Origin of the sequence: Streptococcus cuniculi (genome assembly GCF_004570575.1) — a bacterium.
GTDB classification, from domain to species: Bacteria; Bacillota; Bacilli; order Lactobacillales; family Streptococcaceae; genus Streptococcus; species Streptococcus cuniculi_A.
Genome location: NZ_SPPD01000005.1, coordinates 1 through 115,343, shown reverse-complemented (window position 1 = coordinate 115,343; position 115,343 = coordinate 1). Strand labels below are relative to the sequence as shown.

The window sequence follows — 115,343 nt, the reverse complement described above, 5'->3', positions numbered from 1 at the left end:
CACCACCGTACTCATCGAGTAGAATAGCCATTTGATTTTGAGTATTGCGCAGGGCTTTTAACAAATCATCGACAAAAATCGTTTCTGGCACAAAGAGGGGTTCTTGCAGAATACGCCGAATGTTCATATTTTCAAAACCATTGGCAAAACCTTCGGCCAAAATCCGCTTGGTATGAATCAGACCGATGATATTGTCCTTATCGCCGTCGTAGACCGGAATCCGTGAGAAATTCTGCTTGAGAATCTCAGCCATAATCGTTGCTGTATCTTCTTCAATATCCACCATGAAAGCATCCGTCCGCGGTACCATGACCTCACGCGCTACCATTTCATCTAGCGAGAAAATCCCCTGCAACATTTCAATTTCATCCGCGTCTAAGGTCTCCTCACTCTGGGTAGTCAAAATGTACTCAATCTCATCACGGGTCATCTTTTCATCGGCATCATCAAACTGCATCGGGGTCATCCGACTAATCAGATTGGTCGCAGCAGACAAGAGCCAAACAAAGGGACTGACAATCTTGCCTAAAAAGAGAATGATTGGCGCCGAGATGACAGCCAGATTTTCCTTCATATTCATGGCAATGCGCTTGGGATACAATTCTCCAAGAACGATAGAAATAAAGGTCAACAAGGCAAGAGCAAGCCAGTAACCACCCGTCTTAGCTGTGGCAGAATTGCCTAGCCAACTAGCAAATACAGCCCCTAAATCACCTGCAAGGCTCGCCCCTGACAAGATACTGATAAAGGTGATACCGACCTGAATCGTCGATAGAAAATGATTGGGATTTTCAAGTACATGCAGTAAGCGGATAAATTTCTTTTCTCCCTCCGCAGCCTTTTGCTCCACTCGAGAACGATTGAGGGAAACCAAGGCCATCTCAGACGCTGAGAAAAAAGCATTGAACAAGGTCAACAAGAGCAATAATAAAATTTGTAAATGAATGGTCTGACTACCGGGGTCTTCCATGATGTATCTGTCTCCTATAAAATAATATAATGGAACTATTATACCACGTTTTGAGGTTTCTTGTCACTCAGATAGGATAAAAAAGGTTATTTCTCCTTCCCAATAGCAACATGCCCTCCTTGGAAACCACTCTTCATGCTCTATCAACAAACACCGAACCAACAGAACTTTAAACTGATGTTTTCACCATTTTTCACCATAATGTACAACGAAACTATTGTGTTGAAACCTAGACTACAGGTATCGTCCCCCCTCCCTAGCGAAAGTTGGTATCGTTCGTTTCTTTCCATTCTTTGATATAGTTAAGACGTTGTTTGATACGAGCTTCGTTGCCTTCTTCTGTCGGTCGGTAATAGAATGGAGCGAATCTCCTTGATTCCATTCATGACAGCACTAAAGGTGACAAAGCGAGATTGCGTCGTTTTAGCAATAATCTCTGCCAAAGTGGTCTTGCCAACCCCTGGTGGTCCCCAAAAAATCATAGAAGAAATTTGGTCCTTGTCCAGCATTCCTCTCAAAAATTTCCCCTCACCAACCAAGTGACCCTGTCCAACAAAATCCTCCAAGGTTCTCGGACGCACACGACTAGCTAGAGGTATGTTCAGACTCCATTCGGAGTCAAATAAATTTGTCTGTTCCATGCCTTTTTCCTATTGTCCAAGCACCAAGCGTCTAGTATAAATAGCCTGACCCGAATGCATGACCGCGTCGTCTATCGTTGAAACCAAGCGTACGCCTCGCGTCACTGCAGGTTCCCAAGACTCGTCCACAATATCATCTAAGGCAGATTCTTTTACATCCTGCAAATAGGCCTTTCCGAATGCTATCGCTTCCTGCAAATAGTCAATAAGGAGCTGTTTGTCTGATACTTGTACCTTTTGTGCTTCTTCTGCTGTGTGAATCCAATCCTTTGTATCACTCGGTAGATTAAGATTGAAACGTGTTTCCCAGTTATTGCGTCTATATAACGGCTCTCCCCCTGCTAAATGTGCTATTTGGAAGTCTACCGTCCTTGCTGTATGCCAGATAAGCCAAGTAACAGACTTTAGTAAGGGATTGGGAGCAGTATTTGCCTCTTCCACGGTCATCATGTCCAACGTTTCAAGAAAGCGCTCCTCAGCTCGCTCTAACGTCTCTATCATCAAATCTTTTGTTTGCATATGTTCTCCTTATCGTTTCAATACTTGTCTTGCTTCTTGCTCCAAGTTCTCCAAAATGCGCTCTAAGTAGCCTTCCACCGCTTCAATTTCCTGATTTGAAAAACCTTGGTAAAAAACATTGCTCAACCGCTGACTAATTTCTTCTCCAACAGTCTGCTGGCTAGCACCAAGCGGGGTCAAATGAAACATCCGCTTGCGTTTATCTTCCCTTGAAACCTGACTGGTTAATAGCCCTTGTTCTTCTAAACGCTTTAACATGAGAGAAAGACCACTATTTGCCAGTCCCGTTATGTGGGACAACTCGGTTGCAGATTGAGGGCTTTTATCCCACAATGCCGACAAAATCTTCCCTTGCTCGGCATTATAGAGCGCTCGCTTATCCAGAGTCAAATATCTATTAAAAAGCCTGCCATTTAAGAGGCGAATTTTAAGGGTCAAATACCCTCCCTTTTTTGATTTCATATCCTCTCCCTAACATTTTAGCTCACACGGAAGCCACTTCTCTTTAAATGTTACTATATAAGAACATTTTTGACAAGAAAAAACAACTCAAAAAACCTACCAATCAATCGATTAGTAAGTTTCTCTCCCTATCCCTTCTGAGCATAATTCATCACGTCGTAAGGAAGCGTGTTGACGGTTTCTTTGAGGGAGTAATTTTCCAGATTATTGACATTCTGTCGCAAATGCTTGGCATAGCTAGTCGAGATAAGACCTCGGTCCTCATATTCAAAGATAATCTTGCGTTCGAGATAGTAGCCCCGCATCATTTCGTTGATATTATTGGGCTTCATTCGTGTGATAACCCGCTCGATAAACGCTCCACTACCGATAATGGCGGTTTCGCGCAAGCGAGCATCCTGCAAGAAATGGATGAGGGAATTCTTATAAATCCCTTTCAAATGCTCCAAACTCTCAACAATCACCTCGGTGTTGGCGAGATAAAGCTCGGCAATGCTTTCAATCTCATCCTTGGTCAAATGCCGCTTTTCCTTTTTGCGCCATGAACGAAGTGTCGCTCCCAGCGTCACAATTTCATGGAGAATCAAACGGGAGACCCGCCAAAAGACAATCCAGAAATAGGTGAAGCGAGAGGCAAGATTGCGGTTAATTCGCTGCTCCATGGCCAAGAGATAGCGCTGATAAAGGTGGTAGGAGCGATTGTCAATCTTCCCTTCCTCATAGGCCTGCTCCAGACCGTCGTTTTCAATACTGAGAATGAGGAGTTGAAGGCTTGCTAGGTCCTTACGAACCGACTTATCTTCCTGCTCCAAAATCAGATTTTCAATCCGACCGTGGTAATTATCAATAGCGGCATAGAGCGGTCCCTTAACCTTGGTATGGACTAAATCTGCCTCTAACTCGGTCACCACATCATTTAAAATCGCAATGTGCATTAAATAGTTCTTGGTTTCCCCCTTGGTATCAGATAGATGCGGCAACACCACCAAACCGGACAAGAAACTGAGCAAGGTTACCCCTGCTACGATAAAGAGCAGGAGGGGATATTCTCGTTCTAAGGTCGTTGGAATCAAGAGAATAGTCGCAATGGACACTGTCCCCTTTACTCCTGAAAAGGTCAAGAGGAGACTATCTTTTAAGGCATATGACATCTTTTTCTTTAAACGCACCATCCGTAAGCCATAAAAGCCGTAAATCATGACAAAACGAATCGCGAACATCAACAGGGTCAATACAAGAACCGTAATCAGTAAGAAAAGATTGTCGTAAAGCGGATTGCGTAAAATTGGCTCTAAAATCAGCTGTAATTCAATCCCTAGAATCACAAAGACTGAACCATTCAGCATAAAGGTCACCGTATGCCACACGGTGTCGGTCACCGTATCTACCTGTGCTTCTAAGAGGGTAATCTTTTTAAAACGACTGGCCTTGAAAATTCCTGCGACAACCACTGCGATAATGCCTGATACATGTATTTCTTCTGCCAAAAAGAAGGTCAGTAGGGGCAGGCTCAATTCGAGCAATAGTTGCCCTGCAATGTCAGAAGCCCGCACATCTAAGAGCAGACGGTGTAAACTCTGATTGAGAAAAGCCGTAACAGCACCAATCGCAACCCCACCTATAATCGAAAAGAATAAGGAAGCACCTGCTTTTTCCAGCGAAAAATTGCCCGTTACCCAAGCTGCCACTGCGACCTGAAAGGCTACTAGTCCACTGGCGTCATTGAGCAAGCCCTCTCCCTTTAAAATACTTTCCACACGCTTGGCAAATGTAAAGCGTTCGGATAAGGAGGCAAAGGCTACCAAATCTGTCGGACCAAGGGCAGCCCCTGCTGCCAAACAGGCGGCTAGTGGAATCGTCGCCCACAAGGCATGCGCCATGTAGCCGATACTCAAGGTTGAAATAAAAATCACGGGGAAAATCAAAAACAGGACAATCTGCCAGTAGCGCAAGATACTGGTCACATCGCTTTCTTCTGCTTCCCGAAAGAGAAGCGGACCGATTACCAGAGCAAGAAAGACCTCTGTATCCAGACGAAAGTACCCTTGAGGCAGGCAAAAACCTAGCAAAACCCCTGAAACAATCTGTAGGAGGGGCAAGGGGAGGCGGGGAAATAATTTATTCACTGCATTAGAGGCAATTAAAACGAGTAAAAATACAATCAGATAAAGAAGAACTGCCAATCTACTACCTCCTTATTCTTTCATTGCAACACTTTTCAAACAGGATTCGTTGCTCCGTAATCTTTTCATCGATTTTAGACAAATCCCGATGCTCAATCTGTTTCTGGCAACGTTCCATTTCAAGACTGACTAATTTCTGTTTGATTTTATCCATTTTTTTACTCAAAGGAGCATCGTCAAATTGTGTAGCTAATTGCTCACCTGCATTAGAATCAACGTACTTGCTTCTAAGCCCTGCTAGTTTTTCCTGTAAATATTTTTTATCCATGTTTGTATTCCTTTATTTTTTCAAGCATCACTAAAAATGGTGGACGATTGACTTGATTGAGAGTGCGATAGATAGTGGCTGTAAATTCCCGCTGGGACAGCCGACTAACAAAGTCGAGAACCGCGTCACGCTCTATCTCTCCTCCCTCATGGCCATAGTAAATCATCATAGCAATCCGGCCACCTAACACCAACTGTCGGCACAATTTTTCAAGTGCTAGAAGAGTCGTCTTGGGCTGGGTAATCACAGACTTGTCCGCACTGGGAAGATAGCCCAGATTGAAAATGCCCGCCTTGACATCTGTCACGTAGCGATCGAGCTGCTCATGCCCTACCAACAACAATTCGACATTTGCAAGACCAGCTTCTTGCAGGCGTTGCCGTGTTTTTTCAAGTGCCTGTTCCTGAATATCAAAAGCAACTACTTTTTTAGCTCGTTGAGCAAGAAACAGCGTGTCATGACCATTTCCCATCGTCGCATCAACCACGACATCTTCCTTGGTCACAACTTCTGCCAAAAACTGATGAGCCATTTCTAAGGGTCTTAACATCTAAACTTCTGCTCCTTTGCCTTACATCCTTGCACGCTCCCACGACGGCGCATTTCATCTTCAATCGCATTTAGCACCTCCCACTTGTTTAGGCTCCACATAGGACCGATCAGCATATCGCGTGGCGCGTCTCCTGTAATCCGATGAATCACGATATGGTTGGGAATAATTTCCAGCTGATCACAAATAATTCTAACGTACTCTTCTTGGCTGAGTAGCCGGAGGCGTCCTTCGTGATAATCCCGCTGCATACGTGTATTGGTCATCAGATGTAGCAGGTGCAATTTAATCCCCTGAATATCATTATCCGTCACGCAACGGCGAACATTTTCCAGCATCATCTCATGCGTTTCACCTGGTAGACCATTGATTAGATGGGAGACAATTTCAATCTTAGGAAACTGACGCAGGCGTTTCACCGTTTCGACATAGAGCTCATACGAATGCGCACGGTTAATCAAGTCTGAGGTTGCTTCAAAGGTCGTCTGTAAGCCTAACTCCACTGTTACATGCATGCGCTCAGACAGCTCCGCCAAATACGCAATCGTTTCATCTGGCAGGCAGTCTGGACGAGTTCCAATATTGATCCCAACCACTCCGGGTTCGTTGATTGCTTGCTCATACCGCTCCCGAATCACCTCAACCTTAGCATGGGTATTGGTGAAATTTTGAAAATAAACCAAATACTTTCTGACTTCTGGCCACTTGCAGTGCATAAAGTCAATTTCCTTGTAAAACTGCTCCCGAATAGGCGCATCAGGTGCCACAATGGCATCACCAGAGCCCGACACTGTGCAGAAAGTACAGCCTCCTTTTGCCACTGTCCCATCCCGATTGGGACAGTCAAAACCCGCATCAATCGGGACTTTAAAGGTCTTTTCTCCAAACAATTTCCGATAATAATCATTCAGTGCATTGTACGATTTCATTCTCCTATTCTATCATATTTCAAGCATTGCCGTAGGGAAAAAATCTAAAAATTCATCTTTCTGCTTATTTTTTGAAACCCTTTTGCGAATAGATAAGTATGAGAACTTTTTTATTCATTTTTTTAGGAGCTTCCCTTGGCTCCTTCCTCGGTCTCGTCATTGACCGCTTTCCCGACCAGTCCCTCCTCTTTCCAAGTAGCCACTGCAATCACTGCAAAGAGCCTCTCAAATGTTGGGACCTGATTCCGATTGTTTCCCAGCTCATGCTGCGCTTCAAATGTCGCTATTGCAAGGCGAAGATTCCCTACTGGTATATCGGACTAGAGCTGATTTCCGCTGGGCTGGTGCTCTTACTGGCTCATAATCTGATTTCCATACTCCAATGCACCCTCCTTTTTGCAGGTTTGGTTCTAAGCATCTATGATGTTAAACACCAAGAATATCCTCTTTGGGTCTGGCTGGCTTTCACTTTTCTAGCCCTTCTACTATCGAGCACCAACTGGGTATTTTGTGGTTTCATTGCCCTTGCCCTGCTCGCTGAACGATACAATCTCAATATCGGTTCAGGAGATTTTTTCTACCTCGCCAGCCTGTCGCTCCTCTTCTCTCTATCTGACATCCTCTGGATTGTCCAACTGGCTAGCGTATTGGGACTACTCATTTTCAAACTATTTGAACCAAAATCTCTTCCCTATGTTCCTTGTCTATTTCTGGCCAGCTTGATTGTGCAATGTCTGTAGCTTGTCATTCTTCTTCATGTTATACGCTCTCCTATTCTTTTTAGGTTAGAAACACAATCCGCAAGATTAGATACGCTTTCTTATTTCTGGGCTCGGGAAAAAACAATCCACCTAAAATCTTACTCGCTCTTTTATTGACAAGCTCGTGAAAAAACAGCCCACTGGGCTGTTTTTTTATGCTATACTATAACTAACAGGAGGAGAATAAGATGAACATTTATTCTGATGATAGTTTAACGCTACACACCGATCTATATCAAATCAATATGGCTCAGGTGTATTTTGAACAAGGAATTCATGAGAAAAACGCGGTGTTTGAAGTGTATTTTCGGAAACTTCCTTTCCATAATGGGTACGCTGTGTTTGCGGGCTTGGAGCGCGTTGTCCATTATCTGTCAAACCTTTCGTTTACCCAGACCGACCTTGACTACCTGCGTGATCAAGGCTATCCAGAAGAGTTTCTAACGTATTTAGATCAATTACGTTTTTCTCTGACCGTCCGTTCTGCTAAAGAGGGAGATTTGGTCTTTGCCAATGAGCCTATCATGCAAATCGAAGGACCGCTTGCCCAATGTCAGTTGGTTGAAACAGCGATTTTAAATATCGTGAACTACCAAACCCTGATTGCGACCAAAGCAAGACGAATCAAGGCGATTTTGGAAGATGAACCACTTCTTGAATTTGGTACACGTCGGGCTCAAGAAATGGACGCCGCCATCTGGGGAACACGCGCAGCCTTTATCGGTGGTGCTGGTGCGACATCAAATGTCCGCGCTGGGAAAATCTTCGGTATTCCAGTAGCTGGTACGCATGCCCATGCCTTGGTACAAACCTACGGTAACGATTACGATTCTTTCAAAGCCTACGCATCTACCCATAAAAATTGTGTCTTCTTGGTTGACACCTATGATACCTTGCGTCTCGGTGTTCCTGCTGCTATTCGGGTTGCTAAGGAATTTGGGGATAAGATTAACTTCCTCGGTGTTCGTATTGACTCAGGCGACATGGCTTACATCTCTAAAAAAGTTCGCCAACAGCTGGACGATGCAGGCTATACAGATGCCAAAATCTACGCCTCTAATGACCTTGATGAAAATACCATTTTGAACCTGAAAATGCAAAAGGCAAAGATCGATGTCTGGGGTGTTGGTACTAAGCTCATCACCGCTTATGATCAGCCAGCTTTAGGCGCAGTTTACAAGATTGTCTCCATTGAAGATGAGAATGGAAATATGCGCGATACCATCAAACTCTCTTCCAACGTAGAAAAAGTATCAACACCAGGGAAAAAACAAGTCTGGCGGATTACGAGTCGTGAAAAAGGAAAGACCGAAGGTGACTACATCACCTTTGCGGATACCGATGTGACTGAAATGCAGTCGATTCACATGTTCCACCCGACCTATACCTATATCAATAAAACGGTGACTGATTTTGAAGCAGTTCCTCTCTTGGTGGATATTTTTGACAAAGGTAAACTCGTCTACGACTTACCAAGTCTGCCAGATATTCAGGCCTATGCCAATACCCAATTTGACCAACTCTGGGACGAATACAAACGCATGCTCAATCCACAAGATTATCCAGTTGATTTGGCGCAAGATGTCTGGGAACACAAGATGAATCTGATTCAGCAAGTGCGCAACCAAACTCAGTTGAGCCAAAAGGAGAATAAATGAGCCTACAAGAAACGATTATCCAGCAATTAGGTGTTAAACCAAGTATCAATCCGCAGGAAGAAATCCGCAAATCGATTGATTTCTTGAAAGAGTACCTCAAAAAACATCCCTTTTTGAAAAGCTACGTTCTAGGCATTTCTGGCGGTCAAGATTCAACCTTGGCAGGCCGCTTAGCGCAACTAGCAATTGAAGAAATGCGGGCTGAAACAGGCGACGAAGCCTACCAATTCATCGCAGTTCGCCTGCCTTACGGTATTCAGGCAGATGAAGACGATGCCCAAGCAGCACTAAGCTTTATCAAGCCCGATGTTAGTCTAGTCGTCAATATCAAGGAGAGCGTGGACGCCATGACCAAGGCTGTGGACGCGACAGGGGCTAGCGTTTCTGATTTTAACAAGGGAAATATCAAGGCTAGAAGTCGCATGATTGCTCAATACGCCCTTGCAGGAAGCTACCAAGGTGCCGTCATTGGGACTGACCATGCGGCTGAGAATATCACGGGCTTCTTCACCAAGTTTGGGGATGGTGGTGCAGACATCCTACCACTTTTCCGCCTCAATAAACGCCAAGGAAAGGCTCTTTTGGCTGAACTCGGAGCAGACAAGGCGCTCTATGAGAAGATTCCGACAGCCGACTTAGAAGAAGACAAGCCGGGATTAGCAGATGAGGTGGCGCTCGGTGTGACCTATGAAAACATCGATGACTACCTAGAGGGCAAGACTATTGACCCACAAGCACAAACCATTATCGAGAATTGGTGGAAGAAAACCGAACACAAACGCCATCTACCAATCAGCATCTTTGATCATTTTTGGAAATAATACTCGATACCATAGAAAAGCTGGGGAAATCCCAGCTTTTTTCTCTTTTTCCAGTCCGCGCTTGAAGATTTTCCAAAAAGGTCTATAATAGGTCTTATATACTGTGTTCCTGAATAAGTGAGACATTGAATGAGCCAATTTGCCATCAACCACAGATCGTTTTTGAAGAAATACTGAATGAAGGGAAAAGGACCATTCAAACAATAGATAGTGAATACAAATTCTTATAGAAAAGGAGAATCTTATGAACTCATTAAACCAATCATTAACTGATAAATTTTTTGCCGAATATGAGGCAAATCAGCAATTTGCTGCCATGGAAAATGCAGTGACCCACAATGGTATCTATGCTTCTCTTGAAAAACGTAGCAGCAGCGTGGAAAACGAGCCAGTCTTTTCCATCGACTTGACCAAGGACAAGGTCAGCAATCAGAAAGCCTCTGGCCGTTGCTGGATGTTTGCAGCCTTGAATACCTTCCGCCACAAAATGATCGCTGGTTTCCAATTGGAAAACTTTGAACTGTCGCAAGCCCACACCTTCTTCTGGGACAAATACGAAAAATCCAACTGGTTCTTGGAGCAAATTCTGGCTACTGCTGATCAAGACTTGACCAGTCGCAAGGTGAAATTCCTCTTAGATGTCCCTCAACAAGACGGCGGTCAATGGGATATGGTCGTCTCCCTCTTTGAAAAATACGGTGTTGTACCTAAGTCCATCTATCCCGAGTCCATCTCTTCCAGTAACAGCCGTGAACTCAATGCCCTGTTGAATAAATTGCTCCGCCAAGATGCGCAAATCTTACGGGAATTGGTAGCACAGGGAGGAACAGCAGAAGCCATTCAAGCAAAAAAAGAAGAACTCTTGCAAGGAATCTTCAACTTCCTTGCTATGTCGCTTGGCTTACCACCTCGCACCTTTGACTTTGCCTACCGCGATAAAGACAACAACTACCATAGTGAAAAAGGCTTGACGCCGCAAGAATTTTATAAAAAATATGTAGATATTCCATTGGACGACTATGTGTCCATTATCAATGCACCGACTGCCGATAAGCCATATGGTAAATCCTATACCGTCGACATGCTCGGAAATGTCGTAGGCAGCCGACCTGTTCGTTACCTTAATGTGGAAATGGATCGCTTGAAGGAACTAGCTATTGCCCAAATGCAGGCAGGAGAAACAGTCTGGTTTGGCTCTGATGTAGGCCAATCGAGTAACCGCAAGACAGGTGTCATGGCAAACGGCATGTACGACTTCGTCTCTAGCATGAACATCGACCTCCACCAAGACAAGGCAGGACGCCTTGATTATAGCGAGAGCCTCATGACCCACGCCATGGTATTAACAGGTGTTGACCTTGATGAAAACGGCCAGTCTGTCAAATGGAAGGTTGAAAATTCATGGGGAGATAAGGTCGGAGACAAGGGCTACTTTGTCGCAAGTGACAGCTGGATGGACGAGTACACCTACCAAATCGTTGTGCGAAAAGACTTCCTGACTGAAGAAGAACTGGTAGCCTATCAGGCTGAACCGACTGTCCTAGCACCATGGGATCCAATGGGGGCTTTGGCCAGTAAATAAATAATATAGTGAACAAAAAGAGAGTGAGATACAATCGTGATTCCTAGAAATCGATTGTTCTCACTCTTTTTTAGGTCATATAAATACAAATGAAAATGGGGCTTCAATGTAGTCTAATAAAGGCCTACTTCGAGGATCTACTGACCCTATCACTTCTTGTCGACTATCTGCTGGTAAATCTACTAAGCAGATTTCCAATTCATGTTCATAACGTAAAAACTGAGCATTAGCTAAAACAATATCTCCTCGATGCCGCGCTACGCATCGTCCTTTCACTACAGTATCAGCTAATTGGCTCCTTGAATGCACAGCCCGAATGACATAATCACTCTTATCAATCCTATTTTCAAATACCATCCCTCTCCATTCTTCTGGTACATCGGCTACCAAAGGAATCATGCCTTTTGATACATACGACATCTCAAGGAGAGAATCTGACGCTAAACGGGTGTCTCCTACACAAATATAATCACATTGACCCTTCATCAAGCAATCTAGGCTAGCTTGTAACGGTGTCAAAAATCGGTGTTCTTCCACCGTTGGTAAGCCCTCAAACAAGGGGAAGCGACGCTCCTCGCCAGGTACAAACGCAATCACAGGAATAAAGTAGCGATGGAGCCGCTCATTAATCATCCGTAGACGCTCTATGCTTAAACCAGTATAAGGTTTGGGGTAATAATTATGGCAGGCCATTATCTTACTCAAATCCAAACCTTTTTTCTCTAGTGCTTCTATGAATTCATCTGTCAAGGTTGAAGCATTAAACACGAGCTGAAAGTCATGAGACAATTGGAGGATTTCTTCCTCTGATAGTCCATCATCAATCCGAACTGCTGTACATCCCAGTTCTTTTAGACCACTGATACCGAGTCGCTGATAACTCTCTGCGTTAATATCCACAAAAAGAGCAATCCCCTCTTTCTGACAAAAATCAACCATCCTTTTAAACTCTTGCTGCTGTCCTTTCTCTTCGGAAATATTTAACGATGTAAAGGCAAAGGAAAAACCGGACTGTTTATACTCTAAGATAAGATTTTGATTTGTTTGCACAGACCGCGAGGCATAGATGGAAAAACCAAAGGAACTTAAAAATGCTTTATTTTCCATAGACTTCATCAATCCGTTCCTCATCAATGCCAAAGAACCATGTGAGGACAAAACCACAGACATAAGCAGCCAACATGGCTAGGACGTACTGAAGCTGGGTTCCTGGTACCATGATTAGTAGGCCGAACAAGCCTGATACTCCCTGAGTAACTGTTCCTAAATGAAAGAGAACCGCTAGCATGCCGCCAATCCCTGAACCTAGACAAGCTGTGATAAAAGGTTTTCCTAACGGGAGAGTGACTGCGTACATCATTGGCTCTCCAATCCCCAATACTCCAACAGGCAGGGAGTCACGGGTTAATTGTTTTAATTTCTTATTTTTCGTTTTGAAGTAGAGGGCTAAACCTGCACCAACCTGACCTCCCCCAGCTGTCATCAGAATTGGTAGAAGATAGTTGATTCCACCAGTTGGTCCATCAGGATTATTCAATAAGACATGAATGGGGGTTAGAGCTTGATGGAGTCCGACCGATACCAATGGTAGGAAACCTGCCGATAATAGATATCCACCAACCACACCCAGCTGTTCATAGATAAAGGTTAGAGTATTGTAGATACCAGCTGTCAAGGTATTCCCCAAGGGCTGAATCACAATGACTGTCAGTAAACCACCTAATATCACCGTTAACAGAGGGGTTAAGAAGGTGTCTAAAAAACTCGGCATATATTTCCGAATGACTTTTTCTAAGTGAGCAAAGAATATTCCGGCAAATAGGGCTGCTAATAAACCTCCAACCCCTGGAGAGTAGGCTTTGTTGACCAAAGGCAGGATGATTGCTTGCTCATTGACCATTGTCAAGAGAGGCATGGAGGGCACAGACACAAACATGGCACCAGCAATAGCTCCTAAAATCGGACTTCCTTTAAATTCTTTTGCTGCATTCATTCCGACATAAATCGGCAAAAATGTAAAGAGACCCCAGCTCATCGTCCGAATACACTGGTACCACCACACCATCGCAAAGGCATTGTTCGTACTGACATTGATGATATTGGTAAGGCCATTGATCATCCCTGCTGCAATAATTCCTGGTAAGATAGGGACAAAGATGTTGGCGATTTTCTGTAAAAATCGTTGAAGTGGCTTATCGTGCTTTGCCTTATTTTCTTGCTTGTTGACAGTCGCTAACTCTTCTGCTGTCATTTCTTCCGTAACGCTTCCTAAGGGAATGCCTGTCGCTGCTGCAAATTCTTGACCCACTGTTGTAACGCGACCAGGGCCAAAGACGATTTGTAAGGTGTCCGCATCCACTACTCCTAAGACACCCTCGATTTGTTTTAATGCTTCAAACTGAACTGCTTGTCGATCTTTTAATTGTAGTCGCAATCGTGTCATGCAAATAGCATTTCCAGAAACATTTGCGACGCCTCCTATACTCGCTAATAATTGTTGAACCGTTGTTTTTGTTTCCATTGTTTACTCCTCGTTTTTCATGAACTCCCCAATCGCATGAACGATATTGTCTTGATGCTTTTCTAGCAGGGCTTCTGATTCGTCGAGACTTACTCCACCCAGCTGCATGAGAATGGCTTTTTTCACTTGCTGTTTGGATTGGGCAAAGACGTGTTCTGCTTCTGCCTCACTACAAGCTGTTGTCTTTTGGATAATCTGCTTGGCGCGCTTGACTAATTTTGCATTTGTTGGCTGAACATCCACCATATAGCCCTTATATACTTTTCCAAGCTGAATCATAGTCGCAGTTGAAATCATGTTTAAAATCAACTTTTGAGCTGTTCCTGCTTTCATACGGCTGGAGCCAGCCACCACTTCTGGTCCGACTAACACTTCGATGGCAATATCTGCAACTGCTGACAGCTCTGCTCCTTCTACGCAGGAAATGGAAGCAGTCTTAGCACCGATTTTTCTGGCATAATTAAGAGCAGAAAGGACATAAGGCGTGCGCCCTGATGCTGCTAAGCCAATGACCATGTCCTTGTCACAGACTTGGTAATCCTGCAAATCCTCCATCGCAGCAAGCTGGGCATCCTCTGCTCCTTCTTGAGCTGATAAAATAGCTTTGGGGCCGCCTGCGATAATTCCCTGTACCAACTCAGGGCTAACACCATAAGTCGGCGGGCATTCAGAAGCATCTAAAATCCCTAGTCGGCCTGATGTTCCTGCCCCAATATACAATATGCGTCCCTGCTTGCGAACACAGTCGACAGTCTGTTCAATGAGCCTATTTACTTGAGGGAGGACCTGAGCCACGGCATGGGCAACTTTTTGATCCTCCTGATTGATATAAGCCGTTAATTCCGCAATACTCATCTCTTCGATTGTTGCAGATGCGGGATTGACTTGCTCTGTATGCAACTCATGAATGTCCATAGGCATCCTCCTCCTTTGTGTTTGTAAACGTTTACTTTCTTTTATTATACACTATTGAAATTATTTTTCAAGATATTTTATTATTTTATGTAATTTATTTACAAAAAATAAGGGATAATCTCTCCTAAAACGAGGGAAATAGTGTACAATAAAGATATACAAACTCGTCAAAGGAAGAAGTAGTATGACAATTTTTTCTCCTAATATCAATGGTCTTACAAAGTCTGAACAACGGATTCTCCAATTTATCCAAGATAACCGTATCAGCGTTGAGACGATGACCATTCAGTATCTAGCAACCCAATGCAATACCTCGACAGCTACTGTCAGTCGCTTGGCGAAAAAACTCGGATTCTCCAATTTTCATAAATTTAAATTAGAGCTGTTAAACACCAAATACGATGAACTATACGACGCGCAAATTACCTCGGCCGATAGTGTAGAACATCTGGTTCTCAAACTGGCAAACTCCAATATGACCTCCATTCAAGAAACGCTCAGTCTCCTCAATATCGAGGAATTAAAATATGTGGTCGAATTAGTCAGAAATGCCAATACGATCTATCTATTTGGAGTGGGGACATCGGGAACCGTTTGTAGCGATTTTTATTATAAATTAAACCGGTTGGGAAAAAACTGCATCTACACTCAAGATTCCCATATCCAAACAGCTAGTATCGTATCGGCATCCCCAGATGATATTGCGATTGGTATCAGCTATAGCGGAACAACAAAGGAAGTGCTCGTCCCTTTACGATTTGCGGCTTCCCATGCTTTAAAAACCATCGCGATTACTGGTGTTGGAACAAGTCCTATTGTCAACATCTGTGATTTTGTATTCCGCATTCCTAGACACGAACAAGAGTTGCGGGTCGGAGCTATCGATTCACGGAATAACTCTATGTTTCTGACAGACTTGTTATATTTAGCCATGATTCAAGAAGATGTGTCTCAATTGAAGACCATTTTTGAAACAACAAAAGAGTTGACCAACTTACTCAAATAAAGACTGCCCTCTATGGTTTCTAGTCCAACATAAAACCATTCTTCACGGTGACTAAGAAAGCACAGAGTTTCGTTCCTCCAAATAGTCCGCAATCGCGGCCACGTCCTTGTCTCCTCGACCAGAGAGATTGACGATGATGATTTGGTCCTTATCCAATTGCGGAGCCCGTTTCATCGCTTCTGCCAAGGCATGCGAGCTTTCAATGGCTGGTACAATTCCCTCTGTCCGACTGAGGGTCAAGAGGGAATTGACAGCTTCATCATCTGTTGCCGCCACATATTCTACACGACCGCTTTCTTTAAAGAAAGCATGCTCTGGACCTACTCCTGGATAATCCAGCCCTGCTGAAATCGAATAAACTGGCGCTACACTACCTGCGTCATCAAAGAGGGCAATCGTCTTCATCCCGTCTACAATCCCAACGGTTCCCTTGGTCATGGTTGCTGCATGAAGGCTGGTATCAACCCCTTTTCCAGCAGCCTCGACCCCAACCAGACCGACGCTTTCATCTGCCACATATTGGGAGAAAGCACCGATGGCATTGGAACCACCGCCGACACAAGCCATAACATAATCAGGCAGGCGTCCTTCTTTTTCCAAGATTTGGCGGCGAGATTCGAGGCTGATAACCTTTTGGAACTCATGCACAATGGTCGGATAAGGATGTGGTCCTACTGCTGAACCCAAGACATAGAAGGCTTCCAAATCTGCCATCCATGCCCCAAAAGCAGCGTCTACCGCTTCTTTCAACGTTTGTGTACCTGCGGTGACTGCGTGTACCTTAGCACCCATCATCTCCATCCGGAAAACATTGAGGCGTTGGCGTTTGACATCTTCTGCCCCCATGTAAATATCACAGCCCATTCCGAAGCGAGCAGCGACCGCAGCTGTGGCGACCCCATGTTGACCTGCCCCTGTTTCTGCAATCACTCGGGTCTTGCCCATGCGTTTCGCTAATAAAATCTGTCCTAGCACATTGTTTAATTTGTGGGAACCGAGGTGGTTCAAATCTTCTCGTTTCAAGTAAATCTTTGCGCCACCTAGGCTCTTGGTCAATGATTCAGCGAAATAAAGTGGAGTCTCCCGCCCTGAATAGTCCTTTAAATAGGCTTGGTATTCCGCCAAAAATGCGGGATCCTCACGATAGGTTTCAAATGTCGCTTCTAATTCATCGAGCAATGCCTGAATCGCTTCTGGTACAAAGCTACCACCAAATTGTCCAAAATATCCTTTTTCTGCCATCTTATACCTCTTTCTTTTTTATAAGCCATCTGTTTATTGACAAGTCACTCATCAACTACTATTTTTATAAACGATTCAAACGCCATCGCTTCTTCATGATACAATCCCTCCTAATATAGTGCTATGTTGTGATAACACTATAGAAAAAGCCCCCGCATACAAAACTGTATGCGAGGGCGTCAATGACACGGTGCCACCTCACTTATGGAACTTGTCTAGAATCGTCCCATCTCTCAAGCTCCTCTATCAAGGAGCTGCACGGTAAGGGGTGCCAACCGAATTCTCATTGTTTTGAATTCACTATAGAACATCAGCCCATTTCATAAACGTCCGCTGCTTGTTCGCAATACCCACAAGCTCCCTGAAAACTTCTCGTCTACTACTTCTTCTGATTCTTACTCTGCGAAACTGAACACCTGACCTTGTCAGCTCACTTTGCCGTACGCTAAGTCGTTTCCTAGTCAGCTCTTCATTTTCATTGAGTATAGCCCATATTATAGGACTTCTTTTTATCTTTGTCAAGCTCTTTCTTGAAAAATCTTCATTTTTTTGTAAAGGCTTTCTTCCACAGGCAATAGGTCAGATAGGCAAGGATTCCTCCTAGTGTATTGGTCCAGAGGTCATCAACTTCAAAGACACGGCCTGCATCAAAGAGAAGATCCAGCAAGAGCTGGGTACACTCGATGAACAAACTCATCAAAAAGCTATAGATGGCAACTGCTCGAAGGCTCTGCCATTTTCTAAAAAGAAACACAAAGGCCAAGACAAGGGGGTAGAGCAGAAAAATGTTGGTGAGATTCTGAAGCAGGACCAGCCACCAGTCACCGAGGCTAACGAGCTGATCAGCATTGACGAAACTATTAAAGGGCACGGGCAAGAGATAGAGCCTGCCAATTTGGACAATCCCTGGCGTAGAAAAGGTCTTATACTGAGGATAGATATTTTGCGGTAGAAAGCACATACAACAGATTGCAAGGCCGTAGAGCCACGCCAAAAATAGGCCGACTTTTCGGCCGACCGTGGTCAATTCTCCGTCTACTCGAAACAGATTGCTCATGCCTTGATACCTGCTTTGGCCTTGGCTGCTGCAATACGGGCACGGGCTGATTCGCGGTCTTTTTTCATGGTGTTGGAGCGCAACTGACCACAAGCCGCATCAATATCGGTACCATGTTCCTGACGGACAACGCAGTTAACCCCATTTTTCTTGAGGCGGTCATAGAAAGCTGCCACCCGTTCTGGTGTGGAACGGCTATATTGGTCATGTTCGCTCACAGGGTTATAAGGAATCAAGTTAACGTAGGACAGCTTGCGAATATTCTTGGTCAAATCAGCCAATTCTTGGGCTTGTTCCACTCCGTCATTGACTTCGTTGAGCATGATATACTCGAAGGTCACCCGGCGGTTCGTCGTGTCGATATAGTCTTCAATGGCTTCAAACAAGACTTCAATTGGGAACTTACGGTTGATACGCATGATGCTTGAGCGAATGTCATTGTTTGGAGCGTGGAGAGAGACTGCTAGATTGACCTGCACACCTTCTCTCGCAAATTCACGAATTTTCGGTGCCAAGCCAGAGGTGGAAACGGTGATGTGACGAGCCCCGATGGCCATTCCCTTATCATCATTGACAATCCGCAAGAAATTGAGGACATTGTCGTAGTTATCAAAGGGTTCCCCAATCCCCATGACCACGATATGGCTGACGCGCTCCCCTTGATTGCGGTCATCAAAATACTTCTGCACCAGCATAATCTGCGCCATGATTTCTCCACTATTTAAATCTCGTTGCTTGCGAATCAAGCCAGAGGCACAGAAAGTACAGCCGATATTGCAGCCGACCTGGGTTGTCACACAGACAGACAAGCCGTAATGCTGGCGCATCAAAACTGTCTCAATCAGCATTCCATCAAGCAATTCAAATAGGTACTTGACCGTCCCGTCTTTTGATTCCTGTACGATGCGCTGTTTGAGGGGATTGACGACAAAGTGGTCGTTTAGTTTTGCAATCAAGTCTTTTGATAGATTGGTCATCTCGTCAAAGGTCTGAACACGTTTCCGATAGAGCCACTCCCAAATCTGCGTGGCGCGAAATTTCTTCTCATCCTGTGCCAATACCCAGTCCGTCAAATCCGTGCGGCTGAGGCTATAAATCGATGGTTTCATAGGTCTCCTACTTCTGGCGAATCACAAAGCCACGCTTGGCTTCCTGTGGTTCACGCTGATTCTTTTTCTTGTGTTGTTTCTTGCTACGTTCTAGTTTTGTCTGCTTTTGTGAGCGTTGATTTTGCTTATCGCTCTTTTCTTTTACGGTAAATGAACGCTGAGGTTTGCGATTGTTTCTGCTACGGCGTCTACGGATTGGGTGTTCTGCCACTTCTACTGGTAGTTCCTGCGGATTTGGATTTTCCAAGACAAAATAGGCGCAGCCAAAATTACAAAACTCTGTCAAGTAATCGTCCAAACGGCTGATTTTCAAGTCGAACTTCACTGCCTTCTCGTCCCTGTAAAAACCTTTCAAACGGAGCTGATCGTTGCCCCAATCTCCCACAATGTAATCAAACTTTAGCATGAGGGGAGAAAAACGTTGGCCAAAAGCCGTCTGATCAAAGGCTTGACGGTAGTCTTCCAAGAGATCTAGTTCAATATTTTCTGCGACAACCTTATCCCCGACTCGAGCAAAACTGGGACCAGGAAATTTATTATAATTGTACAATTCAGGTGCGATTTCCTTTTTCATAACTCCTCCTTTTCTCTTTTTTCTATCTAACCTTATTATTATAACACGATTCAACATCAATTTGATAGAGCAAGGCTATAGAATAGAAATTTCAGAATATTCTCATCTTCAATCGATACAGAAAAATTTTTAATCATTTCTTAGGTGTTTCGGACGCAAGCAACCTCCTCCAATCTTCAAAGTCGGAGTTTCAATTGCTAGGAATTGCACTACAGCGACAAATATCAATTTTAAACTCCCTTCGCTCCCTATTCCTCAAGCCATTTCAAAGTATTAAAAAAGAACCCCTATTGACTCTTAGAATGAAGAAACATTCTTTTGGGATACTTTTCTTAAGTGGTGCGAATGGTAGCGACTTCCTGCGGGATTCCATACCTAAATGTTGAGCCTAAAGTCTCAACATTTCCGAGTAGAGGCTGGGGCAAAAAGATTTTGATTTTTGAGATTCTTTATCATCAAACCTTCAAATGGATAAATTAGATACAAAAAGCGAACTAAACAGAATTCTGAGGGGTAGAAAACTAGTTTTGTTCGCTTTTTATATTTAGGGCTTGGACTTTTATCCAGTCTCTACGTTTACCACAGCGAAAAGTATCTGATGCAGCTCGCTTCGCTCAAGGAAATCGAAAAACAGAATGTTACATTAGCAGGGCTTTTGAATAGTTCTTGCGTTTGTCTACACTCTGAAAGCCCTTATTGGCTCTTGGTTTTCTTCAGATAGTCAATGGCTTCCTTGACATTGGTCACGGGTACAACTTCGATATCCAATTTATCCTTTTTGACAGCTTCCATTGCTTCTTCATAATTGGTTTTGGCATCTGGATGTTGTTTCAAAATCTCTTTATCGACTGGATTATTGGGAACAAAGAACACACTGGCTCCTGCTTTAGCCGCGGAGAGGACTTTCTTGTCGGCACCACCAATATCACCGACGGAACCATCTTCTCCAATCGTTCCAGTCCCCGCAATCATGCGACCGTCCCGTAAATCAGAATCTGCCAATTGGGTGTAAATGGCTAGCGTAAACATCAAGCCTGCACTTGGACCACCAATGCTTCCTGTCTGAAAATCAATCTGCTCACTGCTTTTGACTTCTGTATGGTCTACAAGGCCGATCCCAATGCCATTTTTCCCATTTTCTAGCTTGATGATTTTTCCATCTGCGGTCAATTCCTGACCAGCGCTCACATAGCCTACCCTGACATCGCTCCCCAGCTCCAGACTGCTGACGTATTCAATCAACTCTAGCGAACTTTTGAAGGTTTTACCATTGACGCTAACCACAGTATCAGCAATATTCAAAATATGCTTAAAAGTGGAATCCTCGGTCACATTGAGGACATAAACCCCGAAAAATTCCAAAGATGTTTCTTTCTTCGCCAAAGTCAATCCCTGATATTTGGCGATGTTCTGGGAAGTTTCCATATAGAATTGATTGATACGGTAGAATTCTTCACTGTTTGCGCCACCTGCCAACTCTTCCTTGGAAATAATATCAGAGTGCGAATCAAGGCTAGCAAAGAGGAGTTGAATAGCCGTAGCTGGCTTGACTTGCACATAGACAAAATTATAGGAGCCTGACTGTTCATCCTCTTTTCCACCAACGGTTAAGACTGTACGAATATCAGCTGCACCACCAGGGCTTTCGATATAGTAGGGAAGTGGGAATAAAAAGGCAACCCACAACAAGATGGTTGAGAAGACAATGGATAGAATTAGAACTAGTTTTTTATTTTTTTTCATACTTCATGAGTTCCTTGCTAATGATTTTAGGTACATAAGGGCTGATGTCTTGCTGAAAATGCAGGAGTTCCCGCACTTGAATGGAGGAGACGAACTTATATTCGGGCCTTGCTACTAGATAAATAGTCTCAAGTTCTGGCGCCAACCTGCGATTGTAAAAATCAAAACTGGATTCGTATTCCAGGTCAATCCCGTTGCGCAGACCACGCACCAAGTAACTGGCACCGATTTTTTTCGCCACATCCACAACCAGTTCATCTTGGGCGACCAAGACCTTGACCGTAGGCATCTCGGCTACTGCCTCTTCAATCAATCGTTTGCGTTTCTCGCTTGTCAACAGCCCTTGCTTGTGCGGATTGATAAAGATACCTACGTAGAGGGCATCAAAGAGCTGACTGGCACGCCTAATCAAGTCCAAATGCCCATTTGTAAGAGGGTCAAATGACCCCGTAAAAAGTCCAATTTTACCTGACATAAACCGTCACCTTGCTAATTCCATAGATTTTTTCTTTCCAAATGCCCAAGTCCGCGATTTCTTCTGGAAGCTGGACCTGCTTGTCTGTCTCACAGACCACCATGACTTCTTCTGCCAGCAACTGTTTCTGACACAAGGCCGTGACCGTCTCTACAATCGTTTCCTTGGCGTAAGGTGGGTCTAAAAAGACGAGGTCAAAAGGACCATTTACCACCTCTAGCGCATGCTGAGCCTCCATCTGCAAGAACTGAAACTTACTAGCTTCCTTGGTCATGGCAATGTTTTCTTTAATGATGGCTTGCGCTTGTCGGTCGCGCTCCACCAGAACTGCCTGCTCCATGCCACGTGAAATGGCCTCAATAGACAAGCCACCACTTCCTGCAAATAAATCCAAGACACGCCCCCCATCAAAATAAGGGCCAATCATATTAAACATGGCACCGCGAACCTTGTCAGATGTCGGACGTGTTGTCTTTCCGGCTAAGGTTTTGAGCGGTCTGCCACCGTAATTTCCAGAAATAATTCTCATAGTTCTTATTATACCATACTTACCCTTGAACCAATCTGTAAAAAATATCTACAACAATTCAATAAAAAAGAGCAGTTCTGCTCCCTTTCATCTAGTTGCTTTTCACTTTTCCGTCCCAGCCATTCAAACCATAGCCAAGAATATAAATTTCGTTAAAACCTTGCTTTTTCAAATAGAGGGCTGCTTGAGTGACCAGTTGCCCACGATCGTTTTCATAAAGCAAGACAGGCTTATCCTTGCGAAGGGCTGCAAGGCTCTGTTTCAATTGTTGATAAGGAATATTACGAGCACCCATAATATGTTTCTTCCGATATTCAGTTGGCTCACGCAAATCAATCAGTTGCCCATTGTGAATTTTTTGAGCGAATTCATGATTTTCGACTACTTTTGCTGCTTGACGCAAACGCCAATAATTGAATGCGATCCAAGCTCCTACTAATACAACAAATGCCAGTAATACATATAAGGTTGACATTTAACTCTCCTTTTTCTTTTGATATTCTAACTCCAAACGATGCTCTCGTCTTAAAACCATCTCTGCTTCCATGTACTCCAATCGATCGATGACACCTGCTTGATAAAGACCATGCAATTCAATCTGCATCAATTCAATATCATAGAGTCGATTGCCCATATATACAATAATTCCAAAACGTTTCAGCAATTGCTGTACATCATAAAGTCTCGCCATAAAAAGAGTGTAGCAAAACTTGAAAGATAATGCAATAGTCAGCAGACAATCTTCAGAACAAACGCATGAAGAAAATCATTCGTTGAAAAAGCAATGAACATCGCAAATTGTTATCCGTATCTCACAATTCAACTCTTTTTCCTGCGACCAAACTGTAAAAATCTCTTTTTTATAATTGCTTCACTTTAGAACAGCACCTATTCATCCACCTGCTGGCGCTTGAGGCTGAAGGTATCGGGTACTGGGTCTTTGCCTCCTGCCACAAAGGGGTGACAGCGTAGGATGCGCGCTATCCCCATGAGAAGGCCTTTTAGTCCATGCTTTTGGAGCGCCTCAATCATGTAGCTTGAACAGGTCGGTTGGTAGCGGCAACTAGGCGGGAAAAGGGGGGAGATAAAGCGCTGGTAGAGGCGCACTAGCCCTATCAAGAGAACCGTCATTTTTTCTGCTTCTTCGTGACAGCAAGAGTATGGAGCTTGCTGACATCTTTCTTGTTCAATTTGCGGGATTCTCCCGGACGAAGCCCCGTCAAGTCGAGATTGCCAAAGCGGGCCCGAGATAGCTTGTCCACCTGCAAACCAACAGCTTCGAACATCTTTTTCACCTGATGATTGCGTCCCTCATGAATGGTCAATTCAACGACCGATCGGTTTTTCACGGAATCTACTTTCAAGATATTGTACACGGCTGGCTTGGTTTTCTTGCCGTCAATGACCACTCCACGGGTCAAGGGGCGCAAGACTTCTTTATTCGCAATTCCTTTAACACGCGCCACATAGACCTTATCAATCTCATTACGTGGGTGAATCATTTCATCGGTGAAATCTCCGTCATTGGTCAAAAGCAAGACCCCTGATGTATCCCAGTCCAATCGTCCCACAGGGTAGATTCGCTCCGTCACCTGTGGTAGAAGATCAATCACGGTCTTTCTGCCCTTGTCATCTGATACACTTGAAATCACCCCGCGCGGTTTGTTGAGAAGGTAGTAGACCTTCTCCTCATTGTAAATCGGCTGGCCTTCCACTTCAACCCTATCACCTGATTTAATGGTCGTTCCAAGTTCACGTACAACTTGACCATTGACCGTCACCAAGCCCTGCTTAATCAGCTCTTCAGCCTTTCGACGGCTAGCCACGCCAGCGTGAGCGATGTATTTATTGATTCTCATCTTCTTCTATCTCTTTTCTTTCTACGAACAATTCGGTTTCTTCATCGACCAAATCAAGTTCTGACACCTCGGGCAATTCCTCCAACTGATTGATTCCCATATAATCGAGGAAATAATCGGTTGTGACATATAAATTGGGACGCCCTAAGACCTCTTTTTTACCATTTTCCCGAATGAGGTCAAAGGCCTGTAATTTGCTGATGGCTCCGCTTGAGTTGACCCCGCGAATGCTATCTACTTCAATCCTCGTAATCGGCTGCTTGTAGGCGATAATGGACAGAGTTTCCAGAAGGGCACGTGACATCGATTGGTTCATCGGCGTTTTGGCATAGGTACGCAGGAGGTCTGCGTACTCTTTTTTTGTGACCAATTTGTAGCGACTCGACGACTCCAAAATAGCAAGCCCTGACTGATTATCTGCCTGGTGTTTTTCAGTTAATTTTTCGAGCTGTTGTATAATAGCTGACGGCTGTAAATCCAGCATTTCAGCCATATTGCGGACCGTCAAGCCCTCTTCTCCTGCTACAAATAAGAGCACTTCAATCTCAGCTAATCGGCTCATCTTCACTCCTTATCAAGTAAATCTCTCCAAAATTTTCGGTCTGTTCCATGGTGATTTCCTTACTTTTGACCATTTCAAGCGTCGCCAAAAAAATGGTAATCACTTCATTCATATCCCGACTTTGGACAAACAATTCCCGCAAGACCAAGCGTTTTCCTCTTTGAAACTGCCTGCGAACCTGCTCCATCATATCTTCGATTTTATATTCATCACGCGCAATGGTCGTATGGCTCACCCGCAATTCTTCCTGCTTTTCAGCCATGACTTTTGAAAAGGCGAGAAAAATATCAATCACCGACTTGTCTTGCGCTAAGGTCACATCATCATAGACCAATTCCAACTTGGGTTTGGAAAAATAGTGAGCGCGTTCCTCGTGCTGTTCCTTTAATTTTTCACTGAGGACCTTAAAGGTACGATATTCTTCCAATTGTGACAGCAATTCCTGCTCGGGATCATCTGTAACCTCCTCCTGCTCCACGACCTTGGGCAAAAGCCTGCGGCTCTTGATCAGCATCAGCTGACTGGCCATAACCATGTATTCGCCAGCAATCTCAAGACGCATGGCTTGTAGGGTCGCGATATAGGCAAGATATTGCTCGATGACTTCGGTAATCGGCACTTCGTAGATGTCCATTTGGTACTTAGACACTAAGTGAAGGAGTAAATCAAGCGGTCCTTCAAAATCTTTTAATTTAATATCCATGTTTGTATTTTTCTAGACTCATCGTTGTTTTTAAGCCCAACAACTTGGCAATGTCTGCCAACTCTTTGCCAGCCTGCAATTGCCTCAGGATAAATTGTTCCCGCAACTTCTGGGCATTCCATTCCGACTTTCCTTGTTCCTCTAAAAATGCACTCAAGCGCTTGAAAAACCACTGACGGGAATAAGACGATCCATTCTTATCAAACAGATAAATCCCCTTTTCCACTTCTAAAAGTGGAAACAACTGATTTGGAATCGGGATAATCCGCTTCTGAGCCGACTTTTGAATAGCCAAGACCTGAAAATTTCGGTCTATATCTGCTTGTTTCATAACAGCTAACTCACTCGGTAAAAGCCCTAGGTAAGCAATCAAGAGTGCGATCTTCTGTCCGTCTTTATACTTGGTCTCCGCCCATAAAAAGCTCAAATCTTCCAAGCTCGTACCTACAGGCTTTGATAACACCTGCTGAGGGGCTTTCATCTTATAATAGCGGTCCAAAATGCCGTTTTCATAAAGATAGAATAAAAACTGATTAACAGCAGACAGCTTGCGCTTTTGAGCAGCTGGTTTTAAATCTTGTAAAAAGGCTTGATAGAGTGCTAAGGTCGTCGGATTTGGTCTTACGCACTGCTTGCTAAACTGCTCTAAATCATAGAGATAAGCCGTTTTTGAGTTTTCAGATAGCTTTTTCGTCGCAAGAAACTCCTGAATATACTGTGTCATTTCCTTCATCACTTTGACCCGAGTGTGAAGTTGTGAAGCAGGGCATTAACAGCCTTTAAAATGGACTTGCGAGTGATAATGCCTAGAAATTCTCCTTGTTCACCAACGACTGGTAAGAATGCTTGATCCACCAATTTTCGCATGACTTCTTCTAGGTGATAAGAGGCCCCAACGGTTGCGACATCCTTTTCCACAATAAGGGAAATATCCATGTGCAGCTGGTCATCTGTCAATTCATTTTCAGATTGGTATTTAACAATTTCCCGCAGACCAATCGTACCGACAAAGCAATTGTCCTCCGTGACGACAGGGACGCGTGAGTAGGTCATGTGGCTAAGTAAGAGCTTGGCATGATCGATATTATGTGTATCAATAATCACTGCCAATTTATTCGCCGGAGTCAAAAAGGTTTCTTCCTGCGCTAAGAGAAAGGTTTCAAATTCACGTGTAATCATCTTGGAATATCCTTTGTTAGTGGTGCGTAGACTTGGTGATCGCGATTGTAATAGTCAATATGGATATGGTCCTCAAAAATCGTAAGAATCGCATAGAGGCATTCCTGAATCATTCCCCGTGGTTGACGAATGGATCCTGGATTGACAAAGAGCGTCTTGCCCCGCACGCTGGCATCTGGTACATGTAGATGTCCATAGAGACAGATGTCTGCTCCTACCTCTTCTGCCCAATAATCCAGTCGCATCCAACTAAAATTGATACCATACAGATGTCCGTGGGTCTGTGCAATTGTCACATCTCCCAGTTGAATCACAAGTTGATTGGGATAAGCAGAGTCATAATCACAGTTTCCTCTGACCACATAAATGCCATCCCAGAGAGAATCCTTAGCATCTAGCTCTGAATCACCATTATGAAACATCGCAGCGACCTTTCCTAGATAGCGTTCTTTTACTTCTTGGACAATGGCACGGTCGCCGTGCGAATCACTCATGACTAAAAGTGTTTGAGGTTCTGTTCTTGCCATGCTGGAAATACCTCCAATAATTTTTTGAGTGCTTGAGCACGGTGAGACTGGCTATTTTTTTCCTCCAAGCTCAATTGGGCTGCTGTCCGACCTGTTTCTCCTACCAAGAAGAGCGGGTCATAGCCAAATCCATTTTCCCCTTGCGGAACAGTTGCAATATAGCCATCCCAATCCGCTTCAACAACGAGACTATCGACATTTGGTGCTGCAACAACCAAGGTACAGTGGAATTGAGCTGAACGATCTTTTGGTTCAAAGACCATAGCCAACTCATGGAGCAATTTGGCATTGTTTCTTGCATCGGTCGCGTCAGGACCAGAAAAACGTGCTGACCAGACACCCGGCATACCACCGAGTTTGTCAACCTTAAGACCCGAATCATCTGCCAGCACGATTTTTCCTGTCAGATTAGCAATGGTTTCCGCTTTAAGACGGGCATTTTCTTCAAAGGTCACGCCTGTCTCAGCCACATCTGGCAGCTCAGGGTAGACATTGAGATTTTCCACCTTGTAGCCCAATTTTTCAAAGAACTGACGGAATTCAGTCGTCTTTCCTTCATTTTGGGTCGCAATTAAAATAGTATCCCCAACAGCTGTTGGCAAATCTCCCTGACCAAAGAAAGTCTCTGCTACTACACCAGCCTGTGGCAGCTGAATATCGATAATCTGCTGCCCATCCATCACGAGGACCGCTCCCTTGTGCTGGACAACCGACAACTTGCGTCTGAGCTTTTCATTGATGATTTGAACGAGAAAGTTCAAAAAGGAGAAAGCCGAGCCATATTTCACAACATGAACCTGCAAGCCCTCAAGCGATAGTCGTTCTAGCAACTGATAAAAACGTCTCCGAACACTTTCGCAGTGTTCATCATCACCAAAACACGTCAAATAGCTAAACTCAGCCCATGTGCCAAGATACCAATCATTGGCATCTTTGTATTCATAGATTTTTTCTGTCATCGTTTCTACACTCCAGTTTTCTTCAAATACTTGTTACAGTCTGCGCCAAAATTCTTCTTCCTCCCTTAGGCAAATGGAGATAGAGTAGACGCCCCTTTTCCACCACCAAAACCGTGCCTTGGTGTTCGACTACTTCAAGATTGCGCTCGGTATTGTCATTGATGATGTCGATGGTAAAGGAAAGCAAACAAAAATCGGAACTTTTCTTCACAATCGTCAAGGAAAATCCATTGGGACCCGTCTCCATTTTCCAGCAGTGAGAGCAGGCTTCGTGAAGGCGATCGCAGACACGACTCAGAAAAAATGTTTAGTCGTGCTCTCATTTCCCAAGCCTGAGATAGTCTTCAACCCTTTCCAACTTCCGACATACCAATCTTGTTCGTCCTTGTATTTGTAAATCTTTTCTGTCACAGGCTTACATGCTCCACCTGTATGTCTTTTCCGAGCCAGTTTTCCGCAATTTCCCGAAAGGCCGCTGGACTAGCTGTCGTATAAAAGAAATGTTGCGGTTTCTCTGCGGTTCTGCTGTGGTTGATTTCAAAATAATTGAGCAAGACAGAGATGTCCCGTGCGCATTCTGCCCCACTATCAATCAAGGTCACATCCTGCCCCAAGACATTTTGGATTATGGGACGGAGCAAGGGATAGTGGGTACAACCTAGCACGACCGTATCGGCCATGCCTTTCATGCTTTGAAGCGTTTCATAGACCACTTTTTTTGCTAGACTTGACTGGTAATTGTTTGACTCCACCAAAGGAACAAACTTGGGACAGGCAAGACTGGTCACCTGTGTATCGGGAGATAGAGCCTGAATTTTTTCCCGATAGATGTCTGACTGGATGGTCATGGCTGTCCCTAACACACCGATTTTTCCTGTCTTTGAAGCCTTGATTGCCGATGATGCTCCTGGCAAAATCACACCGAGAACAGGAATGTCTAACTTGGCCTTGACTTCTTCCCAAGCAACTGCCGTTGCTGTATTGCAGGCAAAGACAATCATCTTGACATTTTTTGTTTGTAAAAACTGAACCAATTCCCATGTGTACTCTCGGATTTGTTCAGCAGGGCGCGGACCATAAGGGGCTCTCGCAGAATCCCCAATATACACGATTTCTTCGTGGGGCAGCTGGCGCATCAATTCACGCGCAACGGTCAAACCACCCACACCCGAATCTAAAAATCCAATAGGTCGATTATCCATAATGTTTCCTTATTGAGTGCAACTCCTCCTAAGAGAAGCTCACACGAATTAAAAAATAGGAGAGTGAGGACAGTCGATGTTTCCGACATTTCGACTGGTGTCCCACTTCCCCCACTTGATTATTTTTTCTTAGTCGTGATTTTTTGCTGACTCTTGATTTGACGAAGCACTTGTTGTACTTTAGCTTCACTTGGTTTTTGACCCATTTGGCTCATCATGGCACGGAGGGCATTCTCGTCTAAAACAGGCTTATCAGCGATGTAGTTTTCCACCTGTTTGCGTGACAGGTAAATTCCTAAAGCAACACCGCCAGCAAAGGCTACGATAATCAATACAATTGCAAGACCTAGATCCATATCTATCTCCTATTTTCTAAATTACAAAATCAATTCTCCCTATTATACCAAATTTACGTGGAATTTCCAAGATTTATCTTAAAAGTTCTTCACGACTAAAAGAGAACAAAAAGAGCGGATGTGTTTTTAGAACTACCCACCCCGCAACATGCCGCTATCAATCATGTAGGTGAAAGTTGTGGCTGTCTCAAAGTTTCCTTCCGTGCCTTTGACCTCCGTTTGCCCATCCTGCCGTAACACATAAATGCGATCATTTTCTCGATAAGCCAGTCCCTTTTCAGACAAGGATTGCTCACCTTTTACCAACTGGACGACTGAGGCACTGCGGTATGGACCATATTGGGCATTTGTTTTCGTATTCACCGCATAGATACCGTCTTCTTTTACAAATACAAATAAAGAACTCTGGGTATTTTCATACTCTTCAATCTGGTCTAAAACAACTGTACCTGCCGAATCTTTCAGCGTATAGGTCTCCCCGTCTTTCTCCAACTGATAGCCATTCAAATAGGTATCACCGACGATTTTTGCCAGCCCTTCTGATACCTGCTTGCGCTGTGCTCTTTGCTGTTCTTCGTTAAATTGTCGAACAACTTGCGCTTGTCGCACTCTCTCTGCTTCTTTTTCCCGCTTGACTTCTCGCTGATAGTAGTAAACGCCACGACCGATTAAAGCAATCAAGGGGAATACCCATAACCAATTCTTCTTTTTCATTTTAAAGCCTCTTTATACTCTATAAAAATCAAAATCTGACTAGGCAACGAAATCGTAGCTAGAACTGAAGTTCAGCAAGATGAGTTAACGACGTCAGACTTTGATTTTTGACGAGTATTATTTCTCAAAATCAAAGCCATACAAGGTCGCAAAATAATCCTCTGGCTTTTCTGCCCGACGAATCATACGCGCGCTTCCATCTTCTTGGAGCAAAATCTCTGCCGAGCGCAGGCGACCGTTATAGTTATAGCCCATGGAAAAGCCATGTGCACCCGCATCGTGAATGACGAGCGTATCGCCCACTTCCGCCTGTGGCAAGTCCCGCTGCACCGCAAACTTGTCATTGTTTTCACACAAGGAGCCAACCACATCTACCACTTCAACCGGGGCATCAGGACGGCTGATATTAGTGATATGATGGTAAGCCCCGTAGAAAGCTGGCCGCATGAGATTGGCTGCTGAGGCATCCACTCCAATATAGGTGCGATAGGTTTCCTTACGGTGGAGAACCTTGGTCACCAAATGCCCATGAGGTGCCAACATAAAGCGCCCGAGTTCGGTATAGATCTTGACCTCACCCATTCCCGCAGGTGTCAAGACATCTTCATAGGCCTTACGAACCCCTTCACCAATCGCGGCAATATCATTCGCCTCTTGCTCTGGACGGTAGTTCACACCAATACCACCAGACAGGTTGATAAAGTCAAGCACAACACCTGTCTGCTCACGAATCTCAAGCGCCAATTCAAATAATTGTTTTGCCAAGGTTGGATAATAGTCATTGGTCACGGTATTAGAAGCCAAGAAGGCATGAAGACCAAATTCTTTCACTCCAAGTTCTTTCAATTCACGGTAACCTTGCAGCAATTGCTCCTTGGTCATGCCGAATTTTGATTCTTCCGGATGGTCCATGATATCTGTTCCCAGTGAAAAGACACCGCCAGGATTGTAACGCAGGCAGACCGCTTCTGGAATCCCCGCCACTTCTTCCAAGAAAGAAATATGCTCATAGGCATCCAAGTTGATAATCGCTCCCACTTCCCGCGCGTAGACAAATTCCGACCCTTGAGTGTCATTTGAGGTAAACATAATGTCTGTAAAACCTAGCTTTTCACTCATTATCACCTCGACATCGGTCGCACAATCGACCCCGCAGCCTTCTTCTTTTAAAATCTTCAAGATAGCAGGTGTCGGAGTGGCCTTGACTGCAAAATACTCCTTGAAACCCTTGTTCCACGAAAAAGCTTGGTACAAGGCGCGTGCCTTCTCACGAATCCCTTTCTCATCATACAGATGAAATGGAGTAGGAAAGGCTTCTGTAATCACTTCTAGCGCTTCTTTACTGATAAATGGTTCTTTTGTCATCGCTCTACCTCGTCAAATTTTTACTATTATACCATACTTTCAGGGGGAGTAAACAAGGAACTTGCCTATTACATCTGCTTCCTAACTGCCATGGGCTTGAAAAGGGCTTAAACCGTATGGTTCAACCCTTCAACCCTCTTACAAATCAAAATCTTCTTCTAGCTTCGCAATCATTTCCCGTAGCAAACTCTTATTAGCATCAAACTTGACCGTCTTATCATTCGTGTTAAAGAGCAAGAGCTTGGCATTGATGAGTTTTTGAGTGTGAAAGGACACTGCTGCTCCTGTAATGTTCAACTGTTCTGCAATGTCCTTACTCTTAGCATGCGGTTTGGTTAAGGCCACCATAACCTTGTAGCGCGTCTCATCACTCATGATTTTTAAGGTCGCAGTCAGCAAATCTTCGTCCATCGATTGATCCGTCAAGAGGAGCTTGTCAATGTCTACCGATACACATAAGATGGCAGGATGGATCTTGTAATGGCTATTGCAAACATAGGAAAAATGTACCAACCAAGGACTTATGACAAAAAACTGAATCTCATCATAGCCCAATTCTTCGATACAAACCGACTTGTACAAGCCATATTCACCAAAGATTTCCTCACACGAAAACTGTTGCACAAATTCTGTTCTCTGCCTCTGAAATTGCTCGTAAAAAGGACGATACAAGGGAGCTACGGCTGAGACCAAGGCGAGCTGCTCACGAATTGTGTCCAAGGGCCTGCGAATGGCTTGAAACCATTCCCACTTCTCCTCAGCTTTTAGGTCTGTCTGCTCCAGCAATTCTAACAAATCCGCCTCTTGATTGTCCTCCCCTCGACTGATTGCGACTAAGGCAAAGCGGAGGGCCCGCTCAGCCGTCTCTTGCGAAACTTCAGCTATCAGCTGACAAGCCTCTTCTAGTGTTTTGGGATCTTGTCCTACTTCTAACAATTCAAAATACAGATAATGGAGAAAACTAAAATTGGCTCCAAACAGGTAAGTAGGTAAACGTTCAGTCATATCCTCAAAGAGTGATTCCAACTGCTGCTCCACCAACAGAGCCTCTTTCAAAATCTCTTTTGCTTTTTGGCTTCTCTCCTCGGCTTCCTCTATCTGTTTCTTTTGGACATAGAAAGGAGCCATTAAAAATTCGACAATTTCACTACGATGTTTGCTATACAGTAATTCCATACGATGATCCTATTCTTCTACCATAGATGCTACATTTCTTATAGTATAGACCAAAAGGGCAAGAGAAAGCAAGAAAAAAATCATCGAAATGCTTCTAGCACCACAAAGCACAATCAAGACAGACATCACCCCCTGCATCACCACTATGCCTAGCTGAACGAAGGTCGTAATCCCCGCGCTAATCGTTGCCAGTTGATATTCTGGCAAGGCACGATAGATAAGGGCATGGATTTTGGGGTTCATCACCCCTGCAAAGATTGCTACCAAAAACATGCAGACGAAAACACCATAGACAAATCGGAGGTAAAAGCTCACAAAGAGAAATACGGGAACATAAACCACCCATTTTGTCAACCTGGCAATCGTCATCTCTTTAAATAAACTGGTCGTCAGCAAACTACCCAAAATCGATCCGACGAGATAGGTAATGGAAACAGCCGCAATGGTCATTGGTCCGTTAAAGATGACAAAATCTGGCATTTCTTTTATGGATAAAATCATCAAAGGGGTCAAAGCGACAAAGAGAGCGTTCAAAGCTGTCAGTACTAGAATCACCGCCTTCAACACAGGGATTCCTTGGACTGCTTGATAAGAAGCAAGGAAATCCTGTTTCATATCTGAAACGAGATTTCTAGACCCCTCCTTCTTGACCTCTTGCTTCAAGGGATTGTCAGCCAGTAATTTCTTCAAAGCAGGACGGATACTCAGGGTAATCAAGAGACTGAGGAAAAAAGTTCCTGCATTGAAAAAGGCTAACTGCTGATAGGTCATCACTCCGATTAAGACCGCACCACTAGACTGAAAGACGATACGCAAGATAGCCCCAATCCCTTGACGAAAGGCCAAAGCCGCTTCACGGTCTTCATTTGAAATTACTCGTAAACTCACTGGCATAAAGAGATAGGATTCGTATTGCCCCGCAATATCTGACAAAAGATTGACAACACAGACCACCGCCACGATCCACAAGGCTGGTGAAAAACCCATGACAAGGCCAACAATCCCGTAGAACAAGACCCGAACAACCAAGGTTCCTACAATCGTATCCAGCTTATTTTTGGTCTTGTCCGCCCACATCCCAATGAAGAGACCAGCTAAAATCGGCAAAGTTTCAGACAAGGTAATCATAGAAAGAGCTAATTTGGTATCTGGCAAGAGCAAAACATAGTTCATCATGGCCAAATAATAGAGGACATCCCCAAAATTAGACACCATATCAGCCACAAATGATAGCATAAATAGTCTATTTTTCAACATCTTTTTCATACGTATTCTCCTTTTTATAGCTTTATTATAGCCGTAACTTCCCAAAAAGCAAGGCTATTTCAGCAAGTGGTGCGCATCCCCCAGTAAGTGGTCAGAAATTCTCAGTTACCTGCATCATAGACACGGCTTTTTCAACTTTATTTTTATTAAACAATTACTTAATTATATTTTACTCTTCTTTTCTAAAAAAAAAAAGTCAATGATTTGTTTAACAAAAATTAAGTGTTTGTTTAAAAATATATTTTTACCAAAATAATGGTAAATCGTTTTCTTTTTGAAAACTTTTTATTATAATCTTAAAGGAGGTGAAAAATGTGAAAAAAATTGCTTTTGATTCAACAAAGTACTTACAATTACAGCGTGACCATATTTTAGAACGCATCCAGCAATTTGATGGAAAATTGTATATGGAATTTGGCGGAAAAATGCTGGAAGATTTCCACGCAGCCCGCGTTCTACCCGGTTATGAACCTGATAATAAAATCAAGCTCCTCCAAGAATTGAAGGAACAGGTAGAGATTGTCATTGCCATTAACGCTAGCAATATTGAGCATTCTAAGGCGAGGGGCGATTTAGGCATTTCCTATGATCAGGAAGTATTACGCCTAATCGATACCTTCAATGACTTGGGCATCTATGTCGGTTCTGTCGTCATTACCCAGTACACCAACCAGCCAGCTGCTGACGCTTTCCGCCACCAGTTGGAAAAAAATGGGATTACATCTTATCTACACTACCCTATCAAGGGCTATCCGTCCGATATTGACCATATTATTTCTCCTGAGGGTATGGGGAAAAATGACTATATCAAAACCAGTCGCAATCTGATTGTCGTGACAGCCCCCGGCCCTGGCTCTGGTAAGTTGGCAACCTGTATCTCCCAGCTTTACCATGACCAATTACATGGGATCAAGGCAGGATATGCTAAATTTGAAACCTTCCCTGTCTGGAATTTACCGCTTCATCACCCTGTCAACCTTGCCTATGAAGCAGCAACTGCTGACCTAGATGACCTCAATATGATTGACCCCTTCCACTTGCAAAACTATGGCAAAACTGCGGTCAACTACAACCGTGACATCGAAGTCTTCCCTGTTCTCAACCGAACCTTTGAGCGCATCTTGAACAAGTCTCCTTATGCGTCACCGACGGACATGGGTGTCAACATGGTGGGCTACTCGATTGTCAATGAAGAGGCAGCCATTGCCGCATCAAAAGAAGAAATCATCCGTCGCTACTATCAAACCTTGGTGGATTTCAAGGCCGAGCGCGTTCCGGAATCAGCTGTGAAAAAGATTGAACTCTTGATGAATGAAGTAGGCGTTTCAGCAAGTGACCGCAAGGTGACCATTGCTGCGCGGGAAAAAGCAGAAGCAACTGGCCAACCAGCGCTTGCCATTGAACTACCAAATGGCGAGATTGTCACAGGGAAAACCTCTGAACTCTTTGGCCCTTCAGCCGCTGTCATCATCAATGCCATTAAAAACCTAGCCAAGATTGACAAGAAGACTCACTTGATTGAGCCTGAGTATGTCAAACCGATTCAGAACCTCAAAATCAACCACCTCGGTAACCGCAATCCACGGCTCCACTCAAGCGAGCTACTAATTGCCCTTGCCATTACTGCTATGAACAAGTCAGAAGCAGACCTTGCCATGAAACAATTGGGGAATTTGAAAGGCAGCGAATGCCACTCTACCGTGACCCTACCTGAAGAGGATCGCAATGTCCTACGAAAACTCGGGGTTAACGTCACTTTTGACCCCAACTACCAGCACAATAAGTTTTACCATAAATCTTAACAACCAATACCCAGCTTGATGGATTACCAAGCTGGGCGTTTTAGTATAAGATACGAGGGCTTTTGACACGAGCATCGCTCGTTCTATTTCCAACCTTCAACAGTCTATTCCTAGACTGTTGAAGCACACAGTGCTTAGCTCGAACACAATTCAGACTTCCACAAGATACGAGGACTTGAAAAAAGCGAATGTACTCTCGTTAAAGAAACAATCCACTGGATTATTTCTTACATATCCATAAAGCGAACAACATTCGCAACGACTGCGGCAAAAATAGGAGACTGACGTAGTGTTCGATGAATATAAGGCGAGCTATCCCCAAGGGGATTCTCAGCTCTAACTAGCTAAAGCGAGAACAGCTGTCTATCTTTAGTTATAAACTATAGTGGTTAGGACAACGTTAAGTCGCTTTGATGACCGCCTGTTCTATCTGCAGCTCCTTTCCTTGTCCTATTTCTCAATCCACTATAAATGAGTATATCAAAAAAGAAGCCCTTTCAGACTTCTTTCTCATTTTATTCGTGTATTAAAAATGAACGTATTCCTTTTGTAATGCAAGGACTTCTTCTGCTGTTGCGCATTCTGTCAATGCACGGTTTGCATATTCTTGCATCTTCGCAGTGTCCAATTGTTTCATCAAGCTACGTGTACGAAGGACAGAAGTGGCACTCATTGAGAACTCATCCAAGCCCATACCGACCAGAAGTGGTACTGCTTGTTGGTCTCCTGCCATTTCTCCACACATACCAGCCCATTTGCCTTCTGCATGCGCTGCTTTAATCACGTTGTTAATCAAGCGAAGGATAGATGGGTTGTATGGTTGGTAAAGGTAGGACACTTGCTCGTTCATCCGGTCAGCAGCCATCGTGTACTGGATAAGGTCGTTGGTTCCGATTGAGAAGAAATCAACTTCTTTTGCAAATTGATCTGCAAGCATTGCAGCTGCTGGAATCTCAATCATGATTCCCACTTGGATGTTATCCGCTACCGCTACACCTTCGGCAAGCAATTTCGCCTTTTCTTCTTCGTAGATTGCTTTTGCTGCACGGAATTCCGTAATCAAGGCAACCATTGGGAACATAATCCGCAATTGACCGTGAACAGAAGAGCGAAGAAGGGCACGCAATTGCGTACGGAACATTTGATTACCAGTCTCTGAAATCGAGATACGAAGAGCACGGAAACCAAGGAATGGGTTCATTTCGTTCGGAAGATCGAAGTAAGGAAGTTCTTTATCTCCACCAATATCCATGGTACGAACAACAACTGGTTTACCGTTCATTCCCTCAAGAACAGCCTTATATGCTTCATACTGCTCATCTTCTGTCGGGAAATCTTGTGAGTCCATGTAAAGGAACTCAGTACGGTAAAGACCGACTGCTTCTGCACCATTGTCGTTGACACCTTCAACATCTTTTGGTGTACCGATGTTGGCAGCCAATTCAAAATGCTTCCCGTCAGCTGTGACAGTCTGAGCATCTTTCAAAAGTGCCCACTCTGCTTTCTGCTTCGCGTATGCTTCACCAGCTGCTTTGAATGTAGCAATTTCTTCGTCTGAAGGATTGATGATGACTTCACCAGTAATTCCATTTACCGCAATAACATCTCCGTCTTTCACAATTTCTGTGATGTTATTTGTACCAAGAACCGCTGCAATCTCTAGTGTACGCGCCATGATGGCTGAGTGACTAGTACGACCACCGATATTGGTCACAAATGCTTTTACAAAGTTTTTATCTAATTGTGCTGTATCAGAAGGTGTCAAGTCATGTGCAATGACGATAGACTCTTCTGAAATCGCTGCTGGGTTCGGCAAGCGAACACCCAACAAGTGAGCCAAGACACGCTTGGTCACATCACGAATATCTGCTGCACGCTCTTGCATGTATGGATTGTCGTCCATACCCTCAAAGATGGCAATGAACATATCTGTTACTTCTGTCAATCCACTTTCAGCGTTGACTTTTTTCGCGCGAATCGTTTCTTTAATTTGACCGACCATTTCTGGATCAGCAAGAACCATCAAATGGGCATCAAAAACGGCTGCCGCTTCTTCACCAAGGCTAGCTACTGCGTTCTCTCTAATTAGAGAAAGCTCGTTTTGTGACGCTTCTAAAGCAGCATCCAAACGAGCTTCTTCTGCATCTGTATCTGCAACTGTAACAGTTTCAAATGACAAATCTGGTTGGACGAGTAGATATGCCTTCGCAACCGCAACACCGTCAGATGCTGCAATTCCTTTAAGCATTTCTGTCATACTCTTACGCCAAACCTTCCTTGTCCATTGTTTCAGTGATTGCTGCGATTGCATCGTCAGCGTCAGCACCTTCAGCTGTGATGGTTACATCAGCACCTTGGCCAACACCAAGACTCATCACACCCATGATAGATTTAAGATTTACTGATTTATCTTTGTAGTTCAAAGTGATATCCGAAGCAAATTTGCTAGCTGTTTGCACAAGCAATGTTGCTGGACGTGCGTGGATACCTGTTTCTGCCACAATGTGGAAATCTTTTGAAGCCATATTTGGATTCTCCTTTATTTTTTCAATATTGAAGGTTCATTGTGATAACCCTTACAACGGACATTATACCATTTCTTGAAATCATTTTCAAGAATTTTTTGTCTTCCTTTCAAAAATCCTCTTAGGACAGGAGCAAACAAATAGAATCGTTATTGTGCAAAAATATGAAAATAGTTTGTAACTCATACGAAAAACCTCTCAAATGGCATAACAGCAAGGTTTACACTATATATAGTGTTTTTCTTTTCGTTCCGACACTATATTTAGTTTTTTAAGTTGACAATTTGATGATTTCATTGTATCCTATATGGGTGATTAAAAAAAGGAGAACTGTATGATTACTGTTTATTCAAAAAATGACTGTGTGCAATGCAAGATGACCAAACGTTTCTTGGACCAGCATCAGGTTCCATTCAAGGAAATCAACCTCGATGAGCAACCCGAATTCATCGAACATGTCAAGAGCCTCGGATTTGCCGCGGCACCTGTCATTGAGACTGAGACTGAGACCTTTTCTGGCTTCCAACCCGGAAAATTAAAAAATCTTGTCTAAGCCCACCGTCTAATACTCTATAAAAATCAAGAACTGACTAGTTTTCATAAAAGACTAGAGATAAGGCTAGCCTCCTTGAAACCTCAGGTAGAACTGAGGTTAGCTGAGGATTATGCATAATCCCTATTTCCAACCTCCAACAGTCTCCTAGACTGTTACAGCAAGGCGAATGAACAACACCAGACTTTGATTTGTGATGAGTATAAATTGAAAAACATAGAAAGAGTTACCACATGAGTTTGAAAGAATTAGGGGATGTTTCCTATTTCCGTCTGAACAATGAAATCAACCGTCCAGTCAATGGACAAATCCCGCTTCATAAAGATCAAGAGGCCCTCAAGGCCTTCTTCAAGGAAAATGTGCTCCCAAACACCAAACCATTTGCGAGCATGACCGATAAAATCCAATACTTACTAGAAGAAAACTATTTGGAACAGGCCTTTTTGGAGCAATATAGCCCTGCTTTTATTGAGAAATTAGCGCAATTCCTGAAAAACCAGAACTTCCGCTTCAAGTCTTTCATGGCAGCCTATAAATTCTACAACCAGTATGCCCTCAAGACAAACGATGGTGCCTACTATTTGGAAAGCATGGAAGACCGTGTCCTCTTCAACGCCCTTTACTTTGCAGAAGGCAACGAAGACTTAGCCATGGATTTGGCAAATGAAATGATACACCTCCGCTATCAGCCTGCAACCCCAAGTTTCTTGAACGCTGGACGGGCACGTCGCGGAGAGTTGGTCTCTTGTTTCCTCATCCAAGTAACAGATGATATGAATGCTATCGGGCGTTCTATCAATTCTGCCCTCCAACTCTCTCGTATCGGTGGCGGGGTCGGAATCTCCCTCAGCAATCTGCGTGAAGCAGGTGCACCGATTAAAGGTTACGAGGGAGCGGCATCTGGTGTCGTTCCTGTCATGAAGCTCTTTGAAGATAGCTTCTCTTACTCGAACCAACTCGGACAACGTCAGGGAGCTGGCGTCGTCTACCTCGACGTCTTCCATCCAGACATCATTGCCTTCCTTTCGACTAAGAAAGAAAATGCCGATGAAAAAGTACGTGTCAAAACCCTTTCGCTTGGGATTACCATTCCAGATAAATTCTACGAATTAGCACGCAAGAACGAGGATATGTACCTCTTTAGTCCCTACTCTATCGAGCGTGAATATGGTGTCCCATACAGCTACATAGACATTACTGACAAATACGATGAATTGGTCGCAAATCCAAGGATTCGCAAGACTAAGATTAAGGCCCGCGATTTGGAAACCGAGATTTCAAAACTCCAACAAGAATCTGGCTACCCTTATGTCATCAATATTGATACTGCCAACCGTAGCAATCCTGTAGACGGTAAAATCATCATGTCGAACCTCTGCTCGGAAATCCTCCAAGTTCAGGTTCCAAGCGAATTGAACGACTCACAAGAATACCTTAAAATGGGGACAGATGTGTCATGCAACCTTGGTTCAACCAACATTGTTAACCTCATGAAATCCCCTGACTTTGGTCACTCTGTCCGCACTATGACCCGCGCTCTGACCTATGTGACAGACCATTCTCATATCTCAGCCGTGCCATCTATCGAACATGGAAATAGTCAAGCCCACTCCATCGGTCTTGGAGCGATGGGACTGCACAGCTTCCTTGCTCAAAACTTGATTGATTATGGATCAGCAGAAGCCGTTGAGTTTACCAGCATCTACTTCATGCTCCTCAACTACTGGACTTTGGTGGAGTCAAACAACATTGCCCGTGAGCGCAAGATGACCTTCCATAACTTTGAAAAATCAAAATACGCGGATGGAGCTTACTTCGACAAATACATCACTGGCAACTACCAACCACGCTCTCCTCGTGTCAAAGAACTCTTTGAAGGCATCTTTATGCCGAGTGCAGAAGACTGGGCTATCCTTCGTAATAAAGTACAGACAGACGGTCTCTACCACCAAAACCGCCTAGCAGTGGCACCAAACGGCTCGATCAGCTACATCAACGATGTGTCTGCTTCAATTCACCCAATCACTCAACGGATTGAAGAACGCCAAGAAAAGAAAATTGGGAAAATTTACTATCCAGCGGCTGGACTTGCGACAGAAACCATTCCGTTCTACAAATCAGCCTATGATATGGATATGCGAAAAGTCATCGATGTCTACGCTGCTGCAACAGAACATGTTGACCAAGGTCTATCCCTTACCCTCTTCATGCGAAGTGATATTCCTCAAGGTATCTATGAGTGGAAGACCGAAAACAAACAGACGACACGTGACCTATCAATCTTGCGAAACTATGCCTTCAATAAAGGCGTTAAGTCCATCTACTACGTCCGTACCTTTACCGATGACGGCGAAGAGGTTGGCGCAAACCAATGTGAGAGTTGTGTGATTTAACACACTACATTTCATGGCTACTAAAGTAGCTCATGAAAGGACGGACTTGACTATATTGTCAAGTCCTAAGTGGCTTACTTCCTCGAAAAGTCGTTAATATCGAACGACTTTTCTCTGGGCGTGACACTCTATCTGACCTCACTGACTTCATAGTGAAAGTATTATCGGCTTTCATTATTCCGTGGCGTAACACACTACATTTCATGGCTGCTAAAGCAGCTCATGAAAGGACGGACTTGACTATATTGTCAAGTCCTAAGTGGCTTACTTCCTCGAAAAGTCGTTAATATCGAACGACTTTTCTCTGGGCGTAACACTCTATCTGACCTCACTAACTTCATAATGAAAGCATTAGCGGCTTTCACTATGAAGTGGCGTAACACACTACATTTCATGGCTGCTAAAGCAGCTCATGAAAGGACGGACTTGGCTAGCTTGCAAATTCCAAGGCAGGGGCTACAGTGCCAATTTCTATATCATTTACCTATCATCAATCGACTGCCTATTTAAGAGAAGGCAATAAAACCATAAAAAGACGAATGTGGAGGAACTCGATGTCTCAGTTAGAAAAGAACAAACAAGCTGCTATCCATTTCTATAAAACAGCCTTTGAAGGCAATCCCGCAAAAGCCGTTGCAGAATACGTAGGAAATGAGTACCATCAACACAATCCCCATGTAGAAGATGGCCCTAGCGGTTTCATTGCTTATTTTGAGCGCATGCAGACAGAATATCCAGAAAAATCTGTTGAGTTTGTCCGTGCGATTGCTCAGGACGACCTCGTTGCTCTCCATACTCATCAAATCTGGGGAGAACCTGACAATAAAGAATACATCACCATGGACTTTTTCCGCTTTGATAAAAACGGTAAAATCGTAGAACACTGGGACAGTATCCAAGAAGTGATAACAGATACCAAATCTGGTAGAACCATGTACTAAATTTAATCAAATCAAACTGAGGAGAAACAAATGACCACCTACTACAAAGCCATAAACTGGAATGCGATCGAAGATGTCATTGACAAGTCAACTTGGGAAAAACTGACCGAGCAATTTTGGCTTGATACTCGTATCCCACTCTCTAATGACTTGGATGACTGGCGCAAATTAAGCGTAGAAGAAAAAGACTTGGTAGGAAAAGTCTTTGGTGGATTGACACTTTTGGATACCCTCCAATCAGAAACAGGGGTTCAAGCGCTTCGTCAAGATATTCGGACACCGCATGAGGAAGCTGTCTACAATAATATCCAGTTCATGGAATCGGTACACGCCAAATCCTACTCATCTATTTTCTCAACCCTCAATACCAAATCTGAAATCGATGAGATTTTTGACTGGACCAACAGCAACGAATACCTCCAACGCAAGGCAAAAATCATCAATGAAATTTATGAAACAGGCACACCGTTAGAGAAAAAAGTAGCCAGCGTATTCCTTGAAACCTTCCTCTTCTACTCTGGTTTCTTCACACCGCTCTACTACCTCGGAAACAACAAGCTCGCCAATGTCGCCGAAATCATCAAACTCATCATCCGTGACGAATCTGTCCACGGTACCTATATCGGCTACAAATTCCAGCTTGGTTTCAATGAATTGTCAGAAAATGAGCAAGAAACACTCCGCGACTGGATGTATGATCTGCTCTACCAACTCTACGAAAACGAAGAAGGCTATACAGAAAGCCTCTACGACGGTGTCGGCTGGACCGAGGAAGTTAAGACCTTCCTTCGCTACAATGCCAACAAGGCCCTTATGAATCTAGGACAAGATCCTCTCTTTCCTGATTCGGCCGATGACGTCAACCCGATTGTCATGAACGGTATTTCAACGGGAACCTCCAACCATGACTTCTTCTCCCAAGTCGGAAACGGCTACCTACTCGGTAGCGTAGAAGCCATGAAAGACGATGATTACCTCTACGGTTTATAATTAAAAAGCAACTAGGCTGGGCTTAGTTGCTTTTGTTTTTAAAGGAAGATCAACACAAAACTTAACAGATTGTTGGCAGCATGCAGACCAACTGAATACCGTAGGTCACGTTTTGCTAGATAGAGCCAGCACAAACTCGCTCCCATAGTAAAGTAAATGAGAAAGTGCGGTATAGTCCGTGGTCCATGTGCTAGGGAAAAGAGGGTACTGGTCAATAGGAAATAGAGGACAAGACCGGTCTTTTGGGTCAGGTTGGGAAAGAAATAACCTGCAAACAAGCCTCTAAAGAGCAATTCTTCCATGATTGGGGCAAAAATCACTACTGCAAAGAAGGAAAAGAAAGGCTGGGCCAAAACATTTTGAATCACTACTTCTTGATTATTGCTTGGAGGGATTGGCAGAAACATTTGAACAACAATCAGTAGAACAAATAAACCTAGTGGAAAGAGGATATTAGCCATCCAAGGCTTAGGCAACTCGATTTGTATTTTTGTCTTGTCATAGACCCGCTTCCAATGGAGATAGGAAAGTGCCGTCAGATAGAGGAGACCAAAGATTCCAAAAACAGTTATCATGGTCGGAAGAATTTCCGCAGGAATATCTGGTCTCGCAGACAATTGACTGCCCGCGGCTAAAAAACCACTTCCAAGCAAGTAGCCCAGCATTCCAGCCAACCACAAACCAATATTCGCGACTAATTTTTTCATATTTTTCTCCTTTACTGTTTAGAAATCGCCCGCCTTAACGTCTCAGCAAGCATCGTACATAGTCCAATCATAAGTATCCAAGGTGGAATACTGACCAAATTAACAATAAGAGCTATCTGTTTATTCGTTCATACATCAACTTTTTCCAATATATTCATACCAAACCTCCTATCTCAAACCGATGGCTAACCCAATCAGTAAGTCAATACAAGCCCTAATATTGCAATCATGATGACGACAAGATCATCTGAACATTTCTTTTTCATATCAAACTCCTTTATTCTTTATCTGACAATACAAGATATAATATCGCTAAACCAGTTAGAAAAATAGGAGCATTAAACTTTCTAAGATACATCCGATCTAGCAAAGTCACCCAAAACATGAAAGCTAGCCAAAATCAGTCCGCGAAGGAATTTGTGCCTCTTCATCTCTCTCGCCTTTTTACTTGAAATATTTTTTAACCATCGAAATTGATCGAATGTTGATGTAAACATGGATAAAGACAACAATTAGGAAAGCTGTCAACTGAAACTCTTGGAGGGCGAAGGAAATCACATCCAAGATAATATAGAGAGCAGGTAATATAATCTGATTCAGATGAAATAGGGTCATAAAACTATTTTCATAATTCGCTTCTCGCTCTCCCTCATCGTAACTCCGCACAAAAGCCAAAGCATCTTCGGGCATAGCAAATTTTGGAAAATCATAATGACGAACCATCTTCAATGTTTTACGATAATAGCCTGTCAAGAAAAACACTGGAATATAGAACATGGAAGCTAACAATAAAAACTTAATTTGTGCAGCATTTACCGCAACCATATAGAAAGCACCAAGGAGTGAGAAAAGTATGCTGACAGAACAAATATTATAAGCAATTGTTCCATATTCTAAGTTTCTATGAGCATTTTTATAAAACTTCTCTATACCTTCTTCGTCATCACTATCTTCCGCTTTTTGATAGGCAAGTGTATCTTTGCGACTATAATGTAAGAAATAAAAAGCCATACCTGCCAGCAAAAGACTAGCTCCTTGAGCCAGGTATACATACAAATCTAAGGTTAATAGTTGCTGGATTAAGTCCTTCGGCATGGTTCCTGCCGCAGTTGCTGATCCCACAAAGTAACCAACAAAACCACACATGAATAAAAATAGAAATCCTTTCAATCCTCTTCTTTTTTTCATCTTTTCTTCCTTTCTATTTCTTTATAGCAACACTCAAACTCATACTAGATACAAACAGAGCAATGATAATTATAGCTTCCTTCTCAAAGGTTTGTTTTAGCAACAATCTTACCATCGTAGCAATGATAGCAAGTGCAAAAATGAACCTTAGAACCATTCTCCCTGTGATAACGATTTCATTTTTCTTCATTTTCTATCTCCTTTACTTTCTTCTTCCATCATCAAACACCGAGAAGCAGGTAATAGGAGAAACAATTCTGCTGTCACATCTTGATTTCCTGCAAGAAGTTTTCCAACAACATATCCAATTTCAAAAAACATGAAAAGGATAACTAGCACTTTAAATGGCACTTCTTTTCCTACTGGATTCGTCTGTTGCTTTTTCATCTTTCTGCTCCTTTATCTATCTCTCTTATCCCTATGTCTTTGTCACTCCTCCTCTAAGCGAAAGACTTGTTCCAAGGATTCGTTGAAAATCTGTGCGATTTTTAAGGCAATGATGACCGACGGGGTATATTCTCCTCGCTCAATCAGACTAATAGTCTGGCGCGAAACTTGCGCTAGTTTTGCCAGTTCCGTCTGGTTGTAACCGTCCCTAGCCCGTAATTCCTTGAGCCTATTTTTTAAAATCATAAAGAACTCCTCTCTAAATCATCTTGCTTAACTTGTTTTTATTGTAACACATCTTTACTAAATGACAAGTATTTTTGTCATTTTGTGATGTTTTTCGATTTGAACAGGATAAGATACAAAAAGAACCGAGACTAACTCGATTCTTTCATTCTCTTATAACTGATTGCCGACTTCTGCCAAGAGTTTAGTGATGGCAGCTGCATCACTACCACCTGCCATAGCCATGTCTGGTTTACCACCACCGCGACCTGCGACAATTGGAGCGAGTTCTTTAATCAGATTACCTGCATGGACTGCCTTGGTCTTACTTGCAACAAGGACATTGACTTTTTCACCAATAGCAGCAACTAAGACTAAAACATCTGAATAATCTTTTTGTTTCCAGTTGTCCGCAAAAGTGCGTAGTGCTCCTGCATCTGATACCTCTACCTGACTAGCAATGTAGCGCACACCATTTGCTTCTTTGACGTCTTTGAAAATATCACCAGCTGCCGCTGCTGCTGCTTTTTCTTTCAAGGCTACATTTTCTTTTTGCAATTCACGCAACTGTTCTTGTAGGCTTGTGACCTTATTTGGTACTTCTTTGATTTGTGGGGCTTTAATGGTTGTAGCGACAGCTTTGAGCAATTCTTCTTCTTCACGATAAGCAAGAAAGGCTTCACGGCTGGTTACTGCTACGATACGACGCGTTCCAGACCCGATTCCCTCTTCTTTCAAAATCTTGAAGAGACCAATCTCGGCTGTATTCCCTACATGCGTCCCACCACATAGTTCAATTGAATAATCCCCAATAGTCACCACGCGGACTTCTTTCCCATATTTTTCACCAAAGAGCGCCATTGCCCCCATGGACTTAGCTGTCTCAATATCTGTTTCCACCGTCACAACTGGAAGAGCTGCCCAGATTTGAGCATTGACTTCTTCTTCGATGCGACGAAGCTCTTCTACTGTTACTGCTTCAAAGTGGGTAAAGTCGAAGCGCAAGAATTCTTGTTCGTTGAGGGAACCTGCCTGCCTTGCATGCTCACCGATGACATGGTGAAGGGCCGCATGTAACAAGTGAGTCGCTGTATGGTTTTTCATGACGCGGTGGCGACGAAGGGTATCAATGGCAAGTGTATACGTTGCACCTTTGCGCAATTCTCCAAGCACTTCAACAGTATGAAGCGGCTGACCATTTGGTGCTTTTTGAACATCTTTGACACGGGCTACCAACTGACCAGCTTCATCGAGAATAGCTCCGTGGTCAGCAACCTGTCCACCCATTTCTGCATAGAAAGGCGTCTGAGCAAAGACCAACAAGGCCTCACCACTTGATAGGCTATCTACGCGCTCATTATCTGCAATCATCACCAGCAGGTTTGCTGTTAATTCATCCACACCATAGATGAAGGTTGACTCTTCGATAATCCCTGCAAGGGTTTCATTTTGCATGCCCATTGAACCACCTTTGACAACCGAAGCACGCGCCCGCTCTTGCTGCTCTTTCATGGCTACTTTAAATCCTTCGTGGTCAATGGCAAAGCCTTGGTCTTCTGCCAATTCCTCAGTCAATTCAACCGGAAATCCGTAGGTATCATAGAGTTTGAAAATATCTTTTCCTTCAAGGGTTGATTTTCCAGCTTCTTTCAATTGCGCTAACAATTCATCTAGGTGGATCGAACCCGCATCTATGGTACGAGCAAAGGTTTCTTCCTCACGCTTAACAATCTTTTCGATAAATTCATGCTTTTCAAGCACTTCTGGATAGTAGCTTTCCATAATGTGACCAACTGGCACGACAAGTTTGTACAAGAAGGACTCTTTAATCCCCAAGCGGCGCCCGTGCATGACCGCACGGCGAAGCAAACGACGGAGGACATAACCACGCCCCTCATTTCCAGGAAGAGCCCCATCACCAATCGCAAAGGAAAGGGCACGAATGTGGTCTGCAATAACCTTGAAACTCATATTGTCCCCATCTGGATCGTAGGTCTTACCCGATAGTTTTTCCACCTCGCGGATAATCGGCATGAAGAGATCCGTTTCAAAATTGGTTTTAGCCCCTTGGAAAATCGCTGCCAAGCGCTCCAAACCTGCCCCCGTATCAATGTTTTTATTCGGTAATTCTTTGTACTCAGAACGCGGTACTGCTGGATCCGCATTGAATTGGGATAAGACGATATTCCAAATCTCGATGTAGCGGTCATTTTCCATATCTTCTTCTAAGAGACGAATGCCAATATTTTCTGGGTCAAAAGCTTCTCCACGATCAAAAAAGATTTCTGTATCTGGTCCAGAAGGTCCTGCACCAATTTCCCAGAAGTTATCCTCCAGCGGAATCAAGTGACCTGGGTCCACGCCAAGAGCCAGCCAACGATTGTAAGAATCTGTATCGTCTGGATAGTAGGTCATGTAGAGCTTTTCTTTTGGAAAACCAAACCACTCTGGGCTAGTCAATAGTTCAAAGCCCCACTCAATTGCTTCATCCCGGAAATAATCTCCGATTGAAAAGTTTCCGAGCATTTCAAACATGGTATGGTGACGGGCTGTTTTTCCAACATTTTCAATATCGTTGGTCCGAATAGACTTTTGAGCATTAGTAATCCGTGGATTTTCAGGAATAACGGAGCCATCGAAATATTTTTTCAGAGTTGCCACCCCGGAGTTAATCCATAGTAGGGTTGGGTCGTTGACGGGAACGAGATTGGCAGACGGCTCTACAGCATGCCCTTTAGACTTCCAGAAGTCCAACCACATTTGACGAATTTGTGCACTAGATAATTGTTTCATTTTCCTATTTCCTTTCCATTTACGTTGCGGCAACTGCTGATGCACTCCGCATCTCCTTCACATAATCAATGGCTATTACGAGAGCAATCGTGACATCTGCATAAGCCTCTTCATAAACTGTGACTTGATAGGTCGAGGTCATCCGAAACCATTCTTGGTCAATTCGGGCAACTACAAGACCATTATGGATCAAGTCAAACTTCATATCCCAGAAATCACCAATCACTTCAAGCCCTAAGTTCTCAATCTCATAATGAGGTTTGAACCAAGAAAATTTCTGTTGGATGATAAAAGGGACCTGTCCTAAGACATTTACCTCAAAGCGGGATAAAAACCAGGAGAATTTTTGCTGGATGGTGCTGACGACCTGTCCAGTAGCATCGTGTATCTCAAAATTTTTAAACCATTTGAGCACACTACCTTCTACCTGATAACAGAGTTGACCACGATCATCTTTGATATCAAACTTGCCACCCCAAGACCAAAACCGTTGTTTAATCTGAAATTGTTTCATCCTAGACCTCCTAAAAGAAAAAACAAGAACACTAACGAAGGGCGAAAAACCGCGGTACCACCTTCATTCAATGAACTTGTCATTCTCATTTTTATACAATTGTTTCCGATTAAGTAGCAAGATATTCGACCTTATATGGCTCGCACCGACCGCCATTTCTCTGATACAAGGGACTGAATATCCATTCCTAATCTTATACTCGTCAAAAATCAAACGCTAACGTCGGTAACTCACCTTGCTCCAACATTCTGGGAGACTGTTGAGGGGTGGAAAATAGGGAGTATGTACTAAGCCCTAGCTAACCTAAGTGATGCCCGAGGTTTCGATAAGGCTAGCAAGGCAAGCCTTATTTCCAGCCTTCCACAATTCTCAATTGCAAGGGGCGAGCTGCGCTCGTTCCATTTCCAACCTTCCACAATTCTCAATTGTGGAAGCTAGTCAGATTTTGATTTTTATAAAGCACTATTTGTCTGAACTTGATTCTTGAGTTTCAGAACTGCTTGAAGTTTCTGAGCTTGCTGCTTCTGAACTTGAAGAACTTGATGTATCTCCAGTTGTGATGTATTGTGACAAGATGCTCTGGAAGGCTTGGTCTTTCACTTTTACATTGGCCTTTTTGAAAGCTTCTGAAATTACATTTTTCACATAGGTTGCATCAGCTTGTTTTGATTTGATAAAGCTATCTTTCAAGATATCTTTGTACTCTTTCCAGTCATCAGCTTTTTTAGATTTGGAATTCAACTTCACAACATAGTAGCTAACTTGATAGCTTGAAAGGTCAACGCTCTTGACAACTGAAGCTCCTACCTGACCATCGTTCAAGGCAAAGACAGCTGTTTTCACCTCATTTGGTACTGTTGTAGAAGTTGAGTCAAATTTAACTGTTCCACCATTTGCTTTGGTTTCAGCATCGGTTGAGTTATCCTTTGCCAATTGTGCAAAATCTGCACCTTCAGCCTGTGCCTGAGCCAAGACTTCATTTGCCTTGGCTTCATCTGCTAATTTAATGATTTGAGCAGTTACTTCTGGTGTATAAGTGTCATAGGCAGCTTTGTACGCTTCATCCGTCAATTCTTTTTCAGCTGCTTCTTTTACGGCAAATTCAACTAATTTGTTGGTACGAATTTGTTGTTTATAGGTTTCTTCTGTCAAACCTGCTGAAGATAGGGCCCCTGCAAAGGAGTCTCCCAATCTTTTCGCCATCTCATCATAGGCTTTGTCCACATCTTTTGAAGAAACTTCCTTGCCATATTGCTGTTCAAAAACATCACTGATGACCATTGATAACAGCACTTGTTGAGCTTGTTGGTTGTTTTTTACACGGTCGTAAAATTCTGATACGTTGATGGTGTTACCTTTCATGGTCACGATATCTTTATTAGACCCGTTTGAACAAGCTGCAAGCGTTACTGCTGCAAACAAGGTTACAGCCCCTGCGAGAATTTTTTTAGTTTTCATTATGCATTATTTCTCCTTTTTTATTAACTGTACCATTATACCATAATTGCTTAAAAATGACTTAAATTTCTTCTGTATTTAAGCGGACAGTTTCTACATTTTTTCTAAGCATGAGCAAGCCGTCACTCATGGACACCAAACTGGCTGTCAAATCAGGATTATCCAAAGTTACATCGAACAAACGTTGTAAGCCTCGATAAATGGTGCGCTGCCCACGACGAACTTCCATGATGTCCCGTGCCACGTCTCCACCTTGGAAAATATCATCCAGAATAATCAAACCTCCGACCTTCACCTTCTTTAAAACCTCTGGCAAAAAGATGACATACTTGGACTTGGCCGAATCCATAAAGACAAAATCATAACTGTCGTCTGGCAAGGTCGGCAATACCTCCATGGCCTCGCCCTCAAGCAAGGTAATCTGGTTACGCGTATCATACTTGGAGAAATTATCCTTGGCAAAGCCGATCATCTCTTCGTTGCGATCAATGGTCGTAATTGTTGATGTTGGGCTATTTTCTGCCATTAAGAGAGCAGAGTAACCAATTGCAGTTCCGATTTCTAAGATAGATGCCGGTTGTAAAATCTGCATCAAGAGGCGAAAATAAGCTGTTGTCTCATGAGGAATAATGGGGATGTTTTCCTTGCGAGCAAATTCTTCTAAGTCTTTTAAAAAGCCTGTGTTTTGCGCCTGGCGTGTTCGCATCATCTCCACAATCTCTTCCTTGACAACCGGACGGCGCATATTGTGGTTTGCATTCTTACTGTATGATTCTACCATTTTTTCAGTATATCACAAGGCCTATTCTCGGTCAAGAATCGGTTTCTGATACCAGGACAAACGCATAGCAAGAAAATAACGTTTTCTGCATTTCATTGTTCGGATTTTTATCAAGTATTGACCATAGGTTCGTGTTGTTACTATAGAAAAATTTAAAAAGAAAGAATGTTTATTCCGACTATAATCGGAAATAGGTGCTTCATGCATTTGTCGTGTTCTGATACTCGTCAAAAAGAGCTAGCAAGCTGCTAGCTCTGCTGTTTACAATAGATGGGCACCTTTTTCAACTAAGGCCTCTAGCTCCGTCAAGCGAGCGTCAAAGACCTTGAAAGCGTCGTTCAAGTAGTCTGCCTTAGTCATATCAACACCAGCTTTTTTGATAACATTGAGCGGATAGTCTGAGCTACCTGCTTTGAGATAATCGAGATAGTCTTCCTTGTCTTCTGGGGTGCCATGAACAATCTTGTGAGAGAGGGCAGATGCTGCTGCAAAACCTGTTGCGTATTGGTATACGTAGAAATTGTAATAGAAATGCGGAATGCGAGCCCACTCAAATTGAATTTGTGGATTTTCCTCAGCTGACAAACCATAGTATTTCTCGTTGATTTCTGCATACAACTGATTTAAGAAATCAGCTGTTAGGACTTCTCCTGCTTGGTCTGCCTTGTAAATTGCTTGTTCAAACTCAGCAAACTGCGTTTGTCGGAAGACTGTTCCACGGAAACCGTCCAAGTAGTGGTTCAAAATGGCAAAGCGGGTCTTGTCATCTTCCACTTCTGACAATAGTTTCTCCGTCAACAAATTCTCGTTAGTCGTAGAAGCAATCTCCGCTAGGAAAATTGAATAGTGACCATAGACATAGGGCTGGTTCTTCCGAGTAAACATGGAATGAAGAGAATGCCCCGTCTCATGGATAAGAGTATAGAGGTTGTCTAGCGTATCCTGCCAGTTTAAGAGCATGAAGGCGTTGGTATCATAGGCACCACCTGAATAAGCTCCTGAGCGTTTTCCTTCATTTTCATGCACGTCAATCCAGCGGTTTTCAAACGCTTCTTTGACCTGCATACTATACTCATCACCAAAAATAGTCAAAGTATCCGCCGCCTTTTCTAAGGCATCTTCATAGGTGAATTTGTAATCCACATCAGAAAGCGGTGTATACATATCATACATCTTCAAATCGTCAATACCAAGTAATTTCTTGCGCAAGTTAATATAGCGATGTAGCAGCGGCAAATGCTTGTTCACAGCTGCTACCAAGGTATCGTAGACCGATTCTGGAATAAAGTTTGCAGACAAGGCAGCATGACGGGCGCTGTCGTAGTTGCGCAAGCGAGCCTTTAGGTTATTGACTTTAACATTTGATTGCAATGTTTTTGCATAGGTATGCTGGAACTGATCATAGGTACTATACATCGCCTCATAGGCATCCTTACGCACCTCACGGTTGCTTGATTCCATGAAGGAAATGTAGCTACCATGCGAAAGCGGTACGAGTTCGCCTTCTTCGTTGGTAATCTCTGGGAAGCGGATGCTGGCGTTATCAAGGACAGAAAAGGTTTCTGACGGCGCATCAAAGACCTCGCTTGTTGCAGCTAGCACTTCTTCAACTTCGTGTGACAAGACATGGGCTTTTCCTGCCAATAATTTCTCAAACTGGTGGCTGTATTGCTTCAAAGCTGGCTCTTCTTCCATGAAAGCTGCCAACTGCTCTTCTGTCACAGTTAAAAATTCTGGCTCATAGAAAGCAAAGGCCTGCGAAAGAGCTGAATAGAGTCCCAAGGCTTTGGCTTGAAATTCTTGGTACTTGCCTTCACGGGTATCTTGGTCATTTTTCATAGACGCATAAACATAGAGTGTTTCCATACGGCGCATCAGACCCAGCTGCGTTTCGCTGATTTCTAATAAACGTTGAGCTGAGTCTAGCAAATGCCCTGCAAAACCAGCTGCCGCCTCGACATCCGCTTGAAGAGCTACAAGTTCTGCCTCCCATGCTTCGTCCGTTGGAAAAATCGTGGTCAAATCCCACTGGTATTTTTCGTCAATTTCATTGCGTTGTTTTGTCATAATGGTTTACCTCCGTATCTCTTATTCTACCACAAATCCAAGGTTGCTTCTAACGTTAGATCAGATTTTTCTTGAGAATGGTCTGATAAAAGATTGGCGGATAAAGATACTGTTCGTCTTTACGCGCTAATTGCTGGTAATAGGTCTGAAAATTAGCATAGTAATCTGTCACATCCTGCTGAACTTGAACAAAACCAGCTCTTGACTGGGGCGGGCGAATTTGGGGATAAAAATCATCGAGGCTTTGAGTGAGTAAATTTCTCCCTTCCTGGTAAAGCTGGGCCTGAACTGCCATCCATTTGGGAGACTGATAACGGAGCTTTCGTGCGATATAGTCCTGTAACCGTGTATCGTGCTTCCCCTTAAAAACTAGCTCTCTTTGTCTCCGATACGGAAAACGTAAAAGCGCCAACAAGTTGCCCACTCCCAGGGGAAATGCCTTGCTCAAGCATTGCACACGACCATGCAAGTCCTCATGAATCAGATAGCGAAGGCGCAATTTTTGAGACCTCGCATCCAATTCCCAGAGGAAAAAGCCGACATATTTACTAAAGTATAAAAACTGCTTTTGCAGATTTGTCAAGCGGGTCTTCAACCACAAATCCTCTCCGAGAAGCCATAACACCTGATAGCCTGCCTGCTGATAAGATCGGGTTCGCTCCTGCAAGCGCTCCATCGCCAAACTCGAACATTGAACTTCCAGAGCAAGCTTTTTCCCTATTAAAATATCTGCAATCTGCTCTATCTCAGGCAGGCGCTTTTCTAGTTCCGCCTCACTGTGTTTCAAAGCCCATTGATACAAACCCGTTTTTAATTGAAGATGCTGGGCTGATTCATTTTCTGAAAAATACTGACAATTTTTCAGCGAAACATGCGCAAAGTGGCTTCGAATAACCTGTCCTTTTCGCAAACGAACGGGACTACCACACCCTGGACAGAAAAATTTCTGACCTACAACTGCTTGATTTTCCACTAAACAAACCGACTGCCCCTGCTCGTTTTGTGCAACTAACATAAGCCCTCCTATCTATTCTTATTCGCAAAAAAAGTTGAACAATCTAAACATTGTTCAACTTTTTGATATTTTTCTACTACTCATTAAATATCGCCATTTCCTCTTTTTGATATTTTTGGGGTAGCGCGGACGTAAGCAACCTCCTTCGGAGTTTCATTACTCATTTTTGAGCCTAATGTCTCAAAAATACCGTTCTTAGCAACGACTTCACTATCGCTAAGAATTCCACTACAAAGAAAATATCGTTTTAAGCTCACTTTGTTCGCATTCTTCCCAATATAGTTAGGGAAGTGAGATTTTAGCCCAAACCTAGAAATATAAAAGCATGGAGTAGTCATTTAATAACGACACTAACAAACACTACTGCGATAATATGTTTTATTTCTGATAAGTATTTACCCAATCAGGCTACCATTTGGCACAGCAGGGTCAACGGTCAAGAGAGTTAAGCTATCGCCATGTTCTGCTGAGAGAATCATGCCTTGGCTGATATGCCCCATCATCTTGCGCGGTTTGAGATTCGCCACGATTTGGACTTTCTTACCGACCAATTCTTGCTCATTGGGATAGTATTTAGCAATACCAGAAAGAATCTGGCGGTCTTCGCTATCACCTGCATCCAAGCGGAATTGGAGCAACTTATCACTGCCCTCTACTTTTTTGACCTCCTTGACTTCTGCCACACGGATTTCCACTTTTTCAAAGTCATCAAACTTGATTTCCTTGCGGTTTAAGGTCAAGGTAACCTCTTCTGGCTTCCATTCTTTTTCAACTGCAAGAACTGGCTTACCTGCTGCCATTTGTTCCTTGATGTAGGCAATCTCCTCCTCCATATCAAGCCGTGGGAAGATTGGTTGCCCTTTTGCAACGACCGTCAAGCCTGTTGGTAAATCTGCAAGGGCTAGGTCTTTCAGACTACTTGCTTTTTCCATGCCCAACTGCTCTAAGATAGCGGCACTCGTTGTCATCATAAATGGTGCGCTTAAATGGGCTACTAAGCGGAGACTCGCTACCAAGTGGCTCATAACAGAAGCCAACTCTGTCCGTTTTTCTTCCTCTTTTGCCAATATCCAGGGCGCTGTTTCATCAATGTACTTGTTGGTGCGGGCAATCAAGGTCCAAATCGCTTCCAAGGAACGTGGGTAATCAACCGCATCCATCTGCTTGTGGTATTCTGCAATCGAAGCGGTTGCCACCTTCGCTAACTCTTCATCAAAGGCGGTCACGTTTGCTGCGTAGGCAGGAACCTGTCCGTCAAAGTATTTATTGACCATGGCCACGGTTCGGTTTAGGAGATTGCCAAGATCATTAGCCAGTTCATAGTTAATCCGTCCCACATAATCTTCTGGTGTAAAGGTTCCGTCTGAGCCAACTGGCAGACTTCTCATGAGATAGTAACGTAGGGGATCTAGTCCGTAACGCTCTACTAGCATATCTGGATAGACGACATTTCCCTTAGACTTAGACATCTTACCGTCTTTCATGACAAACCAGCCATGGGCAATCAAGCGTTCTGGCAATGGTAAATCGAGCATCATAAGGAGAATCGGCCAGTAAATGGCGTGGAAACGCAGAATATCTTTTCCAACCATATGGAAAACAGTGCCATTCCAAAAGGTATCAAAATTCGTATGCTCTTCCTGACCATATCCAAGAGCCGTCACATAGTTTAAAAGGGCATCAATCCAAACGTAGACAACATGCTTGGGATTCGACGGCACGGAAACTCCCCATGTAAAAGAGGTTCGACTGACTGCCAAGTCCTCAAGACCTGGTTCGATAAAGTTTTTTACAATTTCATTCATCCGTCCGTCTGGTTGGATAAAGTTAGAATGTTCCTTGAAAAAGGCTACCAAACGGTCGGCATACTTGCTCAAGCGCAAAAAATAAGACTCTTCTGATACCCACTCTACTTGGTGGCCAGAAGGAGCAATTCCTCCAATCACCTTGCCCGCTTCATCTCGGAAAACTTCTTCTAACTGGCTTTCCGTGAAAAATTCCTCATCTGAAACAGAATACCAGCCAGAATATTCCCCTAGGTAAATATCATCTTGGGCTAGTAAGCGTTCAAAGACCTCTGCCACAACTGCCTCATGGTAAGCATCCGTCGTACGGATAAACTTGTCATGGGAAATATCCAAGAGTTCCCACAATTTTTGGACCTCTATCGCCATACCGTCAACATAGGCCTGAGGGCTAATCCCTGCTTCTACCGCCTTGGTTTGAATCTTTTGACCATGCTCATCAAGGCCTGTTAAATAAAAGACATCATAACCCATCAAGCGTTTGTAGCGTGCCAAAACATCACAAGCAATGGTCGTATAGGCAGAGCCAATATGAAGTTTCCCGGAAGGGTAATAAATCGGTGTGGTAATGTAAAAATTCTGTTCTGTCATATTCTTTCCTTTCAGGGCAAATGAAACCCAGTTCTATCCTAACATTATATCACAAAAAGGAGCTTGATAACACACAAATTATCCGCTGAATGAGGGCTTATTGACCGAGGTATCGTGGAAGTTTGAGCTAGAAAGACGCCTAGTCTCTTCTCTTTTTGATATAATAGAAAAAGAACAAAAAGAAAAGGATACATTATGAAACTCATTTCATGGAATATTGATTCCCTCAATGCAGCCTTGACGAGTGATTCAGCTCGTGCCCAGCTTTCACAGGCTGTTTTACAGACCTTAGTAGCAGAAAAGGCAGATATTATCGCGATTCAGGAGACCAAATTGTCTGCCAAAGGTCCTACGAATAAACACTTGGACATCCTAGAACAGCTCTTTCCAGACTATGAAACTACTTGGCGATCTTCTGTTGAGCCAGCTCGTAAGGGCTATGCTGGTACCATGTTCCTCTATAAAAAAGGCTTAAATCCAACGATTAGCTTCCCAGAGATTGGGGCACCGACGACCATGGACTTGGAGGGACGCATCATCACCTTGGAATTTGACCAGTTCTTTGTGACCCAAGTGTATACACCAAATGCTGGTGACGGCTTAAAACGCCTTTCTGACCGCCAAGTTTGGGATGAAAAGTATGCTGAATATCTCGCAACACTTGATCAAAAAAAACCTGTTCTTGCAACAGGGGACTACAATGTTGCCCACCACGAAATCGACCTTGCAAATCCAGCTAGCAACCGCCAATCACCGGGCTTCACCGATGAAGAGCGGGCTGGATTTACCAACTTGCTAGCAAAAGGCTTCACTGATACCTTCCGCTACCTGCATGGTGACCTTCCTCACCAGTACACCTGGTGGGCACAGCGTAGTAAGACCAGCAAAATCAACAATACAGGCTGGAGAATCGACTATTGGCTGACCAGTAATCGCGTGGCTGATAAGGTGACCAAGTCGGAGATGATTGACTCAGGATCCCGCCAAGACCACACACCAATCGTGATGGAAATCGACCTATAAGGAGAGAGAATGATTACAAAATCAACCACCATGCTCTACGTCACCGATACCAAGGCTGCTATGGAATTTTGGACAGAAAAAATAGGCTTTGTTCTCTTGGAGACAGCCGACTACGGTGAAGCTGTTTCCTATGAAATCGCACCGTCAACGGACGCCGCAATTAAATTTGGTATTCACGATAAAGACTGGGTCGCAAAGGCCAATCCAACTATGAATCTTGGCTTTCCAAGCCTTCTGTTTGAAACAGAGGACTTAGAAGCCGAGTATGAACGCTTGAGCAAAGCAGGTGTTGCGACCAATCCAATTATGGAATACCAAGGCATGAGGCATTTCACCTTTGCAGACCTTGAAGGGAATTACATCGCAGTCAAAGAAAGTAATAAGAGATAAATGATTCTAAAGAAGTGGAGGCATCGAGATCTTAACATCACGATTCTCACCACTTCTTTTTCATTGACAACTTTGTCAAGGTCTTGTCAATCCCCTTTTATGGAATCATCATACTTCCTTGCCATTGCTCGTTTTTATTGTCTTGTCAAAGACTTTTAATAGTCATATATGAGGCATTTTGGTATGCTAGAAACAAAAGGAGGAACGATTATGGAACTTGGTAAACATATCCAACAATATCGAAAGGACTTAGGCTTATCCCAAGATGACTTGGCACAAGAGCTTTTTATCAGTAGGCAAACCGTTTCCAATTGGGAGCGAGGAACCACCTATCCTGATATTCAAAATCTAATGCTTCTATGCAAGATTTTTGATATTGAGCTTCATCAATTGGTTCAAGAGGGCGATATGACAGAGTTAAGGGCCATTTCACATGGGGCAGACTACAAACGCTACGAACGACACGCACTCATCATGACCTGGGGCTTCTTTCTCTGTCCCCTCCTTGGCTTTCCCTTACTGTATTACTGGAATTGGATAGGAACAAGCATTTTTCTACTTCTTGCGGGCACAACCTTCTATTATGCCCATCAGGTTGAGCGCTTTAAAAAGAAATATGACCTAAAAACAATTAAAGAACTGGTTGCTTATGACAAAAATAAAGCACTGACTAAAATAGAGCAACGAGAGGAAAAAGCAAAGGCCCCCTATCAAAAAATCATCCTCGTGGCTAGCTTTGCTTTAGCAAGTGCCTTGATAACGCTCCTTGTCGCAGGAATCTGCTTGTTCTTGTTTCCGTAATCATCATATACCATCGTTATAGTCAAATGAATGAACTTTCAAACAAGGAACTGAGACGCGGACAGTACTAGAGTACGGCAAATCAAAAGTGACAATGTATCAAAGTGAATTCAAAAGATAGTATATGAAAACATGAGACAGGAACAACGGTACCTAGCCTCATGTTTTCATTTTCTCATTCAAATTATTTTCAACTAAAGTCTGTAACATTCGCTATAAGAAGCTACTTCTTCGTTCACAGCCACATTACAGAAAACAAGTGCTTCTTACTCGTCTCTCTTTTTCTCCATAATCATCAATTTTCCTTTTTGACCTTCTACATCTCTTTTTACAACATAAAATCCTGAATGTTTATATGCTTTTTGGGCAACGATATTTTTTTCATTTACGGCTAGGATAATATGATTCACTTCTAATTGTAAGGCTGAATCGATGAAGGTAAATATATCATTAAAAGCATGAGAGCCATAGCCCTGATTTCTGAAATTGTCATCAATAGAAAAGCCCCTAACAAGTGCATAATCCTGTTGATGATAGCCATACTCTTTAGGACCAGCATTTACATGCAGGCAAAAAAAGCCAACGAGGTTACCATCTTCATGATCAAGTATTGCTATCGGATACCTATCCCTATCTCTTTTAGACGTTTCAATAATATTTTGTGGAGTATCGGTATGCGTAGTATCATTTAAAGAATAGGCCTGCAACAAGCGGCCATGTTCAACTTCATGATACAAGGATAGTGTCACCATCATTAGCTCCTTCATCTTTCTTCTCTTACAATCCTAGCTCTTTATACTCGGTGCGGTAGCCTATCTGCAGGATTTTGCCGTCCTGAATGAGTAGCGGGCGCTTGATGAGCATGCCGTCATTTGCGAGCAACTCCAAGGCTTGATCCACCGTTAACTGGTCAAACTTATCTTTTAAGCCGAGGGCACGGTAGCTATTGCCAGAGGTATTGAAATACTTCTTGAGTTCGAATCCCGTAGCTTCCATCCAGTCTTTTAACTGACTAGCTTGAGGGGGATTGGTCTTGATGTCAATCGCTTCAAATTCGAGACCTAGAGCTTGTAATTCAGCCTTTGCTGCTCGACAGGTTGAACATTTGGGATATTCATAAAATACTAACATCTTCTTCCTCTTTCTTCATCCGTGATTCATGCGCTAGTAACCAGCGCTTTTTTTCTAGTCCACCCGCATAGCCTGTCAGCTGCCCCTGACTGCCCACCACTCGGTGGCAGGGGATTAAAATGGAAATCGGATTTTTCCCGACTGCTCCACCAACTGCCTGACTAGAGCGGATTCCGAGACATTTGGCAATGTGACCATAGGTCATGGTCTGCCCATGGGGAATCTCTTGTAGAACCTGCCATACAGCCTGCTGAAAGGGCGTTGCAGGAAGATCCAGTGGCAAATCAGATACATCCACTACATACCCAGCAAAATAACGATTCAATAACGTCATGGTCTGCTTTAAAATGGGATGTTCTGCTAGCAGGGGCTCTTCCGTCACACCCCGCTCAAAATACTTCTGGTCTTGAAACCAAATGCCTCGCAAGCCCTTATCCGTTGCAATAATTGATAGTTCTCCCAGCGGCGAGGCATAGCTGCATTTATAGTAGGTCATCTTTGAACTGCTTGTTAATGTTTGGCTTGCCCTCAGAATTGAATAAAGGACGCAAATCACCGTCTGCTAGGCGGAGGTACTCAACTCCCGTCTCCTTGTCTACCCAAAGCGCTGTGACAAGATTGATTTGAAATACCTCGAAACGCTCTTTTAAGTCCCTCACATACTCTTTTCGTTCTTTTTTATCCATGATTACTTCCCACTTTCAATAATCCGCACTTTGATAATGTTTTCATCGTTTTCAAATTGTTCCGCAAGAGCCTTGATTTTTTCCTTGTCCGCTTCATCCAAGTCCAGCATGGTATAGGCATAGTCTCCTTTTGAGCGGTTCAAGATATTGTCAATATTGATATTGAGATTTGAAACCGCCGTCGAAATCTTTGCGACCATATTCGGCACATTTTTATTGATTAGCGTCAGACGGAAAGGGGTGGACAGGGCTTGGTGCATATTCGGGAAATTGACCGAATTGGTAATCTCACCTGTCTCCATAAAGCGACGAATGGTTTGCCCTGCTGCCACTGCACAGTTTAGCTCTGCTTCTTCAGTCGAGCCACCGACATGAGGAAAAACTGTGATGTGGGGCTTATTGAGCAGCTCTTCGGTTCCAAAGTCTGTCACATAGTGACCCACAACGCCTGTCGCAATGGCATCAAACAAATCAGCATGATTGACCAACTCACCGCGGGCAAAGTTGATAATCGTAGTCCCTTTTTTCATCAGAGCAAAAGCCGGAGCATTAAATAATTCGCGGGTGCTATCCGTTAGGGGGACATGAACGGTGATATAATCTGACTGCGTGAAAATTTCTTTCAGCTCATCCACACGCTTAACGTGGCTTGAAATACTCCAAGCTGTTTCAACCGATACATAGGGGTCATAACCCAAAACGTTCATTCCCAAACGGCGGGCATCATTGGCAATCCGTGCACCAATCGCACCGAGGCCAATCACTCCGAGCGTTTTTCCTGTAATTTCTGTTCCTGCAAATTGCTTTTTCCCTGCTTCCACTTGCTGAGGAACATCCTCACCCGACAAGGTATTGGTCCAAGTAGTTGCCGTGATATAGTCACGCGCAGACAATAAGATAGACGCCAATACCGCTTCTTTTACCGCATTCGCATTGGCACCCGGTGTGTTAAAAACAACGATTCCTTGAGCTGTCGCATCTTCAATCGGAATATTATTGGTACCAGCTCCTGCGCGGGCAATCGCTTTTAGATTTTCTGGGAAAGGAAAACCATGCAAATTTTCAGAACGAATGATAAAGGCGTCAGGATTTGCTGCCTGATCTCCATCAATCTGAAACTTATTTCCTAGTTCTTTCAAGCCAATTTGGTTGATGTTGTTAAAGGTTCGTACACTAAATACCATTTTATTTCCTAAAAGGGAGTGGTGCTTAGCCATTCCCTCCTCTTTCTCTTCTTTATTTAATCATTTCTCCCAAACAGCCAGCGGTCATCCTCGGCAATCTCTTGATAGAGGCTGGTTTCTTGCTTGGTTTTTATCTTTTGATAGGCTAAGCGTTCTCCGTCAATCGCTACCTTACCGCAGTAGACAAAGCCCAATTTTTCTAAGATATGCTGCATAACCACATTCTTTTCATGGGTATCACAGCGAAAATCTGGACCTTTTTGCCCCTCAATCAAGCCCTGTAAAAAGGTCTGAATGATTTGCTGACCACGGAAGGCTCCAGCCACTGCGACTCGGTGGAAGGTCGTATACAGAAAATTATTGTGCTGCCATTTGCCATTATAGATGTCATTGTAGGCTGGCTCATTGCCAATTTGCACAGCAGTGTAAGCTGCCACCTGCCCCTCTACAATCGCAACGTAACCGCGACCTGATAAAATATCCTCAAAGACATCTTCTTCACTCGGATAGACACCCTGCCACTGGCTGATGCCAGCCCGGGCTAAAAAGGCACGTGCTTCTTCAAAAATCTGGCAAATCGTATTCACTTCATTGGGGTGGGCAAGCCGAATTTCCATTAGGCATTCTCCTCTTCAAACTTCTCCATAAAGGCAATCAAGTCAACTACTCCTTGACGGGGGAAGGCATTGTAAAGACTAGCACGCATCCCACCTACCGAACGATGTCCCTTGATATTTTTAAAGCCTGCTGCGGTCGCTTCTTTGACAAATTTGGCATCCAGTTCTGGACTTGGGGACACAAAGGGAATATTGGCTACCGAGCGTTCTTCAATGTTACGAACAGGGTTTGTGTAAAAATCAGATTGGTCAATGTAATCATACAAAAGACCTGACTTTTCGCGGTTGAGTTTTTCCATTTCATCAACACCACCGATTTCCTTCACCCATTCAAAGACTAGTTTGGCAATGTAGATGGAGTAAGCTGGCGGTGTATTGTAGAGCGATTCATTCTCTGCCTGAATGCGGTAGTCCAACATGCTGGATAAGACTGGATCGTCACTCAAGAAATCCTCACGGACAATCACGATAGTCACACCTGCTGGTCCAATATTTTTCTGAGCGCCAGCATAAATCATGGCAAAGTCTTCCACATTGTAGCGAGCTGCCAAAATATTGGACGACATATCTGCAATGACCGGTACGCCATTAGTATCTGGAATCGTGTAGAGTGCTGTTCCTTCAATCGTGTTGTTGGTTGTCAAATGGACATAGGCTGCTTCAGAATCAATCGTATCCTTATCAAAACGTGGCAATTCAGCATAGGTTATCTCCTCTGTTGACCCTAGCAAAATCGGTTCAAACGGAATCGTTTTTGAGAGTTTAACCGCTTCGGTATAGGCTTTTTTCCCCCATGAACCACCTGCTAGATAGTAGGCCTTCTTGCCACGGGCAAAATTGAGTGGAATCATGGTAAATTCAAGCGATGCTCCCCCTTGTAAGAACAAGACCTTATAGTTATCTGGAATAGCCATTAACTCTCGCAAGAGACTTTCAGCACCTTTTATAATATCATCGAACTCTTTGGAGCGGTGCGACATCTCTAATACGCTCATACCCGATCCATTATAATCCAGAAATTCAGCTTGTGCTTTTTCTAAAACGGATGTTGGCAACACTGCAGGACCTGCAGAAAAATTATAGATGGTCATCCTATCCCTCCAAATAAAAAATTTTTGTTTATTATATCACAAATTTTCAGACAATTCCATATTTTTATCTCATTTAGTCTATCGCCTACTTTTCTATAGCTGTTGCAGGCTACCTTTTATACCAGAGACAATCCGACCAACAAATAGATGAGCTAGCTATCCACATTTAAAAATGATATATCTAATTGGTATGATACTTGCTGCTATTTGTCCGATATGATATACTGTATATACAAACATACACGCACGGAGGACTGATATGACAACCATTACGAAAAACTCTCAATTTAGTTTTAGAACGAATGCTGACCTATTAGAAAAGGCGAGAACAATCGTCAGCTACGAAAATATTGATATGACAACGTTATTCAATAACCTACTCTTGAAAGTTGTTGAACAGCAAAGTGTCCCCGTTATTCTCTTAGATGGTGAAAAGAGCCAAAAGGATCGTATCATTGATGACCTTTATACAGAGATACAGAAAGGCTATCAAAGCTACAAAGAAGGCAAGGTTAAAGAGATAGACGAGGTTTTCTCAAAATATGGTGTCTAAATTGATCATCACCACAGATGCGGAACAAGACCTTGACAGTATCTACGACTATATTCTCAACCACTTTCTAAGCCCCCAAGCAGCCGAGAATACGATGAGCAACATTAAGTTAGGCATTAAGAGAATTTTAGATATTCCAGAAATTGGAATCAATGTATCAGAACGGGTTGGCAGAGAGTTCCCAGCTGAACAAAAACTTAGAATGCTGATTGTAGGCAGTTATCTTGTCTTCTACATCATTGATGCACAGACAGCAGTCATCTTGCGGGTCACTCATCAAAAAAGGGACTGGATTAGTTTATTTAAGTAAAAAAGCCTACTCTGTACTGATTAGACAAATAACAAATGAGAGGATTTCATTCTGTATTGTACAGGACTAAGTCCTTTTCTTTTTGTTTTGATTCGTTTGTTGTTGTAGTAAAAAATGCCTCAGCAACTCTCTAATGGAGAATTGCTGAAGCATTTATATTGTTGTGTTGTGTTTTAATTCAGAATTGTGTTCGAGCTAAAAGTCTCTATGAAAAAGATAGATTGCTTTATGTTCGTTGAACACGGCAGCAGTCTCCTATTTTCATTAGGACTTTTTTTACGCTCTCACTACTTAAATGAACTCGGGCTAAAAGCTCGGAAAATAGAGAAACATTCCTAGAAGCTACGCTTCTTCGTCATGTTTCCTAATTTTCTGTCGCTTTTTTACGCCCTCGTATCTTAGTTCATGATACACGTCATACACTTCTTGTTTTTTGAGTTGGTAGCGTTTGGCTACTTCTTTAATGGCTTGGTTGGGTTTTGAACCTGCTTCTATCAAGGCTTCTACCGCTGCTTTCAAGTCTACCTCGTCAGCTTCACAGGCTTCCGTCTTCTCAGCACCTGATACAATCATCAAGCATTCACCTTTTAGGGGATGAGCGGCGATAAACGCAAGAAGTTCACTGATGTGTCCGCGTTGGTATTCTTCGTACAACTTTGTCAATTCTCGCACGACAACAACCGAGCGGTCACCGTACACCGCTTGCATATTTTCTAAAGTCGCCTTGACTCGATGCGGTGATTCGTAGAAAATCTGTGTTTCAGAGTAGTGCTTTTTCTCCTCAAAAAAAGCTTTTTGTTGACCAGCTTTCCGCGGTAAAAATCCATAAAAAATATGCGGTTGCGGTGCTAGTCCTGATGCAATCAGGGCCGTAATTCCTGCTGATGCTCCCGGTAACGCAACGACTGGAATATTTTCAGCAATCACAGCTTGTACCAAGTCATGTCCTGGATCAGAAATACTCGGCAAACCTGCATCTGAGACTTGCGCAATCGACTGACCTGACCGCAACATCTCTAGCAAAACGGGAATTTTTTCGTAGGCATTGTGTTCATGGAAGGATATCTGATGTGTTTCAATCTCAAAATGCTTGAGCAAGAGACCAGTATTTCTCGTATCTTCTGCTGCAATGAGATCCACTGTTTTTAAGGTCTCAATCGCCCGAAAGGTCATATCTTGAAGATTGCCAATCGGTGTCGGAACAAGATACAGGGTGCCAAAAGGCAAGGAATGGTTGACTGATTTTTGAATCTGCATGCTTACTCTCTATTCAATAATTCTAAACAAAACATACACGGCTCATCATTGTCCCTACGTTGACCATAGGAAAAAGTACAGATATGAAAACCATCCTCGTAGATATTTTCCAAATTTTCCTTCCCAAAATTCGCCGTCCGATTCTGTTCACGGTCATCTTTTTCTAAGCGCTCCCGTAATTTGGAATTTTCCAAGCGTAAATCTGTATTTTCTTCAATCACACCGCGCAAGTGTTTCTTGATTGCTTCTACTTCTGCCAGCGTGACCAGTAGCTGTTGAGAAAAACCATCTAAGGCATCAAAAATCTCTTTCTTATCCATGCACTATCCTTTCACTTGTTTTTCTGTTGATAATAGCCAGTATTCTAAGGCATTTTGCAGGCTAACATTACTCTGCCATTGCTGGCGTGCCAGCTGTAAATTCTCCAAATAAATCAAGGCCCTAGGCTCTGTCATCTGATCTGCCAATAAGACTGTGAGTAGCCCAAACAAGCGGGATTGATCCAGTTTTTCTGGGGCAAGGCGCACCAAGTTTCCTACCTGTACATAAGCCTTATTTGGCTGTTTCAACAGGATATCGATCCACTTTTTTGCGACCGTTATGAGGTCTATAAAGGATTTTTGGCTCGCCAATTGCTTGGCTTCTTCGATGCTTGCGACGAGTCTAGCAATCAGCTGCGCCTGCGTTTTCAATAAACCTTCTTCTTCCAGCAATCGTTCTAAAAGAGGCAAATTTTTCGGAAAGACGACAATTTGAACTCGGCTTTTAATGGTTGCTAAAACAGCATGTTCCTGATTGGTCAACAGAAAAATCCGAATATCACTCTGAGGTTCTTCAATCACTTTCAGGAGAGAATTCGCCGCATTAGGGTGCATCTTCTCTGCATCCCGAATGATGAAGACCTGCTGGTTCGACTCAAAACCTGACTGGGAAAACTGCTTGACCAAATCGCGAATCGTCTCAGTCTTAATCGTATTGCCCTGAGGACTGACCACGGTCACATCGGTAAATTCACCCTGTTCAATCAAACGACAAGAGCGACATTGTCCACAAGGAATTTCTGCCACCTTATCTTCACAAAAAATCGCCTGACTGAGAAAAATAGCCATTTCAAAGCTAGCAAAATCGCCCGAAAAAAGATAGGCATGCGCCAAGCGTCCTTGCTGCAAAACAGCCTGAAAAGACTGGTAAAGCTGGGGCTGTAAACCCTGTAATTCTTCTTTTTTCATGTATTACTTAAAAAATCGGTCATAGATAGCAGTAAAAGCTGCCTCTACCACTTCCTCCACGGATTGAGAAGCATCAATTTTCACGACACGATCTGCTTCCTTATCTAAAATTGCCAGATAGCCTGTTCTGACACGCTCGTGCATGTCTAGAGCCTCCATATCAAGCCTGTCAACATCCCGATTCGCATTGCGCGTAATCCGCGCCAAGCCTTCTTCCACATCAATATCAAAATAGAGTGTCAAATCTGGCTTTAGCCCATCTGTCGCATAGTGATTGAGCCAATCAATCGCTGCAATGTCCAATCCCCTACCAAAACCTTGATAGGCGACAGAAGAGTCGATAAAGCGGTCAACCAAGAGCAACTGGCCACTTTCCAAAGCTGGTAAAATACGCTCCTTCAAGTGCTGGCGTCGTGCTGCAATGTACAGCAACAACTCCGTCTTATCATCCATTGCTGTATTTTGAGGATTTAAGATGACCGAGCGAATGTCTTCTGCAATCGCAACGCCTCCTGGCTCACGGGTCGTTGTGACCTGCTTTCCTAGTGCTTCTAAACGCGGTATTAATTCTTGTAAAACCGTGGTCTTACCTGCACCGTCTGGTCCTTCCAATGTGATAAATATTCCTTGTGTCATGTGAATCCCCTGTTTTTTGATACTCCGTAAAAATCTGAAATCATTTCTCAATTGTATTTCCTCTTATTTTACCAAAAAAACAGAGAAAAAGCACTCTTTATTTGTCTTGTGTATCCGCTTTAAATCTGTTAGAATGAATATAGGATTAACCGAAGGGAGCAGGGAATGCTACGATTTAAGAACCTCTTTTTTGTGATACTGGGAGCTGGACTTTTTTCTTTTGGGCTCAACTACTTGATTATCCCCAACCACCTCTACGAGGGCGGAGCAACGGGAATCAATCTGATTCTCTACTATCTTCTAGGCATTCAACCTTGGATTATGAATATCCTCATCAATATTCCCCTCTTTATCCTCGGCTGGAAAATTCTGGGCAAACGAACCCTCTATTACAGTATCATCGGTACTGTTGGTGTGACTGCTTGGCTAGCCCTGTTTGAACACATTCCTATCACCATTCCGCTAGAAGGAGACTTAATCTTGGTAGCCATTCTTGGGGGAATCCTCATGGGTGCAGGACTAGGGATTATTTTCAAGGCTGGTGGAACCACAGGAGGAAGCGACATTCTCGCTCGAATCGGCCATAAATACACCTCTTTTACCATCGGACAAATTATTTTATTCATCGATGTCTTGGTTCTCACGCTGACCATCGTTGTCTTTCATGACCTGCGCAATGTCCTCTATACACTGATGATGGTCACCATTGTCTCCCGTGTGATTGATCTCATTACAGATGGAAACTACGGAAGCAAGGGAGTCATGATTGTCTCTGAAAAATCTCAAGAGTTAGCACAGGCCATTGATGAAAATATCGAGCGTGGTATCACCCTCATCAAGGCTCAGGGCTTCTATAGCCGTAAAAACATTGACATGGTCTACTCGGTCATCTATAAGAGCCAATTACAAGAAATGAAGGATTTAATCCACCGGATTGACCCCCACGCCTTTATCACCATCACCGATGCCCACGAGGTTTTAGGCGAAGGATTTACCCTTGATAGCAATAAACAACCTTTTGAAAAATAAAGATGCGCCATTCACCACTCCAAGTGAATGGTTTTTCTCTTGTCCACAGTTCAGCCCTCGTCTCAACAGAACTTCCTAGCCTTTGCAAGACCAATTTAAAAAGAGCAAATGCTCTTTTTAAATTTTTTTCGTTTCTGTGGGCACGAGACTGTCCACTTTGATTCCAGCCTGCTCAAAAATCTCTGATAAGTGCTGGCGGTCTACCTTGCCTTCAATCTGTACTTCGATGACTATGCTACCTGATTTGTCCGCAATCTGAACAGTGCTAATGATATTATAGCCTTGTTCTGAGATCAAACGGATAATCTTCTCTAGCTCACCAGCCTTATTCTCGACCAAGAAGCGGATACGAACACCAGCCTCACCATAGCCAGAAACATGGAGGAAGGCTGCAAAGACATCACGATCCGTAATGACACCCGCCATTTGGTCATTGTCCACAACAGGTAGAATACCGACCTTGTTTTTATACATCAGATAAATCGCATCTTCTAGGCTGGCAAATTTAGAAACGGTAATGACATCACGAATCATCACATCACGAACCTTGGTCTTATTCAAGAGATAATTCATCTCATAGATAGATAAGCTCGTTGCCTTTGAAGGGCTCGCTTCTGCAATGGTTCCTTCTGTCACAAGACCGACCAATTTATCATCTTCAATAACGGGTAGACGGTGAATCGCTTGCTCACGCATCAATTCAGCTGCATGCGCAATCGTTGTATCTGGTGAAATGTAGACCACCTTTCGGGTCATAAAATCTTTAACTGCCATGTGCAATCCTCCTAGTCTATTGTAATGTTATTATACCACAAAAGAAAAAAACTCACTATAACAGCGAGTTATTTTCTTGCTCAATCTCTTGATCCGAAGATACGCAACAGATTCAAGAATAGATTGACAAAATCGAGATAGAGAGATAAGGCCATTGAAACAACCCAGCCTTGGCCAACTTCGCCATTTGTTTCTTCAAAGACATAGCGGATACGTTGGTTGTCATAGGCAATCAAACCTGAGAAAATGAAGACTGAGATGATTGAAATAATAAAACTCATCCCTGAACTTGCGAGAAAGAGATTGACTACACTCGCAATAATCACACCAATCAAGGCTGCATAAAGGGCCTGCGCCATGCCTGAAAGATTTTTCTTCGTAGTCATCCCAATCACAGCCATCACAACAAACATCAAGGCTGCTGTCAGAAAGGCTGTAAAGACAGTTTCCTGAGTGTAGGCTAGAAGTACAATACTAATCGTAAAACCATTCATGACCGAGTAAGCCAGAAACATAGGCAAGGCCAAAGGGCTATTTTGCGCTGCCATACGAGACGCCGCAAAGACAAGACCAATCTCAGCCAGCATCACGAGCCAGATGGCAAATGACCCACCTAGCAAGAGACTACGCGTCATTTCCCAAAAGGTCGTCAATGACAGATAAGCCACCAAGGCAGAAAGACCAACTCCTGCTGCCACAAAGCCATAAATTTTACCAAAGAAACGATTCAAAGCGGTATTGTCCACTTGATTGATAATATAAGGTTCTTGATTCATCCTAATCCTCCTTTTATATATAAACGATGTTAACGAAAGTGAAAACTACCTTGTTTCCACATTTTTTGTAAGGGCAGGGTTGCCTCCCTTACCGCCCAATACTTGTCCACACAGGTCACAATCCACGATTCCTTATAGCGCGGTGGCGCAATGGTTGCACCGAACATGTGCTTGACAATAATGTCTTCCTCAACCTTGTTTAACCTAGTCAACTTCTCCGCATTGTGCTTTGCAATCCGCGGATGGACCCAAGCATGGCTCTTTTTAAACTTGGTATTGCGCCAGTCATAATAAAACAAATCATGCAAGAGACCGCCCCTAGCTGTTGATTTCGCATCCCAGCCCAATCTCTTTGCAATCTTGTAGCTGGTATAGGATACATTGATTGAGTGTTCCAAACGGGTCGAGTGATAGTGATGAGGGATTGTCCCGAGTTTTTGCACCTTGGGCTTTTCAATCAAATCCCCCACATAGACCATGTACTCTTCATCTTCTGTATAATCTGCCATTCAACCACCTCATTTTTCTATTATATCACAGTTTAGCCTTTTTAGCTTAAATAAAGCTAAAGAGAAGAAGCCCCGCTGCCACCGCAACATTCAGACTCTCTGCCTGACCCGGCATAGGAATATGCACAAGCTCATCTGCCTGACTCTCAACTAGGAGTGAAATGCCTTGCCCTTCATTACCCATAATCAGGGCAAATGGGCCTGTGACTTCCACCTCCTTGTAGTCAATGGACTGATGAGACAAGGTGGTCGCTAAAATTCGTACCCCCTGCTCTTTCAACTGTGCTAACAATTCTTCCATGGCCACCCGATGGACAGGAAGGTGAAAATGGCTGCCCTGCATAGAACGCAGGCTTTTTAGATTATAGATGTCTGCAGACTTGTCCGAAATAAAGACCGCATCATAGCCTGCCGCATCTGCCGTCCGAATCATGGTTCCAAGATTTCCCGGATCCTGAATATCTTCTAGAACGAGGTACCTCCCCCTTAGCTCTTTTGGTACCATGGTCTTGGGGAGAGCCAGCTGAGCCACAATGCCCTGCGGGGTTTGGCTATCTGCCAACTCCTGCAAAATCTCTGGGCTAACTACCGTCACAGGAACATCTCCTACTACCCTATCCACATATTCTTTTAGTATAAAGACCCGCTCAATGTCAGCCTTAGCTTGACAAGCTTCCTCAAACAAGTGCCAGCCCTCAATCAGGTAAGAGTGCTTGCGGTATTTCTTTTGGTGTAATTTTTTTGTGTCCTTTATCAGTCGATTGGACTTGGAACGAATAACTTCCATATGATTCCCCATTTTCTTTCATTACCATCAATGATATAATAAAGTAAAGTTCTTGTCAAAAGGAGAAGCGCATGCAAAAAGTCAAAATGATTGCTTCTGGACGAGTACAGGGAGTTGGTTTTCGCTGGTCCGTCCAATATCTAGCAACAGAAATCGGGGATATCTATGGTCGAGTCTGGAACAACGAGGACGGGACCGTCACCATTCTTGCCCAATCAGATCAACCAGCCAAGCTCAGCCATTTCATCCAAGAAATCCGCAAAGGCCCCTCTCGCATGGCCAAGGTCACCTATCTCGATGTCACCCTTGCCAACTTTGAAACCTTTAGTGATTTTCAAGTCAAACAGTGGCATTAAAAACTTGTATATTTTCTCAAAAACAAGTACAATAGAGTGTATCATGTAAAAAAGGAAATGAGAACGTGAAAAAATCAAACCGTATATTATTGTCAGGGCTTGCCCTCTCTATGCTCTTCTTCCTATCAGGCTGTGTAGAGACCAAAAATGGTGTCCCAACTGGAGAAGGCTGGGTCTATAAACTCCTCGTTGAGCCTATGGGAAATGTCATCCAGTTCTTTGCTGAAAATCAGGGGCTCGGATTTGGAGTTGCCATTATCGTTGTGACCATCTGTGTCCGCTTGCTCATCTTGCCACTGGGGATTTACCAGTCTTGGAAAGCAACCTACCAGTCTGAGAAGATGCACTATCTCAAACCGATTCTTGGACCTATCCAAGAACGGATGAAAAATGCTAGCTCGCAAGAAGAACAACTCGCTGCCCAGCAAGAACTCTTTGCTACTCAAAAAGAGTATGGCGTCAGCATGTTTGGTGGATTTGGATGTCTTCCACTACTGATTCAAATGCCTTTCTTCTCAGCCCTCTTCTACGCAGCTCGCTATACAGAAGGGATTGCTGATGCCAGCTTTATGGGCATTGCTCTTGGTAAACCAAGCCTCATCCTAACAGCTGTAGCCGGTGTCCTCTACTTCTTCCAGTCCCTTCTCATGCAAGTTGGTCTGGAAGAAGAACAAAAGAAACAGATGAAGTCAATGATGCTGATGAACCCGCTCATGATTGTTTTCTTCTCATGGAGCTCTCCAGCTGGCGTGACCCTCTACTGGGTAGTCGGTGGATTTATCGGAATCATTCAACAAGTGATTACCAACTTCTTCCTCAAGCCAAAACTTCGCAGACAAATTGCAGAAGAATTTGAAAAAAATCCTCCAAAGCCTCTGCACACAAGTACCCGTGTCAAAGATGTGACTCCTACGATGGATAGTGCCATTACAACCTCGTCGTCAAAAAAGAAAAACCGCAATGCCGGAAAACAACGTTCACGGTAAGAACAACTAAATAGCAGATAACCCCCTTGGAGCTAGCTCCAAGGGGGTGGTATTGTACAACGTTACAGGTCACACCCTTACTATCATGCATCTATCTCAAATAAAACAATACCTTCGTCTTCTATTTTCCAGAATATAACGAAGGTATTGTTCATTTTTCTTATCTGAAAAATTCTCTACCGAAAAAAATCCTTTTGATGGTTTAGGCGATTACTTTGTATAGAACGAAACACCTTCATAACGCCAACCACGTTTCGATAGAACATTCTTTTCATTTGCGTCTACCGTATATAGATGCACTTTCAAACCTGAATGATAAAGACGATAAACTGGGCGACTACCACTTGAGTACCAAGCAATCCCCTCATAGCGCCAACCACGTTTCGATAGAACATTCTTTTCGTTGGCATCAGTAGTATAAATATGTTCTCTTGTTCCTGAATGGTAAAGACGATAAACTGGCTTACCAGTGGTCGCAGTTACAAATTTTACATCTTCAAAATTCCACCCCATTTGAGTAGACAAGATAGTGGCCTCATCTAGGTCTTGGGTGTAAAGATGGCGCTTGATACCAGAATGGTAGAGACGATAAGTATTTCCTGTTTTGCGTTCAAAGTTGGTAGAAACTTCACGGTTTGCATCTTTTCCTTTTTGGGCAAGAGTAATCATGCGTAAGGAATCATCTTTCACACGACGGGCAACATTAAAGCCATATTCACCAACACCCACAATATGGATTCCCACTACTTGATTTTTACTATTCAATACAGGAGCTCCACTTTGTCCTGGCTCTGTATCAATAGTATAAGACATCAAATTGTCCGCTATGTCATCTACAGTACCAAACATGGTATACATTCTACCACCGCTACCACCTGGGTAACCAGCTACTTGAACACGTTGATTCTTACTAACTGATTTTGATACGCCGACTGATTTGACTGCCGCATTTACTTTTCTATCTAACTTGATAACTCCCATATCATAGTTAGAATCTCCAGCTTTTAATCGATAATTACGTAGCACATAGAATTTCTTAGAACTATATACACCGTATGGAGCAGTTGAGCCGTTATGCCCTGGAGAAGCAAGTACACTACTTGCCCAATTACCTGTTTCTTCATCGTAAAGATTATGAGCTGCTGTCAAGATAGTGTCTGTGCCAATCATAATTCCAGTTCCTTGGCGAAGGCCATCTGGGAATACAGACTCCAAATAAACGATTTTACGATATGGGTCTGTTTTTATATTTTTTACTTGATAACGATTATCTGCACCGATGATGCTCTCTAACACACCAGCACGTTCCAAAATCATAGCAGTCTCATCTGCAGTTACAGAAGGAGTGGTTTCGCTACTATTTGGTGTTGTTGAATCTGAACTACTGCTTGCTACAGTAGCATCTGATGTAGTGTTTGTACTTGGAACAATGCTAGAACTAATATCCGGAACCGTACTTGAACTACTATCAACAGTCACATCTGTTGATGAACTAGATGGTTCAATGATACTTGGCTCAACGCTAGATGATGATGATGTATCTGACGATACTACTGCATCACTACTCGTTGAAGCAACGGTTGTAGCTGTCGTACTCGTATCTGTATCTGTTGCAGACACTAATGACGGAGTCAACGATCCAAGCATTACTGTAGAAACCAGTAAAGTACTTACTAACTTTTTCAATTTCATAGTTATAATCCTCCTTCCTATAGTATATCTTTTTTCACTATCTTTGTAAATAGTTTTTCCAAAAATAAAAAGGAAACACATCCCTGTCTGCTCCCTTTTATTGTCTGTTCTGCCAACTGGCCTTATTTAGTTTTTTCAACCTTCAAAATCTGAACATCGTAGCTACCAACAGGTGTCTGAACAGTTGCAATGTCGCCTGTTTTCCTGCCGATAAGGGCTTGACCAATTGGGCTTTCATTTGAGACTTTATTAGCAAAGGCATCGGCTCCTGCCGCTCCTACGATCATGTAGACTTCTTCGTCGGTCTCACCCACTTCTTGAATCGTCACGGTTTTACCGATTGCGACTTCGTCTGCTGCTACTGCATCACTGTTGACAATCTCTGCATAGCGAATTTTGGTCTCAATCATTGAGATCTGACCTTCGACAAAGGCTTGCTCATCTTTTGCTGCTTCGTACTCAGAGTTCTCAGACAAGTCTCCGTAAGAGCGAGCAATCTTGATACGCTCAACAATTTCAGGACGACGAACGAGCTTTAACTCTTCTAATTCTTTTTCCAATTTTTCCTTTTCTTCAATCGTCATTGGATATGTTTTTTCAGACATGTTCTTTTTTTTCTTCCTTTACATTTAAAATTCTGTTATGAAAACAAAATTATGCGGAAAACCACATAATTTTATCGGAGCTATTGCTCTAATTGTTTACTTTGCTATTGACATATTTTTCAACGTTTTGATTGTGCTCTTCACCTGTTTCAGCAAAGTAGACCGCACCTGTCGTAACATCTGCTACAAAGTAATAATAGTTTGTTTTGTTTGGAGCAAAGGTTGCTTCAATTGCAGAGAGACTTGGGCTGTCGACTGGACCAGGCATCAAGCCAGTGTTGACATAGATATTATAAGGGGAATTAATTGTCGTATCAATCGTTGTATCTTCTTTCAAGGTCGTCTTTTCACCCAGCTTATCCATTGCATATAAAATCGCAATGTTCGATTGGAGTGGCATACCAATATTGAGACGGTTGAAAAATACACTCGCAATGTTGCGTCGATCTTCGTCAGTTGAACCTTCTTTCTCAACCAGTGATGCCAAGGTCAAAAGATCGTTGACGTTGAGGCCTTTTGCCGCTAATTGTTCATAGTAAGGCTGCAAGCGATTATCCATGGCCGCAATCATCTGCTCAATCAGCTCTTCCATCGTTGTCGCTGTTGAATAGTCATACGTCGCTGGGAAAAGATATCCTTCCAAGCGGTACTTGACACCGCTATTTGCTGCAGGCAGACTGCCCAATAATTTTGGATAAGCTGCTACCATTCGATTAATGAAGTCCTCATTTTGAATAGTTTCAAGAAAGGCATCTTCCGTGAATGGGGTTTTATCTTCCTTATCGGCTGTGTGAACGTTGTCTGTGATTGCCCGAGCGATTTGTTTGATTGTCAGACCTTCTACGACAAGGACTTTTCCTGCAACTGGCTCTTGCGCTGTCAACGTTCCGCTTTCTTGCAAGGCTTTTGCAAGTTCGTCTACCGACATAGACTGGCTCAAATTGTAGAATCCACTTTGAAAATTGTTATAACTTTTTAGTTTTGCGTAATAATTGAAAACCGTTGCATTTTTAACCAAGTGATGTCCTTCTAGAATTCGAGCAATCTCTTTTGTAGAAGAGCCCTCTGGAATCTCTACTTGAACCATTTCCGTTGCTCGCGTATTGACTGGTTCTAAACTTGATTTGATGTAGAAGCAGACGGAAATTCCTGTTATCACCAACAAGAGGATAACGGCTGTCATCACAAATTTGACAATCCGCTTTGCCACATTGTCTTGCGTTTTCCGGTTTCGGTTTCGTCTTTGTCGCATGTTAGATTGCATATCCCTAGAAATTCTACTAGTGTCAGGAGAGATAATCGTATCTTCCAATAATCCTTCGTCTTCGCTAACAGTTTCAGTCAAGGATGGGCGATGAAGAGCAACTGTATCGGTTAAATCCTCTTCCATCCATTGGTGGTCTGAAGTGTCAGAAAGAAAATCAGCTTTTTCTGAAGCAGATGTTGCTTTGATTTCTTCTAAATTGCGTAAAATTTTATCACGAAAACTAGAAGGCTTCCCATCCTTTTCATGTGCATCTTTTGTCACAATAAAGCTCCTTTCAAACAGTTACAAGCCATTATATCTTAAAAGTGTTACAAAATCAAGCAGGGTACTATGTCAAGGACATTTCCAGTACATATCGTACCAAATTTTGCCTCCGAACTGAGATTCTGAAACACCCAACTCTTCAAACTGATACATGCCGTAGTAAGACAGGAGATAATCCTTGCAGGTTAGGCTGATGCCCTGATAGTTTCCTTGGACTGCAATTTCCTTGATTGCGGCAAGTAGCAAAGTCCCCACACCCTGACCCTTATAGACATCCGCTACGGATAGACTGACAATTGCTAGATATGGTAGGGGACCATCCATCTGCTCAAGTCTTTCAAACAAGCCGTCCGTAACTGTCGCTTGCTCTGTCGGAAGTGCCAAGATGTAACCTACCACGACTCCCTCATCTTCCATCACCAGACAGGTCTTCTGCTCATGTTCTAAATAAAAAGCCAGCACTTCTTTTGCAATCTGTTCTTCTTGGCTGAAATTTTCTTGTTCAATGCGATTAACTGCTTCAAGGTCTGCGAATCGTGCGTGTCGAATTTGCATGTGCTCTCCTTATAGTCGTTTCGTTTCCTTTTAGTACTCGCTTCAATAGTCTGGGAGACTGTTGGAGCGTGAAAATAAAACGAGTGTAACTCGTGTCAACGAGCTTTTGTATCTTAGTAATTGAACTCGGGCTAAAAGCTCGGAAAATAGATAGGCAGCTGTTTCGGCTTTAGCCGATTACAGATGAGAATCCCTTTAGTGGATAGGCAGCTGTTTCGGCTTTAGCCGATTACAGATGAGAATCCCTTTAGTGGATAGGCAGATGTTTCGGCTTTAGCCGATTACAGATGAGAATCCCTTTAGTGGATAGGCAGATGTTTCGGCTTTAGCCAATTACAGATGAGAATCCCTTTAGTGGATAAGGCAGCTGTTCTAGCTTTAGCGAGTTACAGCTGTGGTGACTACCTTTAGGTATAAACGAAATGAGTATAAAATCAGCAGAGACAGTGGAAAATCCGCTGTCTCCTGTGTTCCTTACTGAACGTTATTGGATAAGTTTGAAAGTAGACGTTCAAATGAATATTCGTAGGATTGAATGTCTCCTGCTCCCATAAAGACATAAACGGCATTGTCATGGTCAAGGAGGGGCGATGTATTTTCAAGAGATACAACCCCACCCTTTTTACTGATTTTGGCTGCCAAGTCCTCAACTTTAACCTGACCATTGTCTGTCTCGCGGGCTGATCCGTAAATTGGTGCCAGGTAGACCGCATCTGCATCACTCAAGGCAAACGCAAATTCATCTAACAAAGCAATAGTCCGTGTAAAGGTATGTGGTTGGAAAATAGCCACGATTTCTTTACTTGGGTATTTTTGACGAGCAGCGTCAATGGTTGCAATAATTTCTGTCGGATGATGTGCAAAGTCATCAATAATCACCGTGTCATTGACAATCTTCTCCGTGAAACGGCGCTTCACGCCTCCAAAGGTCTTGAGGTGTTCGGCTACCAAGTTCAAATCAAATCCGGCAACAAACAGATTCGCAATCACTGCTGTCGCATTGAGAACATTGTGACGACCAAAGGTCGGGATTTGGAACTGACCTAATTCCTGCCCTGCATGACGGACCTTGAACTGCGAACCAGTCGTTGATGGCTGCAAATCATAAGCTACAAAGTCATTATCCTCATTAAAACCATAGTAGTAAATCGGTGCAGTTGCTGTAATATGGCGGAGTTGCTCATCTTCACCGTAGACAAACAAGCCCTTTTGCACCTGCTTGGCATAGTCATCAAAGGCATGGAAGACATCCTCTAAGCTAGTAAAATAGTCTGGATGATCAAAGTCAATATTGGTAATGATACTGTATTCTGGGTGATAAGGCATGAAATGGCGCTCGTATTCGTCTGATTCAAAGACAAAATACTGGGCATTTTCTGAACCACGACCTGTCCCATCCCCAATCAAGTAGCTGGTGTCCGTGATATTGCGCATTACATGCGCAAGGAGCCCGGTTGTCGATGTTTTTCCATGCGCTCCTGCTACACCAAAACTCGTGAAATCACGCATGAATTGGCCGAGAAATTCATGGTAGCGTTTATAGGTGAAACCATTTATATCCGCATAGGCAATCTCGATATTGTTGTCTGGACGGAAGGCGTTTCCTGCTATCAATTCGACATCTGTCGTAATGTTTGCTTCACTGAAAGGGAGAATCTCAATCCCTGCTTGCTCAAGACCACGCTGCGTGAAGTAATATTTCTCCACATCACTTCCTTGTACCTTGTGCCCCATTTGATGCAACATTAAAGCCAAGGCACTCATTCCTGAGCCCTTAATTCCGATAAAATGATAGTTTTTTGTCATTCTAATCCCTCTTCCATGTGTGTTAGATTTAATTCTTGTGCTAGACGACGCTCACGTTGTACCTTGCGCTCCGGGTAATTGTAGACCTGACTTTTCTTCAAAAAGTCATAGGAATTTTTCTTGACTGGTTGTTCTTGTTCTCGATTTTCTTTTTGCAGTGAATAAACTGCTGGCATGTCCGCCAAAATATAGTCTGTCTGTTGTAAGCGATTGGCCAAGGCGGTCAAGTGAGGCACTGGCTTTTTGACCAAGGGTGCGGTCACCTGATGCTGTTCTGGCAGAATAGAGCGTGGCTTCTCTTGTTGAAGATAAGAGGCCGAACGTTTTTTCTTCAAATCTTCACGCGCTGTCTCTCGTGCCAACTGTCCCTGTGTTTTCACTTGAGGGGTAGGAGAAACAGGAGATGCTGGCTTTTGATAGCGTTCCTTGCGAGAGTACGGACTCGGAGTTCCTTTAAAAAGTGGTGGCAGGAGGGCCTCTTCTGCCCCACGTTCCTCTCGATAGTGAGGAGTAGCTGAGTTCGCTACTTCTTGCCCAAATTCTCTGTCTTGATAAGGCCCCTTGATATTACTAATCAAGTCCCCTTCATCGTATAATCTCATTTCAGGATTTTCTCCCACAATTAACTCATCATCAGCTACTAGGGGAAATCTTGTCTGCATTCTCACCATACGCTCTTCCTTTCAAACGATTATTATACCATACCTTACGCACTTTGACTATCTTTTTTCCTTAGAGTTAGGACAAACACATGAAGAAAATCATTCGTTGAAAAACAATGACAATCGCAAATTGTTAGCCGTGTCTCACCGTTCAACTCTTTTTCCTGAGACCAAACTGTAAAAAATCTCTTTTTGATAAAAAAGAAACATTCGAAAAGTTACATTTTCTAGAAAAACTAACAAATATTTTCTGTTTTTCAGAGCATACTCACTCTTTTCAGAAAAAATAGGGTAATTTTTCTTCATGCGCTTGGCGTGCTTAGATCCGGCTAGCAAAGGCCTCTAACAACTGATTTGAGAGTATTAAATACCCAAAATCTCTCGGATATCATCAACCGTCATACTGGCCCTGCTTTCATTGCCGTCAAGCACGGTCGTCACCAGATGCTTCTTGCTTTCTTGTAGAGCCTGGATTTTTTCCTCAATAGTCCCACGGGTAATCAGGCGATAGCACTCCACTTTCTCGGTCTGCCCCATACGGTGGGCACGGCTTATGGCCTGGGCTTCTACAGCTGGATTCCACCAGAGGTCGACCAGAATCACACTGTCTGCCCCTATCAGATTGAGTCCCACGCCACCTGCTTTCAGCGAAATCAGAAAGGCATCTCTGCTTCCTGCATTAAAGGCGGTCGTCATTTCTTGACGGAGATTTGCTGGGGTCGAGCCTGTCAATTTGTAGCTGGTCAATCCTAGCACTTCCAACTCTTCCTCAATCATGTCAAGCATGGTGCGGAATTGAGAAAAAATCAAGATGCGGTGGTTCCCTTCTTTTAGCTGAACCAGCAACTCTCTCAAACTCTCAAGCTTCCCACTTTCTCCCTTGTAGTCTGGCATAAAGAGTTTGGGTGTGTCACAAATTTGACGGAGACGGGTGATGCCTGCGAGAATTTCCATTTTCTTGCGCTGAATTTCGGTATCGCTTGCATCCATAATACTTGACTGCATTTGTTTGAGCTGGGCTAGGTAGACGACCTTCTGTTCATCGGTCAATTCGTTTAGGACATTGACTTCCAGTAAATCCGGTAATTCTAGTAGCACATCTTCCTTTTTCCTGCGTAAAACAAAGGGTTTGATACTCCGTGCGATCTCTCCTACTGACAACTTGGCAAATTCTGTCTTTCCTGGCAATAACCCTGGTAGCACAATCTGGAAAATCGACCATAATTCTGACAGACGATTTTCAATTGGCGTTCCCGAAAGGGCAAAGCAATTGCCCACTTCAAATTCTCTCAAAAACTGAGCAATCTTGCTCCGGGCATTTTTCATAACTTGCGCTTCGTCCAAAATCAAGTAATCATAACGCTGTTGCCGATAGAGCTCTACATCCTGCCTAAAGGAGTGGTAGCTGGTAATGATAATCTGATGTCCTGCAAGAATCTGCTCCTCCCGCTTCTCCTTGTTTCCATAGGCTACGGTCACATCTAAATCAGGCGCAAAGGTCTGGCACTCGCTCTGCCAATTGTAAATCAGGCTGGAGGGTGCTAAAATCAAGACCTTACTATCTTTTTCCAAATGACTGCTCAAAAAAGCAATGGTTTGGAGGGTTTTCCCCAGCCCCATGTCATCTGCCAAAATCCCACCGAAACCATGGTGGTCAAGCATGGACAGCCATTTCACGCCTAGAAGCTGATAGTCACGTAAGGCAGCCGTCACTCGCAATTCCGGTAACTCAAATGATTCTGGATGAGCCAAATCATACGCCAACCGCTGAAAATCCTTGGAAAATTGCACCGAATCGTTGCCAGCCCAAGTCTGAGCTAGTTGGTAAGAGGCTACGCGGTCAAGAGACAGATGTCCTGATGATTGGTAGCGAGCCCGTAAGTCCTGCAAGGTCTGGCTAAGTCGTCTCGTTTCCTCATCAAAGACCAAAATCTTTCCTGTCTGACTAGTAAAATGCGTGGCGTCCCCCAAGAGAGCTGTCACAGCTTGGTCAATCTCATCCTCACCAATCCCTGCAAAGTCAAAGGAAATATCGAGCAGAGATCCCCTTGTCTCAACGACGATGTTTGGTTGAACCTCGATGAGCATGTCCTCTAATTCTTTGGACAAGTTCACCTGACCAAAGGTGCGAAATCTTGCCAAGGTCTGGCTGAAAAATCCATACCATTCTGCTGGTGCAAGCGGTGGATGATACGCAATAAAGTCTCCTCTAAAACCTGCTTCTCGGATTACCTGCTCGACCTGCTCCAAATGTTGAAAATGATACGAAAATGGTAGAAGGTTTAAGTCTTCCCTACGCGCTACCTGCCTCTTGTCAAATTCCAGTGTGAGATGCAATTCAATCTCCCCCTCAGCTCGCATGAAAAAGTCAAACCGAGGACGAAAATCATGGATCATAAAGCGCTTCGGCGCCTTGACGTTTCCAACCAATTCCAGCTCCAACAAACTAAGCGCCAAGCGTTCTTGATCTTGAAAGTCAAATTGGACTACTTTTTCTCCTCCCTCATTTGGAACAAGCCCTTTAAGCGAAGCTATAATCTGCTGCTGTTTCCTATCCAGATAGTAAAGACGATTGTCCACTAATAGATAACGACCGTTAAAGAGTTCGCGAAAAGGCCGCTCTTCTACCCGCAACTCAATCATGTATTGGTGGACCACGACTTCAAAGAAATAACGCTCAGCCTGAGCATCAAAAGCCAGCAATTGCACATCCGTATAGATATTCATATCGTGCTGAAACTCAAAGGATTCCAGCTGCATCAAGAAATCTAGCCCTTCTTCAAAATTAGCAAGTGGCAGGCGCAGATGCCGTCCATAATGAAGTAAGATTTCCAAATCACCGACTCTTTTATCAGGAATCAAACGCCACAAAAAGGCCACCAGCTCTTGGCTGGCCACATCAAACTGTTCAAAGGAAATCCGCTCATAATACTGCTTCCCAATCTGATAATAACCACCTTTTTTCAGAGACTGTAAAAAAGTGCCAATATCACGAATAACGTAGGCTCGTGGATCAGCGCCACGCTGAATTTTCAAGGTCCAGTCAATATTATGGTCAAAGAGCATCATCTGCCCCTCCGCAGCCAGACGGTAACGGATACCAACTTCCCGCCTGCTCTCTAACAAATCATCAAGAAATAACCCACCAGCATAGGTTCTGCGTACTGTTTCCTCGTGTTCTTCTTCATCAGCAGAAAGCTGCTCTTCCAAGATCTTGCCTTCTGCATCATTTTTCAAAAAATATTCAGCCGCAGCTAGGTGTTTGCAATAGCCTTTCTGTGAAAAGACCTGACAGCTACAAGCCAGGCTAGCTTCTTCTAGCGCATAGCAAAATTCCTCGTCTTCAATCTTTAAAAAGAGCTGTCTATCCTTTAGCTGTTTGACCTCTACTTGTCCTCTTTCATAGAGCAAGATTCCCTCTTGGCGAATCCACCCCGGCATTAATCGACCCATACATACTCCTTTACCTTATCTTTTCATTATAGCATATTTTTTTAGATACCGAAATGGAAGTGTTTTTCTTTTAGAATCCCCTCATTCTACTTGCCTATCACACCAGAATCCAGTATACTAATTATAAAAGAAAGCGTTTTTCAAAAAGGAGGGAAGCTCATGGCACTATCGATTGGTGTTCCATTTATCATGATGATTCTAATCATTACCTCAATCTGCTGCTTCATTGTTGGGTATCAAAAAAACAAAAAAACGACACCTCCTGTTCCGATAAACAAGGTCTACTACTTCCTGCTAGCCCTCGTCGCAGGCGGACTTGGTGCCCATAAATTCTACAGCCAGCGGACTGCCTTAGGGTTGGCCTACCTCTTCTTGTGCTGGACGGGCATTCCCTCTATCCTTGCCATCATTGAAGGCCTCATGATTCTTAGCAAACCTAGTCGTCACGGCGATATCCTCTATCTATAAAAAGAACCGAGTTGGTCGAAACCAGCTCGGTTTTTATACAGTCTTTTCGTTTATTTTTAGTACTCGCTCCAATAGTCTAGAAGACTGTTGGAGATTGGAAATAAAACGAGCTTTTGTATCTTAGTAATTGAATTCGGGCTAAAAGCTCAGAAAATAGATAGGCAGCTGTTTCGGCTTTAGCCGATTACAGCTGTGAATCCCTTTAGTGGATAGGCAGCTGTTCTAGCTTTAGCGAGTTACAGCTGTGGCTACCTTTAAGTATAAACTGAATGACGATAATTGTCAGAAAATACTCGAAAAGCTACTTCCGCTTACGGGCAATCAAATGGATAGGGGTCCCTTCAAAGACAAAAGCCTTGCGGATTTGATTTTCAAGGAAACGGAGGTAGGAGAAGTGCATCAGTTCTTCTTCATTGACAAAGACGACAAAGGTTGGGGGTTTGGTTGCTACTTGGGTCGCATAGAAAATTTTGAGGCGTTTGCCCTTGTCGGTCGGCGTCGGATTGATTGCAATGGCATCCATGATGACATCGTTTAATACAGCAGACGGAATCCGTGTCTGCTGGCTTTCGCTAATCTGCTTAATCATGGCGGGTAGCTTGTGCAAGCGTTGCTTAGTCACAGCAGAGACGAAGATAATGGGTGCGTAGGAAAGATACTGAAACTGGTCTCTGATGTCTGCTTCCCAATGTTGCATGGTCTTATTGTCTTTTTCAAGGGTGTCCCACTTGTTAACAACAATAATCATCCCTTTTCCTGCTTCGTGGGCAAATCCTGCAATCCGCTTGTCATACTCGCGAATGCCTTCTTCAGCATTCAAGACCATCAGCACCACATCGGAACGGTCAATGGCACGCATGGCACGCATAACGGAATATTTCTCGGTATTTTCATAGATTTTTCCAGATTTGCGCATACCGGCGGTATCAATCATGGTGAATTCTTGACCTTCGCTGTCGGTAAAGACGGTATCAATCGCGTCGCGAGTCGTTCCTGCAACGGGACTAGCAATCACGCGCTCCTCACCTAAAATAGCGTTGATGAGGCTCGATTTCCCAACATTGGGGCGACCAATCAAGCTGAACTTGATCATGTCTGGATTTTCTTCCTCGACATCTGCCGGTAGATTTTCCACAATCGCATCCAGCACATCTCCTGTTCCAATCCCGTGGACAGACGATACTGGGTAAGGATCGCCCAAGCCCAAGGCATAGAAGTCATAAATATCGCTGCGCATCTCAGGATTATCGACCTTGTTCACCGCTAGAATGACGGGCTTGTTGGTCTTGTAGAGAATCCTTGCCACATATTCATCAGCATCAGTCACGCCCTCCTTACCAGATACAACAAAGACGATGACATCTGCCTCACTCATGGCAATTTCTGCCTGGTGCTTGATTTGCTCCATGAAAGGAGCATCCACATCGTCGATGCCGCCTGTATCAATGATGCTAAAATGACGATTGAGCCATTCAGCTGTGGCATAAATACGGTCACGAGTGACACCCTCCACATCTTCTACGATGGAAATGCGCTCACCCGCAATCCGGTTAAATAAGGTTGATTTTCCAACGTTGGGACGCCCCACGATGGCAATAGTTGGTAGAGCCATTGCTCCTCCTTTTCTATAGTAACTGTTTTTCTTTCAAAAGTGCTTTGGTTTCTGGATATTCTGCCTGACCAAATTGGGCAACCAGACGCTCAGACCACGTTTCTTTCTGTCTAGCTCCCGCATAATCTGATTGGATTTGATCGTAAGTAGCAATCGCCTCCACACCTTGCTCTTGGTATTCTTCATCGAAAACAACGTTTTCATGAGGCAGGCGCGGTTTGACTGGAAAATGCTGGTTGGGTCTGCCTAAAGCGATACAAAAGATTGGATAGGTGTAGTCTGGAAGTCTAAACAAGTCAGCAATGTCTCTTCCTGCATGGCGAATCATACCGATAAAGACACCACCGTAGCCCAAACTCTCTGCTGCTAGCATGGCATTTTGTCCAGCTAAGGCAGCATCAACAGACGAAATCAAGAGGTTTTCTGTCCCTTTGGCATCAAAATGCGTCTGGTGTAGTTCAGCAGCCTTGCTCGCTCGGTTGTGATCTCCTACAAAAAGCAAAATGGTATCTGCCTGTAAAATGGCAGGTTGCGGTGTCAGCGCATGAAGCGCCTCTTTTTTCTCTGTTGAACGCACCACAATAATCGAATAGGACTGGAAATTCTTCCAGGTCGAAGCTGCGCGCCCCGCGCTAATAATCGCCTGCAAATCCTCGTCCGCAATCGGATCCTCGGTAAATCTACGGACGGAGCTGTGAGAGAGCATTAGCTCAATGGTTTCATTCATCGACGGTTCACTCCTCCTAACTGTAATTCAGTAGCTAAAAATCGAATGCGTTCCATCACCCGCTTAGCCTGCCAAGTCTCATCACCTGAACGCCCCGCCGCAAAATGGCGTTCCAAGTCGGCAAAGGAAAAATTCGACGTAAAGAAGGTCGGCAGGTTTTCCTGCATGCGATGCTGCAAGATGACCTGCAAGACGTCATCGCGCACCCAAGAGCTATGTTGCTCCGCACCAATATCATCTAAGACCAAGACTTGTGCTGTCTTAATGGCATCGATTTTTTCCTTGACTAGACCCTCGCCAATGGCATTTTTAATATCTACGACAAAGGTTGGATAGTGGAGCATGGTAGTTGACATCTGGTGAGTCTTGGATAAGAGATTGGCTAAAAAGGCCATGAGATAACTCTTTCCAACCCCAAAATTGCCATAGAGATACAAGCCCTTATTGTCCTGACCTGCCTGCTTGACAAATTCAGTAATGGCTTTCATGACCTCTACCCGATTTTCATCATTGAGATCAACATCTGCAATCGTAATATTTTTCAGATTAGCTGGCAGATTAATCAGCTGGATACGATTTTTAATCGCTTCTGCCTTGCGGTACTCAATCAATTCCGCCGTCTCTAAATAAGAGATATCGGCGTAGCCCTCATTCATGATGAGGACTGGCTGATAACCAACTGCGATGTAAGATTCATCTTGGTCGAGAAATTTCTTGCGCTCGGTCACATATTCAAAAAACTTGGAAATGGAGCGGGTCATTTCTTCTTCTGTCAATTGGTGTTGACGGATAAAATCAGCCACTTCCTTATCTTGAACGATTTCTTGATAGAGTTCTTGATAGGATTTTCTTCCCGATGCAGCACCTTGTGGCACCTTGCTTTCTACAGCTTTCATCATCCCTCTCCTTTCGTTTCCATAGCCTCTAATTCACGGTAGAGCGCAGCCAGTTCTGCCTGACCTTGAGCAGTTTGCTCGGTCTTGACTTCCTGCTTACTCCATTCAGGTACATTGCTCTTCTTGGCTTGACTGCTGTCTTTCTTACGGCCCACGGCCTTGCTCTCGCGCAAATGATAGACCGCCTGCTCTGCACTTTTAATCTGCTTATAGGAAAAATCATTGCCCAATTTCAAAGCGTAGGCTTCTTGTAAATTGGCTGAGTCCACCTTGTTGAAGGTATAAAGGACAATCACATTGATGACCTCATCAAGCAAGCCCAAATCCACCAGCTGTTGCAAGCACTTGCGTTCGGACATAGTGACAGTCGCCTTGCGAGCTTCTTTTAAAAGGGTTAAAAATTCAAGTGCTGTCTTGGACTGACTTTCCCGAACAATGGCTTGCTCCTGCTTGGTCAAACTAGCGGCGACAGGTCTTGCCACCACCTTTTGTTCCATGCGCTTGACCAAAATCACTTGACCGTTGGCTGTTTCTTTTGCGACCTTATACGCCTGCATCCAATCCCAGCCATTTTTTTCCGCTAGATGATAGAGAGCAATGACATCGTCCGTCTCATTCTGAAAGCGCAGACGGTCACGTGCCATCATGGTCTGAAAGGCTTGCAAATCAAAGCTCCGAGCTGTCAGAGGAGCAAGCGGAACCTCACCTAGGCTAGTAAAAATATCTGAAAATTTCTTCGTCACTTCGGTGTCTGATACTGGTTTTGCAACGGTCCATTCCTCAACTGCTGGTTCTCCAATTTTCTTGGTCAACAGTTTTTGATATAAGGGATTGCTCAAAAAAGCCTCTTTTGACAAGGGTTCTGCCATGCGAAACACGATTTTTTCGTCCTTTTGATAAATCGCAAGTAATCCCATAGCACCGAGTACATCAAGCGCCTGTTCCAAGCGCCCCATGCCCATATTGACATGATTTAAAATACGGCTAATGGCATACTGCCCCGCACCATGGTCATAGCCAGCCCACAAGAATTGATAGACCGTAGCCGCATCCTGTCCAATAATCGGTTGGTAACAGAGAATGAAGCTAAGCCAGTTGGGACTGAGAGCATTCTTTCGCATATAAGAATAGAGATCGTTTGGTTTCATGTCTTGTTCTATCTCCTGGTCTTGCTACTCTTGGTGATTTGTTTGAGCAAGTTTTCCAATTCGCCCACATCTTTAAAGGAACGATAGACAGAGGCAAAGCGGACATAGGTAATCTCATCTAATTCGACCAATTCTTCCATGACCAAATTGCCAATCAAATCACTTTCGACCTCGCTATCGCTATGGGCCCGAACCTTTTGCTCAATCCGATTGACCACTTCTTCGATCTCACTACTGGACACGGGACGTTTTTGAGCAGAACGAATAATCCCGTTGAAAATTTTCTCACGTGAAAACTGCTCACGAGTGCCGTCTTTTTTCACGACAACTAGGGTTTTTTCTTCCACACGTTCATAAGTGGTAAAGCGATGACCGCAGTTTTCACACTCTCTTCTTCTGCGAATGGTATTTCCATCTTCAGCTTGACGACTATCGACCACACTTGATTTTATACTGGTACATTTGGGGCAACGCATACTATTTCTCCCATTCTATCATTATCACTTCATTGTACCATATTTCAGAGGAGAATAAAAGGGAGCGTGATTGGAGTACACGCCGTACGCATGAAGAAAATGCATGCAACTATTTTCTAGTTACATGCATTTTTTCAAAATATTTCCATAAAACTTACACTTTAACAGGGGTAATCCTTCATTTTCAAAGCTATTATATCACTTTTTTCAATAAAAAACTGATGTTAATATTGAAAATATGATTTCTGAAAACGAAGTTTTCTTCATGCGTTTGGCGTGATTGGAGTAGCGCAAAAGAAAAGAGCAGAACTAGTCCTGCTCTCGATCAGTATCGATGTGCAACTTCTGTTTCTTTTCAAGCCGTGCGTAAGTCCATTCCCGCACCAAGCGATAAATGACTGCAAAAATGGGTGTAAAGAAGACCATGCCCAGCAAACCAAATAAATTCCCACCGATTAAGGCTGCAGCCAAGGTGAAAAGCGTTGGCAAACCAACAGATTGTCCCACTACACGAGGATAGATGACATTCCCCTCAATCAACTGGAGAATCTGGAACAAGACGATGGACCACAAGGCCAACCAAGGATTTTGCACCGATATAAAGAGGGCACTGATGATACAAGCAGAAAGAGGACCAATGTAAGGGACAAAGGATAGGACCCCTGATAAAATCCCTGCCATTCCAGCATAAGGAATGGAAAAAAGCGAGTAGCTGACAAAGACCAACACACCGATGATGACCGCTTCTACAATCTGGCTCATCAAGAAGCGATCATAGGTCTCAATGATGACTTCACCAATATAGGCAATGACCCGCACCACTTTTTCTGAGAAAGTCGCACGGAGGAGCTTATCCACCATGCTCTGTAAATGCTCCTTGCTCCCAAGAATGCTCAAGGTGAAAAAGAAGGCCATGACCAAGGTTAAAACATTTGAAAAGATGCCTGTCACATTAGTAGCTAGTCCCGCAAGGAAAGCCGTCGCAAAACCTGACAGCTTCGACCAATCTGTAAACTGGCTCACATAGCTGTTCAAGCGACTGCCTAATTTACTAGACAAGAAGCCACTATCCTGTAAGGTCCGAATCAACTTAGGAATGGCTTGATTGGTCACCGATACCAACTCAGACACCGTTGATACCAAGGTCGGGAGGACAATCACCACTACCCCTGTCACAATCAGCACAAAAATAATCAACACTCCAACAATTGCTAAAGACCGCTTGCTTTTTCGCAAGATAGGTACCCTTTCAATCACATCTTCCAACTTCTTCATCGGAACGTTCAAAATAAAGGCAAAAATCGCCCCGATAAACAAGGCATTCATACTGGACAACAAGACCTTGAGCGTACTATAAATATCTGGATAATTCAATACCGCAAGCAAGACCACAGACGCAAAACTAATCAGCAAGAGCTTCTCTTTAAACGAACTTTTCTCCATCTTCTCATCTCCTTTTCATTCTAACTCTACATATGATAACATAATTGAGAGAAAAAGTCAGAAAATAGTAGCCCTATCATTCTACCAAAAAAGATATGCCCTTACACGAGAAAAGAGATTTACACATACTATAATATTTTACCTATCATTCCAATAGTCTGGAAGACTGTTAGAGGTTGGAAATAGGGAGTATCTAATAATCCTCAGCTAACCTAAGTTATACTCGAGGTTTCGAGGAAGCTAGCCTTGCTAGCCTTATCTCCAGCCTTCCGCCATTCTCAATTGTGAAAGCGAATCAGATTTTGATTTTTATAGAGCATAATTTCTTTTTTGCCTTCTTATCTAGGAACCATATTGATTGCTTAAACTCAACAAAAAAGTGAGAATATGCACGGCTAGGGAAGCACTGCATCTCACTCTTTTTATGTTATTCTTCCCGCATGGCGTAGCCTACGCCACGGACGGTTTTGATATAGGATTCTTGACTAGGTAAGTCTAATTTCCCACGCAGATAGCGGATATAGACATCGACAACATTGGTCTCAGCGCCTGCTTCGTATTTCCAAACCCGATCCAAGAGCTGCTCCCGCGTCAAGGTTTCTTGACTGTTCATCAAGGTCGCAAGGAGGTCATACTCACGGTGGGTCAGGTTAATCAACTCAGGTCCACGGGTGACCGTTCGATTTTGAAAATCAATGTTCAAATCACGGTAGGCCGCTTGGAGCTTGACCTGCTTACAATGCTCGTCGATATAATCCCGCCCTCTAAAGATAGAGGCCACCTGATCGACCAAGTCGCTGATGACAAAGGGTTTGATGATGTAGGAAACCGCATAGCGCTGAATTTCAGCACCGTAGGTTGCCGCATCCTCACTATCTACCACCACAATCATGACAGTTGTCGGCTTGATTTTTATCAGTTCTGCCGCCAAATCTTGGCTAGACATATCCGACAGCTGAAAGCTCATGAGAATCAAATCAAAATCAGTCTCATGGGCAAGCTGAAGCGCTTCTTTTCCCGTAGAAGTATAGTCGACCAAGTAGTCTTTTTTTTGCAACTCCATAGACACAAAGTGAGATAGATTGCGCTCGCGGCCTGCAATTAAGATTTTTTTTACCATAGATTATTTTTCATCATACCATGAGTAATGGAAGATTCCTTCTTTATCTTTGCGCTCATAGGTGTGCGCTCCGAAGTAGTCACGTTGTGCCTGAATCAGGTTAGCTGGTAGGTTTTCAGCACGGTAGCTGTCAAAGTAGGTAATCGCTGCTGAGAATGTTGGAACAGGAACCCCTGCTTGTACCGCCAAGGTTACCACATCACGAACAGCTTGTTGGTATTTGGCTGTTACATCAAGGAAGTATTCGTCCAAGAGGAGATTTGCAAGATCCTCATCACGTCCGTAAGCATCCGTAATCTTTTGCAAGAAACGAGCACGGATGATACAGCCAGCACGCCAAATTTTCGCGATTTCACCAAATGGCAAGTTCCAGTTGTTTTCCTTAGATGCTACGCGCAATTGAGCAAAGCCTTGGGCGTAAGACATGATTTTTGAGAAGTAAAGGGCTTGACGGATTTTCTCGATCAACTCCTCCTTGTCTCCCTCATAGTTAAATGCTGCTGGTTTTGGCAAGATCTTGCTAGCATGTACACGCTCTTCTTTGTAGGTTGAGATATAGCGGGCAAATACAGACTCGGTAATCAAGGACAATGGTACACCCAAATCGAGTGAGGATTGGCTCGTCCATTTACCCGTTCCCTTGTTTCCAGCGGCATCAAGGATATAGTCAACGATCGGGCCTTCTTGACCTTCATCATCCTTACGTTTCAAGATATCTGCTGTAATTTCAATCAAGTAGCTATCAAGCTCACCCTTATTCCATTCAGTAAAGATGTCTGCCATTTCATCCACAGAAAGACCGAGCAAGTGCTGCATCAGATCATAACTTTCTGCGATCAACTGCATATCACCATATTCAATCCCATTGTGAACCATTTTCACGTAGTGGCCTGCACCGTCTGGTCCGATATAGGTCACACATGGCGCACCATCTTCAGGAGCTTTGGCAGAAATTTCTTCCAAAACATCTGCTACTAAGTCATAGGCTTCCTTTTGTCCCCCCGGCATAATAGACGGTCCCTCAAGCGCTCCCTTTTCACCACCAGAAACCCCTGTGCCGATAAAGTTGATCCCTGAATTTGCAAGTTCTTTCGAGCGACGGATGGTATCTTCATAGAAAGTATTTCCACCATCAATCAAGATGTCTCCTTTATCAAGGTGTGGCAATAAGGCTTGGATGGTCGCATCTGTACCGGGACCTGCCTGCACCATAAGCATGATCCGGCGTGGTGTTTCAATGGATTGTACAAAACTTTCTACATCATAGCTTGGAAGTAACTTTTTACCAGGATTGCTTGCAACAACATCTTCCGTCTTATCTGCTGAACGGTTGTAAATCGCAACAGTATATCCTCTTGATTCTACGTTAAGCGCAAGGTTGCGCCCCATAACAGCCATCCCTACAACACCAAAATTTGCTTTTGTCATGAATGTTCTACTCCTATTTCTTAATATCCCTTTCATTATACAATGAAATCGCCCTATTGACAAGATTTTTCCAATTTTCTGTCAATTTCATTCTTCCTCAAAAAGTCCTTGTAATTGGGCAAAGGGGCTGTTCGCTTCCTTATTCTTTTGAGTTGCAGCTACATAGTCCTCTTCTGTCAGCAAGGCCCAATGATTGCCTGACGGCAGATCCTGTCCTGCTTCTTCCTCTGGTGCTAGGACCTTGAGCGGAATATGCAAGAGAATATTATCCGCCACGCTTTCTGAAAGAACGATCATATCCTCTTCTACGACAAGCACCAAGTCTTCTTCAACCATGTCTTGGTCTTTCAAGGCCTGCTCATCTGCCACGAAAATTTCATGGACAGGGAGGGTTTCTGAGAGTACGACAGGTTTCATCGAACGACTGGAGGCGAGGGTAATATCGTAGGTCATTTGATAATTTAAGAGGTAGAATCCTGCTTCAAAGCTGACCCGACCGGCTACCTTAATCGGCGAAACCGCTAGAATATCTGCATTGCGTGCCATTAACTCATCAGAGAGTTGGAAGGTTTCTTCAAAGGAAATACCGTCTGATTTTTTCTGAATATCATTGATATGAAACATAGCTTCTCCTTAGTTCACATGCTCAGTGATGTAGTGGTAAACCTGCTGACCAGCGATTGCTCCGTCACCGACCGCAGTCGTGATTTGGCGCAATTGTTTTTGACGAATATCACCGATAGCAAAGATACCCGCTTGGCTGGTCGCCATTTGCTCATCGGTCACCACCCAGCCCTGCTCATCGGTAACGCCTAGATCTGCGACTGCATCTGTCATCGGATCAAGCCCTACATAGATGAAGACACCGCCAAAAGCATGAGCTGTTACTTGACCTGTCTTGACATTCTTAATCAAAACTTCCTGCACCTTGATGTCATCTCCCTTAATTTCTTCGACCACACTATCCCAGATGAAGCGGATTTTGTCATTGGCAAAGGCGCGTTCTTGAATGATCTTTTGGGCACGCAACTCATCACGGCGGTGCACGATGGTCACGGTATTCGCAAACTGGGTCAAAAAGAGCGCCTCTTCAACAGCAGAATCGCCACCACCCACAACTAGCAAGTCTTGACCACGGAAGAAAGCACCATCACAGACCGCGCAGTAAGAAACTCCCCGGCTATTATAGGTATCTTCTCCAGGCACTCCCAACAAGCGGTGTTTTGCCCCCATGGCAAGCACAACAGTATGAGCTTCTAAGGTTTCATCTTCTGTCATCACCCGTTTGACAGGACCATCTGTCTCCACGCGCACCACCTGACCAAAGAGGTGTTCTACCCCAAATTTATCGAGTGGCGCAAACATTTTTTCAGCTAATTCAGGGCCACTGATATGGTCATAGCCCGGATAGTTTTCGATCTCTGCGGTGTTGTTCATCTGACCACCGTAAATGCCTCGTTCTAAAAGGGCAACTTTTAGATTGCTACGTGCAGCATATAAAGCTGCGGTCATTCCAGCAGGACCTGATCCAATAATAATGGTATCGTACATCTTTCTTCCTTCTTTCTTATACTCTTAACATGAGTAAAATGCCCACAATCCCAAAAGACAAAATGGGGATGGTCATCACATTGATAATCAACAAATCAAAGAGAACCTCTTGGCGTTCTTGGATGGTCTTGTCTTTTTTCTTCACCAGACGGAGTAAAAACCAGCCAATGCTGAGAAAAACCACCACGACTGCTGCAATCAACAGGCTCTTCACATAAAGACCTAATATCGTTTGTAACATCTGTTTTCCTATTTATCTTTCCATCAGCCTAGAAGGTCTGGCGTTTGGCTTTTCGCTCTGCCCGTCCCTTTGCCCGATTCTCAATCCGCTTCGTCTTGCGCCGTTTTTCATCGACAGCCCACTGAATCTTCTTCTTGTAGCCCGGCTTGATTTTTTTCTTTTTCTTCTTTACCAGACCAATCATCTCAAGGTCCAATTTCTCCCTTGATTTCTCCCGGTTGACACGGCGGTCACGGTCATAGGTATCTTGGAACTCCCCATCCTTAATCATCTTTGGAACAAAGCGGATATTGAGTTTTTCAAGCTCGCGAATATCGGCATCATCACTCGGTTGATAGAGAGTAATCGCTGTACCTGCTAGACCATTGCGCCCTGTCCGTCCGACACGATGGACAAAGAAGGACAAGTCCTGCGGAATGGCATCGTTGATGACATGGCTGACCCCCTCAATATCAATCCCTCGCGCAGCCAAGTCTGTCGCAACAATATATTCAAATTCCAGATTCTTGACCTGATTCATGATCCGTTTGCGTTCCCGCGGTGGAATATCTCCATGAATCTTCGCTACCCGCAAGCCATTTGCGCTCAAATAGCTGTACAATTCATCAGCCCGCGTCTTGGTATTGACAAAAATCATAGCCAAATAAGGCTGCATGAGCTTGGTAACTTCCAAAATGAGGGCATTTTTATCCCGTCCCTTGGTGGAAATAAGCCAATTATCAATCATATCTGAAATCACCGTCTGCGTCTTAATCTGTTCGATGACAGGATTGGTCAGATACTTTTTCAAAAATGGTTGCAATTTCTGCGGAATGGTAGCTGAAAAGACGAGAAACTGCAAATTCTTGGGCAGGCTAGACGCGATGCGGTCCACCGTTTCCAAAAAGCCCATGTCCAGGGTCATGTCTGCCTCATCAACTACAAAGGTTGTCGCCTTGTGAATAGCCAAATCACCTGATTTGACGAGGTCATAGATACGGCCTGGGGTTCCAACGACGATGTGGGGTTGACTAGTCTGCAACTTGTCAATCTGGCGCTGTTTGTCCGTTCCTCCGACATAGTTGACCACACGAATTTCCCTACTGGAACACATGGCTATTTGACGCGCCGCCTGGTAAATCTGCGTTGCCAACTCACGCGACGGTGCGGTAATCACTGCCTGCACCTGTTCGACTTCTTCTTGCAACTGCTGGAAAATCGGAATCAAAAACGTGTGGGTCTTTCCAGATCCTGTCTTTGATTCCCCGACCAAATCACGCCCTGACAAGACAATCGGAATCAAACGTTCCTGAACTTCTGTCGCCGTGACAAAGCCTATCTCCTTCAATGCTTCCTGAATATAAGGTTTTAAGGTAAATTCTGTAAATTTCATAGTATCCTCTTTTTCTACTTCCCTTTATTATAACAAAAAAAACAGCATTTGACTGCTGTTTGATACTCACGAAAGATTACAGATATAAGATGGCAAGAGTCAGTAAACTCATGATGAGCCCAACTCCCCATAAGAAGAAATCGACCGTCCATTCGCTCCATTGTTCACCATGACCAGTTAGACCACCCAATTCCAAATGATGATGGAAGGGGGTCATGCGGAAAATGCGTTTGCCTTCGCCAAACCTTTTCTTGGTGTATTTGAAATAGCTGACTTGAAGCATGACAGAAGAGGTCTCCACCACATAGACCAAGCCAATCAAGAGCAGGGTCCATTCTTGGTGAAGGGCAATGGAAATGGTCGCGAGCATTCCTCCGAGCGCTAAGCTCCCCACATCTCCCATGAAGATTTTCGCTGGTTTGTGATTGTAATAGAAAAATCCGAGCAAGGCTCCAATCATGGTCACACAGACCAATAAAATATCCAATTTACTATCCACAAGGGCAATGACTGCGTAAGCTGACAAGCTAATCACCACTGAAATTGAAGCCAACCCGTCAATCCCATCTGTCAGATTGACCGCATTGGAAAAACCAACCAACCAAAAAAGAACAAAGCCGACATAGAAAATCCCTAGATGAAGCGGATAGCCCAGTACATTTAGCGTACCATTTCCTGTCCCCTGCATGTGAACGAGATAAAAGACAGCCCCGCCTAGAAGCTGCAAGGCTAATTTTTGCTTAGGATTCAGCCCTTCATTAACCTTGCGAAAAATCTTTAAAAAATCATCCAAAAAGCCGATAATTCCATATAGCAAGAGGATGAAGAGAATGGCAAGAACCGCCCCGGTCAGTCTATTTGAAAATAGGGCAACAAAGAAGGTCACCACAATGGCAACAGCCAGAAAGACTGTTCCTCCCATAGTTGGGGTTCCTGCTTTAAACTGATGTTGCTTGACATCTTCGTGGGTCTGTTGCCCCTCGATGCGCTTTGCTTGGTAAAATCTGATAAATCTTGGAATCAATAGGACAGTCGCCACAAAGGCTACCAGTCCTGCTATGATTACAGAATACATATTAGTCTCCTAGGTTAATTCTTATTTTTTTCGTCTTTTCTAAATCGCTTCCGATTGCAACATTCTGGCTGACGGCCTTCGTTCCAGAACCACTATATTCAATCTCAATTCCTGTCCACTCAGAGAAGACATCCACATTTTCTTTCGTCCAGCCATACATATCAGGCACCATTGTAAAACGATCTGTCAAGAGTAAAATCTGCTGATTTGCAAAGATATTTGATCCAGTCTCAACAGAGACTTTCTTAATCTCTGCTCCATTTCCCAAAATAATCGGTTGCACCAATTGCTGACGCAAGATTCCAGCTGTCACTCCTGGTTGTTTGCCGATAATCTTACCCAACTTATACTCTGTTTCTTTTGAAACAGTGGCAAGAGTTGGAGCCGGTGTCGTCAGATTGAGGCTATCCTTTAATTGCATAGCTTCCTTGAGGGTTGGATTGAAAATATCTTTCCAGTAGGCACTTGTCCAGCTTTCTGGTTGTTGAACCGTCACATACATGATAAATTCTGGGTCTTCAGCGGGAATCATAGCGACAACAGAGTTGATGGTGGCGTTTGGTCCTTCCAGATATCCGGTTCCATCTTCCTTACCAATCTGAGCAGTACCTGACTTCATAGCAATGTTGTAACCCTCTACCTGAATCAAAGGACCATCAGATGCTCGCAAGGTTCCGAATTGCGGATCTGTTCCGACCCCAATCATATATTGGCGGGTATCCGCAGCAGCTTTGGCTGAAACAGGCTTTCCAACTACTTCTGGCTGAGACAGGCGCACCGAAGCCGTATTCCCATCATAGAGAGCTGTGATGAACTTCGGCTCTAGCATGACGCCATCATTAGCAATAGCACCGAAGCCACGTAACATCTGGGTTTGAGTGGCCAGAATCCCTTGACCGAAGGAGGTCATAGCGATAGACACCACATTATCTTCTGGCAGAAGGCCTGCTTCTTCCCCCTCCATTCCAAAACGGGTTGGGTAGCCAAAGCGGAATTTCTCCAGATAGTTCAACCAGCGCTCATCTCCCATTTTTTGTTCCTGAATGACCATCCCAACATTACTTGAAAGAGCAAAACCTTGGGCGTGGGTCAAACTCAGCGGAGCAAATAGGTCGTCCGCATTGACGTCCCAGTCTCGGATAGTGGCATCGGCAATCTTGATTTCAGATCGGTTGTAATATTCATTTGGTGAAAACGTCCCATTATCAATGGCGGAAGCTACGGTCATAACCTTCATAGTAGAACCAGGCTCAAAGTTTTCTTGATAGAGGAGCGAACGTTGCAACATATCCTTGTCGTCAACCCCCTCCTTGGTATCTGGGTTATAGGTCGGTCGTTGCGTAGTGGCTAAAATCTCACCTGTCTTAGCAGCAACGAGGGTCGCATTGACATATCTTCCTTTGGTTTTGCCAAAGAAAATATCCATATTGGTTTCAAGGGAACGCTGGAGATCCGCCGAAATCGTGGTATAAATATCCTGACCATCTACTCGTGCTTCTTTGACATTTTCTGTTCCCGGAACGATTCGTCCGCGACTATCTTTTTCATAAACAATTTTTCCATCTTGACCAGCCAAGATACCATTGAGGGCATACTCCAGCCCCCGTTGACCTTCCAAGCGCTGGCTACCATCATTCTCGTCTTCGACCAGATTGGCTAATCCAATAAAACTCGATGCAAAATTCCCATTTGGATAAAGGCGGCCCGGGTTGGTATTAAAGGCTATCCCTTTTATACCTGTCGCTTCCATCTCCTGCTGAATCGCCGTCATGGTACTGTAGGAAATATTCTTTCCCAATGTTCCAAAATAGACCTGCTTGAGTTTTGGCTGGTTTAATTGCTGCATGACATAATCGGTCTCAAGTCCCAAATGTTTATTAAAAATCTGTGCGACCTGATTAAATTGACGTGGTTCAACATATAAAATCTCTTTCAGAGCAGAAACATATTCCTTGTCAATAATGGCGTAAACCGTATAGGTCGTCGAATCCTTAGCAATCGGTAAACCCGTGCGGTCATAAATCGTCCCCCGCCTAGCTTGGACTGTCACTTCGGTCTGGTGAACTTTTCTTGCCCCTTCTGACAAATCAACCCCAAATTTTTTATCGGTTCCGATAATAATGGCAAAATTAATCAAGAAGATGAAAAAGATGAAAACCGTCAGCAGAATGAGACTTTGCCCCACTCTGCGACGATTTTGTGACGGAATATGGCGTTTCTTTAAAACATACCGTAACAATTGTTGTTTGCGTTTTGACATTATTCTGCTACTCCAACATTATCATTTTTATATGTCAAACCAGCCTTGTCTGCTATTTCCAATAAGCGGGCATTCCGAATCAATTCATTGACAGCCTGCTCAGCATCGTCAATTTCCACCTGCTTACTGTTAATTTCTTGATTGACACGAGCCATCTCCGCCTGTACCTGCAACAAACGGGTCTGCATAAAGATAATGCCAACCGCCAAGGTCAGACCAGACAAGACAATGCTCCCATAAAAAGCCTTCTCCACTCGAGAAAATGTCTTGATTTTTTCACTGATGACGCGCATGGTGGCGTCTTTTCGTTGATCTTGTAACATGTTTTTCACCTATTTGTGTATCTTTTTCGCCACGCGCAATTTGGCAGAATGAGCGCGGTTATTGGCTTCTAGTTCCTCTTTGCTCGGCAATATTGGCTTTCTGTTGACCAATTCCATTTTTGGCTTCAAGTCCTCAGGAATAAAAGGGAGTCCTTTTGGTACGTCAACCGTAGAGGCTTCTTTGAAGAGCTGCTTGGTCAAACGATCTTCCAAGGAATGAAAGGTAATGACCGAAATCCGACCATCCACCGCAAGCAAGTCAATAGCCTGTTGAATCGACTCATCCGCCGCACCAAGTTCGTCATTGACCTCAATCCGAATAGCCTGGAAAATCTGCTTGGCTGGGTGTCCTTTTTTCTTCAATTCCTTAGCAGGCTTGGCAGATTTAATCACTTCTGCCAGCTCGGTCGTCGTCTCAATCAGCTTTTCGCTTCTAGCTTGCTCGATTTTTCGTGCGATTTGCTTGGAGAATTTATCCTCACCATATTTGAAGAAAATCCGCACCAAATCATGATAGCCATAGTGATTGACGACTTCATGAGCCGTTAAAGAAGCAGTCCGATCCATTCGCATATCGAGCGGTGCATCTTTTTTATAAGAAAATCCACGTTCCCGCTCATCTAACTGGGGGCTAGACACACCCAAATCATAGCAAATCCCGTCAATTTCCCCTACTCCCTGCTCTTGCAAGCAAGCCTTTAGATGACGGAAATTAGCCTTGATAAAGGTTACCATTCCCTTTTCAATGTAGGGAGCCAAGCGTTTTTGAGCATTCAAAATAGCCGTCTCATCTTGATCAAAGGCATAGAGATGACCCTCTTCACTCAATTGGCTCAATAAATACTCGCTATGACCTGCACCGCCCAAGGTCGCATCCACATAGATGCCATTGGGCTTCACCGCTAACATATCCACGGTTTCATGCAATAAAACGGTCGTATGGTTAAATTCCTTCATCATATTCTTACTATTGTACCATATTTCATCTCAAAAATAACTGGAAAACAATTTTCAAAAAAATATGTCACATATAATTGACACTTCGTGTAAAAAAGTGTAGAATAAGGTCAAGTGGGTGTCTGATATATTTGACACTCCCTCGTTGGGAATGAAGGACGAAAATGAATAACCCAGGATTCCAAGCTCTGTCCTTCTTCCCCAAACATATTATAGTGGATTGAGAAAGGAATCGGACAAGGAAAGGAGCTACAGATAGAACTGGCGTTCATCAAAGCGACTTAACGAGGTCCTAACCTTTATTCAATTCACTATAAGAACCTGTATTCGACACCGAAAGGAGGTTAAAATGAACCGCGTCAAAGAATACCGACTCGATGTCGGTAAATCACAGCTGGCACTAGCCAAGCAAATCGGCGTTTCTAGGCAAACCATTAACATGATTGAAAACGACAAGTACAACCCTAGTTTGGAACTCTGTATCAATCTTGCCCGCGCCCTACACACAGACCTCAACACCCTCTTTTGGGACGATTAGAAAGGAAATGATGATGAAAGAAACAGTTACTGAAAAAATGATAAAACGCTTTTATGGTATTACAGGTCCACTGGACGAGTATAAACGCCGAGAAGTGGAGCGCATCGGCAACAGCTGCTTCGTGCTCCTTTTCTGGCTACTGCTGATTGGAAACGCGATTGCCTTGCTCCTGTCGGATACGTATCCCGAAGTGGTCGCATCTGCCTATCCTATCACTCCTATTAGCAATGATAGGCTATGTCTTGATAAAGACTCACCGCTTGCATATCGTTGCTATTGATAAGGAAGAGCTTAACCAAAAAGAACAAACCCAGATGAAATTTGCTGGACTATTCTTTGGAGGGACACTTTGGCTATTTGATGCTTTCTTACAAGTGTGGTTACATGATGCGTCTTTCCTCAGTCAACTCTTTACCACTAAAGCTGCGGTCGCTTTCCTCATACGGGCTGGGTTCTTCGGTCTTTTTATCCAACTGTATCTCTATCTTAAAACACGCAAGGAACAGTCTGAATAACCCCAAATAGTTTACAAAGTGGCGGAATTCCTTTACAATATTCTTATTCGTGAGAGAATGAGGAGAAGAATGAAACAGATTTTACGTCAATTTAAGCCTTTTGATTTTGTCTTGATTGGAATCACCCTGCTCTTGTCTTTTGTACCAGCAGTGGTGACCTATGCGGGCAGTCAAGGCCAGCCTGAAGAACCCTATCTGATTGCTTCTGTTCGTATTAACGGAGAGATTGTCGATGAATTTAAACTCTCAAAAAGCACGCCCCACAAGGAAGTGACCTATCATCCCAATCCTGGGCAATACAACATCATTGAAGTTGACGGCGAACGCATTCGCGACAAGGAGGACAATAGTCCTGACCAAATCGCGGTTAATACCGGCTGGATTAGCAAGTCGGGTGAAATCGCAGTCTGTCTCCCTCACAACCTCATCATCGAAATCCGAACGCCAGAGGATCAAGAAGGTGAAGAAGAGGAAGAACTCATTTTACCGATTTAAGCAACAATCGAAAAGAGCTTGGAGTCCCAAGCTCTTTTAAGTTTTTTAGACTCATACCCAAAGAAAATCAAAAAGCAAACGAATTGAAGAGAGATAAAAAGCTCCCATATCTTGAAAAGGATTCTCTTACTTATCTCCCTCTTCTAGTCTGTAAACGCATCGTCACTAGTATAGATGATTTCCATCAACTGCCCTCTTAAGACAGAATCACAGTCTTGTAAAATGGGTAACACTTTCTTCATAGTCTGGCATGCTTCCAAACGAGCGAGCAAATCATGCTTCACATCATACTCTATCTCAGCTCTCTGCAGACAAGCTCTCACTTTTTCTCTAAAAGAAATGGTGCTTGCTTTTTCTGTCAAAGGAAGAGGAACTTCTCTTGTACAATTTTCTAACACAATCGGATCGGTCGCATAGGTATGAATCTTCAGAACATACTGGCGATTTTTTGGTAATAGCCCTACTTCATCGACTACTTCCAAAGACACTGTACCTAGATTCCAATCCACAGCTAAGGTTGTTTGTGCACGCTGACCGTTTTCATCTTCTACTAGACAAAATGCATTGTTTTTGCCAGGAAAAATATGCCACTCAATCACCTCTGGGAGAGCAACACCCGTCATATCTGGTGTTTGATCTAAGGGAACAATCGCCCTCTCTTTGGCAAATACGGGAATCGCTGCCTTTGTCCGATAAATATCCAAACGCGTTCCACCCTTATAGACGGTATCTGTAAACCAATCATACCAGACACCCTCTGGAAGCCAAACTGTCACTTCCCCCACTTTATAAGTTGAATCCACTCGCTGTGTAATCGGAGCCACCATCAATTCTGAGCCAAAGAAATATTGATTTGGTACATGATAGCTCTCCTCTTCAAGAGGATAATGGTAGTACATTGGTGTCATCAATGGCTTCCCAGCTTCATGAGTAGCAACATTCATGGTGTACAAGTAGGGTAGCAAACGATGACGCAAATACATCATTTCTTTCATCGCTTGACAAATCTCTGGTGAATACCCCCACGGCTCTTTACTAGCAAAGGGACTATTGGAACTATGAAGGCGATTAATTGGACTAAAGACACCGAATTGTAACCAGCGCAAGGCCAACTCTTCCTCATGGTAGCCATGCATATGCCCACCAATATCATGGCTCCACCATGTATAGCCTATATTGCTAGCTGTGCTCGTAAAATATGGTTGGAAAGCCAGAGATTCCCACGTTATAAAGGTGTCTCCTGAAAATCCTATTGGAAACCGATGACTTCCGGGACCCGCATAGCGAGACAAAATGACATCATTCTCACCCTTTTTAGCACTATCCAGGTAGTGATAGTAATTCAAGAGCCACAAGGGATCAATCTTGCCCTCTGTCCCCTGCTGCCAATCGATCCACCAAAAATCGACCCCCTGCTTTTCCAGCTCATGATGGACATCTTTAAAATAAGCCTCACGAAAGAGCGGATTTGCAATATCAAACAAAGCTGGCTCTTCTATTTCTACATTTAGTCCCATTCTTTCAGCAACTTGAGGATAACTATCTTCAAAGGCACGAATTCCTGCTGCTGGATGAACATTGAGTGTGACCTTGAGATTCTTGTCATGCAATTTTTTCAAAAATCGCTCAGGATCTGGAAAAAGTTTTCTATTCCATGAATAGCCTGTCCAACCACTACCAAATCTCTCTGGTACATCATCGACACGGTGCCAATCCATATCAATGACACTCACTGACAACGGGACTTTCTCCATCTCAAAACGCTCCATCAGTCCTAGATACTCTTCTTCTGAATAAGGCCAGTAGCGACTCCACCAATTTCCTAGTGCGTATCGTGGCAATAAGGGAGTTGGACCTGTCAACTGGTAAAAATCTTTTAAAGCTGCAAAATAATCCCGTCCATGAGCAAAGAAATACAAATCAATCTCTCTTGCTGGTCTTTCAATCAGCCCTTTTTCCTCATCCAAGATAAAGCTATCTGAATCATCTAATACCGCAAATCCTTGCTTGCTGATAATCCCTTCTTCTAGCTCCGTTGCACCATCCATTTCATCTAATGTCCGTGCCGTTCCTTTCAATGTATCGTAGTGATTCCCAAAATACCAGCGATTTCCATAAATCGTATAATTGTTTCGAACATCAATAAACAAACTGTTTGCATGAAACGCTTCTTTTGTATAGTGCAGATGGAAGAATGGGGTGATAATTTCCAATCTTCCTTCCTCATCAATAACATCAAAAGGCTCACACTCAAAGTCTCTATTTTGAACTATCTTGGTCTGACGATCCTCAAAATATCCTTCTTCTGAATACTCCAAACGCACTAATTGGTGATTCAGTACGGTAATCCGATAGCTTTCCCCTAAAAATACTCTATTCATCTGTCTTACTTCCTCCTTTTTCTATCTTTTTTCAATTTTATCAAATAACTGCTTGACAAAATATGCATTTACAAAAGCAATCACTGCACACCCGCCAAATGTATTCACATAGATGGATGTCAATAGTCTCTCTGGCGAGCTCACACTTCCGTATGCCACAATGATAGCAAATCCCAAGATACACCACATCCACAAGGGATTTCCCATCGCTAGCAACAGACTATTTCTGAGTACCTGACGAAACGAATCTTGGTAACGGCCAATATAGGAAAAACCGACCGACAGGAGTAACAATATCACTATACATAACATAGCCAACCCCAAACAAGCTATATACCTTACGACCATACCTTGGCGTAGAAAAAAGAGAAAATCGACAATGAGCAAGGTCGTAAGAGCCACAATAAATCCCCACAAATACGTCGATTGTTGCGCATTTTCCTTGAAATCCTTAAAGTAATGCTGAATGATATGCTCGTTATTTCCTCTCAGTATGCGTTGACACCCTGTTGCCAAAGCTGTCAATGCTGCTCCAATGCTTACGATTGGGAGGCTGGTCAGTAGAAATAAGGTATTTAAGAGCACGAGATTTGTGAACAGAGTCAGCCATTTTGTGACAGGGCTCTCTAGTGATAAAATCTTTTTCATCTTTTTCTCCTCATAGAAAGATGTGAGATGAAGTTCCAGTTTTACAAATTCGTTCCTCATCTCACACACGTTTCGCTATGATTTTCTAATTTTGTGATGTTAATCAGCTATCTCTTGATAGCGTTTATAGGCATCATTATGAATCTTCATAAAGTCTTTTAACCCCATTGCCTCTAACTGCTTAACATACTCATCCCATTCGTTATCAATACCACCTTCAACAACCCATTTTGAAGCCATTTGTTTTACATAAGAATTGATGTCCACATAGATAGAAGAGAGTTTTATCAGTTCATCTTGAGAATAGGTCACATTCGGAAAAGCTGGCAAAGCATATTGATTGATTTCTTTATCTAATTGTAATTTGAGACCGTCCCCTTGCGTAGTATCAATCTTCACTTTGGAATTAAAGTCGTCTCCGACATACTTTGGTCCAAAATCGCGAAGGGAGTTGATCCAAGCCCACTCATCAGCTGATTTACCATTTTTCGGTGGTAAAACAGTGTAGCCTGTATCTGTTTTTTCAGTTGCAATATCAAATGATCCATAAAATGTTTGAATGCTAGCATCGTCTGCATAGAATTGATCAGCCCATTTTAACAGGGCACTTGGATCACTACATTTTGTTGTAATCAAAAGCTCATTTCGTGCGTAGTTATAATGCTCTGGATCAGAAAATACATAGCGGTTACCATCTGGACCTTTAACCGGTGTCAATGCCACATACTCATCAGCATGCAGGCCGAAGGTTGCATCTGCCGTCCATCCAGCTGAGACTCCTACTCTGGCAACTTCTTTATCCATCCGTTTTGCTACGCTCATGGATTCATCTTGGGTGTATAACTCTGTATCTATCAAACCTTTTTTATAGGCTTCGTGCATCCATTTAATTCCGTCTTTGTAGCTTTGCTCTGTTCTGAGATAGACTGGTTTGTCCCCTTTTAGTGAGAGCTCATAGGTATTATCTGCTCCTAAGCGATTGTTAAATGGTAAAATAAAGCTAAAGGTTTGATCGACATTTCCAGCCCCATAAGGAATTTCATCATTGACATCACCATTTCCGTTGGCATCTTTTTCTTTAAAGGCTGTCAATACCTTGATAAAGTCTTCATAGGTTTCTGGCATCTCCAAACCTAATTGATCCAACCATTTTTTATTGATGAAGAGCTGATTGGCAATCAAAGGACGCATTGGTAATTTTTTCGGTAAACTGTAAATATGCCCATCTGGTGATGTAATCATCGCTTTTATTTTTGGTTCTTTCTTTAAAATTGCAGAAAGATTTGGCATATTTTCATCAATTAAATTCTCTAATGGGACAAATAAAGATTGATTTTGTGCGATTTCAACATCACTAAAGACATTCGACCCTAAAAATGCATCTGGCAAGTCTCCACCTGCTAAAAGAACTGACTTTTTATCGCCCCAGTCCGAGGATACATAAACATCCCAATCGACATCAATGCCACTATTTTTTTCTGCCTCTTCTAGGTAACCCTTGGTAAAATCATCTCCCCAATCAGACCATCTAACAGTCGTAATCTTAAATTCATTATCAGCCTTAGCCGATGTATCTGAAGCTTTGTTGGAGCTACATGCTGCCAACGTTCCTAATGCAAAAGTTGAGATTAACAAAGATTTTAGTATTTTCTGTTTCATTTTCGTCTCCTTTATTTATAACGATAGACTATTCTTTAATGGCACCAATCATGACACCTTGATTGAAGTATTTTTGTAAAAATGGGTACAGCAACATAATCGGTGCTGTCGAAATAACAATCGCTGCATATTTCATCATATCAGCAGTGGCACGTAACTCAGATGCGAGTTCGCCCGAAGCCTGTGACTGTAACATTTGATTACTAATCAACAAGCGTCTCAAAATCAATTGAAGGGGTTGAAGATCCTCATTGGTCAAATAAATCAAGGCATTAAACCATGAGTTCCAGATGCCAACAGCTGTCCACAAACCAATAACCGCTAAAATTGCTTTGGATAAGGGGAGGACCATCGTTAAGAAATACCGAATCGTTCCACAACCATCAATTTGAGCTGCCTCCCATAAGCCGTTTGGAATACTATTGTTAAAAAAGGTTCTTGCAACGATAATATTATAACTCGAAACCGCAAAGGGGAGGACCATCACCCAAAAGGTGTCTAAAAGCCCAACATTTTTAACCGTTAAATAAGTCGGAATCAGGCCTCCAGAAACGAACATCGGAATGATAAATAAAACCGATAGCCATCGTCTCCCCAGCAGATCTTTTCGAGAGAGAACGTAGCCTGCTGGAATATTCACAACCAAAGCAATAATCGTCCCAACTACTGTGTACAAGATCGTATTTAGATACCCTCTCCAAAACAGGGGCTGTTCAAATAGCTTGGCATATCCTTCTAGTCTCCATTCATTTGGAAACAACCACACATTTCCATTTGCCACATCCGCAGGATCACTAAAGGATGCAATGACGACAAACCAGAGTGGATAGATAATCAATAACATGAGTAGTATAGCAAAGCCATAGGTACAAAAGTCAAGGATTTTTTCTGACGATACTTTTTTCAATGAAAAAACCTCCCTTCCTAGAATAAGCCCGTCCGAGTGATGCGCTTGGACATCCAATTGACGAATAGCAAAATAGCTACATTAATCACTGTATTAAACAAACCAATCGCAGTAGAATAGCTGTATTGAAAATTGATCAGTCTAACCTTATACACATAGGTAGAAATAATCTCGCTACCTGCTAGGTTTAGGGGATTTTGCAATAAAAAGACTTTTTCAAATCCGATATTTAACAAACTCCCAGCTCGTAAAATAAGCAGAATCATCGCTGTTGGCAGAATCATCGGCAAATCAATATGACGAATCCTTTGAAATCGAGAGGCTCCGTCTACCATGGCAGCTTCATAATAGGTCGGATCAATCGCCGATAAGGCTGCCAAATAGATAATACTATCCCAACCAATGTGTTGCCAGACGTCACTCCAGGCATATACACCTGCAAAATACTTAGGGGTCGATAATAGGGCTGGCATTTTGAACCCTACCAATTTGAAGACATTGGCAATCATCCCATTATTGGGAGATAGGAACAAAATAATCATCCCACACATAACCATGGTCGAAATAAAGTGAGGTAAGTAGGTTGTTACTTGAAAGACTTTTTTAAATTTTTCGACCCGAATCTGGTTGCACAAGATGGCTAATACAATCGGCAAGGGAAAACCCACAGCTAAACTATAGAGAGAGATTTTTAACGTGTTTTGTATCGTTGGCCAAAATTGATAGGATGAAAAAAACTGACTAAAATGCTTCAATCCAACCCAAGGACTCCCAAAAATACCTGTTGCTGGTGAGTAATCTTTAAAAGCAATCACTAGACCAACCATCGGTATGTAACTAAATACCAGTAGCAAAATAATAGCTGGCAGCAGCAATACATACAAGGGTATATTACTCTTTAACTGCTTCCGATAAAGAGAATCTGTAACAGATAACTTCATTTCTTATTCCTCCTCATATACAGCATTATAAATAAACTTTTTCGAGAATCATAGTATTTTTGACAGCGTTTTCATACACATTTCCGTCATTTCTCTACCGAACTTATACAATTCCGTTCTCCAGGCAAAAAAATAACGGAATTGTGTTAGTGTCCAGTCGTCTATCTATTGTATAATATAAAAAAACAGAGAAATATGAGAGTTCGAGCCATGAGACGATCCAAAATAACCTATTCACTAGATTCCTTATCGAAGATATTAACCTCTATTATGGTAGGGATTTTAGCCATCAACCTCTTTATCAGCTATATTTACATAACTAATGTAAAGAAACAGCATATTGCCCAGATTTCCAATACCTTGGATATTTTCACCTCTTCTCTTTCAAAAGAAATCAAGGCCTCCGAACATTTTATGTATTGGATTATCCTACATGATGATTCCTTTGAGGAATTGGCTAATAGCACCTCCTATACAGAATACATTACTTCCCTTCAAAAAATCCGCTCTCGTGTCTCTGATTTCAAACGGAACAATCAAATTAACTTTACCTTTTTTATCCAAAATGATCAGAGCCCACAGCTGGTAAATATCTCTTCTATGAACCTTTCTTACGCTGACTTTTTGCGTTTTGATAGCTATATTCAGAAAGAAAAACAAGCAGATGGACAGTGGCATCGCATTCTCTTAAACAATGAGATTTATTTTTATCAAGCCATTCAATTCCGGTATAAAACCATCTATTCATTGGCCTCCGAAAAAGCCATCTTACAAACGCTTCAACCGATGGAAATTGGGCAAAATGGCTCCCTATCCCTCGAACAACCCGCTGACACATCCTTGTCCCCTTCCTCTGTCTTTTCCAATCTGAATCTCGTCATTGCTGAAAAACAACGAACCAAACTTCCCTTCAACATCTATGTCACAGTTGATTATCGAAATGCCTTTAAGGAGACCTTATCCCTACAACTGATTATGCTTCTCACTCCTATCATCATCTGCCTCATTTCCTTGCTCATTGTCCGGTATGTTCAGAAAAAAATTATGGTACCTGTCAAACGACTTACCGCACATCTAAAAGGAGACACGCCTTATCAGGTTGCCATCAATTCGGAAGGAATTATTGAAATTGATTCTGCCAACAATCACATCAATCACCTATTTCACGAAATTCGTTTATTAAAACAAGATATTTATGAAAGGGAATTAAAACAGCGAAAAATCGAAATGGATTATCTTAAGAATCAGATTAAACCCCATTTCTATCTCAATATCCTTAGTATGATTCATAGCATGATTGAAACGCAACATTACTCAGAGATTACCCAATTAACCTTGTCAACATCTCATTATTTTCGCTATCTTTTTCAAAGCCAACAGACCTTTGTCACCTTAAAGGATGAAATCAAGCATGTTGAAGATTACTTAGCCATCCAGACCCTACGCTACGGGGAGAGTTTTTCCTATTCGTCTCAGATAGAAAAGGAGCTTCTATCTGCAAAGATTCCTCCTCTGGTCTTGCAAACATTCATCGAAAATATTTTTAAACATAGTTTTTCCATCGATAGTCCCCTAACCATTCAACTGAGAATTGGAAGCGATGCAAATCGTCCTACTGACTATCAGATTCGTATCGAAGATAACGGACCTGGATTTCCAATTGATATTCTCACCAAGCTCGCACGGAAAGAATCCATCATTGATTCCGAAGGAAAACATGTCGGTCTGACCAACACATATGAGAGGCTAGATTCTATTTATGCCAGCCATTATCGTCTACAGCTAGGCAACAACGCAACTAGGGGAGCCTATATCTGCCTCACGCTTCCTATTGATTATAGACTGGAGTGATACTTATGAATATTCTTATCGTTGATGACGATCGCTACATTATACAAGCCTTAAACGAAAAAATTAATTGGCAACATATCGGGGCTAGACAGGTCTTTTGTGCCTCTAATATCCAGCAAGCGAAGCAATTATTGTTGCAGCATTCCATTGACCTACTGATTAGTGATATTGAAATGCCCCAAGGGAGTGGCTTAGAACTCTTAGCTTGGATTCGCAATGAAGGCTACAGCCACACTCAAGCCATTTTTTTAACCAATTATGCAGACTTCAACTACGCACAAAAAGCGATTGAACTGCAAAGTTTTGACTACTATCTCGAACCCATTGATTTTGAAAAATTTGAACTGGTTCTTCTGAAAGCCATCCAGAAAATCAAGCGCACCCACTCTGTCTCAGAGTCTCATACTCTCGTAGAGCAAAATTTCTGGTACGAATATCTAAGAAGACCCAGCCCTAAGCACTACGAGCAGATGGTAGCGGATATGAAAATACAGCAAATCCCAATCCAACATACCACGTCACTCTTTCCAATAACGCTTTCGATTCATTTGGACTATACAGATGATCTCTCCGCTTCTTGGAGTCAAGAGTTAAGGCAACAATTAGAGGAATACAGCGCTAAAACAGGAAACTTTACCATCGCCTCTTTCTTCAAGTTAGCTCACTTTTCAGAAAAGTATTTTCTCCTTTTGAAAACAAGTACGGAGAGCTGTTCCTCCCTTTTTTCTAATCTACATAGCTTTCTTCAAACTCATTTTCAAAAACCAATTCAAATCATTGTAGGAGAAGCCAGCAAGCTGCCATCTATTCTCACACACAGCAAAGAATTACATGATTTTTTACACCTGTATTGTGGACACGCTCATGCCCTCTATCAGCTTTCCCAGCTTAAACAGCTAGAACTGACCTCTGAGCCAGTTTCTCTAGCTAGTGCTTTCTATTCTATCGATCATCGTGATAAATTTGACTCATTTCAGCAATTGATTTACAAGGAACAGACGCAATCTGAAAAAGAAGGACTCTCTAGTACGCAACTCCTAAAAACACTTTATTTTAACCTTACTCAGAAGGTAGGAGATATCTTGGAACAAAAAGAAATTCAAACACATCTACTCTATCAAAATGAAGAGCATGATTTTTTACAAGAACATCTCTATAATTCTATTGAGGCCTTTCACAACTACATTTTTTACTATATCAAAACTGCTCAAGACTATATCCAGCTGATTGAATCCAACCAATCCATCTCACAAATCGTCATGACATACATTGACCACCACATTGATGAAGAGCTTACTCGAAAGACACTGGCAGACCTCGTTTTTCTTAGTCCTGATTATTTGGCAAAAATTTTCAAACAAGAGACTGGAACCACGCTGATCCACTATATTACAGAGCAACGCATTAGTCTAGCCAAAGACCTATTAGTGCATAGCGAGCAAAATATCTATTCCATTGCAAATCAACTAGGATACGATAATTACTCCTATTTTTCCAAGATTTTTAAACATCAGACAGGTCTTTCACCGATAGAATTCCGTAAATCTTACACCCAGTCATAAACTACCCGTGAAAACGGGCGTTTGTACTCTTTGAAAATCAAAAGGTTATAGTGGATTGAGAGGAAAGGAGCTACAGATAGAACTGGCGTTCATCAAAGCGACTTAACGCTGTCCTAACCTTTATTCAATTCACTATACTTTGTCAACTTATCTTGATGAACCCTAGCTCTATCTGCAATTGCGTTTCCTCATCTATTTTTGATTTTCAAAGAGTATTAGTTTATACCTAAGGTAGCCACAGCTGTAACTCGCTAAAGCGAGAACAGCTCAGATTGAAGAAAAAGTCTATTTCGACTCATTTTCCTCAATCTTTTTCTTTTGCTAAAAAATAGAAAAACTCTTAGAAATACCGCTACCTCAGTATCTTTAAGAGTTGCTCAAGATGATATTCACATTTTGAATTTGCTATTTTTCTGTCCCTTAGAGGGTTTGCCTACGTTCTGAGCTACCTATCTTTTTCGCACAGAGTTTAGGGGCTAAATTTTCAAACTAAGTTCCACTGACTATTAAAGTGGAGTTGGGTCTGATAAACACCAGTGAAAGCAGTAGAAATCCGTGTCAACGAAACAACTATAAACGTTGAAATTACCTAATGCAAGCAATAATCAGTACCACTAGATACATGAATGAAAAGAGGACAAAGCTTTTGACCGCTTCGACAAAGGTTTCACGCTTGACCTGCTTTTCCAAGAAACGCCCGAGACTCTTATAGGACAAGATAGCCACACCGTAGCCTAGCCAAGCCCAAAATGGTAAGAAGCCAATCAAGGGATAAACCAGCCACAAAAGCCACGGGAACATGGCTAAACAAACGTAAAGTAGCAATCCCTTTTCCCGTCCGATATGAAAGACCAGCGTGTGGCGATGATTGCGAATATCCTCATCCAAGTCACACAGATTATTCGCTAACATGATATTGGCAATCAAGCAGACCAAGGGCAGGCTCATAAGACCAATCTCAATGAATTTGTCCCAAGCCAGCTGCAATTGAAACCATTCTCCGACAAATCGACTGGTTAAGAGCAGATTCGGCGCTTGAACAAAGACCCCCAAAAAGAAGATGCCAAGCCCCATGGTGACCCCTGAAAAAATCTCTCCAAGCGGCATGCGCGAGAGGGGAATCGGGCCAAAGGTATAACAGATACCAATCAAGAAACACAAGGCTCCAAGCGGTAGCAAAATCAAGTCCGTCCGCCAGACCAAGACAAGCGAGACCGCAATCGAAAAGAACAAGAGCAGAAAGACAATCTGCACCATCTGCCGAAAATCCAGCTGATTGCGCCCGATGACATTGTGCTCCTCTCGGTAAACCTGGTCCTTGGCCTTGACATAGTCCATGGTGTTATTGATCGCTGTCGTACACATGTCAAAACTCAAAACAGCTAGGACAAATAGAGCGGTATTCAAACCATTAAAGGCATGATAGCGGTAACTGGCCCATAGAATCCCCAGTACCATCGGAAAAACACTTGCAACCTTGGTCCGTAATTCGATAAATTCTAAAAAGATTGGCAGGGTGATAGCCCTTTTTTTATTTGTCTTTGACAAGATGATACTCCTCATTGCTCAATTCAAATCGATTCTTGAGCCCCTTACTTAGATGAACACCGCGCTCCTTATCCACAAAGACCGCTTCTACATCCTCCAGTTGGTCGATAAATTCCATTCCCTTATCAATTCCCAAGAGAAAGAGCGTTGTAGAGAGGGCGTCTCCCTGAGTGGAAGTCTTGGTAAAGACGGTTACACCCGAGATATTGTTTTCAACTGGATAGCCCGTTTCTGGGTCAAGGATATGATGATAGATGGCCCCATCCACTTCCAGATAGCGCTCGTAGATTCCTGAAGTCACGACTGATCCGTCCGTCACATAGACGGAACCAACCACGATTCCCCGCACTTCATCGGGATCTTGAACCCCAACCTTCCATCCTTCCTTGTGGGCAGGAGAGCTTCCCATAACGACCACATTGCCACCTAGATTGATAATCGCTGTTGTAATCCCCTTACTGGCAAATAGCTTCTTCAATCCGTCTGCGATGTAGCCTTTTGAAATAGCCCCCAACTCCAAGATCATCCCTTCTTTTACGGCAACGGTCTGATTTTTTTTGTCCAGCTGGACATCCTTGTAGTTGATATGAGGTAGGGCTGCCTTGATTTCTTCATCACTTGGTTTGCGGGCATCCTCTGAGCCGATTTTCCAGAGATTATTGACAGCTCCAATCGACACATCAAAGCGTCCCTTGCTTTTCTCGCCCATTTCTAGAGCCTGCTCAATCAACTCAAAGGTCCGCGGATCAACCTTGACTGCCTCTTTTCCTGCCGCCTGATTGATACGGTAAATATCTGAACCCTCAAGATTCGTTGATAGGAGTCGCTCCATTTCCTTTACATAGGCAAGTCCCTCCTCCAACACTTCCTCCTGATTCTGATGATACAGGCTAATCTGTACAACTGTATGAAGCAAGGTCTCCGTACGGGTCAAGGGTTTGTCCACAACAGGCAAACTCTCCTTGACTGTTTGCTTGGACTGACAAGCTCCTAAGAAAAAGCTACAAAAGAGCAAGGCAAACGCCAGCCATCTCCATTTCATAATCTCTATACTCCTTTTCATAGTCGTTTCGTTTGCTTTTAGTACTCGCTCCAATAGTCTGGAAGAATTGGAGGTTGGAAATAACACGAGTGTAACTCGTGTCAACGAGCTGTTGTATCTTAGTAATTGAATTCGGCTAAAAGCTCGGAAAATAGATAGGCAGATGTTCTCGCTTTAGCGAGTTACAGATGAGAATCCCCTTGGGGATACTACTCCTAGCTCTAAAGGTATTGTATACCTTTAGAGGTTAGGCTGAAAACCTCCACTGGAGCTTTTCGCTCGTCATAGTTTCTATTTTGCTGTAGCCGTTGCGAACTTTGTTCGCTTACGGATACGGCTCCTATCAGGAGACGCAGATGTTTCGGCTTTAGTCGATTACAGCTGAGGCTACCTTTAGGTAGAAACGAAATGACGATATCATACTGTTTCTATACCATTGTACCATCTTCTAGCTAAAAATCCAGTCAAAAAGAGGCTGGACTTCATGATATACTCCCCATATAGTAGACAGTGAAAAAACAAAAATTCACTAGACACTATAAGGGGAGTTTTCCTATGTCCAAAAGAAGTCAAAAATCAGTAGAAGAGAAATTAGAAATCATTCAATTGTCT

118 protein-coding genes and 2 pseudogenes (1 of these 120 running past the window's edge) are annotated in these 115,343 nt (G+C 43.2%); 25 read left to right on the top strand and 95 right to left on the bottom strand.

Annotated elements, in window-relative coordinates:
* The 8 genes and pseudogenes from E4T82_RS05155 to E4T82_RS05120 all read right to left on the bottom strand — a co-directional run.
* Window positions 1-970 carry the 5' portion of a hemolysin family protein gene (locus tag E4T82_RS05155; protein ID WP_135181797.1) on the bottom strand. The gene continues 389 nt to the left of window position 1, outside the view, so 970 of the gene's 1,359 nt are visible here — the first part of the coding sequence; its start codon is at window positions 968-970; its stop codon lies beyond the left edge, outside the window.
* 332 nt (window positions 971-1,302) lie between these two features.
* Window positions 1,303-1,611: pseudogene (locus E4T82_RS05150) on the bottom strand (AAA family ATPase); the annotation flags it as partial.
* 9 nt (window positions 1,612-1,620) lie between these two features.
* The gene (locus E4T82_RS05145; protein WP_135181795.1) at window positions 1,621-2,130 is read right to left on the bottom strand and encodes a DinB family protein; all 510 of its coding nucleotides are present in this window, start codon (window positions 2,128-2,130) and stop codon (window positions 1,621-1,623) included.
* A gap of 9 nt (window positions 2,131-2,139) precedes the next feature.
* Window positions 2,140-2,592 (bottom strand): MarR family winged helix-turn-helix transcriptional regulator, encoded by a 453-nt coding sequence (locus E4T82_RS05140; RefSeq protein ID WP_135181794.1) that lies wholly within the window; start codon window positions 2,590-2,592, stop codon window positions 2,140-2,142.
* A gap of 128 nt (window positions 2,593-2,720) precedes the next feature.
* Window positions 2,721-4,775: a cation:proton antiporter gene (locus E4T82_RS05135; RefSeq protein WP_135181793.1), complete on the bottom strand. Its 2,055-nt coding sequence runs from the start codon at window positions 4,773-4,775 to the stop codon at window positions 2,721-2,723.
* Window positions 4,776-4,779: 4 nt separating this feature from the next.
* Window positions 4,780-5,043 carry a hypothetical protein gene (locus tag E4T82_RS05130; protein WP_135181792.1) on the bottom strand — a complete coding sequence of 88 codons (264 nt, stop codon included), beginning with the start codon at window positions 5,041-5,043 and terminating at the stop codon, window positions 4,780-4,782.
* Window positions 5,036-5,593, bottom strand: a complete 558-nt coding sequence (locus E4T82_RS05125; protein ID WP_135181791.1) for a tRNA (mnm(5)s(2)U34)-methyltransferase — start codon at window positions 5,591-5,593, stop codon at window positions 5,036-5,038. The genes E4T82_RS05130 and E4T82_RS05125 overlap by 8 nt, the downstream gene beginning before the upstream one ends.
* Complete coding sequence (locus tag E4T82_RS05120) at window positions 5,587-6,522, bottom strand: TIGR01212 family radical SAM protein (RefSeq protein ID WP_135181790.1); 936 nt, start codon at window positions 6,520-6,522, stop codon at window positions 5,587-5,589. Before E4T82_RS05120 ends, E4T82_RS05125 begins: the two co-directional genes overlap by 7 nt.
* 98 nt (window positions 6,523-6,620) lie before the next feature.
* Between E4T82_RS05120 and E4T82_RS05115 the strand changes: the two genes are divergently transcribed.
* The 4 genes from E4T82_RS05115 (at window position 6,621) to pepC (ending at window position 11,344) form a co-directional block, all read left to right on the top strand.
* The gene (locus E4T82_RS05115; RefSeq protein ID WP_135181789.1) at window positions 6,621-7,262 is read left to right on the top strand and encodes a prepilin peptidase; all 642 of its coding nucleotides are present in this window, start codon (window positions 6,621-6,623) and stop codon (window positions 7,260-7,262) included.
* 215 nt (window positions 7,263-7,477) lie between these two features.
* Complete coding sequence (locus tag E4T82_RS05110) at window positions 7,478-8,941, top strand: nicotinate phosphoribosyltransferase (RefSeq protein ID WP_167753569.1); 1,464 nt, start codon at window positions 7,478-7,480, stop codon at window positions 8,939-8,941.
* A complete protein-coding gene (nadE, locus tag E4T82_RS05105) occupies window positions 8,938-9,762 on the top strand; it encodes an ammonia-dependent NAD(+) synthetase (RefSeq protein WP_135181787.1) in 825 nt (274 codons plus the stop codon). The genes E4T82_RS05110 and nadE overlap by 4 nt, the downstream gene beginning before the upstream one ends.
* 244 nt (window positions 9,763-10,006) lie before the next feature.
* On the top strand, window positions 10,007-11,344 hold the full coding sequence (gene pepC, locus E4T82_RS05100) for an aminopeptidase C (protein ID WP_135181786.1): 1,338 nt from the start codon (window positions 10,007-10,009) through the stop codon (window positions 11,342-11,344).
* 75 nt (window positions 11,345-11,419) lie between these two features.
* Here pepC and E4T82_RS05095 read toward each other — a convergent pair whose 3' ends face one another.
* Genes E4T82_RS05095 through murQ form a run of 3 tightly spaced genes read right to left on the bottom strand, consistent with a single transcriptional unit; the run spans window position 11,420 to window position 14,780 of the window.
* Entirely contained in the window at window positions 11,420-12,451 is a 1,032-nt protein-coding gene (locus E4T82_RS05095; RefSeq protein WP_228065061.1) for a MupG family TIM beta-alpha barrel fold protein, read from the bottom strand.
* A complete protein-coding gene (locus E4T82_RS05090; RefSeq protein WP_135181784.1) occupies window positions 12,441-13,865 on the bottom strand; it encodes a PTS transporter subunit EIIC in 1,425 nt (474 codons plus the stop codon). The genes E4T82_RS05095 and E4T82_RS05090 overlap by 11 nt, the downstream gene beginning before the upstream one ends.
* Before the next feature lie 3 nt (window positions 13,866-13,868).
* Window positions 13,869-14,780 carry an N-acetylmuramic acid 6-phosphate etherase gene (gene murQ, locus E4T82_RS05085; RefSeq protein ID WP_135181783.1) on the bottom strand — a complete coding sequence of 304 codons (912 nt, stop codon included), beginning with the start codon at window positions 14,778-14,780 and terminating at the stop codon, window positions 13,869-13,871.
* Between the two features lie 184 nt (window positions 14,781-14,964).
* Between murQ and E4T82_RS05080 the strand changes: the two genes are divergently transcribed.
* On the top strand, window positions 14,965-15,786 hold the full coding sequence (locus E4T82_RS05080) for a MurR/RpiR family transcriptional regulator (protein WP_135181782.1): 822 nt from the start codon (window positions 14,965-14,967) through the stop codon (window positions 15,784-15,786).
* 51 nt (window positions 15,787-15,837) lie between these two features.
* On the opposite strand, the gene trpB is transcribed toward E4T82_RS05080, so the two are convergent.
* The 24 genes from trpB to E4T82_RS04960 form a co-directional block, all read right to left on the bottom strand.
* The gene (trpB, locus tag E4T82_RS05075; RefSeq protein ID WP_135181781.1) at window positions 15,838-17,028 is read right to left on the bottom strand and encodes a tryptophan synthase subunit beta; all 1,191 of its coding nucleotides are present in this window, start codon (window positions 17,026-17,028) and stop codon (window positions 15,838-15,840) included.
* A 541-nt stretch (window positions 17,029-17,569) separates the two neighbouring features.
* Entirely contained in the window at window positions 17,570-18,085 is a 516-nt protein-coding gene (locus E4T82_RS05070; RefSeq protein ID WP_135181780.1) for a VanZ family protein, read from the bottom strand.
* A complete protein-coding gene (gene rlmN / locus E4T82_RS05065; protein ID WP_135181779.1) occupies window positions 18,082-19,194 on the bottom strand; it encodes a 23S rRNA (adenine(2503)-C(2))-methyltransferase RlmN in 1,113 nt (370 codons plus the stop codon). The genes E4T82_RS05070 and rlmN overlap by 4 nt, the downstream gene beginning before the upstream one ends.
* A gap of 7 nt (window positions 19,195-19,201) precedes the next feature.
* Window positions 19,202-19,768, bottom strand: a complete 567-nt coding sequence (locus E4T82_RS05060; RefSeq protein WP_135181778.1) for a YutD family protein — start codon at window positions 19,766-19,768, stop codon at window positions 19,202-19,204.
* A 693-nt stretch (window positions 19,769-20,461) separates the two neighbouring features.
* Entirely contained in the window at window positions 20,462-21,511 is a 1,050-nt protein-coding gene (locus E4T82_RS05055; RefSeq protein ID WP_135181777.1) for a SepM family pheromone-processing serine protease, read from the bottom strand.
* Complete coding sequence (gene coaD / locus E4T82_RS05050; RefSeq protein WP_135181776.1) at window positions 21,498-21,986, bottom strand: pantetheine-phosphate adenylyltransferase; 489 nt, start codon at window positions 21,984-21,986, stop codon at window positions 21,498-21,500. The genes E4T82_RS05055 and coaD overlap by 14 nt, the downstream gene beginning before the upstream one ends.
* A complete protein-coding gene (gene rsmD / locus E4T82_RS05045; protein ID WP_135181775.1) occupies window positions 21,976-22,515 on the bottom strand; it encodes a 16S rRNA (guanine(966)-N(2))-methyltransferase RsmD in 540 nt (179 codons plus the stop codon). The genes coaD and rsmD overlap by 11 nt, the downstream gene beginning before the upstream one ends.
* Window positions 22,516-22,606: 91 nt before the next feature.
* Window positions 22,607-22,990, bottom strand: a complete 384-nt coding sequence (locus tag E4T82_RS05040; RefSeq protein WP_135181774.1) for a rhodanese-like domain-containing protein — start codon at window positions 22,988-22,990, stop codon at window positions 22,607-22,609.
* On the bottom strand, window positions 22,991-23,206 hold the full coding sequence (locus tag E4T82_RS05035) for a YqgQ family protein (RefSeq protein WP_135181773.1): 216 nt from the start codon (window positions 23,204-23,206) through the stop codon (window positions 22,991-22,993).
* A gap of 197 nt (window positions 23,207-23,403) precedes the next feature.
* Window positions 23,404-23,646 carry a membrane protein insertion efficiency factor YidD gene (gene yidD, locus E4T82_RS05030; protein WP_135181772.1) on the bottom strand — a complete coding sequence of 81 codons (243 nt, stop codon included), beginning with the start codon at window positions 23,644-23,646 and terminating at the stop codon, window positions 23,404-23,406.
* Window positions 23,643-24,374, bottom strand: coding sequence for a pseudouridine synthase (locus E4T82_RS05025; RefSeq protein ID WP_135181771.1), 732 nt, complete (start codon window positions 24,372-24,374; stop codon window positions 23,643-23,645). The genes yidD and E4T82_RS05025 overlap by 4 nt, the downstream gene beginning before the upstream one ends.
* Entirely contained in the window at window positions 24,361-24,936 is a 576-nt protein-coding gene (gene scpB / locus E4T82_RS05020; RefSeq protein ID WP_135181770.1) for an SMC-Scp complex subunit ScpB, read from the bottom strand. Before scpB ends, E4T82_RS05025 begins: the two co-directional genes overlap by 14 nt.
* Window positions 24,920-25,639, bottom strand: coding sequence for a segregation/condensation protein A (locus tag E4T82_RS05015; RefSeq protein WP_135181769.1), 720 nt, complete (start codon window positions 25,637-25,639; stop codon window positions 24,920-24,922). The genes scpB and E4T82_RS05015 overlap by 17 nt, the downstream gene beginning before the upstream one ends.
* The gene (xerD, locus tag E4T82_RS05010) at window positions 25,629-26,363 is read right to left on the bottom strand and encodes a site-specific tyrosine recombinase XerD (RefSeq protein WP_135181768.1); all 735 of its coding nucleotides are present in this window, start codon (window positions 26,361-26,363) and stop codon (window positions 25,629-25,631) included. Before xerD ends, E4T82_RS05015 begins: the two co-directional genes overlap by 11 nt.
* A gap of 8 nt (window positions 26,364-26,371) precedes the next feature.
* Window positions 26,372-26,818, bottom strand: coding sequence for a cyclic-di-AMP-binding protein CbpB (cbpB, locus tag E4T82_RS05005; protein WP_135181767.1), 447 nt, complete (start codon window positions 26,816-26,818; stop codon window positions 26,372-26,374).
* A complete protein-coding gene (locus E4T82_RS05000; protein ID WP_135181766.1) occupies window positions 26,815-27,345 on the bottom strand; it encodes a metallophosphoesterase in 531 nt (176 codons plus the stop codon). The genes cbpB and E4T82_RS05000 overlap by 4 nt, the downstream gene beginning before the upstream one ends.
* A complete protein-coding gene (locus tag E4T82_RS04995; protein ID WP_135181765.1) occupies window positions 27,315-28,304 on the bottom strand; it encodes a nucleoside-triphosphate diphosphatase in 990 nt (329 codons plus the stop codon). The genes E4T82_RS05000 and E4T82_RS04995 overlap by 31 nt, the downstream gene beginning before the upstream one ends.
* A gap of 22 nt (window positions 28,305-28,326) precedes the next feature.
* Window positions 28,327-28,551, bottom strand: coding sequence for a hypothetical protein (locus tag E4T82_RS04990; protein ID WP_135181764.1), 225 nt, complete (start codon window positions 28,549-28,551; stop codon window positions 28,327-28,329).
* Between the two features lie 160 nt (window positions 28,552-28,711).
* The gene (gene racE, locus E4T82_RS04985; protein WP_135181763.1) at window positions 28,712-29,506 is read right to left on the bottom strand and encodes a glutamate racemase; all 795 of its coding nucleotides are present in this window, start codon (window positions 29,504-29,506) and stop codon (window positions 28,712-28,714) included.
* Window positions 29,507-29,625: 119 nt separating this feature from the next.
* A complete protein-coding gene (locus E4T82_RS04980; RefSeq protein WP_135181762.1) occupies window positions 29,626-29,862 on the bottom strand; it encodes a YneF family protein in 237 nt (78 codons plus the stop codon).
* A gap of 132 nt (window positions 29,863-29,994) precedes the next feature.
* Window positions 29,995-30,576 carry a hypothetical protein gene (locus tag E4T82_RS04975; RefSeq protein WP_135181761.1) on the bottom strand — a complete coding sequence of 194 codons (582 nt, stop codon included), beginning with the start codon at window positions 30,574-30,576 and terminating at the stop codon, window positions 29,995-29,997.
* 117 nt (window positions 30,577-30,693) lie between these two features.
* Complete coding sequence (locus E4T82_RS04970) at window positions 30,694-31,941, bottom strand: diaminopimelate decarboxylase (RefSeq protein ID WP_135181760.1); 1,248 nt, start codon at window positions 31,939-31,941, stop codon at window positions 30,694-30,696.
* Window positions 31,942-32,079: 138 nt separating this feature from the next.
* Window positions 32,080-33,117 carry a winged helix-turn-helix transcriptional regulator gene (locus tag E4T82_RS04965; protein WP_135181759.1) on the bottom strand — a complete coding sequence of 346 codons (1,038 nt, stop codon included), beginning with the start codon at window positions 33,115-33,117 and terminating at the stop codon, window positions 32,080-32,082.
* A gap of 9 nt (window positions 33,118-33,126) precedes the next feature.
* A complete protein-coding gene (locus E4T82_RS04960) occupies window positions 33,127-34,383 on the bottom strand; it encodes an MFS transporter (RefSeq protein WP_135181758.1) in 1,257 nt (418 codons plus the stop codon).
* 314 nt (window positions 34,384-34,697) lie between these two features.
* Between E4T82_RS04960 and E4T82_RS04955 the strand changes: the two genes are divergently transcribed.
* Window positions 34,698-36,185, top strand: coding sequence for a DUF1846 domain-containing protein (locus E4T82_RS04955; RefSeq protein ID WP_135181757.1), 1,488 nt, complete (start codon window positions 34,698-34,700; stop codon window positions 36,183-36,185).
* A 526-nt stretch (window positions 36,186-36,711) separates the two neighbouring features.
* Here E4T82_RS04955 and ptsP read toward each other — a convergent pair.
* Window positions 36,712-38,442, bottom strand: a complete 1,731-nt coding sequence (ptsP, locus tag E4T82_RS04950; RefSeq protein ID WP_135181756.1) for a phosphoenolpyruvate--protein phosphotransferase — start codon at window positions 38,440-38,442, stop codon at window positions 36,712-36,714.
* A gap of 4 nt (window positions 38,443-38,446) precedes the next feature.
* On the bottom strand, window positions 38,447-38,710 hold the full coding sequence (locus tag E4T82_RS04945; RefSeq protein ID WP_018378296.1) for a phosphocarrier protein HPr: 264 nt from the start codon (window positions 38,708-38,710) through the stop codon (window positions 38,447-38,449).
* A 334-nt stretch (window positions 38,711-39,044) separates the two neighbouring features.
* Here E4T82_RS04945 and nrdH point away from each other — a divergent pair, with 334 nt between their 5' ends.
* From nrdH to nrdF, 4 genes are all read left to right on the top strand, one after another.
* A complete protein-coding gene (gene nrdH / locus E4T82_RS04940; RefSeq protein ID WP_135181755.1) occupies window positions 39,045-39,263 on the top strand; it encodes a glutaredoxin-like protein NrdH in 219 nt (72 codons plus the stop codon).
* A 233-nt stretch (window positions 39,264-39,496) separates the two neighbouring features.
* Window positions 39,497-41,656, top strand: a complete 2,160-nt coding sequence (gene nrdE, locus E4T82_RS04935; protein ID WP_135181754.1) for a class 1b ribonucleoside-diphosphate reductase subunit alpha — start codon at window positions 39,497-39,499, stop codon at window positions 41,654-41,656.
* A 554-nt stretch (window positions 41,657-42,210) separates the two neighbouring features.
* A complete protein-coding gene (locus tag E4T82_RS04930) occupies window positions 42,211-42,597 on the top strand; it encodes a nuclear transport factor 2 family protein (RefSeq protein WP_135181753.1) in 387 nt (128 codons plus the stop codon).
* A gap of 30 nt (window positions 42,598-42,627) precedes the next feature.
* Complete coding sequence (gene nrdF / locus E4T82_RS04925; RefSeq protein ID WP_135181752.1) at window positions 42,628-43,587, top strand: class 1b ribonucleoside-diphosphate reductase subunit beta; 960 nt, start codon at window positions 42,628-42,630, stop codon at window positions 43,585-43,587.
* Window positions 43,588-43,625: 38 nt separating this feature from the next.
* Here the strand turns inward: nrdF and E4T82_RS04920 are convergent, their stop codons facing one another.
* The 12 genes from E4T82_RS04920 to metG all read right to left on the bottom strand — a co-directional run bounded on the left by E4T82_RS04920 (window position 43,626) and on the right by metG (window position 57,118).
* Complete coding sequence (locus tag E4T82_RS04920; protein ID WP_135181751.1) at window positions 43,626-44,294, bottom strand: CPBP family intramembrane glutamic endopeptidase; 669 nt, start codon at window positions 44,292-44,294, stop codon at window positions 43,626-43,628.
* A 444-nt stretch (window positions 44,295-44,738) separates the two neighbouring features.
* On the bottom strand, window positions 44,739-45,482 hold the full coding sequence (locus E4T82_RS04915) for a DUF3169 family protein (RefSeq protein ID WP_135181750.1): 744 nt from the start codon (window positions 45,480-45,482) through the stop codon (window positions 44,739-44,741).
* A 13-nt stretch (window positions 45,483-45,495) separates the two neighbouring features.
* Window positions 45,496-45,672 (bottom strand): hypothetical protein, encoded by a 177-nt coding sequence (locus E4T82_RS12455; RefSeq protein ID WP_167753566.1) that lies wholly within the window; start codon window positions 45,670-45,672, stop codon window positions 45,496-45,498.
* Window positions 45,669-45,869, bottom strand: coding sequence for a hypothetical protein (locus E4T82_RS04910; RefSeq protein ID WP_135181749.1), 201 nt, complete (start codon window positions 45,867-45,869; stop codon window positions 45,669-45,671). Before E4T82_RS04910 ends, E4T82_RS12455 begins: the two co-directional genes overlap by 4 nt.
* Window positions 45,870-45,911: 42 nt before the next feature.
* A complete protein-coding gene (locus E4T82_RS04905) occupies window positions 45,912-46,115 on the bottom strand; it encodes a helix-turn-helix transcriptional regulator (RefSeq protein WP_135181748.1) in 204 nt (67 codons plus the stop codon).
* A gap of 153 nt (window positions 46,116-46,268) precedes the next feature.
* The gene (alaS, locus tag E4T82_RS04900) at window positions 46,269-48,887 is read right to left on the bottom strand and encodes an alanine--tRNA ligase (protein WP_135181747.1); all 2,619 of its coding nucleotides are present in this window, start codon (window positions 48,885-48,887) and stop codon (window positions 46,269-46,271) included.
* Window positions 48,888-48,906: 19 nt separating this feature from the next.
* Entirely contained in the window at window positions 48,907-49,401 is a 495-nt protein-coding gene (locus tag E4T82_RS04895) for an LURP-one-related/scramblase family protein (protein ID WP_135181746.1), read from the bottom strand.
* Between the two features lie 462 nt (window positions 49,402-49,863).
* The gene (locus tag E4T82_RS04890) at window positions 49,864-50,859 is read right to left on the bottom strand and encodes a peptidylprolyl isomerase (protein ID WP_135181745.1); all 996 of its coding nucleotides are present in this window, start codon (window positions 50,857-50,859) and stop codon (window positions 49,864-49,866) included.
* 61 nt (window positions 50,860-50,920) lie between these two features.
* Window positions 50,921-51,640: an O-methyltransferase gene (locus tag E4T82_RS04885; RefSeq protein WP_135181744.1), complete on the bottom strand. Its 720-nt coding sequence runs from the start codon at window positions 51,638-51,640 to the stop codon at window positions 50,921-50,923.
* A gap of 261 nt (window positions 51,641-51,901) precedes the next feature.
* A complete protein-coding gene (gene pepF, locus E4T82_RS04880; RefSeq protein ID WP_135181743.1) occupies window positions 51,902-53,707 on the bottom strand; it encodes an oligoendopeptidase F in 1,806 nt (601 codons plus the stop codon).
* 55 nt (window positions 53,708-53,762) lie between these two features.
* A complete protein-coding gene (locus tag E4T82_RS04875; RefSeq protein ID WP_135181742.1) occupies window positions 53,763-54,722 on the bottom strand; it encodes a competence protein CoiA in 960 nt (319 codons plus the stop codon).
* A gap of 395 nt (window positions 54,723-55,117) precedes the next feature.
* On the bottom strand, window positions 55,118-57,118 hold the full coding sequence (gene metG, locus E4T82_RS04870; protein WP_135181741.1) for a methionine--tRNA ligase: 2,001 nt from the start codon (window positions 57,116-57,118) through the stop codon (window positions 55,118-55,120).
* A gap of 195 nt (window positions 57,119-57,313) precedes the next feature.
* On the opposite strand from metG, the gene E4T82_RS04865 reads away from it, so the two are divergent.
* From E4T82_RS04865 to E4T82_RS04855, 3 genes are all read left to right on the top strand, one after another.
* Window positions 57,314-58,141 carry an exodeoxyribonuclease III gene (locus E4T82_RS04865; RefSeq protein ID WP_135181740.1) on the top strand — a complete coding sequence of 276 codons (828 nt, stop codon included), beginning with the start codon at window positions 57,314-57,316 and terminating at the stop codon, window positions 58,139-58,141.
* Window positions 58,142-58,150: 9 nt separating this feature from the next.
* Complete coding sequence (locus E4T82_RS04860) at window positions 58,151-58,531, top strand: VOC family protein (protein ID WP_135181739.1); 381 nt, start codon at window positions 58,151-58,153, stop codon at window positions 58,529-58,531.
* Window positions 58,532-58,714: 183 nt separating this feature from the next.
* Window positions 58,715-59,332, top strand: coding sequence for a helix-turn-helix domain-containing protein (locus tag E4T82_RS04855; RefSeq protein WP_228065060.1), 618 nt, complete (start codon window positions 58,715-58,717; stop codon window positions 59,330-59,332).
* Window positions 59,333-59,598: 266 nt separating this feature from the next.
* Here the strand turns inward: E4T82_RS04855 and E4T82_RS04850 are convergent, their stop codons facing one another.
* The 7 genes from E4T82_RS04850 to serC are packed head-to-tail and all read right to left on the bottom strand — an operon-like array spanning window position 59,599 to window position 64,041.
* Entirely contained in the window at window positions 59,599-60,099 is a 501-nt protein-coding gene (locus tag E4T82_RS04850) for a GNAT family N-acetyltransferase (RefSeq protein WP_228065059.1), read from the bottom strand.
* A 10-nt stretch (window positions 60,100-60,109) separates the two neighbouring features.
* The gene (locus E4T82_RS04845; protein WP_135181738.1) at window positions 60,110-60,463 is read right to left on the bottom strand and encodes an arsenate reductase family protein; all 354 of its coding nucleotides are present in this window, start codon (window positions 60,461-60,463) and stop codon (window positions 60,110-60,112) included.
* Window positions 60,447-60,959 (bottom strand): methylated-DNA--[protein]-cysteine S-methyltransferase, encoded by a 513-nt coding sequence (locus E4T82_RS04840; RefSeq protein WP_135181737.1) that lies wholly within the window; start codon window positions 60,957-60,959, stop codon window positions 60,447-60,449. The genes E4T82_RS04845 and E4T82_RS04840 overlap by 17 nt, the downstream gene beginning before the upstream one ends.
* Window positions 60,946-61,149 (bottom strand): DUF6440 family protein, encoded by a 204-nt coding sequence (locus E4T82_RS04835; protein ID WP_228065058.1) that lies wholly within the window; start codon window positions 61,147-61,149, stop codon window positions 60,946-60,948. The genes E4T82_RS04840 and E4T82_RS04835 overlap by 14 nt, the downstream gene beginning before the upstream one ends.
* A gap of 2 nt (window positions 61,150-61,151) precedes the next feature.
* Complete coding sequence (locus E4T82_RS04830; protein ID WP_135181736.1) at window positions 61,152-62,333, bottom strand: phosphoglycerate dehydrogenase; 1,182 nt, start codon at window positions 62,331-62,333, stop codon at window positions 61,152-61,154.
* A 56-nt stretch (window positions 62,334-62,389) separates the two neighbouring features.
* A complete protein-coding gene (locus E4T82_RS04825; protein ID WP_135181735.1) occupies window positions 62,390-62,950 on the bottom strand; it encodes a GNAT family N-acetyltransferase in 561 nt (186 codons plus the stop codon).
* On the bottom strand, window positions 62,950-64,041 hold the full coding sequence (gene serC / locus E4T82_RS04820; RefSeq protein WP_135181734.1) for a 3-phosphoserine/phosphohydroxythreonine transaminase: 1,092 nt from the start codon (window positions 64,039-64,041) through the stop codon (window positions 62,950-62,952). The genes E4T82_RS04825 and serC overlap by 1 nt, the downstream gene beginning before the upstream one ends.
* Window positions 64,042-64,300: 259 nt before the next feature.
* Here serC and relB point away from each other — a divergent pair, with 259 nt between their 5' ends.
* Together relB and E4T82_RS04810 are read left to right on the top strand one after the other, a co-directional pair.
* Window positions 64,301-64,594 (top strand): type II toxin-antitoxin system RelB/ParD family antitoxin, encoded by a 294-nt coding sequence (gene relB, locus E4T82_RS04815; protein ID WP_135181733.1) that lies wholly within the window; start codon window positions 64,301-64,303, stop codon window positions 64,592-64,594.
* Window positions 64,584-64,904, top strand: coding sequence for a type II toxin-antitoxin system RelE/ParE family toxin (locus E4T82_RS04810; protein WP_135181732.1), 321 nt, complete (start codon window positions 64,584-64,586; stop codon window positions 64,902-64,904). The genes relB and E4T82_RS04810 overlap by 11 nt, the downstream gene beginning before the upstream one ends.
* Before the next feature lie 20 nt (window positions 64,905-64,924).
* On the opposite strand, the pseudogene E4T82_RS04805 reads toward E4T82_RS04810, so the two are convergent.
* From E4T82_RS04805 to tmk, 5 genes and pseudogenes are all read right to left on the bottom strand, one after another.
* A pseudogene (locus tag E4T82_RS04805) lies at window positions 64,925-65,020 on the bottom strand (IS3 family transposase); the annotation flags it as partial.
* Between the two features lie 226 nt (window positions 65,021-65,246).
* On the bottom strand, window positions 65,247-66,161 hold the full coding sequence (gene rsmI, locus E4T82_RS04800; protein WP_135181731.1) for a 16S rRNA (cytidine(1402)-2'-O)-methyltransferase: 915 nt from the start codon (window positions 66,159-66,161) through the stop codon (window positions 65,247-65,249).
* 2 nt (window positions 66,162-66,163) lie between these two features.
* Window positions 66,164-66,481 (bottom strand): DNA replication initiation control protein YabA, encoded by a 318-nt coding sequence (gene yabA / locus E4T82_RS04795; protein ID WP_119876159.1) that lies wholly within the window; start codon window positions 66,479-66,481, stop codon window positions 66,164-66,166.
* Between the two features lie 3 nt (window positions 66,482-66,484).
* A complete protein-coding gene (locus E4T82_RS04790; RefSeq protein ID WP_135181730.1) occupies window positions 66,485-67,390 on the bottom strand; it encodes a DNA polymerase III subunit delta' in 906 nt (301 codons plus the stop codon).
* 3 nt (window positions 67,391-67,393) lie between these two features.
* Window positions 67,394-68,026: a dTMP kinase gene (gene tmk, locus E4T82_RS04785; RefSeq protein WP_135181729.1), complete on the bottom strand. Its 633-nt coding sequence runs from the start codon at window positions 68,024-68,026 to the stop codon at window positions 67,394-67,396.
* Between the two features lie 165 nt (window positions 68,027-68,191).
* Between tmk and E4T82_RS04780 the strand changes: the two genes are divergently transcribed.
* A complete protein-coding gene (locus tag E4T82_RS04780) occupies window positions 68,192-69,055 on the top strand; it encodes a YitT family protein (RefSeq protein WP_135181728.1) in 864 nt (287 codons plus the stop codon).
* Between the two features lie 117 nt (window positions 69,056-69,172).
* Here the strand turns inward: E4T82_RS04780 and E4T82_RS04775 are convergent, their stop codons facing one another.
* From E4T82_RS04775 to E4T82_RS04760, 4 genes are all read right to left on the bottom strand, one after another.
* Complete coding sequence (locus E4T82_RS04775) at window positions 69,173-69,829, bottom strand: CBS and ACT domain-containing protein (RefSeq protein WP_135181727.1); 657 nt, start codon at window positions 69,827-69,829, stop codon at window positions 69,173-69,175.
* An 80-nt stretch (window positions 69,830-69,909) separates the two neighbouring features.
* Entirely contained in the window at window positions 69,910-70,605 is a 696-nt protein-coding gene (locus E4T82_RS04770) for a Bax inhibitor-1/YccA family protein (RefSeq protein WP_135181726.1), read from the bottom strand.
* A gap of 29 nt (window positions 70,606-70,634) precedes the next feature.
* Window positions 70,635-71,114: an HDIG domain-containing metalloprotein gene (locus tag E4T82_RS04765; RefSeq protein WP_135181725.1), complete on the bottom strand. Its 480-nt coding sequence runs from the start codon at window positions 71,112-71,114 to the stop codon at window positions 70,635-70,637.
* Window positions 71,115-71,160: 46 nt separating this feature from the next.
* Complete coding sequence (locus E4T82_RS04760; protein ID WP_135181724.1) at window positions 71,161-71,901, bottom strand: TrmH family RNA methyltransferase; 741 nt, start codon at window positions 71,899-71,901, stop codon at window positions 71,161-71,163.
* Between the two features lie 71 nt (window positions 71,902-71,972).
* On the opposite strand from E4T82_RS04760, the gene E4T82_RS04755 reads away from it, so the two are divergent.
* The gene (locus E4T82_RS04755; RefSeq protein ID WP_135181723.1) at window positions 71,973-72,257 is read left to right on the top strand and encodes an acylphosphatase; all 285 of its coding nucleotides are present in this window, start codon (window positions 71,973-71,975) and stop codon (window positions 72,255-72,257) included.
* Window positions 72,258-72,322: 65 nt separating this feature from the next.
* Window positions 72,323-73,243: a membrane protein insertase YidC gene (yidC, locus tag E4T82_RS04750; RefSeq protein WP_135181722.1), complete on the top strand. Its 921-nt coding sequence runs from the start codon at window positions 72,323-72,325 to the stop codon at window positions 73,241-73,243.
* 210 nt (window positions 73,244-73,453) lie between these two features.
* Here the strand turns inward: yidC and E4T82_RS04745 are convergent, their stop codons facing one another.
* The 7 genes from E4T82_RS04745 to E4T82_RS04715 form a co-directional block, all read right to left on the bottom strand.
* Entirely contained in the window at window positions 73,454-74,935 is a 1,482-nt protein-coding gene (locus E4T82_RS04745) for a trypsin-like peptidase domain-containing protein (RefSeq protein ID WP_167753565.1), read from the bottom strand.
* Between the two features lie 122 nt (window positions 74,936-75,057).
* Window positions 75,058-75,540 carry a transcription elongation factor GreA gene (gene greA, locus E4T82_RS04740; protein ID WP_135181720.1) on the bottom strand — a complete coding sequence of 161 codons (483 nt, stop codon included), beginning with the start codon at window positions 75,538-75,540 and terminating at the stop codon, window positions 75,058-75,060.
* Window positions 75,541-75,628: 88 nt separating this feature from the next.
* A complete protein-coding gene (mltG, locus tag E4T82_RS04735; RefSeq protein WP_167753564.1) occupies window positions 75,629-77,068 on the bottom strand; it encodes an endolytic transglycosylase MltG in 1,440 nt (479 codons plus the stop codon).
* Between the two features lie 72 nt (window positions 77,069-77,140).
* Window positions 77,141-77,626: a GNAT family N-acetyltransferase gene (locus tag E4T82_RS04730; protein WP_135181719.1), complete on the bottom strand. Its 486-nt coding sequence runs from the start codon at window positions 77,624-77,626 to the stop codon at window positions 77,141-77,143.
* A 474-nt stretch (window positions 77,627-78,100) separates the two neighbouring features.
* Entirely contained in the window at window positions 78,101-79,432 is a 1,332-nt protein-coding gene (gene murC / locus E4T82_RS04725; RefSeq protein WP_135181718.1) for a UDP-N-acetylmuramate--L-alanine ligase, read from the bottom strand.
* On the bottom strand, window positions 79,429-80,094 hold the full coding sequence (locus E4T82_RS04720; RefSeq protein ID WP_228065057.1) for a hypothetical protein: 666 nt from the start codon (window positions 80,092-80,094) through the stop codon (window positions 79,429-79,431). The genes murC and E4T82_RS04720 overlap by 4 nt, the downstream gene beginning before the upstream one ends.
* 363 nt (window positions 80,095-80,457) lie before the next feature.
* Window positions 80,458-83,547, bottom strand: coding sequence for an SNF2-related protein (locus tag E4T82_RS04715; RefSeq protein WP_135181716.1), 3,090 nt, complete (start codon window positions 83,545-83,547; stop codon window positions 80,458-80,460).
* A 159-nt stretch (window positions 83,548-83,706) separates the two neighbouring features.
* Between E4T82_RS04715 and E4T82_RS04710 the strand changes: the two genes are divergently transcribed.
* The gene (locus tag E4T82_RS04710) at window positions 83,707-84,015 is read left to right on the top strand and encodes a TM2 domain-containing protein (RefSeq protein WP_228065056.1); all 309 of its coding nucleotides are present in this window, start codon (window positions 83,707-83,709) and stop codon (window positions 84,013-84,015) included.
* Between the two features lie 301 nt (window positions 84,016-84,316).
* Here E4T82_RS04710 and der read toward each other — a convergent pair whose 3' ends face one another.
* From der to rsmH, 16 genes are all read right to left on the bottom strand, one after another.
* Window positions 84,317-85,627: a ribosome biogenesis GTPase Der gene (gene der, locus E4T82_RS04705; RefSeq protein ID WP_135181715.1), complete on the bottom strand. Its 1,311-nt coding sequence runs from the start codon at window positions 85,625-85,627 to the stop codon at window positions 84,317-84,319.
* Between the two features lie 13 nt (window positions 85,628-85,640).
* Complete coding sequence (locus tag E4T82_RS04700) at window positions 85,641-86,354, bottom strand: NADPH-dependent oxidoreductase (RefSeq protein WP_135181714.1); 714 nt, start codon at window positions 86,352-86,354, stop codon at window positions 85,641-85,643.
* On the bottom strand, window positions 86,351-87,250 hold the full coding sequence (gene dnaI, locus E4T82_RS04695; protein WP_135181713.1) for a primosomal protein DnaI: 900 nt from the start codon (window positions 87,248-87,250) through the stop codon (window positions 86,351-86,353). The genes E4T82_RS04700 and dnaI overlap by 4 nt, the downstream gene beginning before the upstream one ends.
* Complete coding sequence (locus E4T82_RS04690; protein WP_135181712.1) at window positions 87,250-88,398, bottom strand: replication initiation/membrane attachment protein; 1,149 nt, start codon at window positions 88,396-88,398, stop codon at window positions 87,250-87,252. The genes dnaI and E4T82_RS04690 overlap by 1 nt, the downstream gene beginning before the upstream one ends.
* Window positions 88,399-88,406: 8 nt before the next feature.
* A complete protein-coding gene (gene nrdR, locus E4T82_RS04685) occupies window positions 88,407-88,874 on the bottom strand; it encodes a transcriptional regulator NrdR (RefSeq protein ID WP_135181711.1) in 468 nt (155 codons plus the stop codon).
* 309 nt (window positions 88,875-89,183) lie between these two features.
* Window positions 89,184-90,317 (bottom strand): AI-2E family transporter, encoded by a 1,134-nt coding sequence (locus E4T82_RS04680; protein WP_135181710.1) that lies wholly within the window; start codon window positions 90,315-90,317, stop codon window positions 89,184-89,186.
* 427 nt (window positions 90,318-90,744) lie between these two features.
* Window positions 90,745-91,437 (bottom strand): response regulator transcription factor, encoded by a 693-nt coding sequence (locus E4T82_RS04675; protein ID WP_135181709.1) that lies wholly within the window; start codon window positions 91,435-91,437, stop codon window positions 90,745-90,747.
* Window positions 91,438-91,440: 3 nt separating this feature from the next.
* On the bottom strand, window positions 91,441-92,865 hold the full coding sequence (gene gndA, locus E4T82_RS04670) for an NADP-dependent phosphogluconate dehydrogenase (protein ID WP_135181708.1): 1,425 nt from the start codon (window positions 92,863-92,865) through the stop codon (window positions 91,441-91,443).
* A gap of 87 nt (window positions 92,866-92,952) precedes the next feature.
* A complete protein-coding gene (locus tag E4T82_RS04665) occupies window positions 92,953-93,489 on the bottom strand; it encodes a YceD family protein (protein WP_135181707.1) in 537 nt (178 codons plus the stop codon).
* Between the two features lie 9 nt (window positions 93,490-93,498).
* Window positions 93,499-94,416, bottom strand: a complete 918-nt coding sequence (trxB, locus tag E4T82_RS04660) for a thioredoxin-disulfide reductase (protein ID WP_135181706.1) — start codon at window positions 94,414-94,416, stop codon at window positions 93,499-93,501.
* A gap of 16 nt (window positions 94,417-94,432) precedes the next feature.
* Window positions 94,433-94,657, bottom strand: coding sequence for a DUF4059 family protein (locus E4T82_RS04655; protein ID WP_135181705.1), 225 nt, complete (start codon window positions 94,655-94,657; stop codon window positions 94,433-94,435).
* 28 nt (window positions 94,658-94,685) lie between these two features.
* Window positions 94,686-96,029: a DEAD/DEAH box helicase gene (locus E4T82_RS04650; protein WP_135181704.1), complete on the bottom strand. Its 1,344-nt coding sequence runs from the start codon at window positions 96,027-96,029 to the stop codon at window positions 94,686-94,688.
* Between the two features lie 76 nt (window positions 96,030-96,105).
* The gene (mraY, locus tag E4T82_RS04645; protein WP_135181703.1) at window positions 96,106-97,104 is read right to left on the bottom strand and encodes a phospho-N-acetylmuramoyl-pentapeptide-transferase; all 999 of its coding nucleotides are present in this window, start codon (window positions 97,102-97,104) and stop codon (window positions 96,106-96,108) included.
* Between the two features lies 1 nt (window position 97,105).
* Window positions 97,106-99,364: a penicillin-binding protein PBP2X gene (gene pbp2X, locus E4T82_RS04640; RefSeq protein WP_135181702.1), complete on the bottom strand. Its 2,259-nt coding sequence runs from the start codon at window positions 99,362-99,364 to the stop codon at window positions 97,106-97,108.
* Window positions 99,364-99,687, bottom strand: a complete 324-nt coding sequence (gene ftsL, locus E4T82_RS04635) for a cell division protein FtsL (RefSeq protein WP_135181701.1) — start codon at window positions 99,685-99,687, stop codon at window positions 99,364-99,366. Before ftsL ends, pbp2X begins: the two co-directional genes overlap by 1 nt.
* A gap of 9 nt (window positions 99,688-99,696) precedes the next feature.
* A complete protein-coding gene (gene rsmH, locus E4T82_RS04630; protein WP_135181700.1) occupies window positions 99,697-100,647 on the bottom strand; it encodes a 16S rRNA (cytosine(1402)-N(4))-methyltransferase RsmH in 951 nt (316 codons plus the stop codon).
* 346 nt (window positions 100,648-100,993) lie between these two features.
* On the opposite strand from rsmH, the gene E4T82_RS04625 reads away from it, so the two are divergent.
* From E4T82_RS04625 to E4T82_RS04610, 4 genes are read left to right on the top strand one after another with little or no spacing between them, the layout of a single operon-like run.
* Window positions 100,994-101,182, top strand: a complete 189-nt coding sequence (locus tag E4T82_RS04625) for a helix-turn-helix transcriptional regulator (RefSeq protein WP_135181699.1) — start codon at window positions 100,994-100,996, stop codon at window positions 101,180-101,182.
* Between the two features lie 13 nt (window positions 101,183-101,195).
* The gene (locus E4T82_RS04620; protein ID WP_167753563.1) at window positions 101,196-101,462 is read left to right on the top strand and encodes a DUF3278 domain-containing protein; all 267 of its coding nucleotides are present in this window, start codon (window positions 101,196-101,198) and stop codon (window positions 101,460-101,462) included.
* Window positions 101,425-101,697, top strand: coding sequence for a hypothetical protein (locus E4T82_RS04615; RefSeq protein ID WP_135181697.1), 273 nt, complete (start codon window positions 101,425-101,427; stop codon window positions 101,695-101,697). The genes E4T82_RS04620 and E4T82_RS04615 overlap by 38 nt, the downstream gene beginning before the upstream one ends.
* Window positions 101,698-101,754: 57 nt before the next feature.
* Window positions 101,755-102,192: a NusG domain II-containing protein gene (locus E4T82_RS04610; RefSeq protein WP_135181696.1), complete on the top strand. Its 438-nt coding sequence runs from the start codon at window positions 101,755-101,757 to the stop codon at window positions 102,190-102,192.
* A gap of 143 nt (window positions 102,193-102,335) precedes the next feature.
* Here the strand turns inward: E4T82_RS04610 and E4T82_RS04605 are convergent, their stop codons facing one another.
* The 5 genes from E4T82_RS04605 to E4T82_RS04585 all read right to left on the bottom strand — a co-directional run bounded on the left by E4T82_RS04605 (window position 102,336) and on the right by E4T82_RS04585 (window position 108,728).
* A complete protein-coding gene (locus E4T82_RS04605) occupies window positions 102,336-104,573 on the bottom strand; it encodes a glycoside hydrolase family 31 protein (protein WP_135181695.1) in 2,238 nt (745 codons plus the stop codon).
* Window positions 104,574-104,594: 21 nt separating this feature from the next.
* Complete coding sequence (locus tag E4T82_RS04600; protein WP_167753562.1) at window positions 104,595-105,221, bottom strand: DUF624 domain-containing protein; 627 nt, start codon at window positions 105,219-105,221, stop codon at window positions 104,595-104,597.
* A 99-nt stretch (window positions 105,222-105,320) separates the two neighbouring features.
* Window positions 105,321-106,880 carry an extracellular solute-binding protein gene (locus E4T82_RS04595; RefSeq protein ID WP_135181693.1) on the bottom strand — a complete coding sequence of 520 codons (1,560 nt, stop codon included), beginning with the start codon at window positions 106,878-106,880 and terminating at the stop codon, window positions 105,321-105,323.
* Window positions 106,881-106,908: 28 nt separating this feature from the next.
* Window positions 106,909-107,787, bottom strand: a complete 879-nt coding sequence (locus E4T82_RS04590) for a carbohydrate ABC transporter permease (RefSeq protein ID WP_228065053.1) — start codon at window positions 107,785-107,787, stop codon at window positions 106,909-106,911.
* Window positions 107,788-107,804: 17 nt separating this feature from the next.
* Window positions 107,805-108,728: an ABC transporter permease gene (locus E4T82_RS04585; RefSeq protein ID WP_135181692.1), complete on the bottom strand. Its 924-nt coding sequence runs from the start codon at window positions 108,726-108,728 to the stop codon at window positions 107,805-107,807.
* Between the two features lie 210 nt (window positions 108,729-108,938).
* On the opposite strand from E4T82_RS04585, the gene E4T82_RS04580 reads away from it, so the two are divergent.
* Together E4T82_RS04580 and E4T82_RS04575 are read left to right on the top strand one after the other, a co-directional pair.
* Entirely contained in the window at window positions 108,939-110,579 is a 1,641-nt protein-coding gene (locus E4T82_RS04580) for a sensor histidine kinase (protein ID WP_228065052.1), read from the top strand.
* A 5-nt stretch (window positions 110,580-110,584) separates the two neighbouring features.
* The gene (locus E4T82_RS04575; RefSeq protein ID WP_135181690.1) at window positions 110,585-112,141 is read left to right on the top strand and encodes a helix-turn-helix domain-containing protein; all 1,557 of its coding nucleotides are present in this window, start codon (window positions 110,585-110,587) and stop codon (window positions 112,139-112,141) included.
* 585 nt (window positions 112,142-112,726) lie between these two features.
* On the opposite strand, the gene E4T82_RS04570 is transcribed toward E4T82_RS04575, so the two are convergent.
* Window positions 112,727-113,704, bottom strand: a complete 978-nt coding sequence (locus tag E4T82_RS04570) for a 1,4-dihydroxy-2-naphthoate polyprenyltransferase (protein WP_135181689.1) — start codon at window positions 113,702-113,704, stop codon at window positions 112,727-112,729.
* On the bottom strand, window positions 113,673-114,731 hold the full coding sequence (locus E4T82_RS04565) for an FAD:protein FMN transferase (RefSeq protein ID WP_135181688.1): 1,059 nt from the start codon (window positions 114,729-114,731) through the stop codon (window positions 113,673-113,675). The genes E4T82_RS04570 and E4T82_RS04565 overlap by 32 nt, the downstream gene beginning before the upstream one ends.
* Window positions 114,732-115,343 lie beyond the last annotated feature (612 nt).

Bases quoted from the DNA above. Each gene is read 5' to 3' on its own strand.
- E4T82_RS04945 (WP_018378296.1), bottom strand. From the start codon at position 38,710: ATGGCTTCAAAAGATTTCCACATTGTGGCAGAAACAGGTATCCACGCA.
- E4T82_RS04845 (WP_135181738.1), bottom strand. From the start codon at position 60,463: ATGTTAGTATTTTATGAATATCCCAAATGTTCAACCTGTCGAGCAGCA.
- E4T82_RS05040 (WP_135181774.1), bottom strand. From the start codon at position 22,990: ATGTCAACCTTATATGTATTACTGGCATTTGTTGTATTAGTAGGAGCT.
- E4T82_RS04585 (WP_135181692.1), bottom strand. From the start codon at position 108,728: ATGAAGTTATCTGTTACAGATTCTCTTTATCGGAAGCAGTTAAAGAGT.
- alaS (WP_135181747.1), bottom strand. From the start codon at position 48,887: ATGAAACAATTATCTAGTGCACAAATTCGTCAAATGTGGTTGGACTTC.
- serC (WP_135181734.1), bottom strand. From the start codon at position 64,041: ATGACCATCTATAATTTTTCTGCAGGTCCTGCAGTGTTGCCAACATCC.
- E4T82_RS04565 (WP_135181688.1), bottom strand. From the start codon at position 114,731: ATGAAATGGAGATGGCTGGCGTTTGCCTTGCTCTTTTGTAGCTTTTTC.
- rsmD (WP_135181775.1), bottom strand. From the start codon at position 22,515: ATGAGAATTATTTCTGGAAATTACGGTGGCAGACCGCTCAAAACCTTA.
- ftsL (WP_135181701.1), bottom strand. From the start codon at position 99,687: ATGTTACAAGATCAACGAAAAGACGCCACCATGCGCGTCATCAGTGAA.
- E4T82_RS04600 (WP_167753562.1), bottom strand. From the start codon at position 105,221: ATGAAAAAGATTTTATCACTAGAGAGCCCTGTCACAAAATGGCTGACT.
- E4T82_RS04790 (WP_135181730.1), bottom strand. From the start codon at position 67,390: ATGAAAAAAGAAGAATTACAGGGTTTACAGCCCCAGCTTTACCAGTCT.
- E4T82_RS04890 (WP_135181745.1), bottom strand. From the start codon at position 50,859: ATGAAAACTAAAAAAATTCTCGCAGGGGCTGTAACCTTGTTTGCAGCA.
- greA (WP_135181720.1), bottom strand. From the start codon at position 75,540: ATGTCTGAAAAAACATATCCAATGACGATTGAAGAAAAGGAAAAATTG.
- xerD (WP_135181768.1), bottom strand. From the start codon at position 26,363: ATGACACAGTATATTCAGGAGTTTCTTGCGACGAAAAAGCTATCTGAA.
- E4T82_RS12455 (WP_167753566.1), bottom strand. From the start codon at position 45,672: ATGAAGAAAAATGAAATCGTTATCACAGGGAGAATGGTTCTAAGGTTC.
- trxB (WP_135181706.1), bottom strand. From the start codon at position 94,416: ATGTACGATACCATTATTATTGGATCAGGTCCTGCTGGAATGACCGCA.
- E4T82_RS04655 (WP_135181705.1), bottom strand. From the start codon at position 94,657: ATGTTACAAACGATATTAGGTCTTTATGTGAAGAGCCTGTTGATTGCA.
- E4T82_RS04910 (WP_135181749.1), bottom strand. From the start codon at position 45,869: ATGAAAAAGCAACAGACGAATCCAGTAGGAAAAGAAGTGCCATTTAAA.
- ptsP (WP_135181756.1), bottom strand. From the start codon at position 38,442: ATGACAGAAATGCTTAAAGGAATTGCAGCATCTGACGGTGTTGCGGTT.
- E4T82_RS04760 (WP_135181724.1), bottom strand. From the start codon at position 71,901: ATGGAAGTTATTCGTTCCAAGTCCAATCGACTGATAAAGGACACAAAA.
- E4T82_RS04965 (WP_135181759.1), bottom strand. From the start codon at position 33,117: ATGGAATTACTGTATAGCAAACATCGTAGTGAAATTGTCGAATTTTTA.
- E4T82_RS04990 (WP_135181764.1), bottom strand. From the start codon at position 28,551: ATGGAGACGGGTCCCAATGGATTTTCCTTGACGATTGTGAAGAAAAGT.
- nrdR (WP_135181711.1), bottom strand. From the start codon at position 88,874: ATGCGTTGCCCCAAATGTACCAGTATAAAATCAAGTGTGGTCGATAGT.
- E4T82_RS04605 (WP_135181695.1), bottom strand. From the start codon at position 104,573: ATGAATAGAGTATTTTTAGGGGAAAGCTATCGGATTACCGTACTGAAT.
- E4T82_RS05080 (WP_135181782.1), top strand. From the start codon at position 14,965: ATGACAATTTTTTCTCCTAATATCAATGGTCTTACAAAGTCTGAACAA.
- E4T82_RS05060 (WP_135181778.1), bottom strand. From the start codon at position 19,768: ATGAAAAAGGAAATCGCACCTGAATTGTACAATTATAATAAATTTCCT.
- cbpB (WP_135181767.1), bottom strand. From the start codon at position 26,818: ATGATTACACGTGAATTTGAAACCTTTCTCTTAGCGCAGGAAGAAACC.
- racE (WP_135181763.1), bottom strand. From the start codon at position 29,506: ATGGATAATCGACCTATTGGATTTTTAGATTCGGGTGTGGGTGGTTTG.
- nrdF (WP_135181752.1), top strand. From the start codon at position 42,628: ATGACCACCTACTACAAAGCCATAAACTGGAATGCGATCGAAGATGTC.
- E4T82_RS04835 (WP_228065058.1), bottom strand. From the start codon at position 61,149: ATGGATAAAAAAGAACGAAAAGAGTATGTGAGGGACTTAAAAGAGCGT.
- E4T82_RS04875 (WP_135181742.1), bottom strand. From the start codon at position 54,722: ATGTTAGTTGCACAAAACGAGCAGGGGCAGTCGGTTTGTTTAGTGGAA.
- E4T82_RS04865 (WP_135181740.1), top strand. From the start codon at position 57,314: ATGAAACTCATTTCATGGAATATTGATTCCCTCAATGCAGCCTTGACG.
- E4T82_RS04850 (WP_228065059.1), bottom strand. From the start codon at position 60,099: ATGAAGGAGCTAATGATGGTGACACTATCCTTGTATCATGAAGTTGAA.
- E4T82_RS04580 (WP_228065052.1), top strand. From the start codon at position 108,939: ATGAGACGATCCAAAATAACCTATTCACTAGATTCCTTATCGAAGATA.
- E4T82_RS04930 (WP_135181753.1), top strand. From the start codon at position 42,211: ATGTCTCAGTTAGAAAAGAACAAACAAGCTGCTATCCATTTCTATAAA.
- E4T82_RS04745 (WP_167753565.1), bottom strand. From the start codon at position 74,935: ATGAAATTGAAAAAGTTAGTAAGTACTTTACTGGTTTCTACAGTAATG.
- rsmH (WP_135181700.1), bottom strand. From the start codon at position 100,647: ATGATGAAGGAATTTAACCATACGACCGTTTTATTGCATGAAACCGTG.
- E4T82_RS05015 (WP_135181769.1), bottom strand. From the start codon at position 25,639: ATGGATATTAAATTAAAAGATTTTGAAGGACCGCTTGATTTACTCCTT.
- E4T82_RS05140 (WP_135181794.1), bottom strand. From the start codon at position 2,592: ATGAAATCAAAAAAGGGAGGGTATTTGACCCTTAAAATTCGCCTCTTA.
- yabA (WP_119876159.1), bottom strand. From the start codon at position 66,481: ATGGATAAGAAAGAGATTTTTGATGCCTTAGATGGTTTTTCTCAACAG.
- coaD (WP_135181776.1), bottom strand. From the start codon at position 21,986: ATGTCAGGTAAAATTGGACTTTTTACGGGGTCATTTGACCCTCTTACA.
- E4T82_RS04825 (WP_135181735.1), bottom strand. From the start codon at position 62,950: ATGGAAATTCGGCTTGCCCACCCCAATGAAGTGAATACGATTTGCCAG.
- E4T82_RS05055 (WP_135181777.1), bottom strand. From the start codon at position 21,511: ATGAAAAAAAATAAAAAACTAGTTCTAATTCTATCCATTGTCTTCTCA.
- E4T82_RS04970 (WP_135181760.1), bottom strand. From the start codon at position 31,941: ATGACAAAAGAACCATTTATCAGTAAAGAAGCGCTAGAAGTGATTACA.
- gndA (WP_135181708.1), bottom strand. From the start codon at position 92,865: ATGACAAAAGCAAATTTTGGTGTTGTAGGGATGGCTGTTATGGGGCGC.
- E4T82_RS05090 (WP_135181784.1), bottom strand. From the start codon at position 13,865: ATGGAAACAAAAACAACGGTTCAACAATTATTAGCGAGTATAGGAGGC.
- E4T82_RS04715 (WP_135181716.1), bottom strand. From the start codon at position 83,547: ATGGGTCGATTAATGCCGGGGTGGATTCGCCAAGAGGGAATCTTGCTC.
- E4T82_RS05095 (WP_228065061.1), bottom strand. From the start codon at position 12,451: ATGGAAAATAAAGCATTTTTAAGTTCCTTTGGTTTTTCCATCTATGCC.
- E4T82_RS04860 (WP_135181739.1), top strand. From the start codon at position 58,151: ATGATTACAAAATCAACCACCATGCTCTACGTCACCGATACCAAGGCT.
- mraY (WP_135181703.1), bottom strand. From the start codon at position 97,104: ATGTATTCTGTAATCATAGCAGGACTGGTAGCCTTTGTGGCGACTGTC.
- E4T82_RS05035 (WP_135181773.1), bottom strand. From the start codon at position 23,206: ATGGCGAGACTTTATGATGTACAGCAATTGCTGAAACGTTTTGGAATT.
- E4T82_RS04700 (WP_135181714.1), bottom strand. From the start codon at position 86,354: ATGAATGAAACCATTGAGCTAATGCTCTCTCACAGCTCCGTCCGTAGA.
- pbp2X (WP_135181702.1), bottom strand. From the start codon at position 99,364: ATGTCAAAACGCAAACAACAATTGTTACGGTATGTTTTAAAGAAACGC.
- murC (WP_135181718.1), bottom strand. From the start codon at position 79,432: ATGACAAAAAACTATCATTTTATCGGAATTAAGGGCTCAGGAATGAGT.
- relB (WP_135181733.1), top strand. From the start codon at position 64,301: ATGACAACCATTACGAAAAACTCTCAATTTAGTTTTAGAACGAATGCT.
- E4T82_RS04675 (WP_135181709.1), bottom strand. From the start codon at position 91,437: ATGGTAAAAAAAATCTTAATTGCAGGCCGCGAGCGCAATCTATCTCAC.
- murQ (WP_135181783.1), bottom strand. From the start codon at position 14,780: ATGGACATTCATGAGTTGCATACAGAGCAAGTCAATCCCGCATCTGCA.
- E4T82_RS05025 (WP_135181771.1), bottom strand. From the start codon at position 24,374: ATGAGAATCAATAAATACATCGCTCACGCTGGCGTGGCTAGCCGTCGA.
- pepC (WP_135181786.1), top strand. From the start codon at position 10,007: ATGAACTCATTAAACCAATCATTAACTGATAAATTTTTTGCCGAATAT.
- E4T82_RS04905 (WP_135181748.1), bottom strand. From the start codon at position 46,115: ATGATTTTAAAAAATAGGCTCAAGGAATTACGGGCTAGGGACGGTTAC.
- E4T82_RS04765 (WP_135181725.1), bottom strand. From the start codon at position 71,114: ATGGCAGATTATACAGAAGATGAAGAGTACATGGTCTATGTGGGGGAT.
- E4T82_RS04895 (WP_135181746.1), bottom strand. From the start codon at position 49,401: ATGAAACAATTTCAGATTAAACAACGGTTTTGGTCTTGGGGTGGCAAG.
- pepF (WP_135181743.1), bottom strand. From the start codon at position 53,707: ATGACAAAACAACGCAATGAAATTGACGAAAAATACCAGTGGGATTTG.
- rlmN (WP_135181779.1), bottom strand. From the start codon at position 19,194: ATGAAACCATCGATTTATAGCCTCAGCCGCACGGATTTGACGGACTGG.
- E4T82_RS04730 (WP_135181719.1), bottom strand. From the start codon at position 77,626: ATGCAAATTCGACACGCACGATTCGCAGACCTTGAAGCAGTTAATCGC.
- E4T82_RS04680 (WP_135181710.1), bottom strand. From the start codon at position 90,317: ATGGAGAAAAGTTCGTTTAAAGAGAAGCTCTTGCTGATTAGTTTTGCG.
- E4T82_RS04570 (WP_135181689.1), bottom strand. From the start codon at position 113,704: ATGAGGAGTATCATCTTGTCAAAGACAAATAAAAAAAGGGCTATCACC.
- scpB (WP_135181770.1), bottom strand. From the start codon at position 24,936: ATGAGCCGATTAGCTGAGATTGAAGTGCTCTTATTTGTAGCAGGAGAA.
- E4T82_RS05145 (WP_135181795.1), bottom strand. From the start codon at position 2,130: ATGCAAACAAAAGATTTGATGATAGAGACGTTAGAGCGAGCTGAGGAG.
- nrdE (WP_135181754.1), top strand. From the start codon at position 39,497: ATGAGTTTGAAAGAATTAGGGGATGTTTCCTATTTCCGTCTGAACAAT.
- E4T82_RS04650 (WP_135181704.1), bottom strand. From the start codon at position 96,029: ATGAAATTTACAGAATTTACCTTAAAACCTTATATTCAGGAAGCATTG.
- nadE (WP_135181787.1), top strand. From the start codon at position 8,938: ATGAGCCTACAAGAAACGATTATCCAGCAATTAGGTGTTAAACCAAGT.
- E4T82_RS04920 (WP_135181751.1), bottom strand. From the start codon at position 44,294: ATGAAAAAATTAGTCGCGAATATTGGTTTGTGGTTGGCTGGAATGCTG.
- E4T82_RS04575 (WP_135181690.1), top strand. From the start codon at position 110,585: ATGAATATTCTTATCGTTGATGACGATCGCTACATTATACAAGCCTTA.
- trpB (WP_135181781.1), bottom strand. From the start codon at position 17,028: ATGGCAGAAAAAGGATATTTTGGACAATTTGGTGGTAGCTTTGTACCA.
- E4T82_RS04995 (WP_135181765.1), bottom strand. From the start codon at position 28,304: ATGACAGAAAAAATCTATGAATACAAAGATGCCAATGATTGGTATCTT.
- E4T82_RS04975 (WP_135181761.1), bottom strand. From the start codon at position 30,576: ATGAAAAAGAAGAATTGGTTATGGGTATTCCCCTTGATTGCTTTAATC.
- E4T82_RS04710 (WP_228065056.1), top strand. From the start codon at position 83,707: ATGGCACTATCGATTGGTGTTCCATTTATCATGATGATTCTAATCATT.
- E4T82_RS04960 (WP_135181758.1), bottom strand. From the start codon at position 34,383: ATGAAAAAGATGTTGAAAAATAGACTATTTATGCTATCATTTGTGGCT.
- E4T82_RS04855 (WP_228065060.1), top strand. From the start codon at position 58,715: ATGCTAGAAACAAAAGGAGGAACGATTATGGAACTTGGTAAACATATC.
- E4T82_RS04610 (WP_135181696.1), top strand. From the start codon at position 101,755: ATGAGGAGAAGAATGAAACAGATTTTACGTCAATTTAAGCCTTTTGAT.
- E4T82_RS04830 (WP_135181736.1), bottom strand. From the start codon at position 62,333: ATGGTATTTAGTGTACGAACCTTTAACAACATCAACCAAATTGGCTTG.
- tmk (WP_135181729.1), bottom strand. From the start codon at position 68,026: ATGACACAAGGAATATTTATCACATTGGAAGGACCAGACGGTGCAGGT.
- E4T82_RS05000 (WP_135181766.1), bottom strand. From the start codon at position 27,345: ATGGCAAGAACAGAACCTCAAACACTTTTAGTCATGAGTGATTCGCAC.
- yidD (WP_135181772.1), bottom strand. From the start codon at position 23,646: ATGACGGTTCTCTTGATAGGGCTAGTGCGCCTCTACCAGCGCTTTATC.
- metG (WP_135181741.1), bottom strand. From the start codon at position 57,118: ATGACAGAACAGAATTTTTACATTACCACACCGATTTATTACCCTTCC.
- E4T82_RS04625 (WP_135181699.1), top strand. From the start codon at position 100,994: ATGAACCGCGTCAAAGAATACCGACTCGATGTCGGTAAATCACAGCTG.
- E4T82_RS05130 (WP_135181792.1), bottom strand. From the start codon at position 5,043: ATGGATAAAAAATATTTACAGGAAAAACTAGCAGGGCTTAGAAGCAAG.
- E4T82_RS04595 (WP_135181693.1), bottom strand. From the start codon at position 106,880: ATGAAACAGAAAATACTAAAATCTTTGTTAATCTCAACTTTTGCATTA.
- E4T82_RS04915 (WP_135181750.1), bottom strand. From the start codon at position 45,482: ATGAAAAAAAGAAGAGGATTGAAAGGATTTCTATTTTTATTCATGTGT.
- E4T82_RS04840 (WP_135181737.1), bottom strand. From the start codon at position 60,959: ATGACCTACTATAAATGCAGCTATGCCTCGCCGCTGGGAGAACTATCA.
- E4T82_RS04665 (WP_135181707.1), bottom strand. From the start codon at position 93,489: ATGTTTCATATCAATGATATTCAGAAAAAATCAGACGGTATTTCCTTT.
- E4T82_RS05120 (WP_135181790.1), bottom strand. From the start codon at position 6,522: ATGAAATCGTACAATGCACTGAATGATTATTATCGGAAATTGTTTGGA.
- rsmI (WP_135181731.1), bottom strand. From the start codon at position 66,161: ATGCAGATTCAAAAATCAGTCAACCATTCCTTGCCTTTTGGCACCCTG.
- E4T82_RS04755 (WP_135181723.1), top strand. From the start codon at position 71,973: ATGCAAAAAGTCAAAATGATTGCTTCTGGACGAGTACAGGGAGTTGGT.
- E4T82_RS04810 (WP_135181732.1), top strand. From the start codon at position 64,584: ATGGTGTCTAAATTGATCATCACCACAGATGCGGAACAAGACCTTGAC.
- E4T82_RS04720 (WP_228065057.1), bottom strand. From the start codon at position 80,094: ATGCAGACAAGATTTCCCCTAGTAGCTGATGATGAGTTAATTGTGGGA.
- E4T82_RS04620 (WP_167753563.1), top strand. From the start codon at position 101,196: ATGAAAGAAACAGTTACTGAAAAAATGATAAAACGCTTTTATGGTATT.
- E4T82_RS04885 (WP_135181744.1), bottom strand. From the start codon at position 51,640: ATGGTAGAATCATACAGTAAGAATGCAAACCACAATATGCGCCGTCCG.
- der (WP_135181715.1), bottom strand. From the start codon at position 85,627: ATGGCTCTACCAACTATTGCCATCGTGGGGCGTCCCAACGTTGGAAAA.
- E4T82_RS05125 (WP_135181791.1), bottom strand. From the start codon at position 5,593: ATGTTAAGACCCTTAGAAATGGCTCATCAGTTTTTGGCAGAAGTTGTG.
- E4T82_RS04770 (WP_135181726.1), bottom strand. From the start codon at position 70,605: ATGAATCAAGAACCTTATATTATCAATCAAGTGGACAATACCGCTTTG.
- E4T82_RS05070 (WP_135181780.1), bottom strand. From the start codon at position 18,085: ATGAGCAATCTGTTTCGAGTAGACGGAGAATTGACCACGGTCGGCCGA.
- E4T82_RS05115 (WP_135181789.1), top strand. From the start codon at position 6,621: ATGAGAACTTTTTTATTCATTTTTTTAGGAGCTTCCCTTGGCTCCTTC.
- E4T82_RS04780 (WP_135181728.1), top strand. From the start codon at position 68,192: ATGCTACGATTTAAGAACCTCTTTTTTGTGATACTGGGAGCTGGACTT.
- nrdH (WP_135181755.1), top strand. From the start codon at position 39,045: ATGATTACTGTTTATTCAAAAAATGACTGTGTGCAATGCAAGATGACC.
- E4T82_RS04980 (WP_135181762.1), bottom strand. From the start codon at position 29,862: ATGGATCTAGGTCTTGCAATTGTATTGATTATCGTAGCCTTTGCTGGC.
- dnaI (WP_135181713.1), bottom strand. From the start codon at position 87,250: ATGAAAGCTGTAGAAAGCAAGGTGCCACAAGGTGCTGCATCGGGAAGA.
- E4T82_RS04775 (WP_135181727.1), bottom strand. From the start codon at position 69,829: ATGGCAGTTAAAGATTTTATGACCCGAAAGGTGGTCTACATTTCACCA.
- E4T82_RS04690 (WP_135181712.1), bottom strand. From the start codon at position 88,398: ATGAAACCAAACGATCTCTATTCTTATATGCGAAAGAATGCTCTCAGT.